Origin of the sequence: Vogesella mureinivorans, assembly GCF_007644035.1 — a bacterium.
Classification (GTDB): Bacteria; Pseudomonadota; Gammaproteobacteria; order Burkholderiales; family Chromobacteriaceae; genus Vogesella; species Vogesella mureinivorans.
This window is the reverse complement of the sequence record NZ_VMTV02000346.1, coordinates 1-113748: the sequence shown is the minus strand read 5'-3', so window position 1 is coordinate 113748 and position 113748 is coordinate 1. Positions and strand designations below refer to the sequence as shown.

Sequence of the window (113748 nt, the reverse complement as noted above, 5' to 3'; positions counted from 1 at the left end):
AGCGCCTGGGGGCTGGTGCTGGTGATGACGCTGGCGTTTTACCCCTATGTTTACCTGCTCAGCCGCAATGCTTTTGCCACCATGGGCCGGCGTGCACTCGAAGTAGGGCAGAGCCTGGGGTTGTCGCGCAGCCAGGGTTTCTGGCGCATCGCCCTGCCTATGGCGCGGCCGTGGATTGCCGGCGGGCTGATTCTGGTGATCATGGAAAGCCTGGCCGACTTTGGCACCGTAGCGGTGTTTAACTACGACACCTTTACCAGCGCTATCTACAAGGCCTGGTTTGCGCTGTTTTCGCTGGATACCGCCAAGCAGATTGCGTCGCTGCTGGTCATTCTGGTGTTCATCGTACTGGTGCTAGAGCAGCGCAGCCGTGGCCGCCGTGCCTATGCCCAGGCCGGCCGTGCCGCACCGCAGCCGCGTTTGCTGCTGGCCGGCTGGCGTGGCTGGGCGGCGACGTTGGCCGCAGGCAGCGTGGTGCTGGTGGCGTTCGTCATTCCCATGCTGCAGCTGGCGTACTGGGCGTCGCTGGATTTTGCCAACCAGTTCAGCAGCGATTTTCTGGGCTACGCTTGGCGTTCGGTCAGCCTGTCGCTGATTGCCGCCATGCTGGTGACCGCTATTGCCCTGGTGCTGGCCTACCTGGTGCGCCGCCAGGGTAGCCAGGCCATGCGCAACCTGGCGCGGGTGGCCACCATGGGCTATGCCATCCCCGGTACGGTGCTGGCGGTGGGCGTGTTTGTGCCGGTGGCGTGGCTGGATAACCAGATCATTGCCCTGATGGGCTGGGGCGGCGACGTAACGGCGGTGTTCAAAGGCACCTTGCTGGCCATGTTGCTGGCCTTTGTGGCGCGTTTTCTGGCCGTGGCGTACTCGTCGGTAGACACGGCGATGAACCGCATTACCCGCAGCCACGATGAAGCCGCGCGTAACCTGGGCTGCTCGGGCTGGGCGCTGCTGCGCCGCGTGTATCTGCCGCTGCTGTCCGGCGGCCTGTTTACCGGCGTGCTGATGGTGTTTGTCGATGTGATGAAAGAAATGCCCATCACCCTGATGACCCGGCCCTTCGGCTGGGACACGCTGTCGGTACGCGTTTACAACATGACAGCCGAAGGCATGTGGGACCAGGCAGCGCTGCCGGCCATTGCCATCGTGCTGGTGGGGCTGATTCCCACCATATTGCTGTCGCGCCAACGGGATGTTGCCTGATGAGTGCCTTGCTTGAACTACAGTCGGTGTCGCAACGCTACGGCGACAAAACCGTTGTCAATGACATGTCGTTTGCCCTGCAGCAGGGCGAGATAGCCTGCCTGCTGGGCAGCTCCGGCTGCGGCAAGACCACGGTGCTGCGCTGCATTGCCGGCTTTGAGCCGCTGGCCGGCGGCGAGATCCACCTGGCGGGCCGCCGCCTGGCCAGCGTGGCCGACAGCGTGCCGGCGCACCTGCGCCAGATCGGCATGGTGTTTCAGGATTACGCCTTGTTCCCGCACCTGAATGTGCAGGAAAACGTGGGCTTTGGCCTGGGCAAGCTCTCGCGCAGCGAGCGCGAGGCCCGCGTGATGGCGGTGCTGGAGGTGGTGGGCTTGCAGGCGTATGCCCAAGCGTTTCCGCACGAGCTGTCCGGCGGCCAGCAGCAGCGCGTGGCGCTGGCGCGTGCCCTAGCGCCCAAGCCGCAGCTGCTGCTGCTGGACGAGCCGTTTTCCAACCTGGATGTCGACCTGCGCGAAAGGCTGTCGCGCGAGGTGCGCGACATTCTGAAATCGCAAGGCACCACGGCCATTCTGGTCACGCACGACCAGCACGAAGCCTTTGCCATGGCCGACAAGGTAGGCGTGATGCACCAGGGTCAGCTGCAGCAGTGGGCGCCGCCATACGAGCTGTACCACGAGCCGGCCAGCCGTTATGTGGCCGACTTTATCGGCCAGGGCGCGTTTGTGCCGGGGCGGGTCACCGGCCCGCGCTGCGTCACGCTGGAGCTGGGCGAATACTGCAGCGCCGTGCCGCGCCAGTTTGCCGAGGGCGACCAGGTAGACGTGCTGCTGCGCCCCGATGACGTGGTGCACGACGATGCCAGCCTGGTTACCGCCAAGGTGCTGGGCAAGGTGTTCCGTGGCTCCGAGTTCCTGTACACGCTGCAGCTGGATTCCGGCCAGCAGGTACTGGCGCAGGTGCCCAGCCACCACAACCACGCCATTGGCGAGGCCATCGGCATCCGGCTGGAGCTGGACCACCTGATCGCGTTCCGCCGCGCCTGAGTGCGGTGGTAAAACAAAAAAGGTTGGCCGCGCGGCCAACCTTTTTGTCGTACTGCGCCGGCTTAGCCCGACAGCCAGCTATTGGGGTGGGCTTCCAGCCAGGTCTTGATGGACTTGGCATCGTTCACGCGGGCGGCCGAGCCATTGGCTGCCAGCAGCACCACGATCAGGCGCTGGCTGCCCATGGTGGTTTCCATCACCAGGCAGCGGCCGGCTTCTTCGATGTAGCCGGTTTTGGACAGGCCGATATCCCACTCGCCCTCACGTACCAGCGGGTTGCTGTTTTTGTAGTGCAGCACACGGGTGGCGCTGGGGTGGGCAATGTATTCGTGCGTGGTGGAAAACTGGCGGATCAGCGGGTACTGGTAGGCCGCCTTCACCATGCGTACCAGGTCCATGGCGGTGGCGCTGTTGCGCATGTCCAGGCCGGTGGCATCGTGGAACACGGCATTGCGCATGCCGATGCTGCGGGCTTTCTGGTTCATCTTGGCAATAAACGCAGCTTTGCCGCCGGGGTAGGTGCGCGCCAGCGAGGCCGAGGCACGGTTTTCCGACGACATCAGCGCCAGCAGCAGCATCTCGCGGCGGGTCAGGGTCGAGCCCACACTCAGGCGCGAGCTGGTGTTTTTCAGGCGGTCTACTTCGTCTTCGGTAATGGTGATGGGTTCATCCAGCGATAGGCCGGCATCCAGCATCACCATGGCGGTCATCAGCTTGGTGATCGACGCGATGGGCTGGGTTTGCAGCGGGTTTTTTTCGTAAACCAGCTTGCCGGTTTGCGAGTCCACCACGGCCACGGACTGGGAATTCAGCCGCGGGCTACTGGTCAATGCCTGGGTTTGCAGGTTTACAGGCTGGGCGGCATGCGCCACCATGCTGCTGGCGGCCAGGCAGCCTAGCAGCGCAAAGGTTCTGAGCATCATTCATGGCTCCGATGCAGTGTTCATGCGGCAGGTAAGGCGCTGGCAGGGCTGTATCACACCCGGTGATGCGCAAAAGCGCCGTGTCTTGGCACGGCCTGTCAGGCTTACCCTGTTGTTGGTTTATCGAGCCCTTTTATTTTAAATTGATTCCCCTGCTTTGTCCGGCATTACTTTTAGTCAAAACACATGAAATGTGGGCTAGTTACCGGCATAAGGCGTGACAAATGAGTGAAATTCCATGGTCGTAAGCTATCCAGGCAGCGCTTTCAAGCTCCATCAGCCTTTTGCTCCGGCGGGCGATCAGCCTGCGGCGATTGCCAGCCTGGTCGAGGGCCTGTCCGACGGGCTGAGCTACCAGACGCTACTGGGCGTGACCGGCTCTGGCAAAACCTACACCATGGCCAATGTCATTGCGCAAACTGGCCGCCCGGCCATCATCATGGCGCACAACAAAACCCTGGCAGCACAGCTGTACAGCGAGATGCGCGAGTTTTTCCCCGAAAACGCGGTGGAGTATTTTGTGTCGTACTACGACTACTACCAGCCCGAGGCCTACGTGCCCAGCCGCGACTTGTTTATCGAAAAAGACTCCAGCATCAACGAGCACATCGAGCAGATGCGCTTGTCGGCCACCAAAAGCATTCTGGAGCGGCCGGACTGCGTGATCGTGGCCACCGTGTCGGCCATTTACGGTATCGGCGACCCGTCCGACTACCACCAGATGATCCTGCACCTGAAAGAGGGCGAAACCACGCCGCAGAAGGATATCGTCAGCCGCCTGGTGGCTATGCAGTACGACCGTAACGACACCGACTTTTCCCGCGGTACTTTCCGCGTGCGCGGCGACGTGATCGACGTGTTCCCGGCCGAAAGCAACGACACCGCCGTGCGTATCAGCCTGTTTGACGACGAGGTGGAAACGCTCACGCTGTTCGACCCGCTCACCGGCACCACCAAGCAGCGTGTTGGCCGCTTTACCGTGTTCCCGTCCAGCCACTACGTGACGCCGCGCGACACCGTGCTGCGCGCCTGCGAGCAGATCAAGCTGGAGCTGGCCGACCGCGTGGCCTGGTACCTGAAAGAAGGCAAGCTGGTGGAGGCGCAGCGCATCGAGCAGCGCACGCGCTTTGACCTGGAAATGCTGTACGAAATGGGCTTTTGCAAGGGCATCGAAAACTACTCGCGCCACTTTTCCGGCCGCGAGCCGGGCGGCGCACCGCCCACGCTGATCGACTACCTGCCCAAGAACGCGCTGATGTTTATCGATGAAAGCCACGTGACCGTGCCGCAGGTGGGCGCCATGTACAAAGGCGATGCGGCGCGTAAGCAAAACCTGGTGGACTACGGCTTCCGCCTGCCGTCGGCCGTGGACAACCGCCCGCTGAAGTTCCACGAATTTGAACAGCTGATGCCGCAAACCATTTTTGTATCTGCCACGCCAGCCGACTACGAAAAAGAGCACGCCGGCCAGGTGGTAGAGCAGGTGGTGCGGCCAACCGGCCTGGTGGACCCGATTATCGAGATCCGCCCGGTGGGCACGCAGGTGGACGACCTGCTGTCGGAAATCCACCTGCGCATCGAGCGCGGCGAGCGCGTGCTGGTGACCACGCTGACCAAGCGCATGGCCGAGCAGCTGGCCGATTACTACACCGAGCACGGCATCAAGGTGCGCTACCTGCACAGCGATATCGATACGGTAGAGCGGGTGGAGATCATCCGCGACCTGCGCCTGGGCATGTTCGACGTGCTGATCGGCATCAACCTGCTGCGCGAAGGCCTGGATATCCCCGAGGTAAGCCTGGTGGCGATTCTGGATGCCGACAAGGAAGGCTTCCTGCGTAGCGAGCGCAGCCTGATCCAGACCATAGGCCGCGCCGCGCGTAACCTGCACGGTAAAGCGCTGCTGTACGCCGACCGCATCACCAATAGCATGCAGCGCGCCATGGATGAAACCGAGCGCCGTCGTAATAAGCAGGTAGCGTTTAACACCGAGCACGGCATCGTGCCGCAGGGGGTGAGCAAGAAGATCAAGGACATCATCGACGGCGTGTACCAGAACGAGCCGGTGGACAAAAAAGCCCTGGCCGAAAACGCCCGTATTGCCATGCTGGATGAAAAGGCGCTGGCCAAAGAAATCAAGCGTCTGGAAAAAGACATGATGGAAGCGGCGCGCAATCTGGAGTTCGAAAAAGCCGCCAAGCTGCGCGACGAACTGAAAGCCTTCAAGGAAAAAGCCTGGATGAGCGGCCTGTAAGCCGCCAGCCCACGCCAAGTTGGCCGCATAGGGAACGCAATGAGCAAAAAACGCATACTCATGGTCTGCATGGGCAACATCTGCCGCTCGCCTACCGCCGAGGGGGTGATGCGCAGCATGTTGTTAAAGCATGGCCTGCAAGACCAGCTTGAAGTAGACTCCGCCGGCACGCATGCCTACCACATAGGCGAGGCGCCCGATCTACGCAGTACGCAAGCCGCGCTGGTGCGCGGCTACGATTTGCGCCAGCAGCGTGCCCGCCAGGTCAGCGCGGCCGACTTTAGCCGCTTTGATTACATGTTGGCCGCAGACCGCGCCAATCTGGCCAGCTTGCAGGCCATGCGTCAAAAGGGTGTGACACCGCAGCTATTGTTGTCGATATTGGGTAAAGAGGCCGACGTGCCCGACCCGTACTACGGTGGCCCGCAGGGCTTTGAGCAGGTGCTGGATCTGATAGAGCAGGCGTGTGAAGCGTGGTGTCTGGCGTTCTTGCGCCAGGCCGGGCGTGAATAGTGTTTGTTTGCCGCAAAATGACTAAGGGAAAGTATGGCCCTCGATAAAAAAACAGCTGCGTCCAAGCCCATAGAAGTGGCACCTAGCCATAGTGCCGACATGATTCTGCCGCGCCAGCCGGGCAAGCTCTCGCTGGGGCGGCAAACGGTGATCGTGATTGGCTCCTCTACCGGTGGTACCGAGGCGTTGCGCGTGCTGCTGACTGCCTTGCCCGCCAGCATGCCGCCCATTGTCATTACCCAGCACATGCCGGAAATGTTTACCAAGTCGTTTGCCGTACGGCTGGATGCCTTGTGCAAGCTGACGGTAAAAGAAGCCGAAGATGGCGAGCGCCTGCAGCCAGGCCACGTCTACATTGCCCCCGGCCACTCGCACCTGCTGGTCAAGCCCGCCAGCACCATAGGCTACGCCACCAGCCTGCACCACGGGGTGCCGGTAAACCGCCACAAGCCATCGGTAGATGTGCTGTTCCGCTCTGCGGCCAACGTGATCGGTAAAAACTGCATCGGCGTGATTCTTACCGGCATGGGGCGCGATGGCGCGACAGGTATGGTCGAGCTCAAAGAGTCCGGCGCGCACAATATCGCCCAGGATGAAGCCTCTTGTGTGGTGTTTGGTATGCCCAAAGAGGCGATTGCCTGCGGTGGCGTACACGAAGTATTGCCCCTGGCGGGGATTGCCCCCCGCCTGATCGCGCTGTGTGCAGGCCGTGCGCACGCGGACTAAAGTTTTACGGATGTAGAAACACATGAAACGATTGCCGGTACTGGTAGTAGAAGATGACGCAGACCTGCGCGAGGCGCTGGTGGATACGCTGGAGCTATCCGGCTTTAGCGTAGTAGAAGCCAGCGATGGCGAGGCGGCGCTGGCGGTATTGCGCCGCGAGCCGGTGGGCCTGGTGGTGTCCGATGCCCAGATGCAGCCCATGGATGGCTATACCCTGTTTGCCCACGTGAAAGACCGCTACCCTGGCCTGCCTTTCGTGCTGATGACAGCCTATGGCGTGATCGAGCGCGCCATCGAGCTACTGCGTGCCGGCGCCAGCCATTACCTGCTGAAGCCTTTCGAGCCGCAGCGCCTTATCGACGAGGTTGAGCGCTTCTTGCTGGATGCGCCGGAAGTGGCGGCCGAATCCATGGTGGCCGAATCGCCCGCCATGAAACAGATCGTGTCGGTAGCCAGCCGCGTGGCACCCAGCGACGCCAGTGTGCTGATTACCGGCCCCAGTGGCGCGGGCAAGGAGGTGCTTGCGCGCTTCATGCACCAGCACTCGCGCCGCAAGGATGGCCCGTTTGTGGCGGTAAACTGCGCGGCCATACCGGACAACCTGCTGGAGTCCACGCTGTTCGGCCATGAGAAGGGTGCCTTTACTGGTGCAGCCACAGCCCTGCCGGGCAAGTTCGAGCAGGCGCAGGGCGGTACCATCTTGCTGGATGAAGTTACCGAAATGCCGTTGCCGCTGCAGGCCAAGCTGTTGCGCGTGCTGCAGGAGCGCGAGGTAGAGCGCGTGGGCGGGCTGAAAACCATCAAGCTGAATATCCGTGTGCTGGCCACCAGCAACCGTGATATCCAGGCCGAGGTGGCCGCCGGGCGATTCCGCGAAGACCTGTATTTCCGTCTGAACGTGTTTCCGCTGAATTTGCCCGGCTTGGCCGCGCGCCCGGAGGATATCCTGCCTTTGGCACGAAAATTGCTGCGTAAACACGGTGATGCAATGGATAAGCCGCGATTGGCGCTAGGCAGCGATGCCGAGCGAGAATTGACGGCCTATAGTTGGGAAGGTAACATCCGCGAGCTGGACAATGTAATGCAAAGGGCGGCAATTCTTGCCGCAGGCACGGAAGTTTCTGCCGCTGACCTGATGCTGAACATTGGCTCGTTTGCCAAAACTGTTACCCCGCCAGAAGCAATACAAGAGGCGCCGCAGGAAACCGATATGCGTTCGGTGGAAAAACGGCATATTCTGGATGCGCTGGCAGCAACGGGTGGTGCGAAGAAGCAGGCAGCCGAAAGGCTGGGTATCAGCGAACGCACCTTACGGTACAAGCTGCAGCGCTACCGCGAAGAAGATGGAGAATCTGTCTAGGCAGATTCGTTCACGGGTAGAGGTCAACATGTCTACGCAAGGCATCAATCAGTTGCTGGGAGAGCTTCGAGCCATGTCTGCGCTTGCCGCAGGCAAGCAGGCACCCGCCGCCGAAGAAACACCGGAAGTTGATTTCTCCAACGTGCTGAAATCGACGCTGGAGCAGGTCAACCAGGTGCAGCAAACATCGCAAGAGCTGCAAAAGCGCTTCGAGCTGGGTGAAGAGGGGGTCGACATCCAGGACGTGATGGTGACAATGCAGAAAGCCAGTCTGAGCTTCCAGACCATGGTGCAGGCCAGGAACAAACTGGTTTCGGCTTATCAGGAAATCATGAATACGCAAGTGTAGCGCTGCGCTGCCCCGGTTTGGCTTGCAGCGGAAGATCAATAACGAAACAACCACTGTATGGCTGATCTGGTAGACAACGCTGCGCCTGCCTGGAAAGTGCGCCTTAATGAAGTGCTAGAGCGCTTCAAGGCCCTTCCCAACAACAAAAAAATTCTCTTCTTCACCGCTGTCGCAGCGGTGTTGTCTATTGCTATTGCTCTTTTCGCTTTCAACCGCGAACCCGCTTACAAAGTCCTGTTTACTGGCTTGGCCGACCGTGATGGCGGCCAGATCACTGCGTCGCTGCAGCAAATGAATGTGCCCTACCAGATCAGTGATGGCGGGGTGATTTCGGTGCCCAGCGACAAGGTCTACGATGTGCGGCTGAAGCTGGCCAGCCAGGGCCTGCCCAAGGCTGGCGGTGTGGGCTTCGAGCTGATGGACAAGCAGAAATTCGGCATCAGCCAGTTTGCCGAACAGGTGAACTACCAGCGTTCCATCGAGGGCGAGCTGGCCCGTACGATTGAATCGGTCGGCGTGGTGGAAACCGCGCGTGTTCACCTGGCCATGCCCAAGCAAAGCGTCTTTGTGCGCGAGCAGCAGCTGCCTACTGCCTCGGTCATGCTGAGCATGCGTGGCGGGCGCATTCTGGATGCAGGCCAGATAGCCGGTATTTTGCACCTGGTGTCCAGCTCGGTGCCTAACCTGCCGGTGCGCAATGTATCTATCGTGGACCAAGACGGCAACCTGCTGTCCAGCCTGCCAGACCTGAACAACGCCTCTGGCCTGGACCGCCGCCAGCTGGACTACGTGCGCCAGATCGAAGCCGACTACGCCAAGCGGGTAGAGGCTATTCTGGAGCCCATCTTTGGCAAGGGTAACGCCCGCGCCCAGGTTACCGCTGCGGTAGATTTTGCCGAGGTGGAGCAAACCTCGGAAACCTACCGCCCCAACTCTACGCCCAACCCGTCGGCTACGCGCAGCCAGCAGATTGTCGAATCGCTGGGCAAAGATGCCAGCTTGCCCTCGGGTGTGCCGGGTGCACTGACCAACCAGCCGCCGTCTGCTGCGTCTGCACCGCTGACGCTACCACCGGGTGCCGCCCCGGGTACCGCCACGCTATCCGGCCTGCCCATGGGCACCGCGTCGGGTACCACCCACCGCGAAATTACCACCAACTACGAAGTTGACAAGACTATCCAGCACACCAAGATGCCCAAAGGCAATATCAAGCGCCTGACAGCTGCGGTAGTGGTCAATTACAAGATGGTGCCGGACGCCAATGGCGAAGCAAAACCGACACCGCTGACTGACAAAGAGTCAGCCCAAATCCAGAGCTTGGTACAAGAGGCCATCGGCTACAATAAAGATCGTGGTGATTCGGTAAACGTGGTGAATGCCAGCTTTGCTGATGCCGTACCGGTCAGCACAGCAAAAGATCGTGCACTGGATTTCCTCAGCGCCAATGCGGGTGAGCTGATCAAATACGGCCTGCTGGCCCTTGCCGTGCTGTACCTGTTGTTTGGTGTGGTGCGCCCCATCATGCGGGATGTGGCCAAACCCCCTGCTGCCGATACGCCAGAGACAGAAGAGGCTGCGGCCGCGGCTGGCGGGCGCTTGCTGGCGGTGGCCGGTGAAGATGGCGAAGAGGGTGGCGAATCCGGTGGTGAAGGTGGCGCAGCGGGTGGCGGTGATAGTGGCGATCCGAAAGAGCAAGCCCGTCGTCAGTACGAAGCCCATCTGCAGGCTGCGCGTGACCTGGTGAAAGCTGACCCGCGCATGGCGGCGCAGATCATTAAAGAATGGATAACGTCAGATGAGTGATGCCGGTATTCGTCGCAGCTCGGTGCTGCTGTTCAGCCTGGGTCAGGCCGAGGCCATTGAGGTATTCAAGTACCTGGGGCCCAAGGAAGTGCAAAAGCTCAGCTTGGCCATGGCCAGCCTGAGTAACCTGAGCCATGAAGAAGTCGAAAAAGTCGTGGGGCAGTTCCGCGAAGAATGTGCCGCCCGCGCCAACTTTGGCGCCACCGACGAATACCTGCGCAACGTACTGGTAGAGGCGTTGGGCCCGGATAAAGCGGCCAACCTGCTGGACAAGATTCTGCAGGGCAACGATCACAGCGGTATCGAAAGCCTGAAGTGGATGGACCCATCGTCCGCGGCAGACCTGATTCGCAACGAGCACCCGCAGATTATTGCCACCATCATGGTGCACCTGGACCCCGACCTGTCCAGCGCCATTCTGGCCTACTTCCCCGAGCGTATGCGTAACGAAGTACTGATCCGTACCGCCACGCTGGAAGGTGTGCAGCCGCAGGCTCTGCGCGAGCTGAACGACGTGCTGACCCAGCTGCTGTCCGGCTCCGACCGCGTGAAGAAGAGCGCGGCGGGTGGCGTGGGCATGACTGCCGAGATCCTGAACTTCCTGGGCTCCAATGTGGAAGCCTCTGCGCTGTCGTATATCCGCGAGTACGACCCGGAGCTGGCGCAGCGCATTCAGGACAAGATGTTCGTGTTCGACAACATTCTGGAAATCGACGACCGCTCTATCCAGACCATCCTGCGCGAAGTGCAGTCCGACTCGCTGGTGGTGGCACTGAAAGGTACCAGCCAGGAGCTCAAGGACAAGATCTTCCGCAATATGTCGTCGCGTGCAGCCGAGATGCTGCGTGATGATCTGGAATCCAAAGGCCCGGTCAAGCTGTCCGAAGTGGAAGCCGAGCAGAAAGAGATTCTCAAAATTGTGCGCAAGCTGGCAGACGAAGGCCAGATCGTGATCGCAAGCAAAGGTGGAGACGAAGGCCTTGTCGAGTAACAACATCATCCCGGCGGAAGCGCTGGGCCAGTGGCAGTCCTGGCGCTTTGGCGAGATAGGGGCGCAGCCCGCCCCGCAGCCCGAAGCCAGCATTGCCGCGACTGAAGCCCCCGCAGAGGGGGTTTCTGCTTTGCAGCAGGACACGGTAGAGGCGACGCCGCCCGAGCAGCCCGAGTCGGCAGTCGCGCCAGAAGACGCGTTGCCACCACCGGCTTACCCCACCGCAGCCGAACTGGAGGCCATTCATCAGGAAGCCTGGCAGGCTGGCTTTGAAGCAGGCAAAGAAGAAGGGCTGCAGCTGGGGCAGGCCGAGGGGGCACAGCAAGCGCTGGCCGATGCAGCCCAGCAGTTCGAAACATACTGGGCACCACTGGCCGAGCTGCAGCAAGCCATGGAAACCCAGCTACAGCAGCTGGGCACGGCCTTGTCTGCCGAGGTATTGCAGCTGGCGGTCGGTTTTGCCGAGCAGATCGTCGCCAGCAAGATCGCGCTGGACAGGGCCGCCGTACTGCCTGTGTTGCAGGCCGCGCTGGATGAGCTGGGGCAGGGCCTGCTACAGGCACGCGTGCGCGCCCACCCGGAAGACATAGCGGTGATACAGGCTTTTGCGCAGGAGCGTTTTGCCGGGGTGAGCTGGCAGTGGGTGGCCGATGATGCCGTGGTGCGCGGTGGCTGCGTGGTAGATACCGGCAGCGTCAAGCTGGACCTGACACTACCGCCAAGGTTGGCCGCATTGCGCCAGGCGCTGGGGTTGCCCGCGCATGATTGACCTGCTGCAAAGCCAGCGCAGCTACCTGGCCGCCTGCCAGCAAACCGTCGCCAATACCCCGGCCTGGTTGCCAGAGGGCCAGCTTACCCGTGTGACCGGCTTGGTGATGGAGGCGGTTGGCCTGCGTTTGCCGGTGGGCAGTGCTTGCGAAGTACACCTTGCCCAAGGCCACAAGGTAGAAGCCGAGGTGGTCGGTTTTGCCGGCGACAAGCTGTTTTTGATGCCGGTGGCCAATATCCAGGGGCTGCTGCCAGGCACGCCGGTGCGGCCAGCACGCAGTATTCAGCCGCCGGCCTACGGGCAGCAGCAGGTGAATGCCGAGGTAAATGGCCCGCTGGGGCGCCAGGTGCCGGTGGGGTTGAGCCTGCTGGGCCGCGTGCTGGACTCGCTAGGCCGCCCGCTGGATGGCAAAGGCCAGATATTCCCCGAAGCTTACTTTCCTTTGTACAGCCAGCCTTTGAATCCCTTGCAGCGTACGCCGGTGCGGCACGTGCTGGATGTGGGCGTCAAGGCCATTAATGGCCTGCTCACGGTTGGCCGCGGCCAACGTTTGGGCCTGTTTGCCGGCTCGGGCGTGGGTAAATCCGTGCTGCTGGGCATGATGGCGCGCTACACCCGTGCCGACGTGGTGGTGGTGGGGCTGATTGGCGAGCGGGGCCGCGAGGTGAAAGACTTCATCGAGCACATTCTGGGCGAAGAAGGCCTGGCACGCTCGGTGGTAGTGGCCGCCCCGGCCGACATGCCGCCGCTGATGCGCCTGCACGGCGCCGCCTACGCCACGGCGCTGGCCGAGTACTACCGTGCCCAGGGGCTGGATGTGCTGCTGCTGATGGATTCGGTTACCCGCTACGCCATGGCGCAGCGCGAAATTGCCCTGGCCATTGGCGAGCCACCGGTTAGCAAAGGCTACCCGCCATCGGTATTTGCCAAGTTGCCACAGCTGATCGAGCGCGCCGGTAATGGCGAGGCCGGTGGTGGCTCCATTACTGCCTTCTACACGGTGCTGTCCGAGGGCGACGACCAGCAAGACCCTATCGCCGACTCGGCGCGGGCCATTCTGGATGGCCACTTTGTGCTATCGCGCGAGCTGGCCGAGTCTGGCCACTATCCGGCCATCGATATCGAGCAATCCATCTCGCGGGTGATGGTAGACGTGGTGCCGCGCGAGCACATGGACAGCGCCCGCCGCTTCAAGCAGCTGTTTTCGCGCTACCAGCGCAGCCGCGACCTGATTAGCGTCGGCGCCTATGTACCCGGCTCCGACCCGATGCTGGACGAAGCCATCCGCCTGCATACCCGGCTGACCGGGTTTCTGACCCAGGCGCAGCATGAAAACGTGGACGCTGGCATGACCACGCTGCTGCTGAACGATGTGCTGGCAGGCTAGGCCTAGGCCATGAGCAAATTTGCCCTGCTAGTCCGCCTGGCCACCGACCGCATGGACGCGGCGGCAGAGCGCATGCGCAAGGCACAGCTGGCGCATACCCAGGCTGAAAACACGCTGGCGCAAATCACAGGCTATATCGGCGACTATCAGCAGCGCATGTTGTCGCTGGGCCAGTCGGGTACCAGTGTGGCGCAATGGGCCGACTATCGCCTGTTTTTGCAAAAGCTGGATGATGCACGCGAGCAGCAAACGCGGGAGGTAGACCGCAGCCTGCAGCGCTTCCTGATGGAAAAACAGGCGTGGCTGCAGCAGCGCAAGCAGCTGAAATCCTATGAAGTACTGCAAGAGCGCGAGAAAGCCCGCCTGGCGCTGCGCCAACGCCGGCAAGAGCAAAAAGCACTAGACGAATTTGCCGCCCGGCCCAAGCCCGAATAGCCACGCCCGCCAGGCTTGCACGGCGTGGTACTGATCGTATTTCTATTGGCATGTTTCCTGCTTTAACCCCCTCATTCCGTACATGGGGTGCCGGCCATGAGCTTCTCCTTGAAACCCGTATCACACAGCGCCACTGCGGCCGTTGCCAGCCAGAGCGCAGCCATGCCCGCCGCAGGCAGCACGGCTGCTACCGCAGGCGATGGCTTGTTTGCCAGCCTGTTTGCCGGCCAGCTTGGCGAGGGGGGGCAAGGCCAGCAGGCAGACCTGACCAGCTTGCTGGGTTTGCCGGTGGCGACACCGGCTTCGCTGCTGCCCGCCACGCCGGGGGCATCTGCCAAACGCGACACACCTGTCACGCAGGGCGAACTATCGTTGGCCGCACAGCCTGCTGCTAGCGATGCTGCCATGATGATGCAGATGTCCGGTTTGCTGCAGCCGCCTGCATCACTGCCCCCGCCCGTGCAAGAAAAGCAGGCCTTGCCAGCGCTGGGTGATAGCGCACAACAGCAACAGCAAGACCAGCCCGGCCAGCCAGACCAGGCATTGCTCGCCGCCCAGGCCGGCATGGCGGCATTGCCGCTGGCTGCGCCACAAGCTGCGCCAAGCCCGGCAGCTAGCCAGCCCGCATCGGCAGCTGTTGTAGTGCAGCAGGCCGCACTAGGCGCTTTGCCGTTGGCCGCACCCACCCAGCAGCCTTCTGATGCGGTAGTGACGAGGCGTGAAGCGGTGGGCGCGCCACCTGCTGCAGCGTCGGATGTGAGCAAGCTACTGGCAGACAAGAGTAGTACGGCCAGTGTGTTGCCACCCGCGCAAACCGTCCCTGTGCTGGCTCAGCAAGCAGGCCAGCAAAGCGGCTTTACTGCCCGTGACGACAGCCCGATGCAGGCCGTGACCGTGCCGGCGCATGGCAAGGCCGATATCCTGCCTGCAGATGTACGCCTGATGTTCCGCAAGGAAATGCAGCAGGCTGGTTTGGCCGAGCAGGCAGCCAGCGCTGCGGCAGATGAGGCGGCAGAGATGGTGGCCGGCCAGCGGCAAATCTTGCCGCCAGTGTTGACAACTGCCGCGCCTGCCACCGCCGCGCAGGCATGGCGTATTGACCCCCCCATGGCACGTACAGCCGAATGGCAGTCGGCTTTTGGCGAGAAAGTAGGCAGCATGGTGGCCTTGAAGCTGGATAGTGCTTCTATCCGGGTGTCGCCGGAAAACCTGGGCCCGCTGGATATCTCGATTCGCTTCGATAGCCAGGATCAGGCCGCCATTTCTGTGGTAGCGGCCAACCCGGAGGCCAAAGCCATTGTAGAGAGCAGCCTGCCCCAGCTGGCGCGCATGCTGGAGAACAGTGGCATCCAGCTGGGCAGTACCCAGGTATCTACCCAGCATCAGCAGCAAGCACAGCAGCAGGCGCAAGAGCACGCGCAGCAGCAGGCGGGTAGGCAAGGGCGGCAGCCAGGCCATGCAGCAGGCCAGGAAGAGGCATTGCCCGAGCCAGAACCGGCACTGTCTGCCGTATCTACACGCCAAAACGGGCTGAGTATTCACGCCTGATGCTTTAATCGGTGGAAACGCTGTTCAATTGACCCGGAAATGGGGAAAATACGCTTTAACAATTTCCTCATGACGAGTTAAACCCAAATGGCTGAAAAAGAGAAAAAAGAAGACCCGAAAGCAGCAGCTGCAGGGGCACCGGCACCGGCCGGTGGCAATAAAAAGCTGATGATTATCGTGATTGTTCTTTTGGTTCTGGTCCTGGCGGCCGTTGGCGGTTTGGGTGCTTACCTGTTCCTGGGCCAGAAGCACGCAGCCGAGGCCGCTGCCGGTGGTGCACATGGCGCCGCCGCAGAGCAGGAAAAAGAGCCGAAGAAAAAAGAGAAAAAAGAAGGCCCACCGATTTTCGAGAAAGTCGAACCCTTCGTGGTGAACCTGTCCGGTGGCCCAACCGCACCGATGCTGCAGCTCGAGATGCAGGCGGAGCTGCTGGATGAGGCGGCCAAAACCAACTTCAAAGCCTACATGCCCAAGATCCGTAGCGCCGTGATCTTGCTGCTGTCTTCCAAAACCGAAGAAGACGTTGCGTCCGCTGAAGGCAAGGTGAAGCTGCGCGCCCAGATCAAGCGCATCATGAATGAATCCATGGACGCGGCCGAAGAAGAGCCGGTCGATAGCGTTCTGTTTACCTCCTTCATCATCCAGCAGCAGTAATCCCGTATGGCTGATGAAATCCTGTCCCAGGAAGAGGTCGACGCGCTACTACGTGGCGTCACCGGGGAAGAGGACGACGAAAGCGGTGGTGCGGACAGTGGCGCGGTACGGTCGTACGATATCGGCCGGCAAGAGCGCATTGTCCGCGGCCGCATGCCGACGCTCGAGATTATCAACGAGCGTTTTGCGCGTAACCTGCGTATCGGTTTTTTCAACTTTATCCGCCGCAATGCCGAGATATCGGTGGGGCCGGTACGGGTACAGAAATACAGCGAATTCATTCGTAACCTGGTGGTTCCTACCAACCTGAACCTGGTGCATATCAAGCCGCTGCGTGGTACCGGCTTGCTGATTTTCGACCCGGATCTGGTGTTTCTGGTGGTGGATAACCTGTTTGGTAGCGATGGCCGCTTCCACGTACGGGTAGAGGGGCGGGATTTCACCCCTACCGAGCAGCGCATCATCCAGAAAATGCTGGAAGTGGTGTTTACCGAGTACCAGAAAGCCTGGGAGCCGGTGTACCCCATCGAGTTCTCTTATCTGCGCTCCGAGATGAACACCCAGTTCGCCAACATCGCCACCCCTACCGAGGTGGTGGTGGCGGTAACGTTCCATATCGAGCTGGGTGCCGGCGGCGGCGATTTTCACGTTTGCCTGCCATACTCGATGGTAGAGCCGCTGCGCGACATTCTGGCCAGTACCATGCAGGCCGACCGTACCGAGGTGGATAACCGCTGGGTCAACCTGATGCAACGCCAGGTGCAGGCGGCCGAGGTAGAGCTGGTGGCCACGCTGGCTACCGCCAAGATCAGCCTGGGCCAGATCCTGAACCTGAAAGAGGGTGATGTGGTCATGGTGGACATCCCCGAGAAAATTGTTGCAGACGTATCGGGTATCCCCGTGCTGGAGTGCAGCTATGGCACGGTTACCGGTAACTACGCACTGAAAGTAGATGCAATTCTGGCCGGCGCGCACGACCTGGCCGACCTGCCCAATGGAGAGAACGAAGATGGCTGACGAGCAAGCCTTTGACCCGGATTCTGTTGCGGGTGCTGTAGACGATAGTAGCGATGCGGGCGTGATGGACGACTGGGCGGCCGCCATGGCCGAGCAGGAGGTGGCCGAAAGTGCCGCCGCTGCCGAGGTCAAGACTGCCAGCTCGCTGTTCCAGGATTTCTCCGGTGCCAGCAGTGCCCAATCGGTACCGCAAAACCTGGACATGATTCTGGATATCCCGGTACAGCTCACGGTAGAGCTGGGCCGCACCAAGATCGCTATCCGCAACCTGCTGCAGCTGGCACAGGGTTCGGTGGTAGAGCTCGATGGCCTGGCCGGCGAGCCCATGGACGTGCTGGTGAACGGCTGCCTGATTGCCCAGGGCGAGGTGGTCGTGGTAAACGACCGCTTCGGTATCCGCCTGACCGATATCATTACCCCTGCTGAACGTATCCGCCGCCTGCAAAAATGAAACTGAAATCTACGCTGTGCGTCCTGCTAGCCAGCCCGGCCTGGGCGGCCCCTCCGGTAGAGGGGCCTTCGCCTTTCTGGAGCATGGTGCAAATGGTGTTTGGCCTGCTGCTGGTATTGGGGCTGATTTTTGCCGCGGCCTGGCTGTTTCGCCGCTTCACCATGGGTAGCATGCTGGGCCGTTTTCAGCCTGCCCGCGTGGTGAGCGGGGTGATGGTGGGCCCGCACGAGCGCGTGGTGATTGTCGAGCTGGGGGGAGAGTGGCTGGTGCTGGGGGTCACGTCCCGCAGTGTCAACCTGCTCAAAACCATGGATAAACCACCGCAGGCCGATGCGGCCAACGTTACTGCTGCCACGCCGCCATTTGCGCAGTGGTTGGCCGCAGCCATTGAAAAAAGCCGTAAGCGCCAAGGGGGCGAGGGCGAATGAAACGAAAGTTCTGGCTGGTAATGCTGCTGTCACTGGTATTGCCGGTAAGCGTATGGGCCGCAGGCCTGCCCATGATGAACAGCACCCCGGCACCGGGGGGCGGGCAAAACTATTCGCTCAGCCTGCAGATGTTATTGCTTATGACGGGCCTCAGTTTTATCCCTGCCATGACACTGATGATGACCGCGTTTACCCGCATCGTGATTGTGCTGTCGCTGCTGCGCCAGGCGCTGGGTACCATGCAGTCGCCGCCCAACCAGGTGCTGATTGGCCTGGCACTGTTTCTGACCATCTTCGTGATGACCCCTACGCTGGAGCAGGTTTATAACAAAGCCTGGGTGCCGTTGTCTGAAGACCGTATCACCTTTCAGCAGGCCGCCGACGAAGCAGCCATACCGATGAAGGCTTTCATGCTGTCGCAGACACGCGAGAAAGACTTGCAGTTTTTCATCGAGATTTCGCAGTCACCCGCCCCGGCCAGCAAGGCCGACGTGTCACTGAAAACCCTGGTGCCGGCCTTTGTGGTGAGCGAGCTGAAAACCGCATTCCAGATCGGCTTCATGGTGTTTATCCCGTTTCTGATCATTGACCTGGTGGTGGCCAGTATCCTGATGGCCATGGGCATGATGATGGTGTCGCCGGTGATCATTTCCCTGCCATTCAAAATGATGCTGTTCGTGCTGGTAGATGGCTGGGCATTGATCATGGGCTCGCTGGTGCAGAGCTTTGCCGCCAAGTAGGAGCTGACATGACCCCTGAAACCGTCATTAACCTGGTGCAGAACGCGCTGTTTGTACTGATTCTGGTATCGGCGCCACCGCTGGCCGTGTCGCTGCTGGTGGGCTTGCTGGTCAGCATCTTGCAGGCGGCCACCCAGATCAACGAAATGACGCTCACCTTCATCCCCAAGCTGCTGGCCATGTTTCTGGTGCTGGTGCTGGCCGGCCCCTGGATGATGACCACCCTGCTGGACTACATGACGCGCCTGTTCCAGAGCATTCCCAGCGTTATCGGCTAACACATGATCAGTTTCGGCGATGCCCAGATCAATGCGCTACTGGCGTATTTCCTGTGGCCGTTTGCCCGCATTGTGGGCCTGATGCTGGCCGACCCGCTGCTGTCGTCCAAAAGCATACCGCGCCGCTACAAGGCGGGTTTCGCCATGTTTCTTACCATTGTGCTGGCGCCGGTACTGCCGCCCATGCCCGAGGTGTCGGTGGTGTCGGCCCAGGGCACGCTGATCGTCATGCAGCAGCTGCTGATCGGCATCATCATCGGCACGGTGATGCGCATCGTGCTCACCGGGGTAGAAATGGCCGGTTTTCTGATGGGCAGCCAGATGGGCCTGGGCTTTGCCATGTTTTTCGACCCGCAGCACTCCGCCCAGGTACCGGCTGTTTCCCGCGTACTGAGCGTATTTGCCACCCTGATCTTCCTGACCTTTGACGGCCACCAGGTGTTGATTGCCACCCTGGCCGAAAGCTTCCGCCTGATGCCGGTGGGGGCGCCGTTTCCGGCGGCTTCGCTGTATAGCCTGGCCGTATGGGGGGGCAAGCTGTTTGAATGGGGGCTGTGGCTGTCTTTGCCGGTCGTTGGCACGCTATTGGTAGTCAACCTGGCTATCGGGGTGATGACCCGCGCGGCGCCGCAGTTCAACGTGTTCTCCTTTGGCTTTCCCGTCACGCTGTTCATTGGCTTTGTAGCGCTCTACCTGTCGCTGCCGCTGATGGAGCCCGCCTTGTCGCAGCTTTACCGCGAGTCTTTCGACTTTATTGCAGCGTTGCTGAAGGCGCGCTAGCTTTTTGCTAGAATCCCGCACTGAAAATTTTTGCGGCTTGCCGGTGGCAGGCTGCCAACACACTGAAACCGAGGCTTTTATGGCTGGCCACAGTAAATGGGCGAATATCAAGCACAAGAAGGAACGCGCTGACGCCAAGCGCGGCAAAATCTTTACCCGTCTGATCAAGGAAATCACCGTTGCTGCCAAAATGGGTGGCGCCGACATCGATTCCAACCCGCGCCTGCGTCTGGCGGTGGATAAGGCCTGGGATGCCAACATGCCCAAGGACAACGTCCAGCGCGCCATCGACCGCGGTGCCGGCACGCTGGAAGGCGTGGATTACCTGGAATGCCGTTACGAAGGTTACGGCATTGGCGGCGCGGCCGTGATGGTGGACTGCCTGACCGACAACAAAACCCGCACCGTAGCCGACGTGCGCCATGCTTTCTCCAAATACGGTGGTAATATGGGCACCGACGGCTGCGTGGCGTTCCAGTTTACCCACTGCGGCTACCTGGTGTTTGCGCCGGGTACCGACGAAGATGCGTTGATGGAAAAAGCGCTGGAAGCCGGTGCCGACGACGTGGTCAGCAACGACGACGGCTCGCTGGAGGTGATTACCCCGCCGTACGAGTTCACCCGCATCAAGGGCGAGCTGGAAGCGGCTGGCTTCAAGTCGGAAATGGGCGAAGTCACCATGCGCCCGCAAAATGAAAGCGTGCTGGCCGGCGACGACGCCGTGCGCATGCAAAAGCTGCTGGACGCGCTGGAAGACCTGGACGACGTGCAAGAGGTATACACCTCGGCCGTGCTGGACGACTGAGCTTGGCCACCCAGTTACCCAAAGCCTGCCTAGCAGGCTTTTTCTTTTGCTTGCTCATGCCTGCGCAGGCCGAGGCGCTGCGCATGTATTGCAGCGAACATACGGTGCCCAAACACTATGCAGAATATGGCCGGCTGCGTGGCTACGGCGTGGAGCTGGGGCTGGCTATCTTGAAACAGGCGGGTATCGAGGCCGAGGCGCGCTGCCTGCCGTGGGCGCGTGCCATCCAGGAGGTAGCCGCAGGGAGGGGCATCATGGCGCCGGTGTTTTCCCGTACGCCAGAGCGCGAAGCGCAGATGCTGTTTTCCAGTGTGGTGATGGACGACCCGGTGGTGCTGGTGCAGGCGGCAGCCCGCCCCTTTGCCTTTCATCACCCTACCGATCTGGCAGGGCGGCGGGTAGGCACCACCCGCGCATCGCGTTTTAGCGAGGCCTTTAATGCCGCCATGCCTGCTATGCGCATCAACGAAGATGGTGGCCCGGCACAGCGGCTGCTGATGCTGTTGGCGGGCAGGCTGGACGCCGCCGTGATTGCTGGTGGCGCTCATGCCGTGCGCTACAACGCCCGTCAGGCGCGCATTCCCATCGAGCAGCTGCGTATTGTCAGCCTGCCGATCATGCAAGACCCGAACTATTTTGCCATTGCGCGACAGCACCCGCAGGCGCAGGCGCTGATGACACGCATTAACCAGACGCTGCGGCGTATGAAGCAGGACCGCAGCCTGAACTATTTGCTGGCCGAGGCCCAGGCGCGATATTAGGCGTATGGCGTGCCATGGCGAAGGTTGGCCGCAGGCTGCTGCTGCCTATGCGGCCAACCTTCATCAGAACACCGATTCGCCGCTGCGGGTGGTAAAACGGTCCAGCGCCTCTAAGCCGGCCAGCGAGTTGCCACGTGCATCCAGCCCCGGGCTCCATACGGCAATGCTCATCTTGCCCGGCAGGATGGCCAGAATGCCGCCACCCACGCCACTCTTGCACGGCAGACCCACGCGGTAGGCAAACTCGCCTGCTGCATCGTAGGTGCCGCAGGTCAGCATGATGGCGTTCACCTGTTTGGCCTGGCTGCGGCTCAGGCGCTGTTGGCCGCTGACCGGCGAGGCGCCGTGGTTAGCCAGAAACAGGCCGGCACGGGCCAGCTCGCGTACCGACATACGCAGGCTGCAGGCGCGGAAGTAGTGCGCCAGTATCTGGTCTACCGGGTTGCGGATATTGCCGCAGCTTTTCATGAAGTGCGCCAGCGCGGCATTGCGGTGGCCGTGCTCGGCTTCGGACGAGGCAATCACATAGTCAAAGTCCAGCGCCGGCTCGCCGCTTTCCTCGCGCAGAAAGGTGCGCAGCGCGGCGCTGCTATCGCCTTGCTGGCTGAGGGCGATGTCGGTGACCACCAGCGCCCCGGCGTTAATGAAGGGGTTGCGCGGAATGCCGTGCTCGTATTCCAGCTGTACCAGCGAGTTGAACGGGTTACCGGATGGCTCTTTGCCTACCCGTTGCCAGATCGGCTCGCCGTGCTGTGCCAGCGTGTGCGCCAGCATGAAGGCTTTGGAAATGCTCTGGATGGAAAAGCGCTTGTCCGCCAGGCCGGTGTGAACGAGCTGCCCGTCCAGTGTGGCCACGGCCATGGCGAACTGTTCGGCACTTTCACCGGCCAGGGCCGGAATGTAGTCTGCCGGCTTGCCGCCGGGCAGGTAGGGGGTTACATCGCGCGCGATGTCGTCTATCAGTTGCTGAATATCCATTTTTATCACAGGTGTTGTGGTAGAGAAGGTGGCGCGGGTGGTCTTTGCCACCCTGCTGCCGGGCCCTGCCGCCAGGGTTGGCCGCAGGCTGCCGCGGGCGCTGCCCGCGTGCATTCAGGCTGGGGTGGTACCCCATTCCGCCAGAAAGGTGGCACGGAACTGCATCACCCACGCCAGACGCTGTTCGCCCAGTGCGCGGCCGGCTTCGGTTTGCATGCTGGCGGGCAGGGTAGCCAGCTTCACGGTAATGTGGTCCAGTGCGTAGCGGCGGTCATCCAGCGCGCGCTGCCTGGCCTGCGGGTCGTCCGGGTGTGCCAGCTGGCTGTCCATTTTGCCGGCGGTGTAAAACAGCCTGGCCAGGCCCACCGCGCCCAGCGCATCCAGCCGGTCGGCGTCCTGCACGATTTGCGCTTCCAGTGTTTGCGGCGTGATGGCGGCAGAAAAGCTGTGCGCCTCGATAGCGTGGCCTACTGCGGCCAACTTGTCGGCCGGGAAGCCGGCGGCTGCCAGCTCGCTGCACGCTAGCGCGGCGGCCTGGCGCGAGGCTAGGTGGCGTTCCGGGTGGTTCTTGGGCAGGTTCACCAGATCGTGCAGGTAGCAGGCAGCCATCACGACCAGCGCATCGGCTTGCGGGTAGCTGGCCAGCAGCTGGCTGGCGCTTTGCCAGACGCGCTGCAGGTGGGCCAGGTCGTGGGCGCCGTCGTTGCCTGCGTGGCGGGTTGCCAGCTTGCGGCAGCATGCCTGCCAGTGGGGTAGCTCGTGCGTCATGGGGGGCTTTCCGATAAAGGCCGCTCATTAAAAAAGCCCAAGGGCCCGCTGTCAATGCTCGGCCGGCCAAAAAACAAAAGCGCCCCACAGGGCGCTTTTATCGGCATGAGGCGGGTTATTTCTTGCCTTTGATGCTTTCTTCCAGCTCCTGGAAAGTAGGGCGCTCGGTGGAGTACAGCACCTTGCGGCCAAACTCTACAGCGGTTTGCGGGGCGTAGCCCTGCATGCTGGCCAGCAGCACGGTCTTGATGCACTGGAACTCTTTGGAGCTCTCGTCCAGTTTCTGCTCTAGCAAGGTGCCCAGCGGCGCCACAATACCGTAGGCCAGCAAAATACCCAGGAAGGTCCCCACCAGTGCCGAGCCGATCATGCCGCCCAGTACGGCCGGGGGCTGGCCCACCGAGCCCATGGTGTTCACCACACCCAGCACCGCCGCCACGATACCGAACGCCGGCAGCGCATCGCCCAGGCGCGTGATGGCGGCTGCCGGAACATGGCCTTCGTGGTGATGGGTTTCAATTTCGATATCCATCAGGTTTTCGATTTCCATGGCGTTCAGGTTGCCGGACACCATGATGCGCAGGTAATCGGTGATGAAGTCCATCACGTGATGGTCGTGGGCGATAGCTTCGTATTTGGAGAATACCGCGCTGCTGTGCGGGTCTTCGATGTCCTTTTCTACCGACATCAGGCCTTCTTTACGAATCTTGACCAGAATCTCGAACAGCATGCCCAGCAGGTCCATATAGCGGGCTTTGGTGTAATGCGAGCCTTTGAATAGCGTGGGCAGCGCAGCTTTAACCGCTTTGAGCGTTTTGCCCTGGTTGGCCACCACGAAGGCACCGATGGCACCACCCAGAATGGCCATCATTTCTGTAGGCAGCGCCTTGATGATGACCTGCATATTGCCGCCGTGGATGATGTAAGCACCAAAGATACAACCCAAGGCGATGAGATAACCGATACCAACGTTCATGAGCCTGCGTTCCCCTAAGTGTGCAAGGCGTGGATGTGAATGAATTTAAGGACAGATGCAGCCGGATTGCCAGCCGCAGTGCAACATGTCAGTAGTCTACTTTTCCGCGCATGGCCTTGATGCTACCGCGATTGCATTTGCCTGCCAACCGGCGCTGCTGGCTGCCCCAGGTGGGTTTGGTGGCCTTGCGTGCCTTAATCGTGATGTTGGCCGCATCGATCATGGCCTGCAGGCGCTGCAGTGCATCATGGCGGTTTTGCTCCTGCGTGCGGTACTGCTGCGCCTTGATAATGACTACACCGTCTTTGTTGATGCGCTGGTCGCTACCGGCCAATAGCTTCTCTTTCAGGCTGTCCGGCAGGCGCGAGGCGCGGATATCAAAGCGCAGGTGGATAGCGGACGACACCTTGTTCACGTTTTGCCCGCCCGCGCCCTGGGCGCGTATGGCGGTAAAGGTCACGTCATCCGGGTGGAGCTGGGCCAAGTCATTCTTCCTGCTGCAAAAGTCTGGCGGCAGTGTAGTGCCTGTTGTGCCTGGCGGCTAGCGCTACGTGCGTTGCTGCCGCCGCTCGGCAAAGGCCTGTTGCGGGTTGCTGCTGCGTTCGCGCTTTTTCAGGTACATGGCATTGTCGGCTTGCTCGATCAGTGCTTCCAGCTTGCTTTGGGCGTTGATCGCGCAGTAGCCGATGCTGGCGCTTACCGAGACCACGGCGCCGGATGGCAGGGCGATGGGGCGGCTTAGCGCGTAGTCCAGCTCGTCTATGGTATGGCGGATAGCCTGGCTGCTGTCCCGGCACAGTGCCACGATGAATTCATCACCGCCAAAGCGGCAGCAGACATCCTGCTGTTGCAGCGTGGTCAGCAGGCGCTCTGCCGTGATCTGCAGCACCACATCACCCGCTTTGTGGCCGTATTGGTCATTGATGGGTTTAAAGCGGTCCAGGTCGATTTCCAGCAAGGCTTTTTCGCCTTGCCCGGCGGCGTGTTCCAGTAGCTGGCTGATGTGGCGTATGCCTGCGCGCCGGTTGTACAGGCCGGTAAGCAGGTCGCGGTCGGCCATGTGCTGCATTTCGCGGTGGCTGCTGGCGAGCTGGCGCATGGCTTGCTCGGCGCGTTGTCGGGCTTTTTTCAGCAAGTGCAGGTTGTCGTAGTGGCGCCGGGCCTGCTTGCACATGATGCGCCCCACCGCCAGGCTTAGCAGCATGCTGATGGTGGCGTTTTCGATGACGGTGGTGATGGCAAAGCTGGGCAGGTCGAATAGCAGCAATGACGCGATGGCAATGAGCCAGTTGCAGAGTACGGCGACACAGAGCAAGGGAAAGCGCGAGGTTGTGGCTATCAGTACCAGGTCTACCATGGCAAAGCCTGCTGTCATGGTCAGGTAGCTTATGCCGATAGTGTGCAGCTCGTACCCAAACCACACCACGACAGCCGGGTAGGTCAGGCCTGCACTCACGTGAAAAATATTGCCCCACAGCCTAGCGCCACGGCGGTGCATAAGTATGAGTGCACCAAAAGACCAGCAGATGGCTAGTACCCGTGGCACCAGAATGCTCTGCCAGTGGGCGTAGTTCTGCACGTATTCCAGGCAGAACATCAACGTGAAGATGCTGCCCACCAGTAACGCAGCCGTACGCCTGGCTACCAGTGCTTGCTGATCCTGCCGGGTATGAAAACGCGCCATGCGATAGGGCTTGTCCTGCATGGTCATGCTAGCGCGAGAAAATCTTTCCGGGGTTCAGCAGCTGCGCCGGGTCCAGCGCCTGCTTGATGGCGCGCATCATGGCAATGCCGTGCGTACCGGCCTCGGCGGCCAGATAAGGCTGCTTGCCGATACCGATGCCGTGTTCGCCGGTGCAGGTGCCTTCCATGTCTTGTGCCCGCTGTATCAGGCGGTGGTTCACGCTTTTGGCCTGTGCCATGGCGGCCTCGTCGCCGGGCTGCACCAGCAGCATCAGGTGAAAGTTGCCGTCCCCCACGTGGCCGAACAACGGCGCTTGCATGCCTTGTGCGTGCAGGTCGGCATAGGTGGCCTCTATGCACTCGCTTAGCCGCGAAATCGGTACGCACACATCGGTCGCCACGCAGCGGCTGCCAGGCTGTAGCTGCAGGCCGGCAAAGTAGGCGTTATGGCGGGCTTGCCACAGGCGGTTGCGCTCTTCGTCGCGCGTGGCCCAGGCAAAGCCGCCGCCACCGTTGGCCGCGGCCAGCTCGCCTACCATGGCGGCCTGCTCGGCCACGCTGGCGGTTGTGCCGTGAAACTCCAGAAACAGGGTGGGGCGCTCGGGGTAGTCGGTACGGCTGTGGCGGTTCACCGCTTGCATGGTCAGTGCGTCCAGCATTTCGGCGCGGGCCAGGGGTATGCCGCACTGGATGCTCTGGATAACGGTGTCTACCGCACCGGCTACGCTGTCGAAATTTACCACCGCAGCCGACATCGCTTCCGGCATGCCATACAGACGCACGGTGACTTCGGTAATGATGGCCAGCGTGCCTTCCGACCCTACCAGCAGCCGGGTCAGGTCGTAGCCGGCAGAGGATTTTCGTGCACGGGTGCCGGTGTGTACTACCTCGCCGCTGGCCAGGACGGCGGTGAGCGCCAGCACGTTTTCGCGCATGGTGCCGTAGCGTACTGCGTTGGTGCCGCTGGCGCGGGTGGCGGTCATGCCGCCCAGTGTGGCATCGGCGCCGGGGTCGATGGGAAAGAACAGCCCGCTGTGGCGCAGCTCACGGTTGAGCTGCATGCGGGTTACGCCGGCTTCTACCGTGGCGGTCAGGTCCGCTTCGTGTACCGCCACGATGCGCTGCATCTGCGACAGGTCAATGCTGATGCCACCATGTATCGCCAGGGTATGGCCCTCTACCGAGCTGCCTGCACCGTAGGGGATCATCGGTACACCGTACTGGCTGCACAGGCAGGCAATCGCGCTGACTTCCGCCGTGCTGTGCGGCCACACTACCGCGTCGGGCAGCGCATCCGTGTGGCAGGATTCATCGTGGCCATGATGGGCACGCACCGCATCACTGGTGGAGATGCGCTCGCCCAGCAAGGCGCCGAGTGCTGCCAGCAAAGGGCCACAGGAAGAGGGGGCTGTCATGGGTTTCTCGCAAAGGGCCGAATGTCAAATTATCACCCATTATGAATAATTTAACAGTATTTATATATAGCGCTCACTTGATAGCCTGTGCTTCTGTTGTGAAACCGGCAAGCCGGCCAGACACGGCCAGCTTGCATGGTGCACGGCTATTGCAGCTGCCAGCGCCCTTCGCCTTGTAGCTGCAGCTGGTGGCTATGGTGTGCCAGCAGCGTGCTGCGGTGGCCTACGCTTACCAGCACCGTGCCCGGCAGCTGGCTGCGTACCAGGCGGTACAGCGCGTCTTCCAGCCCTTCGTCCATGGCCGAGGTGGCTTCGTCCAGGAAAGCCACTTGCGGTGCGGCCAACAGCAGGCGGCCAAACGCCAGCCGTTGCTGCTCGCCCAGCGACAGGATGCGGCTCCAGTCGGCTACCTCATCCAGGCGGCTGGCCAGCTGCCCCAGCTGCACGGCCTGCAGCACGCTGCTGATGCGGGCGCTGTCGGCAATGGCCGCTTGCGGGTAGCTTAGCGCGTCGCGCAGGCTGCCCAGTGGCAGGTAAGGGCGCTGCGACAAGAACAGCGCGGCTTGCTGCGGGTAGGCAATCTGCCCGTCGCAGTGTGGCCACAGCCCGGCAATAGCGCGCAGCAGCGTGGTTTTGCCGCTACCGGACGGGCCGCGTATCAGCAGCGCGTCGCCGCTGTGCAGCGACAGCTGCAGTTTGTCGATCAGCAGCTGCTGGTCTGGCCGGCGTACGGTGAAGTCTTGCAGCGTCAGGCCGCTATCGGCGTGGCTGCTGGTGGCTTGTGGTAGCTGCACGGCCTGCTGGCAGGCGTCCTGGAAGCCGGTCAGGCGGTCCAGCACGGCTTTGTACTCGGCAAAATTGTCGTACGAGGTGCGAAAGAACGACAGGTTGGTTTGCAGCTGGCCAAATGCCTGGGCAGTTTGCACCATGTCACCCAGCGAGATTTCCTTGGCAAAAAAGCGCTTGGCCTGCAGCAGGAAAGGGAAAATCACACCGGTCTGGCTCACGGTAAGGTTGAAGCCACTCAGTTTCAGGTTACGGAAGACCAGCGCCCAGCTATTGGCGATAACCTCGCCAAAGCGGTGGCGCAGGCCCGCGCCCTCTACCTGCTCGCCGCGGTAAAAGGCAATGTTCTCGCTGTACTCGCGCACCCGCATCAGGTTGTAGCGGTAGTCGGCATTGAGTTTTTCGTTCAGGAAATTCAGGCGGATCAGCGGGCGGCCAATACGGAAGGCAAACACCGTGGCAATGATCACGTAGATGTAGGCAATGAACACCGTGCTGCGCGGAATCTCCACCCCGAAGATGGCCAGTGCGCCCGACAAACCCCACAGGATAAGGGTGAACTCGAAGGTAGACACCAGCGCGTCGATCACGCCCATGGACAGCGACAGGCTGCTGCCGACAAAGCTGTTGATGTCCTGCTGGATACGCTGGTCCGGGTTATCCGCCGGGGTGGCCAGATGGTGGCTGCGGTAGTAAGCCTGGCCCTGCAGCCATTGCCCCAGCAAATGTTCGTTCAGCCACTGCCGCCAGCGGATCACAAACGCCTGCTGCAGATAGTATTCAAACAGCACGCGGCCAACGTGTGCCGTGGCCAGCGCGGCAAACAGCAGCATGGACGCCCAGAAGGCTTTCTCGTCCAGCTTTTGCAGCGCGGTGTACATGCCGTTGTACCAGTTGGAAAACAGTACGCTCAGCCGCACGCCGGCCAGCGTGACCAGCACAATCAGCAGCAGGCTCAGCAGGGGCCGCCAGCCGTGTTTGCTTGGCTGAAAGTAGTCGCCCGATAGCTGCCAGAACTGCCGCCCCCACTGCGTGTGGCGTGTCAGCAGCCACAGCGCGCCGCCGCTGAGCAGCAGGGTAATCACCATGGCTTGGCCCAGCCATACCAGGCTGGCCAGCACTTCGCTTCCCCAATTCACAATGCATTACTCCTGTCTTGGTTTTGTTGTTTTGGCCAAGCCTGCCAGCTACCGGCCACGCTACACGCTAGGGGCTTGACGGCTTTGCTACAATAGCGGTTCGTTAGATAACCGATACAGGCTAAGACGCCATGCTCAAGCTCTATAACACACTGACCCGCCAGAAAGAAGAATTCAAACCGCTCGTACCCGGCCAGGTAAAGATGTACGTGTGTGGCATGACTGTCTATGACCTGTGCCATATCGGCCACGCCCGCATGCTCACCGCCTTTGACGTAATCTACCGCTGGTTTGCGGCCAGCAACTACGACGTGACCTATGTGCGCAATATTACCGATATTGACGACAAGATCATCAAGCGTTCTGCCGAGCGCGGCATTAGCGCCGAGGCGCTGGTAGAAGAAACCATCGCCGACATGCACGCCGATACCGAAGCGCTGGGCCTGCTGCGGCCAACCTTCGAGCCGCGCGCCACCCAGCATATCGGTGGCATGCAGGACATCATCAGCAAGCTGATTCACCGTGGCAAGGCCTACCCGGCGCCCAATGGCGACGTGTACTACGCCGTGCGCGAGTTTGAAGGCTACGGCAAGCTGTCCGGCAAAACGCTGGAAAGCCTGCGCGCCGGCGAGCGCATCGACGTAGACCCGAACAAACGCGACCCGTTCGACTTTGTGCTGTGGAAAGCCGCCAAGCCGGGCGAGCCGCAGTGGCAAAGCCCGTGGGGCGCCGGCCGCCCTGGCTGGCACATCGAGTGCTCGGCCATGAGCTGCCACCACCTGGGTGAGCATTTCGATATCCACGGCGGCGGCGAAGACCTGCAGTTCCCGCACCACGAAAACGAAATTGCCCAAAGCGAAGGCGCGCACGGCCACCAGTACGTGAACTACTGGATGCACAACGGCTTTATCAATGTGGATGGCACCAAGATGTCCAAGAGCCTGGGCAACTTCTTTACCATCCGCGACGTACTGGGCCATTTTGATGGCGAAGTGATCCGCTTCTTTATCGTGCGCAGCCACTACCGCAGCCCGGTGAACTTTACCGACGGCATCCTCAACGACGCCAAGCAAGGCCTTACCCGCCTGTACACCGCGCTGCGCGGGCTGGCGCTGCCAGCCAGCACCGGCATCGACTGGGCCAACCCGTACGCCGCGCGCTTCAAGGCAGCGATGGACGACGACTTTGGTACCTCCGAAGCGGTGTCGGTGCTGTTCGAGCTGGCGGGCGAAGTGAACAAGAGCAAAGACCTGGCGCTGGCACGCCTGCTGAAAGACCTGGGCGGTGTGCTGGGCCTGCTGCAGCGCGACCCGGAAGCCTTCCTGCAAGGCGATAGCGCCGAGGGCGGCCTGACTGCCGAGCAGGTAGAAGCGCTGATCCAGGCGCGCAAGGATGCCCGTGCCGCCAAAAACTGGGCCGAATCCGACCGTATCCGCGACGAACTCACCGCCGCCGGTATCGTGCTGGAAGACAGCGCCGGTGCCACCACCTGGCGCCGAGCCTGATTGAGAAAACACCGCGCATATAGCAGGAAAGGTTGGCCGCGGCCAGCTTTTCCTTGCCAATGCCGGTTTTAGTCTGGATAATCACGCGTTCTGAAGAAGTACAGGCAAAACCCCTGTACCCGAGTTAATAAGGAAAAGCCATGCAAGCCGATATCCAGCCGAACTACAAAGAAGTAGCCGTTACCTGCTCCTGCGGTAACCAGTTCACCACCAAGTCCACCATGGCTAAAGACGCCTTCCATATCGAAGTGTGCTCCCAGTGCCACCCGTTCTACACCGGTAAACAGAAGATCGTTGATACCGCTGGTCGCGTTGATCGCTTCAACCAGAAGTTCGGCAGCTTCTTCAAGCGCTAATTCACGCTTGCAAGATGGACATAAAGGCAGCTACGGCTGCCTTTTTTCATGTCTGCCCACTTTCTTCTATATGACTCGCGCCGGCTTTGGCTGAAATGTCAGCTACAGGGCGTAGTCATATGGTCTACACTATGCCGGTTTACGTTTTCGAGCCTGTTAGATGATGCCCGTCAATATCGTGTACCTGTCGCACGGCAGCCGCAAATACCACGACCAGACCCGTTTTTCGGTACTGACCCTGCTGCATTTGCTGTTGCAACAGCAGCGCGATGATATCCGTATCGTGGTGTATACCGACGATGCCCGCGAAGTGCCGCAGCACCCGCTGATTCGCGCTATCGTGCTGCAGCGCGCCGAGTTGGCCGCATTCCGTGGCACGTTCGACTACGTGCACCGCATCAAGCTGAATGTACTGCGCCGCGCCAGTAACGAGCTGGATGGCCCGCTGCTGTATGTAGACTGCGATACCCGCTGGCTGGACCTGCCGGACGACATCTTCAGCCGCCTGCGCGGCGATGGTGGCCAGGCACCGCTGTGCTGCATGCACGTGCCCGAGGGCGCGTTTTCGCCAGCATTCTTCCCCGATTACCACCGCTACGTACAGCAAAAACAGGCGCAGCTGCAGCAGCTGGGTATTGTCGATACCTCGAGCCTGCTGATGTGGAACGCCGGGGCCATTGGTGTACCGGCCGGCAGCACTGCCTTTTTTGATGACGTGATCCGTGTCAGCGACTACTTGTTTACCCGTGTCGTGCCGCGTAACTGGGTAGAGCAGTTTGCCCTGTCGCTGGTGGCCTGCAGCCGCTACGAGATGGTGGCGCTGGATACCGCGCTACACCACTACTGGAACTACAGCTACGAAGCGCCGCTGTACCTGGCCAGCTTTTTTGCCGCGCAGCCGCCAGGGCTGTCTGTGCCGCAGCTGGCGGCTGCGTGCGCCCAGCATCACTGGCGCGAAGACGAGCTGAAACGCCTGCAGGCCGCGCCCGAGCACAAACGCCAGCGCCGCCGTAACAAGCTGCGTAATTCGCTGCAAAAGCGCCGTATCGACCTGAAAATCGCCATCGCCCGCCTGGGCCTGCGCCTGCGCGGCCAGCTAGGCTAGCCCGGCAAGCCGGTTTGCCCGCCCACGCCACGCGGCTTGCCGCGTGGCGTTTGTTTTGCCTGCTAGGTGCCGGCGGCGATTATCACTACAATGTCGGCTTACTTTCTCTTGGTCATTTCCGCGCATGCTGACTTATTCCGCGCAGAGCCAGGTTGCCGCCCGGCCTACCGAAAAACCCTGGGTACTGTTGCTGCTGTGCTTTGTCTGGCTGTGGCCCGGCATTCTGGGGCATACCCCCTGGAAGCCGGACGAGCCCTATGTCACCGCCGTGGTGCAGGGCTTTGTGGCCGGTGGCCACTGGCTGCTGCCCGCCATAGACGGCCAGCCTTATCTGGAAAACTCGCCGCTGTACTACTGGGTAGCCGCCGGCCTGGCGCGCTTGCTGTCGCCCTGGCTACTGCCGCTGCACGACGCCGCACGGCTAGCCACACCGCTGTTCATGGCCGTGGCGCTGGCTTTTGCCGGCGGGGTAGGGCGCGAGCTGATCGGCCGCCGCCATGGCCGCAGTGTGGTGATGATCCTGATCGGCTGCCTGGGCCTGATTGTTACCGGGCACGAAATGAACCCCGTAGTGGCAGGGTTTGCCGGTTTCGCCGCGGCCTTGTACGCCATGGTGTTGAGCTGGCGTGCCCCTGCGCTGGCGGGCGCGCTGCTGGGGGCCGCCAGTGTGGTGGTGTTTTTGTCTACCAACCTGCTGCAGCTGATGCTGGTGTGGAGCGTGGCGCTGCTGCTGCCGGCGTTTGCCAGCTGGCGCAACAAGCGCTACGCCATCACCCTGGTCATGGCGCTGCTGTTTGCCCTGCCGCTACTGATGGTCTGGCCGTGGGCACTGCATAAAAACTACCCGCTGGTGTTCCAGCAATGGTGGCAGGCCTACGCGCTGGGGCCGCTGCACGGTTTTGGCGGTATCGGCCTGTTTCACGAAATAGGCTATTACCCCAAGCTGGTGCTGTGGTACGCCTGGCCGGCCTGGCCACTGGCCGCCTGGGCACTATGGAAAAACCGCCGTTACGAGCTGCCCATGCTGCAGCTGCCGCTGCTGAGCTTTGCGGTGCTGCTGTTGCTGCTGACCTTCTCCAGCAACACCCATACCGAAGACGCCATGCCGCTATTGCTGCCGCTGGCGGTGCTGGCCGCGGTAGAGCTGGACAGCCTGCGCCGTGGTGCCGCGGCTTTCCTGAACTGGTTTGGCCTGATGGCCTTTGGCTTCTTTGCCCTGCTGGTGTGGCTGGGCTGGGCGGCGATGAACTTTGGCTGGCCGGCCAGGTTGGCCGCACGGGCCGAGTACTTTAGCCCCTATTACACGCCACAGATATCGCTGCTGGCGGTGCTGCTGGCGCTACTGGCATCGGCAGTGTGGGTGTGGGCTGTTACGCGCCGCCACCTGCGTGGCCGCCAGGCCATTACCAACTGGGCTGCCGGCTTATCGCTGCTATGGGGCTTGCTGCTCACCCTGTGGCTGCCGTTTCTGGATGCCGCCAAGAGCTACCAGCCGGTAGTGGCGGGCATGATGAAAGCCATGCCGGCAGGGGATAAATGCGTCGCCATAGACCAGCGCCAGATGATGGCGCGTGTGAGCTGGCAGTATTACGCCCAGCTGCGCCTGAAGCCGCTAGCGGCAGGGCAGGCCGTGCCGTGCACGCTACAGCTGGTAGTGGGCGACAAGGATCACCCGCCGCAGATAGCGGGCTGGCAGCTGCGCTGGCAAGGTAGCCGCCCGCGTGACAAGCACGAGGTGTACTACCTGCTGCAGCGTGTACCGGCAGGGCACTAAACGCTGCACTGCCAAGCAACAAGGCCACCGCATGCGGTGGCCTTGTCTTTATGTCTGCGGTTTAGCTGCTATAGCCATCCGGGTTCTGGTTTTGCCAGCGCCAGCTGTCTGCACACATGTCTGCCAGGGTTTTTTCTGCGCGCCAGCCCAGTAGCTGTTCGGCTTGTGCCGGGTCGGCATAGCAGGCGGCGACATCACCAGGGCGGCGCGGTGTGATGGTGTAAGCAATGGTGCGGCCGCTTGCCTGTTCAAACGCTTTCACCATGTCCAGCACCGAATAACCCTGCCCAGTGCCCAGGTTTACGGTGAGCAAGCCGGCCTGTTGTTGCAGCTTGTCCAGGGCGCACAGGTGGCCGCGGGCCAGATCCACCACATGGATATAGTCGCGCACGCCGGTGCCATCGTGCGTGGCGTAGTCGTTGCCGAATACGCTGAGCTGCGCGCGTTTACCCACCGCCACCTGCGTAATGAAGGGCATCAGGTTATTGGGAATACCGTTGGGGTTTTCGCCGATCTGGCCGCTGTCGTGCGCACCCACCGGGTTAAAGTAACGCAGGATGGCAATGCGCCAGTCTGGCTCGGCGTGTGCCAGGTCGCGCAGCATGTCTTCTATCATCAGCTTGCTGCGGCCATAAGGGTTGGTGGCCGATAGCGGGAAATGCTCGCGAATGGGCACGCTGGCCGGGTCGCCGTATACCGTGGCCGACGAGCTGAAAACCAGCGTCTTGCAGCCGTGCTTTTTCATGGCTTTCAGCAGGGACAGCGTGCCCGCTACGTTATTGTCGTAGTAGCGCAGTGGCTCGGCGACCGATTCGCCCACCGCCTTCAGGCCGGCAAAGTGAATCACGGCAGTGATGGGGTAGCGGAAGACCGCATCCAGCATGGTTTCGTCGCGGATATCGCCTTCTACCAGCTGCAGCTGGCGCCCGGCCAGCTTCTGTACGCGCTGCAGTGCTTCGGGCTGGCTATTGCTGAGGTTATCCAGCACCACCAGTTCGTGGCCTGCTGCCAGGAGCTGCAGGCAAGTATGCGAGCCGATATAGCCGGCGCCGCCAGTGACCAGAATCATGATGAACTCCGATTGATCGATTGGGCACGATGGTAACACTTCATGCTTCAATCATGAACAAGGCCACCGCATGCGGTGGCCTTGTTGTGCACGGTGCGGCCAACCTGGGGTTGGCCGCAGAGCCAGCGCCTAGCTCTGCAGCTCGGGCAGCCCCGCAAACAGCTGCAGCGCATCCGGGTTTGCCAGGGCGCTCAGGTTGTTTACCGGCTCGTCGTGAATCACGTTTTTCACCGCCAGCTCCACAATCTTGCCGCTGATGGTTTTGGGGATATCGGCCACCGCAATGATCTTGGCCGGTACGTGGCGCGGGCTGGCGCCGTTTTTGATCTTGTCCTTGATGGCCGCTACCAGCTCGCCATCCAGTGCCTGGCCGTCGCGCAGCTTCACAAACAGCACCACGCGCTCGTCGTCTTGCCAGCGCTGGCCCACCACGATGCTTTCCAGCACCTGCGCAAAAGTTTCTACCTGGCGGTAGATCTCTGCCGTGCCGATACGCACGCCGCCGGGGTTCAGTACCGCGTCCGAGCGGCCGTAGATCACCATGCCGTGGTGTTTGGTCAGCTCGGCGTAGTCGCCGTGGCACCACACATCCGCGAAGCGGTCGAAATAAGCCTTGCGGTATTTTTCGCCGCTGTCATCGCCCCAGAAGCCGATAGGCATGGAAGGGAAGGGCTTGGTGCATACCAGCTCGCCTTTTTCGCCCTGCACCGGCTTGCCGTGGTCGTTGCGTATCTCTACCGCCATGCCCAGGCCGCGGCATTGCAGCTCGCCGCGGTATACCGGCAGCGCAGCGCAGCCCAGTGCAAAGCACGACACAATATCGGTGCCGCCAGAGATGGACGCCAGGTTCATGTCGGCCTTGATGGCGTCGTACGCCCAGTCGAAGCTTTCGGCCACCAGTGGCGAGCCGGTAGAGAATACGGCGCGCAGGCAGGACAGGTCGTAGTGCAGGCGCGGTTGCAGGTCGATCTTTTTCAGGCCATCGATGTACTTGGCCGAGGTGCCAAAGTGGGTGCAGCGGTAAGCCTGCGCGTATTCCCACAAGATATGCCCGCCTTTGGCAAACGGCGAGCCGTCGTACAGCATCAGCGTGGCGCCGCTGCCCAGGCCGGATACCAGCCAGTTCCACATCATCCAGCCGCAGGTGGTGAAGTAGAACAGGCGGTCGCCCGCGTGAATATCGGCATGCAGCTGGTGTTCTTTCAGGTGCTGCAGCAAGGTGCCACCGTGGCCATGCACAATGCACTTGGGTTTGCCGGTGGTGCCGCTGGAATACAGGATGAACAGCGGGTGGTTAAACGGCACGCGGGTAAATACCAGCTCGCGCGCCACAAAACCCTGCAGGAAAGCATCCAGCGTGCTGGCCTGCGGAATGTTGGCCGCAAAGGCGTCGGTGTCGCCCAGGTAGGGCACCACCACGATTTTTTCTACCGATGGCAGGCCGGCGGCAATAACACGCAGCTTGTCCAGAACCTGCACCGGCTTGCCGTTGTACCAGTAGCCATCCGGGCAGAACAGGATGCGCGGCGCGGTCTGGCCAAAGCGGTCTATCGCGCCATCGGTACCGAAATCCGGCGAGCAGCTGGTCCACACCGCGCCCAGGCTGGTGGCAGCCAGCATGGCGGCCAGGGTTTCCGGCATATTGGGCATATAGCCGGCAATGCGGTCGCCACGCTGGATGCCGTGCTCTTTCATGGCCTGCTGCAGGCGCGATACCAGGTCGTTCAGCTCCCACCAGCTTAGCTCGCGCTTGACCTGGTCTTCGCCCCAGAAGGTGACTGCCAGTGCATCGTCTTTGCGGCGCAGCATGTTTTCGGCGTAGTTCAGCCCGGCTTCCGGGAAAAACCGCGCATCGCGCATGCTGCCGTGTTGCTGCAGGGCAATGCTGCCTTTGTCACCCAGCACGCCGCTGTAGTCCCACACCTGGTTCCAGAACCGGTCTGGCCGGTCTACGCTGGCCTGCCACAGGCTGGCGTAGTCGGCATAGAGTGTGCTGTCCACGGTGGACATCAGCTTGCTAAAAGCAGCCAGATGGGTGGCGGCGGCGCGGCCCGGGGCGGGCTGCCAGATAGGGGTATCCGGTGCGTGCATGGGTGGGGTCTCCTCTTTGTCGTGTTATTCCGGCGGTATGGCTAGTGTACGACGACTTACGTTAACGTAACAGGCTCAGTCGTCCTGGTAGCTGCCATCGTGCATCCAGCGGGCGTGTTGTGGTGCTTTGCGCGTAGCCGCCCACTCGTTGAGCATGTCCCATTTCACCTCGTCCAGCATCTGCATCATCTTGGGCGTGCCGGTATTGCAGGCCAGCTCCAGGCGGTGGCCGTTGGGGTCGAAGAAATAAATGCTGTGGAAAATGGTGTGGTTGGTAGGGCCTAGCACCTTGATGCCTGCCGCCTCCAGCCGTGCCTTGGTGGCCAGCAGGGTGTCCATGCTGTCTACCTGCAGCGCCAGGTGCTGCACCCAGGCCGGGGTATTGGTATCGCGGCCCATTTCCGGGCTGTTTGGCAGCTCGAAAAACGCCAGGATATTGCCCTGGCCAGCGTCCAGAAACACATGCATGTACGGGTCTGGCTGCTTGGTAGACGGCACTTCGTTTTCGGCAATAGCCAGCACGAACTTCATGTCCAGGTGCTTTACGTACCATTCCACGGTTTCTTTGGCGTCTTTGCAACGGTAGGCCACGTGGTGGATTTTCTGAATCAGCATGGGTGTCTCCTTGTGCGGGGCAGCGGTGGCTGCATGGGCTGAACCATACTGCATTGTTAGATATTGCTCAATATGTTTGATATTAACGAACTGGTATCGCAAGGCAGCAATGCTACACTGTGGCCACATTCACCTTCTCTTATCGTTATGGACGCAGAAAAAGACCCCCGCCGTGGCATTCAATCCATCGAAGTAGGCGGCAGCCTGCTGCAAGCCCTGGTGCGGGCGGCCACCCCCATGATGCTGAAAGACCTGGCGCGCAGCGCCGGTATGCCGCCAGCCAAGGCCCACCCCTACCTGGTGAGCTTTGGCAAGCTGGGGCTGGTAGAGCAAGACAGCGTTACCGGCCAGTACCGCCTGGGCAGCTTTGCCCTGCAAATGGGCCTGACCGCCCTGCACGGGCTGGATGCGGTAAAAATAGCCAGCGATGCCGCCACCCGCCTGGCGCTGGATATCAACCAGAACGTAGCGTTGGCCGTATGGGGCAACCACGGCCCCACCGTGGTACGCATCGTGGAATGCAACCGCATCGTGCATATCAATATGCGCACCGGCAGCGTGATGTCGGTGCTGGATTCCGCCACAGGCCGCGTGTTTGCCGCCTGGCTGCCCACCGAGCTCACACGCGGCGTGATAGAGGGCGAGCTGGCACGCCAGCCCCCCGCCCAGCAGCCAGACCTGCCCGCCATGCTGGCCCAGGTGCGCCAGCACGGCATGGCCCGCGCCGTGGGCTACCCGCTGCCCGGTATCAATGCGCTATCCGCCCCGGTGTTTGACAGCAGCGGCCAGCTGGCGCTGGCCATTACCACGCTGGGCCCTGCTGCCGATTTTGACCCCGCATGGGGCGGGGCGCTGGCGCAGCAGCTGGCCGCCTGCGCTGCCGCGATATCGCGTAGCCTGGGTTTTCATGCCGCAGCAGGGGTGTAGCGGCATTGCTGTGGTGCAGCATCAACACCTAATCGAAACAAATCTGCCCTTAATTAGGTGTTAATTTTAAACATTCATTTTAATAACATATGCTGTCATAGCCACCTTGCGTGGCTATTTTTTTTAAAATCAAACACTTAAGCAGGATCGCACTGCTGCAGTGCGCCCTGTCCTATAAGATAGAGTATAAAAAAAACCGTTTGGCATTCATGAAACTTGTACGATTGCTGTAAAATATCGATGAAACAATGGCAGCACAAACTGCAATGCCATTTATCGAAATACTGCGCCGCGTCATCCCACTGCGGCCTTATGTTTACAGCAGGAAGTACATCATGAAAACCGGCCGCCTAAAACAAGGCTCTGCCATAGTTAGCAACATCATTCTGTTACTGGATGCCCTTACCGTATGGCAGGCTGCCGAGCTGGCGGCCTGGCTGCGTTTTGGCAGCAGTACCAGCCTGCCACTGGGCTACGACAGCCTGATCGTGGCCACCAGCCTGCTGGCCATGCTGTGTTCGTCGCTGGTGTACCAGTCTTTCCGTGGCGGATCGTGGCAGGCCATGTATGGCCGCGTAGTACTGGCGTGGGTTATTACCGTAGGCCTGCTGCTGTCCTGGCTGTTTTTCAGCAAAAGCTCCGAGGCGTATTCGCGCATCTTTGTAGGCACCTGGATAGCCACCATGCTGCCGCTGCTGCTGCTGCAGCGCACCCTGGCCATGCAGGCCCTGCGGTGGCTGCACCGCCGCGGGGTAAACACCCGCGAAGTGCTGCTGATAGGCAAAGGCCCCATGAGCAACGACCTGGCCAAGCGCGCCCGCGAAGCATCGTGGAGCGGCTTTAAAGTAACGCGCCAGGTCAGCGCCAGCGACCTGGCCCGCATTACCCAGCTAGCCAGCGACGCCACCTACGACGAAGTGTGGATCAACCTGCCCGCGCACGAAGCCTCCATCATCCCCGACGTGCTGGAAGCGCTAAAACACAGCGCCGCCGACATCCGCGTGGTACCAGACCTGCTGACCTACCGCATGATCAACCACGGCGTCACCTTCATCATGGGCGTACCCATGCTGGATATCAGCGGCAGCGCCCTGGGCGGCGTAAACCGCCTAATCAAGCAGATAGAAGACTACATCCTGGCCAGCATCATCCTGCTGATGATCAGCCCGCTCATGCTGGGCATTGCCGCCGCCGTAAAGCTAACCTCGCCCGGCCCGGTGATCTTTCGCCAGAAGCGCCACGGCTGGGGCGGCGAAGAAATCGTGGTGTACAAGTTTCGCAGCATGGCCGTGCACCAAGAGCACGACAAAGTCACCCAAGCCACCAAAAACGACGCCCGCATCACCCCGCTGGGCGCCTTTTTGCGCCGCACCAGCCTGGACGAGCTGCCGCAGTTCATCAACGTACTGCAAGGCCGCATGAGCATAGTGGGCCCGCGCCCGCACGCCATACAGCACAACCACTACTACAAAGAGCTGATCCCCAACTACATGCTGCGCCACAAGATGAAGCCCGGCATAACCGGCTGGGCCCAGGTAAATGGCCTGCGCGGCGAAACCGACACCATCGACAAAATGAAATGGCGCGTGGAATACGACCTGCACTACCTGGAGCACTGGTCGGTATGGCTGGATCTGCGCATTGTGTTTCTGACGGTATTCAAGGGCTTTGTTAACAAGAACGCCTATTAACGCTGGACAAGAAAATGACAGTAAAAGTTTTGACAGTATTTGGCACCCGCCCTGAGGCGATCAAAATGGCCCCGCTAGTACATGCCCTGGCCGCAGCAGATGGTATTGATAGCAAGGTATGCGTGACAGCCCAGCACCGCGAAATGCTGGACCAAGTACTGGCTTTATTTGAAATACAGCCCGATTACGACCTGAATATCATGAAGCCAGGCCAAAGCCTGTCTCAGATAACCAGCACCATATTGCAAGGCATGGAGCCGGTACTGGCAGACTTCAAACCGGATATTGTGCTGGTACACGGCGATACCAGCACCACGCTGGCCGCCAGCCTGGCCGCATTTTACGCCCGTATTAAAGTAGGCCATGTAGAGGCTGGTTTGCGCACTGGCAACCTGTATTCACCATGGCCAGAAGAAGCCAACCGTAAACTGACCGGTGCATTAGCCGAATGGCACTTTGCCCCTACCGATACCAGTAGCCAAAACCTGGCAAAAGAAAATATACCTGCCAGCCAGGTAGCCATTACCGGCAATACCGTCATTGACGCGCTATTGTGGGTAAAAGCCAAGCTGGATAGCAGCCCGGAATTTGCAGAACAGTTTAGCCAGCAGTTTGCATTCTTGGACAATAGCAAGCGCATGATTCTGGTAACAGGGCACCGGCGCGAAAGCTTTGGCAGTGGTTTTGAAAATATCTGCAGTGCATTGGCACAGTTGGCCGCAGCATACCCCGATGTACAGATTGTTTACCCTGTGCACCTGAACCCGAATGTGCGTGAGCCGGTAAACCGCATACTGTCTGGCGTGGACAATGTGCACCTTATCGAACCACAAGATTACCTGCCATTTGTCTACCTGATGGATAAAGCCCATATCATCCTTACCGACTCTGGCGGTATTCAGGAAGAGGCACCATCGCTGGGTAAGCCAGTACTGGTAATGCGCGATACCACCGAGCGGCCAGAAGCAGTAGCTGCCGGCACAGTAAAACTGGTCGGCACCGACCAGACAAACATCATGAATACCGTAAAACAGCTACTGGACAATCAGCAAGCTTATTTGTCTATGTCCAAAGCACACAACCCTTATGGCGATGGCAAGGCATGCCAGCGCATTGTAGAAATCATTAAAACTTCGCATGGGAAATAATATGTCTTTCAGCAAAATTTCTGTTATTGGCCTGGGCTATATTGGTTTGCCTACTGCGGCGGTCATTGCATCGCGTGGTATCGAGGTAATTGGTGTTGACGTTAACCAGCACGCAGTAGATACCATTAACCAAGGCAATATCCATATTGTAGAGCCAGACCTGGATATAGTAGTACGCAGCACGGTAATGACCGGCAAGCTACGTGCCACCACCAAGCCAGAAGCCGCAGAGGCATTTGTTGTGGCCGTGCCCACACCATTCAAAGGCGAAAACCACGAGCCAGATTTGAGCTACATCGAATCTGCGGCCAACGCTATTGCACCGGTACTGGAAAAAGGCAACCTGGTGATTCTGGAAAGCACCTCGCCAGTAGGTGCCACCGAGCAGATGGCCGCATGGTTGGCCGCAGCCCGCCCGGACCTGACTTTTCCGCAGCAGAAAGGCGAAGCCGCTGATATCCGCATAGCACATTGCCCGGAACGCGTACTGCCAGGCTATGTATTGCAAGAGCTGGTAAGTAACGACCGTGTTATTGGTGGTATGTCGGCAGCCTGTAGTGCGCGTGCCGTAGAGCTGTACAAAACCTTTGTACGTGGCGAATGCATCATTACCAATGCCCGTACAGCCGAAATGGCCAAGCTTACCGAGAATAGCTTCCGCGACGTAAACATTGCCTTTGCCAACGAGCTATCGCTGATCTGCGACAAGCTGAAAATCAATGTGTGGGAGCTGATCAAGCTGGCTAACCGCCACCCCCGTGTGAATATCCTGAACCCTGGCCCAGGTGTAGGCGGCCATTGCATTGCGGTAGACCCGTGGTTTATCGTAAACAGCTGCCCGGATGAGGCAAAGCTGATTCGCCAGGCGCGTGAGGTAAATGACTACAAGCCGCACTATGTGATTGAACAGGTAAAAGCCGCTGCCGACCAGTTCAAACGCCCTGTTATTGCGTGCTTAGGTCTAGCATTCAAGGCGGATATTGATGATTTGCGTGAGAGTCCATCAATGTACGTCGTGCAGCAGCTTATCGAAGCAGAGATTGGTAAGCTACTTATCGTTGAGCCTAACATAAGTGACTTGCCTGCATCTCTGACTTCTGAATTTAGTGAATTCGTATCAATTGAAGATGCGATCGAAAGAGCTAATGTCATTTTACTTCTTGTTGATCATAAACAGTTTAAGGGTATTTCTAAAGGGGCAGTTAATTCAAAATTTGTCGTCGATACAAGAGGCGTGTTTTAAATAGGAGTATGATTTGAGTTTTGTTAGGGGTGGTCTCTCCATTTCAATAGCAAATCTCGTAAATGCAATGGTGTCGGTTGCTCTGATACCATTGCTTATTCGGGGATTGGGTGATGAAGCTTATGGCTATATGGTTTTCGTCCAAACAATTGCTGTTGTTCTCTTCTACCTTGTGTCCAAATTTGAGTGGGTTGATTTTATAGATTTGGCATCTGGTAAAAATTTAGCAACTAGGAAGATTTATAGTCGCTTAGCTTTATTTGGTGAACTGCGCTCGTTAGCAGTTACATTTGTGCTCGCGCTTCCACTAGGTTTTATATATTTTTACTTTTCTGGCGAGAAAAAATTCTCTGCATTATCGGTTGCATTTCTTGTATTGACAGCTGGGTTGCAGTCAATTGGAACATTAAGTGCATTCTTTAGAGTTCTCAATGCAGAGTACGCTAATTTTTTTGGCTTAATTGCTACGGCAATTATTCGGTGTCTTTCAATATACATTGGTGTTTTTTTAGAAAATAGTATCGATCTTACCATTTTTCTTTTATTTTTATCTGAATTGCCAAAGTTGGTTTCATTTCTCATTGTGTCAGATTTTTCTTGGCGGAATCTATATTCATCAAAAAATAGAAAGAATGGTCATGATTCTGTCGTTAATTCAGGTAGGTGGTACAAAAAGCAAGTGCTTGCTGATTTGCCTGTTAGCCAGTTTGATAAAATTATCATCGGTGCATTCTTCGGGGCTGGGGATTTGGCGGTATTTAATTTATTTAAAAGGTGCTTTTCTATTGCTAATACAGTATGCCAGCCATTCAATATGGGTGCACTACCGAAAGTAAATGAGCTGAAAGTCACCAAAAGAGAAGCAGAGATTTTTTCTCTTCTCAGAAAGTTTTTTGTCTGTGCAGCTACAATATCATCTATAGGTGCTGGTTTTCTCGTACTGAGTTTTTCATATTGGGCTGGATATGTTTATCCTGGCTTTGCTAAATATAAATTTGAGTTCTCCATCTTTATTTTTAGTATTTCTTTTTATTTCAGTACAATTTTAATATCTCCTATATCATTTGCATATATAGGTTCGAGAAAATCCTTTTTTATATCTCTGGCAACTAGCTGTTCTTATTTTTTAATTCTAGCTTTTGCCGCTGTGAGCCAAAATCTCTCGTTCGCTATTTTTGCATTTTTACTTTATCTTGTGTTGGGTGTTGTTACAAGATTTAGTTTTACAATTAAGGAACTTGATAGTGCAAGCAAATGAATTTCGTTCAGATGATGATTTTGATTTATATGGCTTGGTTTTTAAGTTCTACGTCATAGTTTGTTTTTTTTCCGCTTTTGTAAAACAGTGGATAAACTCGCCTCTCTTGAATTTTTTAGACGATGCTGTTCTGCTAGCCTTATTTTTTTTGGCGATAATAGAAGTAAAGCCAGCAATAAAGCGCTGGGGTGGCCTGCAATTCGGCATAGTATCCTTTATTGGGCTCAGCATATTTATAGCAGCCGTTTCATCTAGTGGTATAGCAGCAGCTTTAATGCAGCTTAGGCAGTATAAAAATATATTTTTGCTGTTCTTATTGCTTGATAAAAAGCACTATCAGTTTGCGCTAGATGTGTTAGAAGTTATGCTGTATGTGTCGATTCCGGTTTCAATTTTGCAGTTTACACAGATGAAGCATTGGGATGAAGTTACTGGTCTTTTCGGTTATGGCGCGACAGGTACTGTCAGTATTTTGATGGTTTTTTTTGTTGTGCGTTCATTTGCACAACGACTACTTACTGGCCAGAGAATGGTTGGCTGGTATATGATATTGCCAGTCCTATCTCTCTTAAATGAAACCAAAATAACCTTTGTGCTCTTACCAATTTTGATAATTTCAGTCGTTATTGTTTCGGGCAGGGTGAAATTTGATAAAGTGGTCTTGCTGTTTTTAGCTGCGGTTCCCTTTTTGTATTATGCAAACTTGCAGTATGAAATCGAGTTTGGAAGAACGCTGACTGAATCATTTACGTATGAAAATCTCTATGATTACTTATGGGGTGATGATTATTATATATATGCGAATTATTTTGCTGGCCAAGAGGAATTTAATGATCCCGGCCGTCTTGCCAGAATAAAGGCAGCAATTGATGCAATTTTTGCTAATGGTACATTTTCTAGTATATTCGGTTATGGCATGGGCGCGTCCTACGCTGGGGGCGAAAGTGGAATTTATGGCTTGATAGCTGCTGATTTTGTAGGTACAGCGCTCAATACGGGATCTCGTGTGCAAGCTGCTCACGTATTGATAGATTTTGGGTTTATTGGTTTGATTTTCATCATTTGTCTAATTTTTTATATTCTGTACATTTCGGGAAGGAGAATTGCTAGCGATAGATACTATCTTCAGTTAGATGTTTTCATCATGAGTATGATATTATTTTTCTGCCTGGTTTATCAAAATATTCTTTTTTCCAAAGAATTTACCGTTCTTTATTTCGTTGCTATGACAATATTTCTGGGTGATTTGAGAAATGAAAAAGCTGATAATAGTTAATGTCAATCAGTTTGGCTTTCACACGGATTCTTATTATCTGGCAAAAATATCATCGGGTAAGTGGAATGTTACATATATATGTTGGGACTATGGGTTTCCACGTGTAGACTCGGGTAAGGTAAATGTACTTTATTTGAGTAGGGATGGTGGAGTATTCAAGCGTCTATTCAGTTTTCTTTGTAATGTGCATATTCAAATCAAGGAGCAGAGACCGGATCTTGTATTTGTTAAATACTTCATGTTCTGCTCATTAATTTCGAAAAATTTTGGTAGCAAAACCATTGTGGATTATAGAACTGTTTCAGTTGATGCTAATCCATTGAGGCGGTTTATTCAGGATGCAGTTGCAAAAATTGAAGCTAAGTTTTTTAAGAAACGATCTGCAATCAGTAATGCGGTAAAGGTTAATTATGCTCTTGGGAGTGGTTGCTTAATATTGCCGCTTGGTGCGAACAAAGTGGCGCCGCATCTTGGAAGCAATTTTTTTGATATATTATATGTGGGGACGCTTAGTGGTAGGAAGATCGAAGATACAATAGTAGGATTCTCCAGTTTTTTGGCTAATAAGAGTGCTGAGGTTAAAAAGAAGATACGCTATCTGATAGTAGGTGATGGCTGGGCAGGGGAAGTTGATTATTTAAAGTCTTTGGTAGAGAAATATAACCTTTCTGATAATGTGCATGTATTGGGAAGAAAGTCTCATGAAGAAGTGCAGGATTATTTGCGAACGGCAGCTTTGGGTGTCTCTTATGTGCCAATGACAAGATTTTTTGACTTGCAGCCTCCTACGAAGACGTACGAATATCTATTGGCTGGTCTGCCAGTTATTGCAACTAAAACTACAGCAAATTTAGATGTTATGGATGACGCATATGGTGTGACTATAACAGACAATCCAGAAGAGTTTTCCTTGGCTCTTGGTAAGATATTTGAAAACCATGTGCACTACATAAACAATGTAAGAACTGCTGATTTTGATTGTTATACTTGGGAAAATATAGTTAATCGTTTCATGAGGGAGGTTGAGTATGAATAATATTATTATATTCCAGCAATTTGATCCCGAAGGGCAAAAAGTTGGTGGTATAGGGAAATATACCCTCAGTCTCTGTAAGCTAACACCGCACGGCTTTGGCTCGGTTGTAGTTGGTTTGTCAAAAGAAAAAGAACTAGGCAAACTGCATGATATAAATATTGATGGTAAAGGTGTAAAATTTTTACCTGTTGGGCGAGTGCTTAATGAGAATGTTCGTCAATTTGTGCCGCTTTCAATTAGATATGTTATAGGTTTGATAAAGTATTCGAGAGAAATAAAAAAAATTCCCGGTTTTCACTTTTACAATAGAATTGAATATTGCCTTCCTTTTGTTTTCTTTAAAATAGTTAAGATGGTTGTTTTTCATTTTGATATTGAAAAGCATTTGGATAAAAGTATAAGTGATTCTAAATATGGTTTTTTCCGTGGGGCTTACATCTTCCTGTCCAAGTTGATTATAAGGCATGTTAATATTTCGTTCTCGGTTAATATGTCTACCGTTAGATTTTTCTCTGACAGTCATTCGAATTTGCCAGAGTTAAGATTTCTTCCCACTTGGGCAGATCCGGCTTTGTTTAATTTGTGTGGTTCTGAAGAACGGATGCTGATTAAGAGTACTATTTCCTCGGAGTACAAACTGCCATGCTCAAAGAAGTGGATATTAATGCCTGCACGGCTTGAGAGACAAAAAAATGTTCCTCTCGCAATTGATGTGATGCAATGCATAAAAGACGATAATGCAATTCTAATTATTGCTGGTGATGGGTCTGACAGAGTTGCATTGCTGGATTATGTTAAAGAATTAAATGTTTCAGAGAAAGTGTTTTTTTTAGGAGCAATTAGTCAAAAAAAAGTTGCTGAGTTCATGAGTGCTTCTGATCTGTACATTTCAACTAGTTTCTTTGAAGGTATGTCTATAGCGCTTATTGAAGCTTTAAGTTGCGGCTTGCCTGTAGTTACAACACCGACTGGTGAGTCTAAGATGATTATCGTGGATGGTGTTAATGGCTTTGTTTCTAGTAGTTGGGATAAGGAAGAAATAGCTATCCTTGTAGAAAAAGTTATTGATAGTGATTTTGATAGAAAAAAATGTAGAGAAACTATTGAAAAATTTGATGGTAATAAAATTGTAGACGGTATATTCAAGAACTATAAGGATGCTATGCTGTGAAAGAAGTAAATTTCATCGGTGCTAAAGCTCACTTAATGAGCTCCATAGAAACTGTGGAAGTTATTCGAAGTAGATTAGACCGTGGTATTTTTACGCAGCATTCTGTTGTAAATGTTGCAAAGATTGTGAACATGCAAAACGATGTTGCGTTAGCAGATTCTGTTAACTCATGTCACATTGTAAATATTGACGGTATGGGTGTAGTTTGGGGTGCTAGGCTTTGCGGGCATGATGTGCCTGAGCGTGTAGCAGGTGTAGACCTATTCCATGAGCTTCTAAAGAGTGCTGCTAAATCGCACTTCCCAGTTTTTTTGCTAGGTGCCACTGATGAGGTAGTAAGCAAAACTGCTGCTACTCTGGCAGGTTTGTACCCTGGCCTTAAAATAGCAGGCTTCCATCACGGCTATTTCTGGGATGATGAAGAAGCCATTGTGAAAAAGATTGCTGATTCGGGTGCCAGGCTTTTATTTGTAGCCATTACATCGCCGAAGAAAGAAAACTTTATTAATAAGTGGAAAGACCAGCTCGGCGTTGATTTTGTGATGGGTGTGGGTGGTACGTTTGATGTTGTCGCTGGCAAAGTAAAGCGTGCGCCAGTCTGGATGCAGAATGCAGGCCTGGAGTGGTTCTACCGTGTCTTGCAAGAGCCTGGCCGCATGTGGAAGCGCTACGCCGTCACCAATAGCAAGTACCTGCTGTTGCTGGCAAAAGAGTTTTGGAAAGTAAGGGTAGTAAAGCAGCGTGTCTAACAGTAGATGATCTTGGCCAGAGTGGCGGTTTTCAGCTTGTTAATGGTACTGGTGGCGCTGCTGTTCTGGTGCCAGCATTTGCTGCTGCTGCCCATGGTGCCTGCACCGTACGACAAGCTGGTGCATGCCAGCGTCTACGGCCTGGCGCTGGCGGTGGCGGGCTGGGCGCTGCGGCCAACCTTTTGGCACTGCCTGGCGCTGGCGCTGCTGGGTATGGCGGTGGGGGCAGGGCAGGAGTGGCACCAGTCGCTGCTGCCGGGCCGTGTGGCGTCGGTAGAAGACTGGCTGGCAGACCTGGCCGGCCTGCTGTGCGGGCTGCTGCTGTGCTGGGCTGGCTCGTATTGCCAGCGCAGGCGGGCCGCCCGCTTGCAGTAGCAGGGGCTGCCTGCTGGCCATTAGCGCGCTATAGCTAAATAAAAACCGCCCCGGTTTGCCATGTGCAGGCCGGGGCGGTTTGTTTTGTGCTGCTGTTGGCCGCTAGGGTTGCCGCAGCTGGCGGGCGGTGGGGCCAGGTATCTGCTTTAGCAGGTGTTGCAGCTGCTTTTGTGCCGGCTCGCTTTGCTGTGCGTATACCTGGCGCGCAAACGCCATGCTGGCGGGTGGCAGCTTGTTTTCAAACGGCAGGGTGGCCAGCAGCAGGCTGCGGCCTACGCTGTAGTCGCTAGGTGCCTGGCGCAGGGCGGTGGCCAGGGCCTGCTGGTATACCGCGCCCTGGTCGCCGGTAAGGATGCGCAGCAGGGCGATATTGGCCCAGGCGCGGCCGTTTACCGGGCGCAGCGCCAGCGACTGGCGGTAGTAGCTTTCGGCCCGCTCGGCCATATAGGCTTGCACGCTGGCTACGCGGCCTGCACGCAGGGTGCGCAGGGTGTAGAGGGTGGCCAGGTTGTCCAGTATCTGGTGGTGCGGGGGCTGCCTGTCCAGGCTGGCTTGGGTGAGCTGGCGCTCTATGTCTACGGCTTCTTCCAGCAGTAGCGGGGTTTGCTGGTCTGCGGTGGCGCGTTCCAGCGTGGCGCGGGGTTTGGCCAGCGCCAGGTCTTGCCAGGCGGTGCGCAGGGCGCCGGGTAGCACCAGGGCGGCGCAGCCTGCCATGGCCAGGGCCAGTGCGTAGGGTGCGGCGGCTTTCATGGTGTGTCTTCCAGGGTGGGTATGCTGGTGGGGGTGCTGTGGTAGAGCAGGCCGGGGTGCTCGGTGGTGAGCATGTCGGCGTAGCCGCTATCAAAGCGGCGGCTTAGCCACTGGTGGGCCTGGGCCATATTGGGCTGCCGGGCTTTCAGGTTGTGGGTGTCGGTGGCTACCAGGTACACCAGGTCTTCTTCCAGCAGCTGCTCGGCGGTGGCCTGGGCGCGGCTGCCAAAGCTGCCCAGCAGGGCACCGGTGGTCACTTGCAGCCAGCAGCCGGCGCGGTGCAGGCGGCTGGCCTGGCTTGGGTCGCTCATCACGGCTTTGTTGCGCTCGGGGTGGGCGATCAGCGGGCGTACCTTGTGGCGCATTAGCCAGGGTATGAGCTGCCACAGGCCGGCGGGTATCTGGTGGTCCGGCATTTCCAGCAGCAGGATGTCGTAGCCGTTTACATGCCCCAGCATGGGGATGCGCCCGGCTTGTATCAGCTGCGGTAGCTCGTCGCACACGCGCACCTCTGCCCCCAGCTTTATCTCCAGTGCCAGGTTGGCCGCAGCCATGGCCTGGCGCAGCTGGTCTAGCGCGGGCTGCAGGTTGGCGTAGCCATTGTCCCAGCGGCCGGGGTAGATGTGCGGGGTGCAGATGGCCTGGCGTATGCCGTTGCTGGCGCTGGCTTTTACCAGCGCCAGGGCGGCGGCCAGGTCTGCCGGGCCGTCATCTACGCCCGGCAGCAGGTGGCAGTGTACGTCTATCACGCGGGGGCCTTACTTTTTGGCGGGGGCGCCATAGTTGCCGTAGTACTGGCCGTAGGTGCCGTAGTCGCCATAGCGTTCGGCCTGTTTCAGGTCTACGCCGTTCAGCACAATGCCCAGCAGGTGGCCACCGGCGCGTTGCAGGCGGCGGGTGCCTTTTACTACCAGCGGGGCGGCGGTTTCACCGGCGCGTACTACATAGATCAGGCCGGTGGCTTTGGGTGCCAGGGCTACTGCGTCGCTGACCATTTCGCACGGTGCGCTGTCGATAATGATCATTTCGTACTGCTGTTTCAGCGTGGCCAGCAGCTCGTCAAAACGGCGCGACAGCAGCAGGTCCAGCGGGTTGGGCGGCAGGGTGCCGGCGCTGATCAGGTCTACCTGGCTGTTTGGCAGCTGTTGCAGTACGTCGGCCAGCTGTTTGGTACCGGCTATCAGGTCGGACAGGCCGGCGGCGTGCGGGTCTAGCCCCAGCGATGCGGCTACCGACGGGCGGCGCATGTCGGCGTCTATCAGCAGGGTGCGTTTGTTTTGCGATAGCGACAGCGCCAGGTTGCAAGACGTGGTGGTCTTGCCTTCGCCCGCCACGCTGGACGTTACCAGCAGTACACGGCGTTCCTGGTCGATATCAGACAGCAGCACGCCGGTTTTGGCGGTGCGCACGGCCTCGGCAAACGGGGTGTGCGGGTCTTGCTGGCTCAGCAGGGCAGCTTGCTGGCGCTGTTTTTTGTCCAGCATGGGGAAGGTAGACAGCAGTGGCTGTTTTACCTTGCTTTCCACGTCGGCCGGCAGCTTCAGCGTGTTGTCCAGGCGGGCGCGCAGCAGGGCGGTGGCAGCACCCAGCAGCAGGGCCAGTACAAAGGCCATCAGGGTGACCTGGGCTTTTTTCGGCGCTACCGGTTTTTCGGGTACTTCGGCGCTGTCTACGATGCGGCCAACGCTGCTTTGCAGGTCTTGCGAGGCGGCGGTTTCTTTGGCGCGGGTCACAAACATGTCGTACAGCTGGCGGTTGGACGCTACTTCGCGTTCCAGTACGGCTAGCTCAAAGTTTTTGCGGTTGTCGGTTTGCGCGCCGCCACGTGCCTGGCCCAGGGTGCCTTCCAGGCTGCGCTCGGTGGCGCGGGCTACTTCGTACTCGTTGGTTACGCTGGCCACAATGCTGTTGATCTGGCGCTTGGCGCTATCCCGTGCCGATTGCAGCTCGGCTTCTGCCTGCACCATGCGCGGGTGTTCCGGGCCATAGCGCTGCGACATGTCGGCGTGTTTGCGCTCGGCGTCGGCCAGCTGTTTCTTGGCTTCGGCTACCAGCGGGTTGCGGATCACGGCAGGCAGCGAGCCCAGGTCTTGCACTTTGCCGCCGCGTATCTGGTTGTAGGCGTTTTCGGCTTCGGCACGGCGCATGCGGGCTTCTACCAGGCGCTGGGTTACTTCTTCAATCAGCTTGCCGGTACCAAACTGGTTGCTGGCGTCTACGGTAATTACACCGGCGCGCTCGCGGTAGCCTTGCAGTTTGCGCTCGGAGGTTTCCAGGGCTTCGCGCAGGCTCTTGGTGCGGTTTTGCAGCCAGTCGCTGGCTTGCTGGGTCATCTTGAAGCGCGCTTCGCGGTCGTTCTCTATGTAGGCTTCGCCTACGGCGTTGGCAAAGTCGGCGGCGATTTTGGCATCGGTAGAATCAAACGACACGTTTACCAGCTGGCTCAGGCGTACCAGCTCGATATTCAGGTCTTTACCCAGGGCGATTTGCTGGTATACGGCGGCGGCCAGCAGGTCTTCGTTCCACTGTGGCTGCGGCTTGCGCTCCATGCCCAGCATGTCCAGCACCGGTTGGTGTACTGGCGGTTTTTCCAGGCGCGGGTTGTAGTCGGGGTGCTCCCACAGCTTCAGTTTCTTGATGGCGCGCAGGGCTACCTCGCGCGATTTCATGATTTCGGCCTGGGTCTGGAAGTATTCACGGTTGCTGCCTACGCCGCCGTATACCTCGTCGATAGACAGTACTTTGGCTTTGTTGGCTTCTATCAGTACTTCGGCGGTGGCGCGGTAGGTTGGCCGCATGGCCTGGGTGGTGACCAGGGCTACGGCAGCTACGGCTACGCCCAGGGCCAGAATGCCCCATTTTTTGGCGTTGACTATGCGCCAGTATTCCAGCAGGGGCGAGGTGTGCTGCTGGTCGTTGTCCTGCAGCAGCAGCGCAGGCTTGGCGGCCTGGGCTTGGGGTTTGGTTTCTTCACCAAAAAGCGACATTCGGTATCTCCGCGCGGTTTAGCGCACTATCAGCATTTCGATCAGAAAAAGCTTTGTTCCACAATGACCGTATCGCCCGGGTAGATGGGCGTGTTCATATCGGCTTTGATGGCGTCCTGGTTTTTGTCGTTGGCACGAATCACATAAACCTTGTCTACCGAGGCACGTATCTTCAGCCCGCCAGCAATAGAGGCGGCTTTGCGCACGGTAAGGGCTGGCTGGTAGGGGTAGCTGCCCGGTTTTTCTACCAGGCCGTTTACGTAAAACGGGCGGTATTCGTCCATTTGCACGGATACCTGCGGGTTTTTCAGGTAGCGGCCGCGCAGGCCGTCGGTAATGATTTTTTCCAGCTCGCCTACGGTCAGGCCCAGCAGGCGTATTTCACCCAGCACTGGGTAAGACAGCGTACCGGCGTCGGTCAGGCGGATTTTTTCCAGTGTCAGTTCCGGCTCGCCCAGCACGCGGATGGTAAGCATGTCGCCCGCACCCAGCTGGTAGGTGGAAAACAGGCTGGCGGCATTGGCAGGCACTTGCAGGGTAGTCTGGGCACTGGCTGCCAAAGGCTGCATGCCTGCTACAGCGAGCAGGCATGCAGACAGCCAGCATTTCAGCGTAGAGCTACGTTGAAAGGCATTCAGGGCCATGAATTACAGTCCAATCAGGGTATTGAGCATGATCACGTTGCGCTTGAAGCTTTTGTCTTGCACGGTGGAGTTGTTGTCTGCCGTGGTCCACTCCAGCGATACCTTCATCCAGCGGCGGGCGTCGTAGGCTACGCCGGCTTTGTAGCTCTTGTTCTTGTCGTGGCGGGTGGCACCTACGTATTTGGAATCGGTGTAGGTGTAGCCCAGTACGGTAGAGAACAGGTCGGTCAGCTTGTGGTTCCACTGCAGGCCGTAGCTGCTGCGCTTGATGTAGTCGCCGGTACCGCTGGAATCATCGGTAGCGCGGCGGGTGTTCAGGTCTACTACCGAGTATTCCACTGGCGACCAGCGTACGGCACCCTCCCAGGTCAGGCCGCTAAAGTCGCGGCGGCTGGCTTGGGCAAAGTCTTTTTTCAGGTTACCGGCCTTCACGGTGCCCTGGGTGGCAGCAGTGGCTTCCCAGGTGACGCCCAGCAGCACGCGCTGTTCGGTGCTGTCCTGGTCCGGGCTGGCCAGCTTGTAGTCGTAGTCGGTGTAGCGGCCTTCTACAAACACTTTGCTGTTGGGGGCTACGCGGTAGTAAAAGCGGCCGGCGGTATCCAGCGCGGCGAAATCGCCGTCTGCTGTGGTGGCGCGGTTATTGGTGTAGCGCTTGTTGTTGTAGTTGATTTCCGCTTCCAGGCGGCCTTGGGCTTCTGGTGCGCCGTAGCCTACCAGGTAGCCGGTGTAGCTATTGCGGAACTCGTCCGGCTTGGCAGCGCTGGCGCGGTCGGTGGTTTCGCGTGGGTCGGCACTGAGCAGTACACCTGCGCGGAACAGGGTGTTCAGGCGGTCGTCGTACTGCACGGCGGCCTGGCCCTGGAATTCATGCAGATCGGTGTTGTCGTTGCTGCTGTTGGCGTACTGGGTATACGAGCCGCTGTAGCCCAGGGTGTAGCGGTCGCCACCGTTGGTGCGTTCCAGCAGGGCTGCCGGGCTCAGGTTCCATACCGCAGACGACACTTTTTTGCTGTTTACGGCAGTAACGTTGTCGTCGTGGCCTACGCTTACGCCTACACGCGGGTACAGGAAAAAGTTACCCACGCGCATGGCGCCGTCCGGGTCGGCTTGCTCGTTAGGCTTGTAGGTGTCAAAGGATTTATAGATATCGTGCTGCTGCGGAATGGCAGCATTAGGGGCAGATTGCGCCACGGCATAGCCACTCAGCAGCGACAGTGCCAGAGCCATAGGGGTGAGTTTGTACATGGTGGGGCTCCACATTATTCGATAAAAATTCAGATATTAAAGCTGCCGGGCTGGCCGCTCGATGAAACCGGCACTCCAGCCCAAGCCTAAAATGCAGGTGAACAGCATGGCATTGGTGGGAACCTGCAGGTTGAAATCCACCAGGCTGTGCAATAGTGCAGCGCAACATGCCATGATCGTAGAGAAAGCAAGGCCTTTCGCTAGCGCCGATTTTCTATGCCTTAGTACCCCAATTGTACGTGCTATGACACACAGGACAAGAGCGGCGAACAGGGAAATACCGATAAATCCATGATCTGTAAGCAACTCTACATAATCATTGTGTGCATGATCGTAGTATTGGTTTACAGTAGCAGGTTTATATGTCGGGAAAATTGTATAGAATGTGCCTGCACCGGTGCCGGTGATTGGGTAGTCTTTGATAATGTTTACTGCATAATCGGCAGGTAGCATACGTGTTTCTACCGATTCATCCCGTGGCCATTCCGGGCTGTTTTCCTGCCCGCGTATCATGGCACTAAGCGTGGCGCTGTCTTTGCTGAGGGCGGTATTGCCTATGCGCTCGGCTACCTTGTCTAGCCCCACCCAGCTGCCCAGTACCACGATATCGATAATCACCACGCTGGCTACCAGCCATAGCAGGTTTTTATTGCGCGGTTTTACCAGTGCCAGGTACACGGCCATGCTGGCCAGCAGGGCGGTAAAAAAGGCGGCATTGCCCATGCGCGATTTGGTCAGCACCAGCGCTATCACAATGACGATCAGCCCCAGGCGCAGCAGCATTTTGCGGCTTTCCACAAAGGCCAGCAGCTTGTTGAACTGCTGTTTCCAGCCGCCGTTTTGCTGCGTGGCGGGCTCGGCCATGATCAGCCCCAGCCCCAGGCACAGCGCCATCACCAGGTAAAAGGCGTAGTGGTTGTGGTAGGTAAAGGTGCCAATGGTGCGCACATGGTGCAGGGCAAAGTAAAACAGCGTGTAGTCGGCATTAACCGAGTACAGGTAGATACCGGCTACGGCCTGAAAAATGCCCGCCAGCACCAGTACTAGCAGCAGCTGCTTTATCAGCCGGGCAGATTGCAGGGCAAAGTACTGGATAAATATAAAGGCGGAGGTGTAGCACAGGGTAAGCGTGGCATACAGCTGGGTGTTGAAACGGTCTAGCGACAGGCTGCCCTGGCCCTGCCATAGGGTAGCCAGGCCTGGCGACACGGTAGCCAGCCAGCTTGCCGGCAGGGTAAGGGTTTGTAGGGTTTGCAGCAGGGCAATGCCTGCCAGGCAGGCCAGGGGAAACTTGCTCTGGCCGATAGCCTGGCCTAGCTGGTGGCGGCTGCTGTCACTGGCTAGCAGTAGGCCCCAGATAGCCAGCAGGCCGGGGGCGATAATCAGCAGCACCCATGAGCGGTTGCCGCCTAGCGGCAGCGGCATCAGTACCAGGGTCAGGCAAAACAGCCACCAGGCCAGCTTTGGCAGGTGTGGTGTCCGCAGCATGCGGTTTCTCCATCAACAATAGGCAATAAAAAACCGAACTTGCGTTCGGTTTTTTGTGTAGCAGCGCCGGTTCAGGCTTAGCTGCGGCTTACACCGCTGCCGCCACCACCACCCAGAGTCGGGCTGGAAGGGAAGGACAGAGCAGGGCTATTGCCAAACGAGCCGATACCGGTAGGCTGTGCGGCTGCCTGGGTAGGTGCCGGGCCGGCAGCAGTAGGTGCTACCACGGTGTTCAGGTCTACGTTTTGTGCCAAAGCTACTTGCACCAGGGTGTTGGCGTCTGCGCCAGCTGCCTGCAGGCTGCCTACGGCTGCTTGCGGGGTTACACCAGCAGCCACCAGGGCGCTGGCTACGGCTTGGGCGTCAACACCAGCCTTGGTCATGATGCTGGCAATTTGTGCAGGCTTGGCACCGGCAGTGACTGCGGCTGCAGCTACTACCGAAGCGTCCAGCTTGGCAGCCAGAGCTTGGGTGATCAGTGCATCTACCGGCTCACCTTTGGCAACGGCTTCTGCGATCTGTGCCTGTACTTGAGCCGGAGTCATGTCGGCAGAGAAAGTGGCTGCAAACGACACGGATGCCACCAGGGCTGCAGCAAGAATAAATTTCTTGGTCATGGTTGATTCTCCTGCTCATCTAGAGCATGAACTTATCGATATGCTTGCATGATACGGTGGCAAAACAAACTTGGCAAGGCAAGATGGCAATAAATCTTGCCGCGGTGCACCGGCTAAAAGCTTGTTTACATTAATATTTTTTATATTAAATTGTTGCTGCAAAATGATGGGGTTTTTTATTAAGTACTTGCGTATTAATGCTTTGTCATTATTGCGCATTCACCCCTGCCAGGCGTGCGCCAGGCGCGAGCCCGGGGCCTTGCCCAGTGCGGCAGCAATAAAGTGCGAGGCCTCTACAAGCGTGCCCATGTCCACCCCGGTGTGGTAGCCCAGGCCGTGTAGCAAATACACCACGTCTTCGGTAGCCACATTGCCGGAAGCCCCCTTGGCGTACGGGCAGCCGCCCAGGCCGGACACCGAGCTGTCAAAGGTATGCACGCCGGCTTGCAGCGCGGTGTGGATATTGGCAATGGCCATGCCGTAGGTGTCGTGGAAATGGCCGGCCAGCTTTTCTACCGGTACCAGCTCGGTCACGGCGTCCAGCATGGCGGTCACTTTGTCCGGCGTGCCCACGCCAATGGTGTCGCCCAGCGAAATCTCGTAACAGCCCATGTCGTACAGCGCGCTGGCCACCTCGGCCACCTTGCGCGGCGCGATGGCGCCTTCGTAGGGGCAGCCCACCACGCACGATACATAGCCGCGTACGCGTACCTTGGCCGCAGCGGCACGCTTCATTACCGATTCGAAGCGCTGCAGGCTTTCGGCAATGCTGGCGTTGATGTTCTTCTGGCTAAACACTTCGCTGGCCGCGCCGAACACGGCAATCTCGCGCACGCCTGCTGCCAGCGCGGCGTCCATGCCCTTGTCGTTGGGCACCAGAACGGGGTAGTTCACCGTGCCATCCAGCTGCAGCGCTTGCAGCACCTCGTCGCTGTCCGCCATCTGCGGCACCCATTTGGGCGACACAAATGCCCCGGCTTCAATGTTCAGCAGGCCGCTGGCGGCCAACCTTTGAATCAGCTCGACCTTTACCGCCAGTGGCACGGTCTGTTTTTCGTTTTGCAGCCCGTCACGCGGGCCGACTTCCACAATCTTGACGTGAGTCATTTTTTGATCCTTTTTGGCCACGGAAGCACACAGAAAGACACTGAAGAAAACCATCGCGGCAGCATGTGGCTGCCATCCCTTAGGCAAGGGCACTGTGTATTTGTTCTTGCCCCTGCCTTTGGTGTGTGTCCGTGGCAAAGAAAAAACCTGTTTATCGCCACGGAAGCACACAGAAAGACACTGAAGAAAACCATCGCGGCAGCACGTTGTTGCCACCCGTTATTCAAGGGCGCTTTGTCTTTGTCCGTGCTTTTCGTGTGTTTTCGTGGCCAATAGGCAGTTAATCCGCCTCGAAATCCACCAGCTCGTCGCCATCGCCTACCTGCTCGCCAGCGGCAAAGTAGAACGCCTTCACCACGCCGTCGGCCGGGGCGGTGATGGTGTGTTCCATCTTCATGGCTTCCAGAATCAGCAGCGGCTCACCTTTGGCGATGCGGGCGCCAGCGCTAGCCACCAGCGCCACCACGCGGCCGGGCATGGGGGCCTTGAGGTGGGTTTCGCCGTGTACGCCAGCGTCGCTAAAGGCGTAGGGGTCAACGTAGTCCACTGCCACGCGTTCACCGTCGGCAAACAGCACGCGTTGGCTGCCGTGGCGTACCACGGTGGCGGCCAACTGTTTACCATCCAGCGTCACGCGCAGTGTGCGGCCGTGCAGGGTGGCCTGTGCCTGCAGCGTGCTGCCGGCGGCCTCGATGCGGTAGCCGCCGGGGTGCTGCTGCAGCGTGACGGTGTGACGGGTATCACCCAGCTCGAAGCCGATACTGCGGCTGTGGGTACCATTCAGGCGCCAGCCCTGTAGCGTGCCAAAGGCATCGTTACCCGTGCTGCTGCTGGCCAGTGCTTCGGCCAGGGCCAGCAGCGCCAGCTGCGTGGCGGTGGGCGCTGCTGGGGCGGGCAGCAGGCTGTCGTGGTGGCGGGCTATCAGGCCGGTATCCACATTGCCGCTGGCAAAGTCCACGTTGGCCGCAATGCGGCGCAGAAAGCGGATATTGGTGGTCACGCCTACCACCTGGTAGGCCGCCAGCGCGGCGTCCAGCTGCTGCAGCGCGGCTTCGCGGCTTTCGCCCCACACGATGAGTTTGGCGATCATCGGGTCGTAGAAGGGGCTGATGCTGTCGCCCTGCAGCACGCCGGTATCCACGCGCACGCAGTCGCTTTCCGGTGGCGGCGCCAGGTGCACCAGGGTGCCGGTGGCCGGCAGAAAGCCTTTGTCCGGGTCTTCGGCGTAAATACGCGCCTCGATGCTGTGGCCGTGTATCTGCAGCTGGTTTTGCGCCAGCGGCAAAGGTTGGCCGCAGGCCACTTTCAGCTGCCAGGCTACCAGGTCCTGGCCGGTGATCATTTCGGTCACCGGGTGCTCTACCTGCAGGCGGGTGTTCATTTCCATGAAATAGAACAGCCCACTGTCTACGTCCATGATGAATTCCACGGTGCCGGCGCCCTCGTAGCCCACGGCGCGGGCGGCTGCCACGGCGGCCTCGCCCATGGCGCGGCGGGTATCGGCGGGCAGGTGCGGCGCCGGGGCTTCTTCCAGCACTTTCTGGTGGCGGCGCTGCACCGAGCAGTCGCGCTCGAACAGGTACACGCAGCCGCCCAGGCTATCGGCAAATACCTGGATTTCCACGTGGCGGGGGCGGGTCAGGTATTTTTCTACCAGCACCTTGTCGTCGCCAAAGCTGGCGCGCGCCTCGCGCTGGCAGCTGGCCAGGGCTGCTTCGAAATCGGCGCTCTTTTCCACAATGCGCATGCCCTTGCCGCCACCGCCGGCACTGGCTTTGATCAGCACCGGGTAGCCCATGGCGTCGGCCTGCGCCTGCAGAAAGGCGGGGGCTTGCTCGTCGCCGTGGTAGCCGGGTACCAGCGGTACGCCGGCTTTTTCCATCAGTGCCTTGGCGGCAGACTTGCTACCCATGGCGGCAATGGCGCTGGCCGGTGGGCCGATAAAGGCAATGCCCGCGGCGTGGCAGGCGGCGGCAAAGTCTTCGTTCTCGGACAAAAAGCCATAGCCGGGGTGCACGGCCTGGGCGCCGCTCTGGCGGGCAATGTCCAGAATCAGCCCGGCCTTCAGGTAGGATTCCGCCGCTGGTGCCGGGCCCAGGCGCCAGGCTTCGTCGGCCAGCTTCACAAAGCGGGCGTTGGCGTCGGCGTCGGAATACACCGCCACGGTGCGGATACCCATGGCACGGGCAGTCTTGATGACACGGCAGGCAATCTCGCCGCGGTTGGCAATAAGGATCTTGCTGAACATGGGGCGGGTTTCCTGTGGGGCAGCGGGTGCAGGGTTGGCCGCAGCGCGGCTGGCGCAAGGGGTAGGGTAGGCGTGCATGGTGTGTCCTGTTTGGCCACGAAAGCACACGAAAGGCACGAAAGAAAGCAGGGGATTTGGTACACACCCGGTACGACGCTGCGTGTCTGTCCGGGTGGCGGCAGCCAGTTACCGTGCGGCTACATGGCCTGCAGTGCTTTGTTCGGTCTTGTCCGTGTCTTGCGTGTGTTTCCGTGGCAAAAAATCATATCCAGCTAGGCGGGCGTTTTTCGAAAAAGGCCGCCAGGCCTTCGCGCGCTTCGTCGGTAATGCGTATCGCGGCGATGCGGTGCGCGGTGTCCGACAGCAGCTCGTCGTCTAGCGGCGAGCTGTCGTGCAGGCAGCCCAGCAGGTCTTTGGCGGCGGCTAGTGCGTGCGGTGCGCCTTTGCCCAGCTCGGCGGCGATCTCGGCGATGCGGCTATCCAGTGCGTCTTCGGCCACCACTTCGTGCACCAGGCCGATGCGCAGCGCGGTGGCGGCGTCAATGCGCTCGGCGCTGAGGAAGTAACGCCGTGCCTGGCGCCAGCCGATGGCGTCGGCCACGTAGGGGCCGATGGTGGCGGGAATCAGGCCCAGGCGTACTTCGGTCAGGGCAAAGCGGGCGGCGTCGGTGGCCACGGCGATGTCGCACACGGCGGCCAGGCCGGTGCCGCCGGCCAGTGCCGCGCCGTGGATACGGGCGATGACCGGTTTGCGGCTGCGGTAGATGCCCTTGAGCATGGCGGCCAGCTTGTTGGCGTCTTCCAGGTTTTGCGCCTCGGTATAGCCGGCGGCGCGGCGCATCCAGTCCAGGTCGGCACCGGCGGAGAAGCTCTTGCCGTGGCCGGCCAGCACGATCACGCGCACGCTGTCGTCACGGTTCAGCTCGCGAAAAGCGGCGCTCAGGTCGGCGATGAGGTGTTCGTTCATCGCATTGTGCAGCTCGGGGCGGTTCATCCAGACGGTGGCCACCTGGCCGCTGCGGGTGATTTCCAAAGTGCTGTAGTTCATTTGAAAACCCTTTCATTTTTTGCCACGTAAGCCTGCGGAAGGCACGGAAAAGCCTGGTTTTTTGCCACGAAACCCACGAAAGCGCACGAAAAAATCAAAGCAAACCGTCGTCAGGTTTTGTTTGATGATCCCCTTGGGGCGGCTTGTCTTTTGCCTTTGCTTCGTGTTGTTTCGTGGCAGAAAGGTTTGTGCATTTCCGAGTCTGCCGCGGCGAATAAATTACATGCGGAACACGCCGAAACGCGTGCTTTCTACCGGTGCCGACAGGCTGGCTTCCAGCGCCAGGCTCAGCACCTCGCGCGTTTGTGCCGGGTCGATCACACCGTCGTCCCACAGGCGTGCGCTGGCGTAGTAGGGGTGGCCCTGCGCTTCATACTGCTCGCGCACCGGTGCTTTCAGCGCTTCTTCCTGCTCGGCGGTAAAGGCGTCGCCCAGCTGCTCTTTCTTCACCTGGGCCAGCACGCCGGCGGCCTGTTCGCCACCCATCACCGAGATGCGGCTGTTGGGCCACATCCACAAAAAGCGCGGGCTGTAGGCGCGGCCGCACATGCCGTAGTTGCCGGCGCCGAAGCTGCCGCCTATCAGCACAGTGAACTTGGGCACGCTGGCGCAGGCCACGGCGGTAACCAGCTTGGCGCCGTCTTTGGCAATGCCACCGTTTTCGTACTTCTTGCCCACCATGAAGCCGGTGATGTTCTGCAGGAAGACGAGCGGAATGCCGCGCTGGCAGCACAGCTCGACAAAGTGCGCGCCCTTGAGCGCCGACTCGGAAAACAGAATGCCGTTATTGGCGATGATGCCGACGCGGTAGCCATTGAGTCTGGCAAAGCCGGTAACCAGCGTGGTGCCGTAGTTCTGCTTGAATTCGTCGAAATCGGAATCGTCCACCAGGCGGGCGATGATCTCGCGCACGTCGAACGGCTTTTTGCTGTCGGCCGGAATCACGCCGTAGATTTCTTCGGCGCCGTAGCGCGGCGGGCGCGGCTCGATGCGGTCCAGCCGGCCTTGCTTATGCCAGTTCAGGTCGGACACGATGCGGCGGGCGATGGCCAGCGCGTGGGCGTCGCTTTGTGCCAGGTGATCGGCCACGCCGCTGATGCGGGTGTGTACATCGCCACCGCCCAGCTCCTCGGCCGAGACCACTTCGCCGGTGGCGGCTTTCACCAGCGGCGGGCCGCCCAGAAAGATGGTGCCTTGCTCTTTGACGATAACGGTTTCGTCGCTCATGGCCGGTACGTAGGCGCCACCGGCGGTGCAGCTACCCATCACCACGGCGATTTGCGGTATGCCGGCGGCGGACAGGTTGGCCTGGTTGTAGAAGATGCGGCCAAAGTGTTCGCGGTCGGGGAAGACTTCGTCCTGCAGCGGCAGGAAGGCGCCGCCGGAATCCACCAGGTAGACGCAGGGCAGGCGGTTTTCGCGGGCGATTTCCTGCGCGCGCAGGTGTTTTTTTACCGTCATCGGGTAGTAGGTACCGCCTTTAACGGTGGCGTCGTTGGCCACAATCAGGCAGTCGATGCCGCTGATGCGGCCAACCCCAGTGATGACGCCGGCGCCCGGTGCGTCGTCGTTATACATGCCGAAGGCAGCCAGCTGGGATAGCTCGAGGAACGGCGAGCCCGGGTCCAGCAGCAGGTCGATGCGTTCGCGCGGCAGCAGCTTGCCTTTGGCCACGTGCTTGTCGCGGGCCTTGCTGCCACCGCCCAGCGCGGCCTGGGCAACTTTGGCTTTCAGGTCGGCCACGATGCTGCGCATTTTGTCGGCGTTGGCCTGGAAGTCGGCGGCGCGGGGGGAAAGCTTGGATTCGATGATGGGCATGGTTGGACAACCCCTTTTGCCACGAAAACCACGAAAAGACACGAAAGCAAACCGAGAGATGAGGTGGGTTCAGGGGTGTCTTTTTCGTGCTCTTTTGCGGGTTTCGTGGCTAATATGTTTTTCAGGTTTTAGCGGGTTTCGGCCATCAGCTCGCGGCCGATCAGCCAGCGGCGGATCTCGCTGGTGCCCGCGCCGATTTCGTACAGCTTGGCGTCGCGCAGCAGGCGGCCGGTGGGGTATTCGTTGATGTAGCCGTTACCGCCCAGGCACTGGATGGCGTCCAGCGCCATCTGGGTGGCCCCTTCTGCGGCGTACAGGATGGCGCCGGCGGCGTCTTTACGGGTCTGGCGGCCCGATTCGCCACGATCCAGCGCCTGGCCTACGGCGTACACATAGGCGCGGCTGGCGGACAGCTTCACGTACATATCGGCCAGCTTGCCCTGCATCAGCTGGAAGTCGCCAATGGCCTGGCCAAACTGCTTGCGGTCGTTCAGGTAGGGCACCACCACGTCCATGCAGCCTTGCATGATGCCCAGCGGGCCTGCGGCCAACACGGCGCGCTCGAAGTCCAGCCCGCTCATCAGTACTTTTACGCCGTTGCCTTCGCCGCCCAGTACGTTGGCGTCCGGCACGAAGCAGTCGTCAAAGAAAATAGGGTAGGTGTTGGAGCCGCGCATGCCCAGCTTGTCCAGCTTGCTGCCGTGGCTGAAACCGGCAAAGCCTTTTTCCACGATAAAGGCGGTCATGCCTTTTGCGCCGGCGCTGATATCGGTTTTGGCGTACACCACCAGGGTATCGGCGTCGCCGCCGTTGGTGATCCACATTTTGCTGCCGTTGAGTTTGTAGCCGCCGTCTACCTTGTCGGCGCGCAGCTTCATGCTGACTACGTCGGAGCCGGCGTTGGGTTCGGACATGGCCAGTGCGCCGATATGGTCACCGCTGATGAGCTTGGGCAGGTACTTCTGGCGCTGCGCGTCGTTGCCGTTTTTGAAAATCTGGTTCACGCACAGGTTGGAATGCGCACCGTAGGACAGCGCCACCGAGGCGCTGGCGCGGCTGATTTCTTCCATGGCGATCATGTGCGCCAGATAGCCCATATTGGCGCCGCCGTACTCTTCGGACACCGTGATGCCCAAAAGGCCCAGGTCGCCAAACTTCTTCCACAGGTCGGCCGGAAACAGGTTGTCGCGGTCGATATCGGCGGCGCGCGGTGCGATTTCGCTGGCGGCGAATTCGCGTACCGCTTCGCGCAGCATGTCGTAGGTTTCGCCAAAGTCAAAGCGCAGGCTGCTGTACATGTTATCTCCTCTGTGCCCGGGCGGGCGGCTGTGTCCGTTTGCCCCTTGTGCATGCTGCCGGGGGCTCTTGTATTGATAGGCGGTTTTCTGCCTTGGCATGGTTTTATGTTGACTTACGCTTACGTTAACGTCAATACAAAATGACAAAACCACTCTGCCCAGTGGTGTGGATGTGTCAGCTTGTGGCGTCCTTGCCGGTGACGGTGTCGATCACCTGGCGGCAGTGGCCCTCCAGCGTCACGATTTCGGCCAGTACGGCGTCGATATCGTGGCGCTGTTCTTCCAGCTGCTTCTTGCGCTCGGACAGCAGCTGCAGCAGCTTTAGCGACTGGCTGGCTTCGTCGCGGGCCAGCTCGTACAGGTCCAGAATCTCTCGGATCTCCGACAGCGCCAGGCCAATGCGCTTGCCACGCAGGATCAGCTTGAGCCGGGCGCGGTCGCGGTGGGTAAACAGCCGCTGGCGGCCTTCGCGCTGCGGCTCTATCAGGCCCTGTTCTTCATAAAAACGGATGGTGCGCAGCGTGATGTCAAAATCGCGTGCCAAGTCTGAAATGGTAAAGAGGCGTTCTTCGCTCATGATGGTTCCTGTTGTTCTGCCGCGATTGTAGCGTTTTTTACCTAGCCTGCCTGATTAAGCTTGAGTTTACGTTAACGTAATAGTAAGTTTTGCGCACAAAGACAACGGCATCACCTGTGGAGACCTCATCATGACCCTTGCCCCCAGCTATGTGCACGGCACCAGTGCTACCCCGCTTATCGGCCAGACTATCGGCCAGTATTTCGACGAAGCTTGCCAGCGCTACGCCGCGCGCGACGCGCTGATCGTGCGCCAGCAGAATGTGCGCTGGACGTATGCCGAGTTTGGCGAGCAGGTCACGCGCCTGGCCTGCGGCCTGCGCCGGCTGGGTTTGCAGCCGGGCGAGCGGGTGGGGATCTGGTCGCAGAACAATGTGGAATGGGTGCTGATGCAGTTTGCCACCGCCAAGGCGGGGCTGGTGCTGGTCAACATCAACCCGGCCTACCGCCGCAGCGAGCTGGAGTACGCGCTGAACAAGGTAGGCTGCCGCGCGCTGGTGTTGTCGCCCAGCTTCAAGAGCAGCGACTACCTAGCCATGGTGGCCGACCTGGCGCCCGAGCTGGCTGGCAGCGCCCCTGGCCAGCTGCACGCGGCGCGGCTGCCCGAGCTGCGCTGGGTGGTGCGCATGGGTGAGGAGGCCACGCCGGGCATGCTGAACTTTGCCAGCCTGCTGGCCCCGCCAAGCGATGAGGAGCGGGCAGGGTTGGCCGCCACGGCGGCCACGCTGCAGTTCGATGACCCGATCAATATCCAGTTTACCTCCGGCACCACCGGCAGCCCCAAGGGCGCCACGCTCACGCACCACAACATCCTGAATAACGGTTTTTTCGTGGGTGAGGCCATGCGGCTGGGGCCTGACGACAGGCTGTGCATTCCGGTGCCGCTGTACCACTGCTTTGGCATGGTGCTGGGGGTGCTGGCCTGCGTGACCCACGGCGCGGCCATGGTGTTCCCCAGCGAGGCCTTCGAGCCGCTGGCGGTGCTGGAAGCGGTGCAGGCCGAGCGCTGTACCGCGCTGCACGGCGTGCCCACCATGTTTATCGCGGTGCTGGATCACCCGCGCTTTGCCGAGTTTGATCTGGCCACGCTGCGCACCGGCATCATGGCCGGCAGCCCGTGCCCTATCGAGGTGATGCGGCGTGTGGTGGCGCACATGCACATGGCCGAAGTCACCATCGCCTACGGCATGACAGAAACCAGCCCGGTGAGCTTTCAGAGCCACACCGACACGCCGCTGGAAAAAAAGGTCGCCACCGTTGGCCGCATCCACCCGCATGTAGAAGTAAAAATCGTGGATGCCAACGGCCGCATCGTGCCGCGTGGCGACACCGGCGAGCTGCTGACCCGTGGCTACTCGGTGATGCTGGGCTACTGGGGCGACCCGGCCAAAACCCGCGAAGCCATCGACGACGCCGGCTGGATGCACACCGGCGACCTGGCGGTGATGGACGAAGACGGCTACTGCAATATCGTGGGCCGCGTGAAAGACATGGTGATTCGCGGCGGCGAGAATATTTACCCGCGCGAGATCGAAGAATTCCTGTACCGCCACCCCAAGGTGCAAGACGTACAGGTGATCGGCGTACCCGACGCCCGGTACGGTGAGGAACTGTGCGCCTGGATACGCCTGCGCGATGGCGAAAGCTGCAGCCCCGACGAGATCCGCGCCTTCTGCGACGGCCAGATTGCCTACTACAAGATTCCGCGCTACATCGAGTTTGTCGACAGCTTCCCCATGACCATCACCGGCAAGATCCAGAAGTTTGTCATGCGCCAGCAGATGAAAGAAAAGCTGGGGCTGGACGAAGCAAAAACCGCCTGATGCATTGCGGCCAACCCCGCCGGCTGGCGGGGTTTTTTGTGCTGTCACAATTCTGTGGCAGCGTGGATACGCTACAATGCGCGCCATACTTTTGGAGATTGCATCATGACCGTATTCAACGAAGCCGACCTGACCCGTCTGGAAGCCCTGCTCACCCCGCTGTCGCAAGCTGGCACCACCATGCGCCCCGACGAAGTGCAGGGTTTCTTCACTGCGCTGGCCTGTGGCCCGGACCGCCTGGGTGTGGACGAGTGGCTGGATGACGTCCTGGGTGATGCGCCGGCATTTGAAAGCGCCGAAACCGAAGCCGAAATCCGTGCCCTGCTGCAGAAGTTCTACGACAGCGTAGCGGCAGCGTTGGCCGACGGCGAGCTGCCCGAACTGGTGCTGTACAGCGCCGACGACAGCGACGAGCCGGACTTCCGCCCGTGGTGCAACGCCTATATGTATGCCCTGGACGTGGTGCCCACCGACTGGTTCGAGGCGGCAGATGACGAAGGCTTCGAAGAGCTGCTGATGCCAGTAATGGCGCTGGGTGGCATGTTCGACGCCGAAGACGGCGAAGCCCCGCTGATGCAATTCAGCGCCAGCGAGCTGGAAAGCTTCAAGGGCGAGCTGGACGACGCCGTAGTAGCCGTGCACAACTACTGGCGTGCCAAAGAGGCCGCGCCGATGACTGTGCGCAACGATGGCAAGGTTGGCCGCAACGACCCGTGCACCTGTGGTAGCGGCAAGAAATACAAAGCTTGCTGCGGCCGCAACTAAGCCCTGCAGCTGTACCGGAAAGCCCCGCATTCTGCGGGGCTTTTTGTTTGCGTGGGCTAGACTGCAGTATCACCTGATGTGGAGTCTGGCCATGAAACTGGGGCTGGAAGAAGTGCTGACCCTGCTAGCTGCCATAGAGCAGGACTACCCGTGGCTGACAGAAGAGCTGCCGTTTGACGAGAATGCGCTGCGCAGGCTGGTGGTGGCCGACTTGCTGGAGCGCGATGCGCTGCTGCACCAGCAGGGGGTGAGTGCCGAGGATCGCCAGCTGGTGTACCTGGTCTCTACCGCGCGCCTGGTGCTGGACAATCTGCTGCTGTATTTGCGGCTGATGCGCCATGAAACGCTGCCGGACGAGCAGATGGGCGAGGTGCGCCAGCTGATGCAGCGCCTGGCGCGTGGCGAGGGGCGGGAGTAGGCCTGCCAGAAACAACAAACCCCGCCTGTTGCCAGTGCGGGGTTGTGTAGTCAGCGGCTTAATTAATGGGCCAGGCTGATGTAGGCGTCGCCTTGATAGCTGGCGCTGGCAATGCCCAGCGCGGAGCGGAATGTTACCAGAAAACGGCGGCCGATCTGGCGAATGGCAACTACTTCAAAAGCAACAGTACTGTTATCAAGCTGTTGGGTGACGCAGTCACCCGGTTTCAATTCATTAATTTTCATTGGATTCCTATACGACACAGCCGGAACCCGGTTGTGTCTTTTTCAATAGCGGCGTTTGGCAGGCGGCAGGCCTTCCATCTTCGCCGTTGGATGGCGGAAGTTAATGCGGCCTTTAGTCAGGTCATAAGGCGACATTTCTACAGTAACGCGATCACCCACCAGCACACGGATACGGTGCATTTTCATTTTGCCGGAGCCATAGGCAAGGATTTCCACATTGTTATCGAGCCGAACGCGATAGCGCGATTCCGGCAGCATCTCGATGACAACACCTTGCAATTCGATCATGTCTTCTTTAGACACAGTGTCTCCTTCCGGATGAGGGGTGAGCCCGGTCCAATCACGCAAAGCACAAAGTCTTGCGCCGCCGGGCGGCGGTTTGCATCGTTTAAACCTAAGCGGGAAATTGCTGTGCGGAGTGGTAACAGCAGTTAAAGCAAGGCAGGTTTGGTAATGTGCGCCAAACCAGAAAATGAGGCAAAAAGCAGTGTAAGGGTAAATGCATGATTTGTCTAGAAAAACTTTTATTGCCATTCATAGTGGCCAGCATGCCCCGCACCCTGCCAGGCAGTGCCTCTGGCGCTAGACGGGGAGTGCGGGGCGAGCCAGCTCAAAGCGCTGGCGGGTGGTGCAGTAGCTATCAGCGCCCATTTTCCCTATTACATCAAGCTGTTCGGCGCAGAGTTGGCCGTTTTGCATGAGTTGGTCGTCTATGGCGAAGCCCAGTACATCCAGTAGTACTACCGTGCCACTTTGCGCCGCCGGGCTGATTTGCAGCTGCTGACGCAGGCGGCAGGCAATGTGTATCGGTGCGCCGGCTACGCCAGGCACATCCAGCCATGGCAGCACAGCGGTGCCTAGCCCTGCAGCGGTCAGCTCGCTGACCTCTGGCGGATAGGGCGCACAGCTTTGGTTCATGGCCTCGGCCTGGGCGTGGGTGACGATATTGACCACGCACTCGCCGTTGGCCTGCAGGTTGCGCAGGGTGTCTTTTGTGTGGCCATCGCGCGGGTTGACCTGGGTAAACAGCAGGACCGGCGGGCTGATGCTGGCCACGGTAAAGAAAGAAAACGGCGCCAGGTTGACCACCCCGGCCGGGCTGCGTGTGCTGACCCAGGCAATAGGGCGCGGGCTGACAGCGTGGGTGAGCAGCTGGTAGGCAAGGCGGGTATCCAGGGTGGTGCTATCTAGCAGCATGGCAGCGTGTCCGTGGCGGGGTAGGCCATGATTCTATCAGCCCAGGCAACCACTGCCGGGCTTGCTTTGCCTGCTGCAACCGTGAATAACGATAAAAATATCCTTATCGAGCCCGGCATGAGTGACCCCCTGACGATCGTACAAGCCAACATTACTGTTTGCTGGGTGGCCGCTAGCGGCTGGGCGGTGGCGGGCATGGTGCTGAAAATGGCCCCCGTGGTGGCGCGCCGCTTTTTCCTGTGTGATTTCCTGATGGGTTTGAGCCTGCTGCTGACGCTGCAGCGTGGTGGCGCGTTGCCGGTGTGGCTGGCGTACCCGTTTGCCGATGTGCTGGGGCTGCTGGCATTTTGCAGCTTGCGCCTGGGCATACGCTTTTTTGTACGGCGTGATGGTAGTGGTGTCGCCGAAAGCCTGGGGGTGGTTTTGCTGGGCGGGGCTTTGTTGCTTGGCCAGCCGTATGGCCAGCCGGCTGGTTTCCATGCGGTGGTGTATTCATTGACGGCAGCCTGGCTCTTGTTACGTGCCACGCAGGATGCGTTGTTGCATGAGCAGCAGTACTTTACCCGCGGGGCGCGGGCTTTGGTGGCCAGCCCCCTGGCGGCGGTGGGGGGCTTGTTTTTGCTGCGTGCCCTTATGGTACTGGGCGGCAATGTGGCCACGGCGTCGGTCGCGTCGAACGAGCCTTTCAATGTGGTTTTCCTGCTGGTGGGCCTGGTGCTGAACCTGGCAGTGAATATTGCCATGGCGGGGGTGGTGACCATGCGTCTGGTGGGCAAGCTGGAACACCTTTCCATGACCGACCCGATGACCGGCGCGCTGAACCGCCGTGCTTTCAGTGCCAGCCTCAAGCAGCAGCACAGCATGGCGCAGCGCGGCATGCCCTATGCGCTGTGCGTGCTGGATGTGGATCATTTCAAGCAGATTAATGACCAGCTGGGCCACGCGGCAGGCGATGCCGCCATTGTGCACCTGGTGACGGTGCTGCGCCGCGAGCTGCGCGAGCAGGACCTGTTGTGCCGGGCAGGGGGCGAGGAGTTTTGCATCCTGCTGCCGGATACGACCGAGCATGGTGCCAGTGTGGTGGCAAACCGCCTGCGCCTGGCGCTGGAGCAAACGCCTTTTGCGTGGGAGAACACACGTTGGCCGCTAACAGCCAGCTTTGGCGTGGCGGTATTGTCATCCGCTAACGATGAGCCGGAGACCCTGCTGCAGCGTGCCGACCGTGCGGTATACCACGCCAAAGCGCGTGGGCGTAACCAGGTGGTATTGCTGTGATGGCCCGCTTGGCGGGCCCCATGAAAAAACCCCCGGCTAGCGGGGGCATGGCTGGTACTACGCTACCGGATTAGAAGGCAAACTGTTCGTCTTCCAGCGACATCAGCGGTTTGGCGCCGCCCTTGATGGTGGCTTTCAGGCTTTCTACCTCGGGCAGCAGCTTGGCAAAGTAGAAGCGGGCCGTGGCGATCTTGGCTTTGTAGAAGTCGTCGCTGGCGGTGTCCAGCTTGGCATAGGCTACCTCGGCCATGCGGGCCCACAGCCAGGCGTAGGTCAGGTGGCCTACCAGGCGCAGGTAGTCGGTGGCTGCGGCACCGGCTTCGTCACGGTCTTTCATGGTGGCCATGCCAATGCCCATGGTGATGTCACCCACGTCTTTCAGCAGCTTGGCCAGGGGTGCCACGAACTCGGCCAGTTGGGCGTTGCCTTCGTTGGCCTGGCAGAACTTGTGGATCTGCTTGGTGAACTTGCGCAGCTTCTGGCCCTGGTCCATCAGCACTTTGCGGCCCAGCAGGTCGATAGCCTGGATACCGTTGGTACCTTCGTAGATCTGTGAGATGCGGCAGTCACGCACCAGCTGTTCCATGCCCCATTCGCGGATAAAACCGTGGCCACCGAATACCTGCATGCCCATGTTGGCCGCCGTGTAGCCGTTGTCGGTCATGAACGCTTTGGCTACCGGCGTCAGCAGGGCCACCAGGTCGGCGGCTTCGGCGCGGGCGTCGGCATCCGGGTGTTTTTCTTCGATATCCAGCTGCAGTGCCAGCAGGGCGGCCAGCGCACGGCCTGCTTCGGTGTAGGCTTTTTGCGTCAGCAGCATGCGGCGTACATCCGGGTGCACGATGATGGGGTCTGCGGCTTTTTCCGGAAACTTGGCACCGGCCATGGCGCGCATCTGCAGGCGGTCGCGGGCGTAGGCCAGCGCGCCCTGGAACGAGGCTTCGCCAATACCCAGGCCCTGCATGCCGCAGCCCAGACGGGCGGCATTCATCATGGTAAACATGCAGGCTAGGCCTTTGTTCGGCTCGCCGATCAGGTAGCCTTTGGCGTCATCCAGGTTGATGACGGCGGTGGCGTTGGATTTAATGCCCATCTTGTGTTCCAGGCTGCCGCAGTACACGCTGTTTCGGCTGCCGTCGGCGTGGAATTTGGGCACGATGAACAGCGAAATGCCTTTTACATCTTTTGGTGCATCCGGCAGGCGGGCCAGTACCAGGTGGATGATGTTGTCGGACATATCGTGTTCGCCGGCCGAGATGAAAATCTTGGTGCCGGTAATGTTGTAGCTGCCGTCGGCGTTGGGCTCGGCTTTGGTTTTCAGCAGGCCCAGGTCGGTACCGCAGTGTGGCTCGGTCAGGCACATGGTGCCGGTCCAGCTGCCGTCTACCAGCTGTGGCAGATAGGTGGCTTTCTGCTCGTCGGTGCCGTGGGCATGGATGGCAGAGTAGGCACCGTGCGACAGGCCAGGGTACATGGACCAGGCTACGTTGGCCGAACACTGCATTTCGATGATGGGGAACGACAGGGTCTTGGGCATGCCCTGGCCACCGTAAGCCGGGTCACAGTCCAGGGCGGTAAAGCCCAGCTCGCAGAACTGCTTGTAGGCTTCCTTGAAGCCTACCGGGGTGGTAACCGATTTGGTGGCCGGGTCGAAGCTGCAGCCTTCTTCGTCGGCTTGGCGGTTCAGCGGCGCCAGTTCGTTTTCGCAGAACTGGGCGGCGGCTTCCAGATAAGAACTGAAAATGTCCTGGGTGGCTTCTTCGTAGCCAGGCAGGCCGGGCAACACTTCCTGAACTTTGATCAGCTCGTTCAGGACAAAGTCGAAATCGCGCAGGGGAGCTTTGTAGCTAGGCATGTCGTATCTCCAGTGTTGTCGCAGCCCGCAGGCGGTGCTGCTTCCTCGTGTTGGCCGCTTGTGGCCTGTTGGTCTGTTACTGCCGTGTTTCGTTCCGGCGAGTGATGATGATTATAGAACTGGTTCAAACGCTTGTTTTAATTTTTTCAGACTTTTTTATTACGCCAGGAAAAAACATGAAAACAGATAAGCCATGTCAAAGTTAAAGCGCTGGGTACGCGGCAAAATGCAGCACATACACGGCTGGGTGCAGCAGCCCGGTATGGCGTGGTTACAGCCCTATCTGGACAGGGACGAGCTGTGGTACGTACAGCGGCGCAAGGTCGCCGGGGCGATTGCCGTGGGGATGTTTGCCGGCCTGATGCCGGGGCCGACGCAGATGCTGGCTGCCGGCATGCTAGCGTTGTATTTTCGCACCAATTTGCCCTTGGCCTTGTTGTGTACTCTTTATACCAACCCGCTGACCTACTTGCCGCTTTACTTTGTGGCTTACCGCTTGGGCAGGCTTTTACTCGGGCAGACCGACGCCGCTACAATGCCCGTCATACCGGATGGCTCGTGGCACGACATCACCGTCTGGGCGCCGCAGCTGCAGGCATGGCTGGCAGAATACGGCCAACCCTTGCTGCTGGGCGTCCCCGCCCTGGGCTTGTTGCTGGCGGGCTGCGGCTATGTACTGGTTATGGTGCTGTGGCGTGCTGCCGTGGCGTGGCAATGGCGTAACAGAAAGAAAAACAGTGGATCTCACCGAAAAGCAGCTGGATAGCGAGCAAGTATTTGAAGGGCGTTTCCTCAAGGTGCGACGCGATACGGTCAGCCTGCCGGACGGCAAGCAGGCTACCCGCGAGTTTATCCGCCACCCCGGGGCGGTAGCGGTGCTGGCACTGACCGACGCTGGCGAGCTGGTGCTGGAGCGGCAGTACCGCTACCCGGCCGGGCAGAGTTTTATCGAAATCCCTGCCGGCAAAATTGACCCGCAGGAAGCGCCTGCCGATACCGCCAAACGCGAGCTATGGGAAGAAACCGGTTTTATCGCCGCGCAGTGGCGTTATCTTGGCAAGGCCTACCCGTGTATCGGTTATGCTGACGAGGTGATTCATTACTATCTGGCTACCGGGCTCACGCAAACGCCCCGCCAGCTGGACGAAGGCGAGTTTCTGGAGGTGCTGCTGCTGCCAGCCACAGAAGCGCAAGCCATGTCGCTGGATGGCCGCATTACCGATAGCAAAACCCTGGTCGGCCTGCACTGGTTGGCCGCGTGGCAACAAGGAACCCTGCCAGGTGAAGCCATTTGACACCCACTATCACGACCGCCGCGTAGGCCGGCGCCTGCGCATGGGCTGCCGTGCCAAGATGAAATCGCTGCATACCGGTGAAACACACTATGGCGAGTGTGTGGACCTGTCGGTAGACGGCATGGCCATACGCTGCATGTATGTACCGCAGCATGGCGAGCGGCTGGAAGTGATCGTGATTGTACCAGGGGTGGGCAATATGCCGATGAAGCCGCTGGAAGCGGTGGTAGAGGTGCGGCGCTGCAATGAAGTGGAGCGGGGCAAGCTGTACGAAATCGGTACCCGCATCCTGGATCGCAAGGCATGACAAAAAAATTTGGCAATAAAAAGCACAAGGCCGGCAGCATGCCGGCCTTGTGCTTTTATGCGTTCCGGCTTGCCGGCATGTGCGCTGCGGTTGTTTAAGTAATTGAATCGTAATGAAATGGTGTTTTTTTGATGGCTGTTATGAAAAGCCCGTTACGCTATGATGGCTTTTTTATATCGATTTTTGCATAACGATAGCTTTAGATTTTGTACTTGCCTTTTTTTTGCTGTGCTATACCCAAACCAAGAACAGGTTTTCCGCGTCAGCAGACTAATAGGCAAGGGGGAGCACGGTGCGCCGCACCATGGCTCGTGCTTGCCTTCAACAGGAGGGTCACGCCATGAGCCCGGACATCTTCAGCCACTACGCATCCCGTTACGATCGCACCCGCGAAGAAGAATTCACCATCCAGGAGTACCTGGATATCTGCAAGCGCGAGCCACTGGCCTACGCCAGCGCGGCCGAGCGCATGCTGATGGCTATCGGTGAACCGGAGGTCATCGACACCCGCCACGATACCCGGCTGTCGCGCATCTTCAGTAACAAGATGATTCGCGTCTACCCGGCGTTCCGCGAGTTTTACGGCATGGAAGAGGTCATCGAGCAAGTGGTGGCCTACTTCCGCCACGCCGCCCAGGGCCTGGAAGAGAAGAAACAGATTCTCTATCTGCTGGGCCCGGTGGGCGGTGGCAAATCGTCCATTGCCGAAAAGCTCAAAGAGCTGACCGAGCGTGTGCCGTTTTACGCCATCAAGGGCAGCCCGGTAAACGATTCGCCGCTGGGCCTGTTCAACTTTGAAGAAGACGGCCCCATCCTGGAAGACCAGTACGGTATTCCGCGCCGCTACCTGCGCACCATTCCCAGCCCGTGGGCAGTAAAACGCCTGCACGAGTTCAACGGCGACATCAGCCAGTTCCGTGTGGTGAAACGCTACCCGTCGGTGCTGAAGCAAGTGGGCGTGGCCAAGACCGAGCCGGGCGACGAAAACAACCAGGACATCTCCAGCCTGGTGGGCAAGGTGGATATCCGCAAGCTGGAAAGCTACGCCCAGGACGACCCGGACGCCTACAGCTACAGCGGTGGCCTGTGCCTGGCCAACCAGGGCCTGCTGGAGTTCGTGGAAATGTTCAAGGCGCCCATCAAGGTGCTGCACCCGCTGCTGACCGCCACCCAGGAAGGCAACTTCAAGGGAACCGAAGGCTTTGGTGCCATTCCGTTTGACGGCATCGTGCTGGCGCACAGCAACGAAAGCGAGTGGAAGCACTTCCGCAACAACAAAAACAACGAAGCCTTCCTCGACCGTATCTACATCGTGAAGGTGCCGTACTGCCTGCGCGTGTCGGACGAGATCAAGATTTACGACAAGCTGGTGCGCAACTCCTCGCTGGGCGGCGCCCCGTGCGCGCCGGGCACCCTGAAAATGATGGCGCAGTTTGCCGTGCTGTCGCGGCTGAAAGACCCGGAAAACTCCAGCCTGTACAGCAAGATGCTGGTGTACGACGGTGACAACCTGAAAGACACCGACCCGAAGGCCAAATCGCACCAGGAATACCGCGACTTTGCCGGCGTAGACGAGGGCATGAACGGCCTGTCCACCCGCTTTGCCTACAAGATCCTGTCCAAGGTGTTCAACTTCGACCACTCCGAGGTCGCGGCCAACCCTGTACACCTGATGTACGTGCTGGAACAGCAGGTAGAGCGCGAGCAGTTTCCGGCAGAGCAGGAGCAGAAATACCTGACCTTCCTGAAAGAGTACCTGGCGCCCAAGTACGTGGAATTCATCGGCAAGGAAATCCAGACTGCCTACCTGGAAAGCTATAGCGAATACGGCCAGAACATCTTTGACCGCTACGTGACCTTTGCCGACTTCTGGATACAGGATCAGGAGTACCGCGACCCGGACACCGGCGAAAACTTCGACCGTACCTCGCTGAACGCCGAACTGGAGAAAATCGAGAAGCCGGCAGGCATCTCCAACCCGAAAGACTTCCGCAACGAGATCGTGAACTTTGTGCTGCGTGCCCGCGCCAACAACGCCGGCAACAACCCGGCCTGGACCAGCTACGAGAAGCTGCGCACCGTGATCGAGAAGAAAATGTTCTCGAACACCGAAGAGCTGCTGCCGGTGATCAGCTTCAACGCCAAAGCCAGCGCCGACGAGGCTAAAAAGCACGAAGACTTTGTCAACCGCATGGTGACCAAAGGTTACACGCCCAAGCAGGTACGCCTGCTGTGCGAATGGTACCTGCGGGTGCGCAAGTCGTCCTGAGCAGTACGCGGCAAAAGGTTGGCCGCAGCGTTGCGGCCAACCCCGTCACCGTGACCACACGGCTAGGAGGCAAGCATGTCGCACATTATCGACAGAAGACTGAACGGCAAGAACAAATCCGCCGTCAACCGCGAGCGCTTTTTGCGCCGTTTCAAAGCCCAGATCAAGGAAGCCGTCGGCAAGGCCATCAAGGGGCGCAGCATTACCGACATTGAAAGCGGCGAGAACGTATCGATTCCGGTAAAGGATATTTCCGAGCCGTCGTTCCACCATGGCCGTGGCGGCGTGGGCGAGCACGTGCACCCCGGTAACGAAGAGTTTGTGCAGGGCGACCGTATCAAGCGCCCGCAGGGCGGTGGTGGCGGCGGTGGCGGCGGCAAAGCCAGTAACGAAGGCGAGGGCGAGGACGACTTTGCCTTCCAGCTGTCGCGCGAAGAGTTCATGAACGTGTTCTTCGAAGACCTGGCGCTGCCCAACCTGGTGAAAACCCAGCTGATGGGCATCGAGGAAATGAAACCGGTGCGCGCCGGCTACACCAACGACGGCACGCCGGCCAATATCAGCATCGTGCGTAGCCTGCGCGGCGCGCTGGCGCGGCGCGTGGCCATGGCCGCGCCGACACTGGCTCGCCTGCGCGAAGCCGAGGAAGACTTGGATACGCTGCTGGAGTCGGACGACGACAACGGTATGGAGGTGCGCGAGCGCCGCCGCCATATCCATGCGCTGCGCGAGAAGATCAACCATATCCCCTTCATCGACCCGTTCGACCTGCGCTACAACAACCGCGTCAAGCAGCCCAAACCCACCAGCAAGGCGGTGATGTTCTGCCTGATGGACGTATCCGGCTCCATGGACGAGGGCAAGAAGGATATGGCCAAGCGCTTTTTCATCCTCTTGTACCTGTTCTTGCAGCGCAATTACGAAAAGATCGAGGTGGTATTCATCCGCCACCATACCAGCGCGGTAGAGGTGAACGAGCAGGACTTTTTCCACTCGCGCGAGTCGGGCGGCACCGTGGTGTCGTCGGCGCTGAACCTGATGGCCGACATCGTGAAAAAACGCTATGCCAACAGCGAGTGGAACATCTACGCCGCGCAGGCGTCTGACGGGGATAACTGGGATAGCGATTCGGCCAACTGCGGCAAGATCCTGCAAGAAAACATCCTGCCGTGGTGCCAGTACTACGCCTATATCGAAATCACCGAGGGCGAGCCGCAAAACCTGTGGTACGAGTACCTGCGCGTGGCGGGGCAGCACAAGCACTTTGCCATGCAGAAGATCCGCTCGCCGGCTGATATCTATCCGGTTTTCCGCGAACTGTTCAAGCGGCAGCCGGCCACCCGCTAGGGTTGGCCGCAGGCACAGCAGCAGGAGGGCAGCACCATGACAGCGATCTCCACCGGGTCCGAATGGACCTTCGACCTGATTGACGAATACGACAAAGCCCTGCGTGATATCGCCGTAAACGAGTTCCAGCTGGACTGCTACCCCAACCAGCTGGAGGTGATTACCGCCGAGCAGATGATGGACGCCTACTCGTCGGTGGGCATGCCGGTGAACTACCACCACTGGAGTTTCGGCAAGCACTTCGTCAGCACCGAAAAAAGCTACAAGCGTGGCCAGATGGGCCTGGCGTACGAAATCGTGATCAACGCCAACCCGTGCATCGCCTACCTGATGGAAGAAAACTCCATGACGATGCAGGCGCTGGTGATTGCCCACGCTGCCTACGGCCACAACAGCTTCTTCAAGGGCAATTACCTGTTTCGCACCTGGACCGACGCCAGCGCCATCATCGACTACCTGGTGTTTGCCCGCCAGTACATCAGCCGCTGCGAAGAGCGCTACGGCATTGACGCCGTAGAAGAGCTGCTGGATAGCTGCCACGCGCTGATGAACTACGGTGTAGACCGCTACAAACGGCCGCAAAAACTGTCGCTGGCCGAAGAGCAAGCCCGCCTGCACGAGCGCGAAGCCTATTTGCAAACGCAGGTAAACGACCTGTGGCGCACCATTCCGCGCCGCGAGCGCGACGACAGCGCCAAGGCCGCGCCACGTTTTCCGGCCGAGCCGCAGGAAAACCTGCTGTACTTCATCGAAAAATCGGCCCCGCTGCTGGAGCCGTGGCAGCGCGAGATCATCCGCATCGTGCGCAAGGTGGCGCAGTATTTCTACCCGCAGCGCCAGACCCAGGTGATGAACGAGGGCTGGGCTACCTTTTGGCACTACACGCTGCTGAACCGCCTGTACGAAAAAGGCGTGGTCACCGACGGCTTCATGATGGAGTTCCTGCAAAGCCACACCAATGTGGTGTACCAGCCGCCGGTAACGGCCCGCTGGTACAACGGCATCAACCCGTATGCGCTGGGCTTTGCCATGTACCAGGACATCAAGCGCATTTGCGAGGCGCCTACCGCCGAAGACCGCGAATGGTTCCCCGATATTGCCGGCACGCCGTGGCGCCCGGTGCTGGAGTTTGCGATGAAGAACTTCAAGGACGAGAGCTTCATTTCGCAATACCTGTCGCCCAAGCTGATTCGCGACTTCCGCCTGTTTGCCATCCGCGACGACGACCGCGACGACAAGCTGGAGGTGGCCGCCATCCATGACGAGCGCGGCTACCGCCGCATCCGCCAGATGCTGTCCGAGCAGTACAATCTGGGCTCGCGCGAGCCGAATATCCAGGTGTGGAACGTGAACCTGCGCGGCGACCGCAGCCTCACGCTGCGCCACAGCATGCACAACCGCAAGCCGCTGGAAGCCGGCAGCGCGCAAGAGGTGCTGAAGCACGTGAGCCGGCTATGGGGCTTTGACGTCAAGCTGGAAAGTGTGGACGCCGACGGCAGCATTACCCAGACGTTCAGCTGCAAGCCGGATGTAACCGCGATGGTCTGAGTACACCGGCCACAGGGTTGGCCGCAGCATGGCCGCTGGCAAAGGCGCACCAATAATGGTGCGCCTTTTTTATTGCCAGACCTTTAAGATCGGCCCGTGGCGCCAGCTTGGCCTGCTTCTTGCCAGTAAAGCGGCATGGATACGCATACCGACGCCCCACCCGCACTACCACAGGCCGTGGTGACTGTCCGGCGAGACTACAACCGCTGGGTGGCCAGCGAAACGCTGGAAGACTACGCGCTGCGCTTTACCCCGCAGCGTTTTCGCCGCTGGTCGGCGTGGCGGGTGGCCAATACCGCCGTGGGCGGTGCCGCGTCGTTTCTGGTGCTGGAGGCCGTGGGCGCCACCATGATGGTGGAGGCCGGTTTCCTGAACGCCTTCTGGGCCATCCTGGCCACCGGCTTCATTATTTTTCTGGCTGGCCTGCCTATCAGCCTGTACGCCGCCCGCTATGGCGTGGATATGGACCTGCTTACCCGTGGCGCCGGCTTTGGTTATATCGGCTCTACCATTACCTCGCTGATCTACGCCTCGTTTACCTTCATTTTCTTTGCGCTGGAAGCGGCCATCATGGCCTATGCACTGGAACTGGGCTTTGGCATACCGCCGCAATGGGGTTACCTGATTTGCGCCCTGGTGGTGCTGCCGCTGGTCATGCACGGGGTCACCGCCATCAGCCGGCTACAGGTGTGGACGCAGCCGCTGTGGCTGTGTTTGCTGGTGCTGCCTTATGTTTTTGTGCTGTGGCACGAGCCGCAGGCGCTGGCCGGGCTGTGGCGCTACGCTGGTGCAAACAATGCACCGCAGGCATTTGACCTGCATCTGTTTGGTGCAGCGCTCACGGTGGGCATTGCGCTGATTACCCAGATGGGCGAGCAGGCAGACTACCTACGCTTCATGCCGCCGCGCACGGCGGCCAACCGCCGGCAGTGGCTGCTGGCGGTGATGGTGGGTGGCCCCGGCTGGGTGCTGCCCGGGGTGCTGAAAATGCTGGGTGGGGCGTTGCTGGCGTGGCTGGCACTGCGTAATGGCGTGGCGGCCGAGCGCGCGGTAGACCCCAACCAGATGTACCTGATCGGCTTTGCGCATGTGTTTGACAACACCCCGCTCGCTATCGCGGCCACCACGCTGTTTGTGCTGGTGTCGCAGCTGAAGATCAATGTCACCAATGCCTACGCCGGCTCGCTGGCGTGGTCCAATTTCTTTTCGCGCCTCACCCACAGCCACCCCGGCCGCGTGGTGTGGGTGGTGTTCAACCTGGCTATTGCCCTGCTGCTGATGGAGCTGGAGGTGTTCCACGCGCAGGGCCAGGTGCTGGGGCTGTATGCCAATATTGCCATCTCGTGGATCATGGCTGTGGTGGCCGACCTGGTGGTCAACAAGCCGCTGGGGCTCAGCCCCAAGGGTATCGAATTCAAGCGCAGCTACCTGTACGACATCAATCCGGTAGGCGTGGGTGCCATGGCGCTGGCGTCTTTGCTGTCCATTGCCACCCACGTGGGGGTATTTGGCGAGCACTGGCAGCCACTGGCGCCTTTTGTGGCCATGGCGGTGGCGTTTTGTAGCGCCCCGCTGATTGCCTGGCTGACGGGCGGGCGCTATTACAGCGCACGGCCCGCCATGGCTGCCGGTGCCAGCCAGTACCGCTGCGTGGTGTGCGAGCGCGATTACGAGGCGGAAGACATGGCGCCGTGCCCCGCCTATCAGGGCATGATCTGCTCGCTGTGCTGCACGCTGGACGTACGCTGTGGCGATGCCTGCAAGCCGCAGGCCAGGTTGGCCGCACAGTGGGCCGCGCTGTTACGTTACCTGCTGCCGCGGGCTTTGCAGCCGTATCTGGCGCACGGGCTGGGCCATTATCTGCTGCTGATGACCAGCATCGGCAGCGTGCTGCTGCTGGTGCTGGGCTTGCTGTATTACATCGAATGGCAAGGGGCGCTGCAGGGCGGCTACGAAGCCTGGCTGCCCCACTTGTTCTGGCGGCTGTTTGCCGTGCTGCTGCTGGTCAGCGGCGTGGTAGCGTGGTGGATGGTGCTGACTGCCCAGAGCCGAGAGGTGGCCCAGCTGGAATCGAACCGCCAGACCGCCCGCCTGCTTGCCGAAATCGAATCGCACCGGCTCACCGACGAGCAGCTCAAGCGTGCGCGCGAGGCGGCCGAGCAAGCCAACCAGGCCAAGAGCCGCTACGTGTCGGCCATCAGCCACGAGCTGCGTACCCCGCTCAACAGCATTCTCGGCTACGCGCAGATTCTGGATGGCGACGCCGAGATCCCGCCGTCGCGCCGCCAGGCCATCGAAGTAATACGCCGTAGCGGCGACCACCTGCTGTCGGTGATCGAGGGCAGCATGGATATTGCCCGTATCGAAAGCGGCAAGCTGCAGCTGGCCACCCGCGCCATGGATTTCGATGCCTTCCTGCGCCAGCTGGTGGCCATGTTCGAGCTGCAGGCGCGTAATAAGGGGCTGGATTTTCACTATGCCCCCGCCGCCCACTTGCCGCAGGTGGTGCGCGCCGACGAAAAGCGCCTGCGCCAGATCCTGATCAACCTGCTGGGCAATGCGGTCAAGTTTACCCGCCGCGGCAGCGTGCGTTTTGCCCTGCAGTACCGTGGCGAGATGGCCACCTTCGAGGTGATCGATACCGGGCCGGGCATTGCCGAAGGCGAGCTGCTGCGCATCTTCGAGCCCTTCGAGCGCGGCAGTAGCAGCGGCGCGGGCGGCACCGGCCTGGGGCTCACCATCAGCAAGATGCTGACCGACCTGATGGGCGGCGAGCTGACCGTGCGCAGCACGCCAGGGCAGGGCAGCCACTTCACCGTGCGCCTGTTTTTGCCGCACGTGCACGCCGCGCTGGCCGAGCGCGAGCTGCCGCGCCGCAACCGGGTGGGCTATGTGGGTGTGCGCCAGCGCATCCTGCTGGTAGACAACGAAGCCATCGACCGTGAAATGCTGGCCGGTGTGCTGGAGCGCCTGGGCTTCGAGGTGGCCCAGGCGGCCAACGGTTACGACTGCCTGGCCATGGTGGTGCGCTTTCAGCCGCATCTGGTGTTCATGGACTTGGCCATGCCGGGGATAGACGGCTGGGAAACACTGCGCCGCCTGCGCCAGTCGGGCTGTACCGCGCAGCTGGCCGTGATTTCTGCCAATGCCTTTGATAAAGGCCAGGACAACGACGCCGGCATTGCCAGCGAAGATTTCATTCTCAAACCGATACGCGTGGAAGAGCTGCTGGACTGGATAGGCCACAAGCTGGCGCTGGAGTGGGTGATTGGTCAGCCTGCCATGGCAGCGGCCAACCCTGCGCCGGTGCTGCAGGCGCTGGTGCTGCCGCCAGCTGCCGAGCTGGCCGGCCTGCTGGAGGCGGTAGAGCTGGGCTATGTACGCGGGCTGCGCAGCGAGCTGGCCAGGTTGGCCGCACTGGATGCAGCCTACGCCGAGTTTGCCCGTATTGCCGGCGAGCACGTGCGCCAGTTCCAGTTTGAAGCCTTGCGCGAGCTGCTGCACCACGGTTTGCAGCCGGAGACTAAAGCATGATTACCCCACACCAGCAGCACGTGGTGCTGATCGTAGATGACCAGCCGGACAACCTGGCCCTGCTGCACGACGCGCTGGACGAGGCGGGCTACACCGTACTGGTGGCCACCGACGGCGACGCCGCCTTGCAGCGCGCCCGGCTGTCGCTGCCCGATGTCATCCTGCTGGACGCGGTGATGCCGGGGCTGGATGGCTTCGAGGTGGCGCGCCGCCTGAAAGCCGCCTTTGCCACCCGCGCCATCCCCATCGTGTTCATGACCGGCCTGACCGAAAGCGAACACGTGGTGGCGGCCTTTGCCGCTGGCGGGGCCGACTATGTCACCAAACCCTTGCGCCCGCCCGAGGTGCTGGCGCGCATTGCCGCGCATATCCAGAACGCCCGCCAGATGACGCAGGCCAGCAGCGCGCTGGACGCTTTCGGCCAGGCCACAGTAGCCATTGCCGCCCGCAGTGGCCGCCTGGTGTGGCAAACCGCGCTGGCACGGCGGCTGATCGAGCATTATTTTGGCGCAAGCGACCAGGCCCCGCCGGCCTTGCTGGCCTGGACCCAGGCTGCCCAGGCCGCCAGGCTGGCCGGTACCGAGCAGCCGGCGCTATTGCTGGCGCAAGCCGGGCGGCGGCTACTGGCCAGCTTTCATGACCAGACCGGCGATGAGGAATGGCTGGTGGTGCTGCGCGAGGAAAACGACGAAGCCAGTATCCAGACGCTGATGGGCGCGTTCCGGCTAACCCAGCGCGAAGCAGAGGTGCTGCACTGGCTGAGCCTGGGCAAGACCAACCGCGATATCGCCGATATCCTGGGCATGAGCCCGCGCACGGTAAACAAACACCTGGAACACGTATTCGACAAGCTGGCGGTGGAAACCCGCACCGCGGCGGCTAGCCTGGCGCTGGGCAAGCTGCGTGGCAGTACCGGGTAGCGTACCTGGGGCGCTGTGCGTGCAGCGCCGGCAGTTTGGCCTGGTACCGCATGCGCCGTATGCGTTGACCGGCCCTAGTCCAGCGCTAGCCGGCTGGCCAGAAAATCGCGCAGCGCCATGGCCTGCGGCGTGAGCGTATCGTTGGCCGCCAGTGCCACCAGCGTCAGCGCCGGGCATTCCCAGTCGGCCAGTACCGCCACCAGGCGGCCGCTGCGCACCGCCTCTTGTGTTAGTAGCTTGGGTAGCATGGCAATGCCCGCGCCATGCTCGGCCAGCGTGCGCATCAGGCCCAGATCATTCAGGCCTAGCCGCCCGCTGATCATGGGCTGCTGTGGCTTGCCCGCCTGGCGCAGCGCCCACTGCACCTGGCCACGGCTGTGCAGGCAGTCGTGCACGGCCAGCTCTGCCGGGGTAAGCGGGGCCATATGCCGTGCCAGATAGGCCGGCGCGGCAAACAGGCCCTGTGTCAGCGTGGCCAGCGGCCATACCGGGCGGCCCGCCGGGCGGCTGCTGCCCTGGCGGATGATCAGGTCTGGCTGGGTATCGGCGTGTTCGTCCACCACGCCGCTCAGGTCCAGATCCAGTGTGATATCGGGGTGCAGGCGGGTGAACTCGGCCAGTAGCGGCCCTACCCACAGCACGGCGATATCGGCCGACATACACACCTGCAGTGTGCCCGCCGCCATGGCCTGCTGGCTTTGCAGCAGCGATTCGGCCTGTCTTGCTTCATCTACCAGCACGGCACAGCGCTCGAAAAACGGCCGCGCACGCTCGCTGAGCGCCACCCGGCGTGTGGTGCGCTCCAGCAAGCGCACACCCAGGCGTTTCTCCATCGCCGCAATACGGCGTGACAGCGTGGCACCGGGCATGTCCAGTAGCTGGGCGGCGCGGTGAAAGCTGCCGGTGCGCACCACCTCCACAAACAAGGCCATGTCGTCCAGCGAAGGGGTGTGGTGAAACTGTCTCTTTTCTTTCATATATGGATAATTTATCTGACTTTGTTCTTTAAATGCAAGAATCGCTTTCGCGCACACTGGCCATTCGTTGCTGATCACTGCGGGAGGTGATGTGAAAGCGATTCGATTCTTTACGTACGGTGGCCCCGACGTCATGCAGCTGGACGAGGTACCCATCCCGGACTGCGGCCCTGGCGACCTGCTGGTGCGCGTGGTGGCGGCCGGTATCAACCCGCTGGACTGGAAGCTGCGCTCTGGCGCCATGGCCGGTACGCGGGACCTGTCCTTGCCTTTTACGCCGGGGCTGGATGCTGCAGGTATCGTGATAGCGCTGGGTGGCGAGGTGCAGGGTTTTGCGCTGGAAGACCGCGTGTGCTTTTACGCCGATCTGGGCCAGCATGGCACCTATGCCGAATACGTGGTGGTACCCGCACAGCAGGCAGCGCTGATTCCGCCGGAGGTATCGTTTGTCGATGCCGCGGCACTGCCCACCCCTGGGCAGGCTGCCTGGACGGCACTGGTGGATATGGCCCAGATCAAACCGGGCAGCCGTGTGCTGATACACGGCGCTGCGGGCGCGCTGGGCGGGGTGGCTGTGCAGCTAGCCAAGCAACATGGCGCGTATGTGGTGGCCATGGCCAGCACTAACAGTGTGGCGCGTGTACAGGCGCTGGGGGCAGACGAGGTGCTGGACTACCAGGTAGATTCATTTGGCCAGCAAGTACGCGGTATGGATGTGGTGCTGGACACCATCGGCGGCCCGGTGCAAGAAGCCTCGTGGCGCACCTTGCAAACAGGTGGCTTGCTGTTGGCTACCACCATGCCGCCACAGCACGGGCGTGCCGAGCGGGCAGGTGCGCAAGCCGGTTTTGTCATGACCCGGCCGCGTGGCAGCGTACTGGCCAGCCTGCTACAGCGCCAGCTGCGGGTAGAGGTAGCGCGTACCCTGCCCATGGCCGAGGCTGCCGAAGCGCACCGCCTGGGCGAGCGCGGGCAGGCAGGCGGCAAGATGGTATTGCTGATGCCGCCGCGCGTGCTGTAGTCCGTCACGGTTTTATTGGCAGGGATATAGGTACCGGCTTACCGATTTCTACACGACAAGCCAGGCTACCTGGGGTCGCCAAAGCAAAAGCCCTCGCAGTAAGCGGGGCTTTTGTTTTGGGGCGTTGGCAGTGGATATGGTTACAAGTTGCGTATTTTTCGGCCAAGCCATAAACCCAGGATTTGGCCTGTCATGAAAAGCAGCACGGCCACAGGCAATACGATCAATGCCAGCCCGAACCACCTTACCCAATCACCTTGCTGGCTTATGCCAGCTGCAATCAATAACACAAGCAGCATCATCATGCTGCCGATAAAGGCAGGTAGCAGCCGTGTAGCAGCATGACGTAGCAGGCCATGCAGCAGCCCTAGCAGCCATGTGCCAGGAAAAATCAGCTGCTGCAGTAGCGTTTCATCCGGCATGGCGGCTTAGTAACGCAGCTGGCGCCACAGCGCATAGGCCAGTATGGCTGGCACAGCAAAAACCAGCAGGAAAATAGGCAGTTCTTCCATCACGCTATAGCCAGCACCCTGCACGCCCGCCCACATATTGCTGGCTGCAATCAGTAACCAAAGCGGGACAAAGTACAAGGCAGCCTGGGCCTGGCTGGTGATGCCGGTAAAACGGGCGAGTAGTTGGCCGCATAGCAGTAAAACCACCCCGCCAGCCATAACCAAAATGGTGTGCATGATGTCTCCTTTAAAAATGAATGCATGCGCATTGCGGCTTGATCATGGGGCGTTGGCAAGTTTCTTTAAAAACAGATGTTTATAGATTTTATAAAGAGCTTGTTTGATGTAGCGCCCACCTGACACCTGGCTGCCCGTCTGCTCATGTTGCATTGCAGCGTGTACGCAATTTGACGTATTCCCGCCACGGCACCGGCACCGTAATCTGGCCCCGCACTGCAACAAAACCAACTGTTCACCAGGGAGCTTTGCCATGACTACTCGCCGTCTCGTTTTGAAGTCTTCTGTTATTGCCGCCTCGCTGCTGGCCGCCGGTTTCAGCGTGCAGGCCCGTGCTGCCGATACCATCAAGGTAGGCGTGCTGCATTCGCTGTCCGGCACCATGGCCATTTCTGAAACCTCGCTCAAGGACATGGCGCTGTTTGCCATCGACGAGATCAACGCCAAGGGCGGTGTACTGGGCAAGAAACTGGAGCCGGTGGTGGTCGACCCGGCATCGAACTGGCCGCTGTTTGCCGAAAAAGCCCGGCAGCTGCTGACCCGCGACAAGGTTGCCGTCACCTTTGGCTGCTGGACATCCGTATCGCGCAAATCGGTACTGCCGGTGTACGAAGAGCTGAACGGCCTGCTGTTCTACCCGGTGCAGTACGAGGGCGAAGAGCTGTCGCCTAATGTGTTCTACACCGGTGCCGCGCCAAACCAGCAGGCCATCCCGGCAGTGGAATACCTGATGAGCAAAGAAGGCGGCGCGGCCAAGCGCTACTTCCTGCTGGGTACCGACTACGTTTACCCGCGCACCACCAACAAGATCCTGCGTTCCTTCCTGAAATCCAAAGGCGTGAAGGATAGCGACATCCAGGAGGTGTACACCCCGTTCGGTCATAGCGATTACCAGACCATTGTCGGCAACATCAAGAAGTTTGCCGCCGGTGGCAAGACCGCCGTCATCTCCACCATCAATGGCGACTCCAACGTACCGTTTTACAAAGAGCTGGGTAACCAGGGCCTGAAAGCCACCGACGTGCCGGTGGTAGCGTTCTCGGTAGGGGAAGAAGAACTCAAGGGCATCGACACCAAGCCGCTGCTGGGCCACCTGGCCGCCTGGAACTACTTCATGAGCGTGAAGAACCCGGTCAATACCAAGTGGATCGCCGCCTACAAAGCCTGGGCTGCCAAGAAAGGCATGGCCGGCGCTGACAAGCTAGTCACCAACGACCCGATGGAAGCTACCTACGTCGGTATCAATATGTGGGCCGAAGCGGTGAAAAAAGCCGGTACCACCGATGTGGCTGCGGTAAGCAAAGCCATGGCCGGTATCAGCTTCAAGGCACCTTCCGGCTACACCCTGCAGATGGATGTCAAAAACCATCACCTGCACAAGCCGGTGATGATTGGCGAAGTACAGCCTAATGGGCAGTTCTCGGTGGTGTGGAAAACCAAAGGCCCGATCCGTGCCCAGCCATGGAGCCCGTACATCCCGGGTAACGATAAAAAGCCAGACACCCCGGTAAAAACCAAGTCCTGATCGCCGTAGCCGCTGGCTGGCCACTGCCACTCGCCGGTGCTTAGCCACGCTGCGGTATTTCCCGGGCTGCCCTGTGCAGCCCGTTTTTTTGCAAGGACCTCACCATGAACAAGCTCAAGCACCTGATGGCCGTACTGGCATGCAGCCTGCTGTGGGCACCGGCTTTTGCTGCCAGCCCGGCGGCCGAGCTGGCCGCTGCCGACCCGGCCGCCCGCGCCGAGCTCATCGCCAGCTGGGCCGCCAACCCCACCGCGGCGCACACTGCAGCGGTCGCGGCGCTAGAAGAAGGCCGCCTGCTGGCCGACCCGGACGCCACCCGCTTTTTTGTGCAGCAAGGCGAGCTATGGCTGGATGCCGATAGCGGCCAGCCGGTAGACAGCGTGCCCGACGGCACCGACAGCGTACCGCTGAACAACAGCGTGCGCAGTGCGCTGCAAACATTCCACGCCGCGGCTGGCCTGCACGCCGTAGAGAGCAGCAGCCGCCTGGCGGCCGTCAAAGCCATACAGGATGCGGCCAACCCTGCCTTGCTGCCCCTGCTGCAAAAGCAGCTGCAAATCGAACGCGAAGACAGCGTGCGCGACGCGCTGCGCCTGGCCGCCGCTACCTTGCAGCTGGGCAGCCCGTCTACCACCGACAAGCTGGCCGCTATCGCCATCATGGGCGACGCCAGCGACCCGGCGCTGCTGACACTGCTGGAACCGCTAGCGGCCAACCCGCAAGAAAACACCGATGTGCGCCGCGCCGCGGACGAAGCCATTGCCAGCATCAAGGCCACACAGTTCAGCTACAGCTTGCTGGGCCACCTGTTCAGCGGCGCCAGCCTGGGCTCCATCCTGCTGTTGGCCGCACTGGGGCTGGCCATAACCTATGGCCTGCTGGGTGTCATTAATATGGCGCACGGCGAAATGCTGATGTTGGGGGCCTACACCACCTGGCTGATACAGAACCTGTTCCGTCAGTATGCCCCGGCCTCGTTCGACTACTACCTGCTGGCTGCGCTGCCCGCCGCATTTGTGGTCACCGCCATCATCGGCATGGCGCTGGAGCGGCTGGTGATTCGCCACCTGTACGGCCGCCCGCTGGAAACGCTACTCGCCACCTGGGGTATCAGCCTGATGCTGATGCAGGCGGTGCGCGTGGCGTTTGGCGCGCAGAACGTAGAAGTGGCCAACCCCAGCTGGCTGTCTGGCGGCATTGCGTTGTCTACCACGCTGACGCTGCCGTACAACCGGCTGGCCATCATCGCCTTTGTCGCCGCCGTGCTGGTGCTGACCTGGCTGCTGCTGAACCGCACCCGCCTGGGCCTGTTCGTGCGCGCCGTTACGCAGAACCGCCGCATGGCCGATAGCGTGGGCGTGCCCACCGGCCGCGTAGACATGCTGGCCTTTGGCCTGGGCTCCGGCATAGCCGGCCTGGGTGGCGTGGCGCTGAGCCAGATCGGCAACGTGGGGCCGGACCTGGGTCAGAGCTACATCATCGACAGTTTCATGGTGGTGGTGCTGGGCGGGGTAGGGCAGCTGGCCGGTACCGTGGCTGGTGCGCTGGGCCTGGGCATGCTGGCCAAGGTCATCGAGCCGTCGCTGGGTGCCGTGCTGGCCAAGATCCTGATCCTGGTGTTCATCATCCTGTTTATCCAGAAGCGTCCTCAGGGTTTGTTTGCCCTGAAAGGCCGCGTGCTCGACTGAGGCCTGCCATGTCACAACCTTACTCTCTCAAGTTGGCCGCAGCGGCCGGGCCGCGTGCCACCACGCTGGGTGTGGGCCTGCTGCTGGCCCTGCTGATGCTGCTACCGCTGGGGCATGCGCTGTTTCCCGAAGGCCACGCGCTGCACGTGTCGGCCTACACCCTTACCCTTACCGGCAAAATCCTGTGCTACGCCATCGTGGCGCTGGCCATGGACCTGGTGTGGGGCTACACCGGCCTGCTCAGCCTGGGCCATGGCCTGTTTTTTGCGCTGGGTGGCTACGGCATGGGCATGTACCTGATGCGCCAGATCGGCCGCGATGGCAACTACCAGAGCGACCTGCCCGATTTCATGGTGTTTCTGGACTGGAAAGAACTACCGTGGTTCTGGCAGGGCAGCGAGCACTTTGTCTGGGCGCTGCTGGTGATCGTGCTGGTGCCGGGCCTGCTGGCGCTGGTGTTCGGCTGGCTGGCGTTCCGCTCGCGCATCAAGGGCGTGTACTTTTCCATCATGACCCAGGCGCTCACCTTTGCCGCCATGTTGCTGTTCTTCCGCAACGAAACCGGCTTTGGCGGCAACAACGGCTTTACCGACTTCAAGCGCATCCTGGGTTTCGGCATTGCCGAGCCGGCCACCCGCGCCGTGCTGTTTGCCGCCACCGTGCTGCTGCTGGCGCTGGCGCTGTGGGGCGCACGCTGGCTGGTGCTAAGCAAGTTCGGCCGCATCCTCACCGCTATCCGCGACGCCGAAAGCCGGCTGATGTTCTGCGGCTACAACCCGCTGTACTACAAGCTGGCCATCTGGGTGCTGTCGGCCGTGCTGTGCGCGCTGGCTGGTGCGCTGTACGTGCCGCAGGTGGGCATTATCAACCCCAGCGAAATGTCGCCGGGCAACTCTATCGAAATAGCCATCTGGGTAGCGCTGGGCGGCCGTGGCACGCTGATCGGCCCGGTGCTGGGCGCGGCCATTGTCAACGGGGCCAAGAGCTGGTTCACCGTGGCGTTTCCCGAATACTGGCTGTTTTTCCTGGGCTTTTTGTTTATCGCTGCCACCCTGCTGCTGCCTAACGGCGTGCTGGGTCTGCTACGCAAGAAAGGGGCGCAATAATGTTGGCCGCATCCACACCCACCAGCCAGCGTGAAAACTGGGACGGCGAGGCCCATGGCCTGGCCCACCCGGTAGACGGCCAGCTGGACACCCGCCACGGTGCCATCCTGTACCTGGACGACGTGACTGTTAGCTTTGACGGTTTTCGGGCGCTGAACAAACTCACGCTGGACATTGGCGTAGGCGAGCTGCGCTGCATCATCGGCCCCAACGGCGCCGGCAAGACCACCATGATGGACGTCATCACCGGCAAGACCCGCCCCGATAGCGGCAGCGTGTTCTTTGGCCAGACCATCGATCTGACGCGCCACACCGAGCCGGAAATCGCCCAGCTGGGCATAGGCCGCAAGTTCCAGAAGCCCACCGTGTTCGAAGCCATGAGCGTGCACGACAACCTGGCGCTGGCGCTGGCCGGCAATAAATCGGTCTGGGCCAGCCTGCGCTCGCGCCTGAGTGGCGCGCAGCGCGACCGCATCGGCGAGCTGCTGGCCACCATCCGCCTTACCGACCATTACCAGCGCCCGGCAGGCCTGCTGTCGCACGGCCAGAAGCAATGGCTGGAAATCGGCATGCTGCTGGCGCAAGAGCCGCAACTCTTGCTGCTGGACGAGCCGGTAGCCGGCATGACCGACGCCGAAACCGAAAAAACCGCCGAGCTGCTGCTCACGCTGAAAGGCCAGCACTCGCTGATGGTGGTGGAGCACGACATGGACTTTGTCGGCAGCATCGCCCAAAAGGTGACGGTACTGGCCGAAGGCAGCGTGCTGGCCGAGGGCAGCCTGGCGCAGGTGCAGGCCAATGAACGCGTTATCGAAGTGTATCTGGGGCGCTGAATCATGCTGAAAGTAGACAAACTCAACCAGTTCTACGGCGGCAGCCACATCCTGCGCGACGTAGCCTTTACCGCGCCGGTAGGCGAGGTCACCTGCATTCTGGGCCGCAACGGCGTGGGTAAAAGCACGCTGCTGCGCTGCCTGATGGGCCAGATCGCCGCCAAAAGCGGCGCCGTGCAGTGGCAGGGCGAAGACATCCAGCGCCTGGCCCCGCACCAGCGCGTGGCGCGCGGCATGGCCTATGTACCGCAAGGGCGCGAGATCTTTGCCCGGCTGACGGTAGAAGAAAACCTGAAAATGGGCCTGGCGCGCTTTAGCGGCCGTCAGGGGCGCGACATCCCCGCCAGCGTGTACGAAATGTTCCCGGTGCTGAGCGAGATGCGCCACCGCCGTGGCGGCGACCTGTCGGGCGGCCAGCAGCAGCAGCTGGCCATTGGCCGCGCGCTGGTCAGCCAGCCCAGCCTGCTGATTCTGGACGAGCCCACCGAGGGCATCCAGCCGTCCATCATCAAGGACATCGGCACCGTGATCAAAAGGTTGGCCGCACGCGGCGACATGGCCATCTTGCTGGTAGAGCAGTACTACGACTTTGCCGAGGCCCTAGCCGACCGCTACGTGGTGATGTCGCGCGGCGAGGTCATCAAGGCCGGGCAGGGCAAGGACATGCCGCAGGACGGCGTGCGCGATCTGCTGGCCATCTAGCCCCGCCGTGTGCCAAACCGGCCCCGTGTCATGCACTGGCACGGGGCTTGCAATACCGCATCTGACTTCACTTTTTGCCCATCCCCCCATGAAACCCGACGCTGTTGCCACCCTGCTGCCCCCGTCCCTGCTACAAGGCTGGCCGGCTACCCTGCAGCTGGCTTACGCCCGCGACGGTGCCCGCACCATTCCGGTGCTGCGCCGCCACACTGGCCCGCTACGGGTGCAGAAGCACTTTATCGGTGCCGACGGCAGCTGCGAGCACATCATCGTGCACCCGCCCGGTGGCGTGGCCGGCGGCGACAGCCTCACGCTGGACATCGACCTGCAGGCCGGCAGCGAGGTGCTGCTCACCAGCCCCGGCGCCGCCAAGTGGTACGACGGCTTTGGCCGCCCGGCGCAGCAGCAGCTCAGCATCCGCCAGGCGGCCGGCAGCGTGCTGGCGTGGCTGCCGCAAGAAACCATCCTGTTCGATGGCGCCGAGGTGCGCTTTGCCAGCCGTGTTGATCTGGCCGGCGACGCCCGCCTGCTGTGGGGCGATGTGGTCTGCCTGGGCCGCCCTGCGGCCAACCTCTTATACCGCCGTGGTAGCTGGCGCCAGCAAGGCGACATCTACCGCGATGGCCGGCTGATTTACAGCGAACGCACCGTGCTGCCCGCCGACAGCCACCTGCTGCACTCGCCGGTAGGGCTGGCGGGCCACAGCGTGGTGGCCACACTGCTGTGGGCCGGGCCGGCGCTGCCGCCCGCGCTGCACGAGGCGGTGCTGGCGCTACCGCTAGCCGGCTGCGCCGCCGCCAGCCAGCTGGAAGACGTATGGCTGGCACGCTTTGTCGGCGACGGTGCCGAGGCGGCGCTGGCCTGGCTGCGCGCCGCCCGTGCCCTGATCCACCCCTTTACCCACGGCCGCCCGGCGCACGCGCCGCGCATCTGGGCTACCTGATACCGAGGCAACACACCATGGAACTGACCCCCCGCGAAAAAGACAAGCTGCTGATCTTTACCGCCGCCCTGCTGGCCGAGCGCCGCCGTGCCCGTGGCCTGAAGCTGAACTACCCCGAGGCGGTGGCGTTTATCAGCGCCGCCATCATGGAAGGCGCACGCGACGGCCAGAGCGTGGCCGCGCTGATGCACTACGGCACCACGCTGCTGACCCGCCACGACGTGATGGACGGCATACCGGAGATGATTCCGGATATCCAGGTAGAAGCCACCTTTCCCGACGGCACCAAGCTGGTGACCGTGCATCAACCCATTGTTTAGGAGCCGCCATGATCCCAGGGGAACTACTCGCTGCCAGCGGCGAGATCGAGCTGAACGTTGGCCGCGCCACGCTCACGCTGACCGTGGCTAATAGTGGCGACCGCCCGGTACAGGTGGGCTCGCACTACCACTTTGCCGAGGTCAACAACGCCCTGCTGTTCGACCGCGACGCGGCGCGCGGCTTCCGGCTGAACATTGCCGCCGGTACCGCCGTGCGTTTCGAGCCCGGCCAGACACGCACCGTCGAGCTGGTGGCGCTGGCGGGTTTGCGCCGTGTGTACGGCTTTCAGGGCAAGGTAATGGGGGCATTATGAAAATCAGCAGACAGGCATACGCCGAGATGTTCGGCCCCACCACCGGCGACCGCGTGCGGCTGGCCGATACCGGCCTGCTGGCCGAGGTGGAACACGATTACACCGTGTACGGTGAAGAGGTGAAATTCGGCGGCGGCAAGGTCATCCGCGACGGCATGGGCCAGGGCCAGGGCCTGGCGGCCGAGGTGGCGGACACGGTGCTGACCAACGCGCTGATCCTGGACCACTGGGGCATCGTGAAAGCCGATATCGCGCTGAAAAACGGCCGCATCGCCGCCATCGGCAAGGCCGGCAACCCCGATATCCAGCCGGGCGTGGACATCGTGATTGGCGCGTCCACCGAGATCATCGCCGCCGAGGGCATGATCGTCACCGCTGGCGGCATCGATACCCACATCCACTTTATCTGCCCGCAGCAGATCGACGAAGCGCTGATGTCCGGCGTGACCACCATGATCGGCGGCGGCACCGGCCCCGCTACCGGCACCAACGCCACCACCTGCACGCCGGGGCCGTGGCATATGGCGCAGATGCTGAAAGCCGCCGAGGCGTTTCCCATGAACCTGGGCTTTACCGGCAAGGGCAACGCCAGCCTGCCGGAGCCGCTGCGCGAGCAGGTACGCGCCGGCGCCATCGGCCTGAAGCTGCACGAAGACTGGGGCACCACGCCAGCGGCCATCGACAACTGCCTGAGCGTGGCGGACGAGATGGACGTGCAGGTAGCCATCCATACCGACACGCTGAACGAAGGCGGCTTTATCGAGGCCACCTTGGCCGCGTTCAAGGGCCGCACCATCCACACCTACCACACCGAAGGCGCGGGGGGCGGCCACGCACCCGACATCATCAAGGCCTGCGGCCAACTTAACGTACTGCCCAGCTCCACCAACCCCACGCGGCCGTTTACCGTCAACACCATCGACGAACACCTGGACATGCTGATGGTGTGTCATCACCTGGACCCGGCCATCGCCGAGGACGTGGCCTTTGCCGAAAGCCGCATCCGCCGCGAAACCATCGCCGCCGAAGACATCCTGCACGACCTGGGTGCCTTCGCCATGATGTCGTCCGACAGCCAGGCCATGGGCCGTGTGGGCGAAACCATCCTGCGCTGCTGGCAAACCGCCGACAAAATGAAGCAGCAGCGCGGCCCGCTGCCGGGCGACGGCCCCGGCAACGACAACGCCCGCATCAAGCGCTACCTGGCCAAGTACACCATCAACCCGGCCATCACCCACGGCATTGCCCACGAGGTAGGCAGCGTAGAGGTAGGCAAGCTGGCCGACCTGGTGATCTGGCGCCCGGCGTTCTTTGGCGTGAAGCCCAGCCTGATCCTGAAGGGCGGCATCATCGCCGCCGCCGCCATGGGCGATGCCAACGCCAGCATCCCCACGCCGCAGCCGGTGCATTACCGGCCGATGTTCGGTGCCTACGGCGGCGCCATTGCCGCCGGCAGCGTTACCTTTGTATCGCAGGCGGCGCTGGCCGCCGGCGTGGGCGAGGCGCTGGGGCTCAAGAAGCGGCTGGTGGCGGTCCAAGGCTGCCGCAACGTGCAGAAAACCGACCTGATCCACAACGACTACCTGCCGGTGATCGAAGTGGACCCGCAAAACTACCAGGTGCGTGCCGACGGCCAGCTGCTGTGGTGCGAGCCAGCCAGCGAGCTACCGATGGCGCAGCGCTACTTTCTTTTCTAAGGAACACCATGCTGGTATTGCGACAACACGCCAGCGGCGGCCAGCCTGCCGACGAGCTGGTGCTGGATTTCGACCGCCGCTGCAAAACACGGCTGCTTACCCGCAGCGCCGCCGGAGAAGAAGTGGGTGTGATGCTGCCGCCGGGCAGCCCGCCGCTGCGCCATGGCGACCTGCTGCTGGCCGACGATGGCCGCTGCGTGCGCGTGGTGGCCGCCGCCGAGCCGCTGCTGCACGTGGCCTGCCACGACGCGGTGACGCTGGCGCGCGCGGCCTACCACCTGGGCAACCGCCACGTCAAAGTAGAAGTCGGCAGCGGCTGGCTGCGCCTGCTGCAAGACGACGTACTGGCCGACATGCTGCAGCAGATGGGCCTGCAGGTGGAAAGGTTGGCCGCAGGCTTCTCGCCGGAGCACGGCGCCTACGGTGGCGGCCATCACCATTCGCACGGCCAGGAAGCGGCGTTTCACTACGCGCCGAAAATCCACCAGTTCGAGGGGCAGCCATGAGCGGCACCGCTACCCGCCTGCAGCTGCTGCGCCTGGCCAGCCCTGGCTTGCCCATTGGCGGCTACAGCTACTCGCAGGGCATGGAAACTGCGCTCGACCTGGGCCTGGTACACGACGAAACCACGGCGCGGCACTGGCTGGCCGACCTGCTGGCCGGCCCGCTGTCACAGTTTGACGGCGCCATGTTGGCCGCCTGCTGCCGCGCGGCAGCCGATGGCGATGTGGCCGCGCTGCAGCGCCTCAACGCGCAGCTGCTGGCCAGCCGCGACAGCCGCGAGCAGGTACTGGAAAGCACGCAGATGGGCTACTCGCTGCGCCAGCTGCTGCTGGGCCTGCCCGAGGGCGGCGATGCCCAGCTGTGGCCGGCCGGCGAGGCGCTGAGCCTGCCGGTAGCGTGGGCGCTGGCCGCCCGCTGCCTGCAGCTACCCGGCCAGCAGGCGCTGGAAGCCTGGCTGTGGGGCTGGCTGGAAAACCAGATCATGGTGCTGATGAAAGCCATGCCCATGGGGCAGAGCGCCGGCCAGCGCCTGATCTCCAGCCTGCTGCCCGAGCTGGCCACCGCCGCCGCCCGCGCCTGGCAGCTACCACCAGACGACATCAGCAATTTTGCCCCCCTGTACGCCTGGGTGGCACAGAAACACGAAACCCAATACAGCCGGTTGTTCCGGTCTTGACCCGATAAAAGGACACAGCATGAAACAGGCAGCATTACGCATCGGCATCGGCGGCCCGGTGGGCTCCGGCAAGACCCACCTTACCTGGGCGCTGTGCACCGCGCTGCGCGACAAATACAACGTGGCCGCGGTCACCAACGACATCTACACCCAGGAAGACGCGCAGTTTCTGGTGCGTAACGAAGCGCTGGCGCCAGACCGCATCATCGGCGTAGAAACCGGCGGCTGCCCGCACACCGCCATCCGCGAAGACGCCTCCATCAACCTGGAAGCCGTGGCCCGGCTGAACGCCCGCCACCCTGGCCTGGACGTGATCTTCATCGAAAGCGGCGGCGACAACCTGGCCGCTACCTTCAGCCCCGAGCTGTCCGACCTCACGCTCTACGTAATCGACGTGTCCGCCGGTGACAAGATCCCGCGCAAAGGCGGCCCCGGCATCTGCAAAAGCGACCTGTTGGTGATCAACAAGATCGACCTGGCCCCGCTGGTAGGCGCCTCGCTAGAGGTGATGGACCGCGACGCCAGCAAGATGCGCGGCGAGCGGCCGTTCATCTTCTCCAACCTCAAGAGCGGCCACGGCCTGGCCGACATCATCCGTTTCATCGAAGAAAAAGGCATGCTCACCCTGAATGCCGAAGGAGCCCACCATGCGTAAACCCCTGCTATTCGTGCTGCTAGCCGCTTCGGCCAACGTGGCACAGGCCCACACCGGCCACGGCGCCGACGGTTTTGCCCACGGCTTTGGCCACCCGTTCTCCGGCCTGGACCACCTGCTAGCCATGTTCGCCGTCGGCCTGTGGTCTGCCCAGCTGGGCGGCCACGCGCGCTGGCAAGGCCCGGCGCTGTTCGTGCTGATGCTGGCCGCCGGTGGCGCGCTGGGCGCAGCCGGTATCGCCCTGCCATGGCTGGAAAGCGGCATTGCGCTATCGGTATTGTTAAGCGGCCTGCTAGTGGCCGCGCTGGCGCGCCCGCCACGCCTGTTGGCCATGGCCGCCATCGCTGGCTTTGCGCTATACCACGGCGTAGCCCACGGCCTGGAAATGCCTGCTGACGCCAGCGGCGCCGCCTACGCCGCCGGCTTCATGCTGGCCAGCGCCCTGCTGCATATCGCCGGCGTGGCAGTCGGTCAGGGCACGCTGCGCAGCGCCATGCTGCTGCGCGCGCTGGGCGCCGGCATCGCCGCCTCAGGCGCGCTGCTGCTGGTGGGCACGCTGTAACGGGCCTGCGGCCAACGTTAGCTTGGTAGGGTAGGCAAAGGCCGCAGGCCGTGCCCACCAGCGTGCCGTCGTGACAGCGTTGGCCGCCTGATCGGCTGCACGGCAGCGGTATAGCGGTAACAACAAGGGCAAGCCTGGGGGCTTGCCCTTTTGTCATGGCATGGCGGTATGATGTGGGAGTAGAGAGGGCAATGCCCCACAAGCCTTGCCCGCCAAGGTTTTAACCGTGTGTAGCCCGGATAAGCTAGCGGCGCATCCGGGGCGGAATGGAACGGCCCGATCAACTTGAAGCCCGAGATAAACCCGGATGCAGCCATGCCTTATCCGGGCTATGACGCAATTCCCAGTACTCAATAAATATAAGTTGAAAGCCATAAGCATGGAAGTTAAAAAGAAAAACGCAATTGACTGCTTGATAAATTACCTGCATGAATTTATCGATCAGCGTAATTGGCATAGTGCACATGTGAGTTTCAAAATTAAAAATTCAAGCTGCTGGACGGCTCAGCACTATCTTATATTCGATAATGAAAAAATCAGCGAAGGTGGTTTTTCTAACAGTGATGATTCAATGTTTTCAGGCATGGATGCAGCCACCTTCCTTTGCCAACAGCATGAGTTACATTCCAATGTTGCGGTGAATTATGTGCACTTCACCCTTCATCCGGATGGCTATCATGAATTGCGCTTTGACGACGCCAAACCCGTAGCGCCCGATGCCCCGCCGCAAGATGCCTCCGGCGGCCTGAGCATCGCCCAGCAACTGGCTACCTTCGAAGAAGCCGCTGCGACAATCCTGAGCCCGCTAGAAACCTGGCTCAAACAATATCTGCCCGAAGTGGCAGACAGCCTGCAGCCCGGTGCCACTGCGCGCCAGTTGCAAAACTACGCCAACAAGCTGGGCGTGGTGCTGCCGCAGGATTTTGTCCATCTTTACCATTGGCACAACGGGCAGAAAGGCAAAGCCGCCGGCCTGTTTTACGGCATGCATTTGATGAGCCTGAAGGCGTCGCTCGCCGCTTGCGAGCAAGAGCGCCGCTACTGGCAAACCTATTGCGATGCCGAATCGCGCGAGAAATATCCTGATCACGCCAGCTCCACCCCGTCTGGCCATATCCGCGTGCAGTACTGCAACCCCTACTGGCTGCCATTTGCCCATGATCATGCCGGTAACTATCTGGGCATCGACCTGAGCCCCGATAGCCAAGGTACGGCTGGACAAGTCATCAACTTTGGCCGGTATGAAGACCACAAGAAAGTGCTGGCCAATAGCCTGGGTGATTTCCTGCACTGGTTGGCCGCGCAATGGCAGGCCGGCAATACCAGCGTGCGCCGCGAGGCGGATGGTGGCCGCAGCTTCAACACCCGCTGGCCGGACAAACGGCACTTTCTGGACTCTGTGAAGCTGATGTTCCTGCATGACGGTTCGACCCTGGCACCCCAGCAAGGCGAGTCCGCGCCACAAAACGAAGCAGGGTATCTGGAAAGCGGCCAGGTATTGCGCAACCGTATGGCACACATGGCGGCTGACGAACTGGGGCTGACGGCGCAAAGCAGGTGGCAATTGAATATCCAGACCGGTACGGTTACCTTCACGACAGCACAGGGCAAGCTCCTGCATTGCCAGGCGCAGATTCTGGGGCGCTACCACCCCGCACAAGGCCAGCTGCACTGGGCATGGGATCAGTCCGAATGGCCGCTTGACATGCTTTGTGCTGCCCGCGCTTTGCAGGATGAAGGCACGCGCCACACCTGGCCCCGCTTCACGACACCTCGTGTCGCCTGCAGCGAGGCAGAAGCATGGAATCTGGTTGCCGCTGCGTGTCACGGGGATGACGTCGAAGGCCTGTTCCGGGCAACAGATGGCGATAGCGTGCTGTATCTGGGTTATCTAACACAATATTAGGCGCGGCAAACATTGGCCACAAACCGAACGCCCGAGCATGGCCTTGGGCTGCCCCCAGCGCAGCAGCTGGACATGGCCGCGTAGCGCTACTTCTGACTCCCCTTAAAAACGGGGGGATTACCACCCTACGCACCGTTTTGCCGACACCATATGCTAGCTGCGACCTTTTGGTGACTGCTACGTCTATACAGGTGCATCCATCTTGATGCGACTAGACAGGAGCGACACATGAAACGCTTTCACGCCCATATTGCAGTAGAAAACCTTGAGGTCAGCATCGACTTCTATAGCAAACTGTTCGGCCAGCCGCCCACAAAACAGCAAGATGACTACGCTAAGTGGATGATTGAAGACCCACGCATCAATTTTGCGATATCAGCTAGAGGCCATGATATCGGGGTGAACCATTTCGGCTTTCAGGTTGATTCAGCGGAAGAACTTGCCGAATTGAAAGGGTTGGCTGAATCTGCTTCGTCGGGCAATGTTCTGGGTCAGGGCTTGGCTGCTTGCTGTTACGCTAAGAGTGAAAAGCATTGGACGATTGATCCGCAAGGTTTGGCGTGGGAACACTTTTATACTATGTCTGATGCGCCGGATTTTGGAAGCGATACAGCGAATCAAACAGGAGCGTGCTGTATTGCAGTACACAAATCGGATCAAGATGGGCTATTGGCTAAGGATGCTTGCTGCATCCCGAAAGGGCCACCAACAACGCAAGGAGCCTGTTGTGGCTAAGGGTGAGATGCCACGGGTCACGCCAAGAACGCAAGAAGCTCTTGGCGTGGCATTCGTTGCGCTGAAAAGCAGCCTGCTCAATTATTTGCGCAGGCGCGTCAGTGATCCAAACCTGGCAGAGGATCTACTGCAAGATGTGTTCGTCAAGGCATCGGTTGCGATTAATGCAAATCTGTTCCCGAATAACCTTGCAGGATGGCTCTATGCCGCAGCGCGTACCACAGTCGTGGACTATTATCGTTCCGTACGGCCTCTGGCAATTGAACTTGATGAGAACATGCTAGACCCGCAACAGGTTTGTGATGAGCTGCTGCATCAGGAGTTGTCTCTGTGTCTCAGACCGCTTGTGCAGGAGCTCCCTGAAATCTATCGCGATACATTGATCGCCGTCGAGTTTGACGGTAAAACCATGCAGGCTGTGGCAGTTGAGCAGGACCTTTCGTTGTCTGCGATCAAAAGCAGAGCAAGTCGAGCGAGGGGGATGCTCAAAGAAAAATTACTGAGTTGTTGTGAGGTGGAAATGTCTGTTGGTCTTGTCACTGACTATCACCCCCACACAACAACCCGGCCTTGCAATGGATGCGGCTAGCGTGCAGCTCTGTGCATCCGGGTATGGGGGGCTGTATGGCAACCCCGGATGCGGCTATGCCTTATCCGGACTACGGGCTGGCGGCAAATTGCACTGTCTTCTGTATGGTTATGCTACCTAGGGTAAAGGTTAGCATTACAGGGCCCGCTGGCAATGTGTTGGCTGCAACATAAATATATGTTGAATCACCAGGGCTTTTGCCGTTCTGCAGATAAATATTGGATGAATCGTCAAGCGTGATCGTGGCCCCTCTCGCGCCTCCATTATCTACCACGCACCGGTACCTGCTTTCGCATTTGCCCATGATTATACCGCTTCCGTAACCACCATTCACCCCGTTTAGCGTGACTGTATGGTACTCCCACAATGCGCTAGGCTGGGTGATGGTGGAAGGAAATGGCACCGCATCTGAAGGCCCGTTTATAAAGATATCTCGAACGGTAAAGACAGTGACTGGTATTTGGGTTCCATTACTTGCAGGGTTGGTTGCCCCACCACTACCACCACCGCCGCATCCTGCCAGGATATTTCCGATAACAAGCAGGAATGAAACTAAAAGAAATCTATTACTGTGTTGAAACATGGGTAGTGTCCTTATTCTAGATTCATCCTGCTTTATCGATGAGTCCGTGTTTGATGGCTTGACACGCAAGTCGGTAGTGGGGATTCTGGATAGGTAGATTGATAGTCGCCAAAAAATTTAATCTTCTATACTCTCTGCCATGTCAAATGCTATGGTGGCTCTTCAATTCTGGGAAGGGTATATGGTTGATTCAGTGTCAATACCAGTCGAAATAGCTTCTTGCCCAATAAGTCGGCAGTTCAAATCTGACTCATTTAGGTCTCAATGAGTAGCCAGCCTGGTGGCTACCTTCACGCGGTGTAGCCTGCTCGTCGGAGAGTGCAATAAAAAAGCCAGCCCTCGGGCTGGCTTTTGCGTGGTGCAGGCGGTGCTTAGCGCAGGCCCAGCACGTCTTGCATGTCGAACAGGCCGTGCGGCTTGGCGGCCAGCCAGCCGGCGGCGCGTACGGCGCCGTTGGCGAAGGTGGCGCGGCTGCTGGCTTTGTGGGTGATTTCCACGCGTTCGCCCAGGGCGGCAAACAGCACGGTGTGGTCGCCCACTACGTCGCCGGCGCGCACGGTGGCAAAGCCGATGGTGCCGGGGTCGCGTTCGCCGGTGACGCCTTCGCGGCCGTACACGGCGCAGTCTTTCAGGTCGCGGCCCAGCGCGTTGGCCACCACTTCGCCCATGCGCAGTGCGGTGCCGGACGGGGCGTCTACCTTGAAGCGGTGGTGCGCTTCGGTGATTTCAATATCGTAGCCTTCGTTCAGCACGCGGGCTGCCATGTCCAGCAGCTTGAAGGTGAGGTTCACGCCCACGCTGAAGTTGGCCGCAAACACGATGCCGATGTGCTCGCCGGCGGCCTGGATGGCGGCTTTGCCGGCGTCGTCGAAACCGGTGGTGCCAATGATCATTTGTACTTTGTGCTGCACGCAGGCGGCCAGGTACTGCAGGGTGGCTTCCGGGCGGGTGAAGTCGATCACCACATGGGCGCCGTCTAGCGCGGCGGTAAAGTCGCTGCTGATTTTGACACCGGTGTCGCGGCCCATGAACAGGCCGGCGTCCTGGCCGATGAATGGCGATTCGGCGCGGTCGATGGCGGCGTGCAGGCGGGTGCCCGGGGCGGCAAGGACGGATTCGATCAGCGTGCGGCCCATGCGGCCTGCGGCGCCAACGATGACGATGTTCAAGGTGCTCATGCTTTATCTTTGTCCGGCATTAGGGTTGGTGTTATCCAGTGTCGGGCGCAGGGCAGGGAAGGCCTGGCCTTCGATACGGCTGACCATGTCCTTATCGAAATAGACGGTCAGGCGTTTTTCTTCGGTAGGTTTGCCCTGGCGTTCTATGCGGTAGGCGTAGTCCCAGCGGTTGTCGTGAAAAATATCGGCCAGCAGCGGGGTGCCCAGCAGAAATTTTACCTGGGGGCGGGTCATGCCGGTTTTGACGCGGGAAACGGCATCTTCCGTTACATAATTGCCTTGTTGCACGTCCATCCGGTGTGCGGTCAGCCAGGTCGTGGGGTTAAACGAGCTGCAGGCGGACAGGAACAGGACTGCAATAAGGGGGAAAGACTTGAGCATCATAGCCATGGCGCCAGGGTCACAGTTGGGGAATCGGTGAAAAGGTTTTATCATACTGTAAGACCGCCAACCACGATATACATACACCACATGAACAAAGCCAGCCATTTGAAGGGGATCGGCCTGAAAGCCACCGGTCCACGCCTGCGTATTCTCGACCTGTTCGAGACCAGCGAAGATCGCCATATGTCGGCTGAGGACGTCTACAAGAAGCTGATCTCCGAGGATGCCGATATCGGCCTGGCCACCATCTACCGCGTGCTGACCCAGTTCGAGCAGGCGGGCATTCTGATTCGCCACCATTTCGAGTCGGGCAAAGCGGTGTACGAGCTGAACCAGGGCGGCCACCACGACCATATGGTGTGCTACCGCTGCGGCAAGGTGACCGAGTTTTTCGACCCGGAAATCGAAGCCCTGCAAAACCGCATTGCCGAGCAGAACGGTTTCAAGATCAAGGACCATTCGCTCTACCTGTATGGCGAGTGCAGCGATTGCGTGAACTGCGAGCCTAAATACTTCAAGCGATGATCCCGGTACTGGGCCCCGCCCATGCCTTTCCGCCGGTAAGCCGTGCGCTGGCCGAGCCGGATGGCCTGCTGGCGGCGGGCGGCGATTTGTCTGCCGGCCGTTTGCTGGCGGCCTACCGCAGTGCTGTTTTCCCGTGGTTTTCCCCCGGCGACCCTATCTTGTGGTGGTCGCCATCGCAGCGCATGGTGCTGGAGCCGGCGCGGGTGCGTGTTACCCGCTCGCTGGCCAAGGTGCTGCGCAACCGCGCTTACCACATCACCATCAACCAGGCTTTTGACACCGTTATGCGTGCCTGCGCTGCGCCACGCGGTGGCCAGGCCGGTACCTGGATTACCGACGAAATGGTGGCGGCGTACAGCGAGCTGCACCGCCAGGGCTACGCGCATTCTTACGAGTGCTGGCAGGATGGCCAGCTGGCCGGCGGGCTGTACGGGGTGGCCGTTGGCCGCATGTTTTATGGCGAGTCCATGTTTCACCGCGCTACTGATGCTTCCAAAATGACCTTTGTCAGCATGGCGCGGCACCTGCACCGGCATGGTTTTGCCATGGTGGATTGCCAGATGTTTACCCCGCATCTGGAAAGCCTGGGGGCGCAGCTGATAACGCGTGGCGAATTTATTGCTAGACTGGAAAAAGCCATCCATCTACCGCAGCCGCCAGGCATGTGGGAGGACGAATTCCGCCATGAGCCACCGCGATGACGCGATTGCCGTCGTGCATTTCTATGCTACGGCACCTTACCCCTGCAGCTACCTGGAAGGCCATCAGGCCCGTTCCCAGGTAGCCATCCCGGCCGATGCCATCGATGGCAGCGTGTATTCGCGCCTGGTGGGGCTGGGTTTTCGCCGCAGTGGCCATTTTACTTACCGCCCGTATTGCGACGATTGCCGCGCCTGTGTGCCGGTGCGCCTGGCTGCGGCCGAGTTTTGCCCCAGCCGCAGCCAGCGCCGCGCGGCCAAGGCGCACGGTGCTTTGTCTACCCGCATCTTGCCGCTGGCGTTTTCCGACGAGCATTACCAGCTGTACTACCGCTACCAGCACGCCCGCCACGATGGTGGCGGCATGTCGGATGACGACCCGGTGCAGTACGCCGAGTTCATTCTGAAAAGCCGGGTGGATAGCTGGCTGGTGGAGTTTCGCGAGGACGGCGTGCTGCGCATGGTGAGCCTGATCGACCGGCTGGACGACGGCCTGTCGGCGGTGTACACCTTTTTCGACCCGGATGTACCCGGTGCGTCTTACGGCGTGTACAACGTGTTGTGGCAGGTGGAGCTGGCTTGCCACTTGGGCTTGCCCTATGTGTACCTGGGCTACTGGATCAAGGCCTCGCCCAAGATGGTGTACAAGCAGCACTACCGCCCGCTGCAGATGCTGGATAACGGCCGCTGGGTGCCGTTTCGCGACGATATGGCGCCCTGACGTACTCAGGGTTGGCCGCACAAACAGCAAGGCCCGGCATAGCCGGGCCTTGTGCTTTGCTGCTGCGCTGCTTATTTGCGCTGCAGCGCGTCGGCGCATTCGCTGATCAGTCCCGGGCCGCGGTAGATCAGGCCGGAGTACAGCTGTACCAGCGTGGCGCCGGCGTCGATTTTTTCGCGCGCGTCGTCACCGCACAGGATGCCACCCACGCCGATGATGGGCAGGGCGCCGTCCAGCGCGCGCGCCAGATTGCGGATCAGCGTGGTGGAGCGCTCGCGCACTGGCGCGCCGGACAGGCCGCCGGCTTCGCCCGCCAGCGCATGGCCGGCGATTTCGCTGCGCGACAGCGTGGTGTTGGTGGCGATCACCGCGTCCAGACGGTGCTGGGTGAGCAGGCGGGCGATGTCGTCGGTCTGCTCGGCGTCCAGATCCGGCGCAATTTTCACGGCCAGCGGTACGTAGCGGCCGTACTGGTCGGCCAGGCGCGACTGGCGGTTTTTCAGCGCGCCCAGCAGGTCGGACAGCTCGTCGGCTTGCTGCAGCTGGCGCAGGTTTTTGGTGTTGGGCGAGGAAATATTCACCGTCACGTAGCTGGCGCACTCGTACACGCGGTCCAGGCAGGTGAGGTAGTCGTCCTTGGCGTTTTCGATGGGCGTGGCGGCGTTCTTGCCGATATTGATGCCCAGAATGCCCTTGAAGCGGCTGTGGCGCACGTTGTCCAGCAGCACGTCCACGCCTTTGTTGTTAAAGCCCATGCGGTTGATGATGCCCTGGTGTTCGGGCACGCGGAACAGGCGCGGCTTGGGGTTGCCGTCTTGCGGGCGCGGGGTGATGGTGCCGATTTCTATAAAACCGAAACCCAGCGCCGCCAGCGCGTCGATGTGGTCGCCGTTCTTGTCCAGGCCAGCGGCCAGGCCTACCGGGTTGGGGAAGGTCAGCCCCATGGCTTTTACCGGGTTGCGGCCAACCTTGCGGGTAACGAGGCCGGTGAGCTGCAACTGGTGGGCGGTATCCAGCATTTTCAGCGTGGTTTCGTGGGCAGACTCGGCATCGGTGCGGAACAGCAAGGGGCGTAGCAGGGGGTAAAGCATAGGGTCTCCGTGGGCGAAAAAACGCCCGGCATTATAACCGGGCGGGGGTGTTTTGGGGCTGTGCCGTGCGCGGGGCTGTGGCGCAGCCGGCGCAGCACTAGACGATCTGGCAGGCTTCGTCAAAGCCTAGGCGTGGCGAGCGCGGGTACACCTTGGTGGCGTCGCCATAGCCCAGGTTGATCAGGAAGTTGGCTTTTACATTGCCCTGCGGGAAGAAGGCGGCTTCCACGGCGGCGGCGTCAAAGCCGGACATCGGGCCGCAATCCAGCCCCAGTGCGCGGGCGGCCATGATCAGGTAGGCGCCTTGCAGGCTGCTGTTGCGGAAAGCGGTGGCCTGGATGGCGGCGTCGTTGCCGGCAAACCAGCTGCGGGCGTCGGCGTGCGGGAACAGCTTGGGCAGCTGGTCGTAAAACTGCATGTCCATGCCCACGATTACGCATACCGGGGCGGTCATGGTTTTGTCCACATTGCCTTCCATCAGGCAGGGTTTCAGCTTGGCTTTGGCGGCGTCCGATTGCACGAATACAAAGCGCGCGGGGCTGCAGTTGGCGCTGGTGGGTGCCATTTTCAGCAGGTCGTACAGCTGGTGCAGGGTGCTGTCGCTGATGGCACGGTCTTGCCAGGCGTTGTGGCTGCGTGCGTTGCCGAATAGCTGTTCCAGGGCAGATTGGCTGATATGCGTGGTCATGGCGTGTGGTCTCCGTGCTATAGGTCTTGTCAGGTGCTTACTGCGGCATTTTCACCGCAATGCCGCCAGGCAGGCTGCCCTGGCTGCTGGCGGTATTGGAAATAATGGTAATGGCGACGCGGCGGTTTTGTGCGCGGCCTTCCGGGCTGTCGTTGTCGGCGCTGGGTTTGGTTTCACCACGGCCTACTGCCACCAGCCGCTCTGGCGCAATGCCGTTTTCCATGAACAGGCGCACGATGCTGCCGGCGCGGGCGGCAGACAGCTCCCAGTTGGATGGAAAGAACGCGTTGCGGATGGGCGTGTTGTCGGTAAAGCCTTCTACCTGCACCTGGTTGTCTACCGTGGCTAGCTGGCGTGCTACGTCGGCCAGCAGGGCGGGCGAGGTGCCATTGGGGGCGGCCTGGCCGGCAGGGAACAGCGCGGTGTCCTTGATCTCGATATGCACGCCTTCTTCGTCTTGCCGCATGGACAGCTGGCCGCCTTGTATCAGCGGCGCCAGGCTCTTGGCCAGGCCGCTGGACAGTGTTTCCAGCTTGCGCCGCTCTTTCATGCGCGCCTCGCTCTTGATGGCGGTGGCAATCGGCTTGGTATCGGGGATCTCGATCATGGTGTTGGCCCCGCCGCTGGGCGGCGTTACCTGGATGGCCAGGTTGCCGCTGCGGAAGGCATCGGTCATGGCGCTGGACAGCACGCGGTACTTGCCCTCGTTGACTTGCGAAATGGCGTACATCACCACAAAAAAGGCGAACAGCAGGGTAATGAAGTCGGCGTAGGAAACCAGCCAGCGTTCATGGTTTTCGTGTTCTTCTTCCTCGCGTCGGCGTCGGGCCATGGTGCGCTTCCTGCAAAAAGGTTGGCCGCAAGGTGCGGCCAACGTGGGTTGCTCTGTGGGGTGGCAGCTTAGTGCAGCCGGGTGTCACCCAGCATGGCGCGCACGCCACCGCTAAACGATACGCCGATGCGGCGTGCCACGCGGCTGGCCAGGTCGTCGTCCGGGGTGAAATCCACCAGCTCTTCGGCCTTGATCACATCGCGCGCTACCGAGCCCACCGAGCCCAGGCCGTCGGCCAGGCCCAGCTGTATGCCACTGCTACCCAGCCATACGCGGCCGGTAAACAGCTCCGGGTTGTCTTTCAGGCGCTGGCCACGGCCTTGCTTGACCACGGCAATGAACTGGGCGTGGATTTCGTCCAGCATGGCCTGGCGGATCGCTTCCTGTTGCGGGTTGGCCGGCGAGAACGGGTCGCCCATGCCTTTGTTGCTGCCAGCGGTGGCCAGGCGGCGCTCGATACCCAGCTTGTCCATGGCCTTGTCAAAACCGAAGCCGTCCGAAATCACGCCGATGGAGCCAACGATGCTGGCCTTATCAACATAGATGCGGTCGGCAGCCGCGGCAATGTAGTAGCAGCCGGACGCGCACACTTCTTCTACCACCATGTACACCGGAATCTTGGGGTGCAGCTTTTTCAGGCGCAGGATTTCATCGTTGGCCATGCCGGACAGGGCAGGGCTGCCGCCTGGGCTGTTGGCGCGGATAATGATGCCGCGGGTGTTTTGGTCTTCATAGGCGGCCAGCATGCCATCCAGCATCTTGGCGGTGACATTGCTTTCGCTGTCGATGGTGCCATCCAGTGTTACCACGGCGGTGTGGGGCAGGCCCATGGCTTTGCTGTTGTTGCGGCTTTCCATGTCGCTGTACATCAGCCAGACAAAGCCTGCCAGCACAGCCAGCCAGGCCAGGCGGAAAAAGATTTTCCAGCGCCGGGCGCGGCGTTGTTCGGTCAGGGAGGCGGTAGCCAGTTTTTCGATCAGCTGGCGTTCCCAGGTGCGGTCTTGTTCCACGCTATTCCTTTGTTCTAGGGGGCTGAGTCAGGCAGATAGTATACATGCCCGTCGCATTCTGCCGTGTGCAGCTTCTGCAGGCTGCGCCCGTGGCAGGGGCCGGCTACACACAGGCCGCTGTCTGGCCGGTAGAGTGCGCCGTGCAGGCTGCAGATCAGGTACAGGCCGCTGCTGTCGTAAAAGCGGCCGTCCTGCCAGTCCAGCTCGGTGGGTACGTGGCGGCAGCGGTTCAGGTAGGCGTGCACCACGCCCTGGTGGCGTACGGCAAAGGCGGCGGCCTGCTCGCCCTGCCATGGCACGGTAAAGCGTACGCCTTTGCCGCCATCTGCCAGCTCGCTGCTGGCGGCGATCAGTTGCCGTGCATCAGCCATTGTTGCAGCTCGGTGTAACGGTGGAAGATGGCCTGCGGGCCGCAATCCTGCAGCACGTCCAGCGGGTGGGCGCCGTAGCTCACGCCTGCACTGTGTGTGCCGGCGTGGCGCGCCATCAGCAGGTCGTGGCTGGTGTCGCCTACCATCAGCGTGCGGGCGGGCTGCATGCCGGTTTGTTCGCAGATCTGCAGCAGCATGTCCGGGTGCGGCTTGCTGTGGCATTCGTCCACTGTGCGGGTGGTGACAAAGCGCGTTTGCAGGCCGGTACTGGCCAGGGCGTGGTTCAGCCCGCTGCGGCTCTTGCCGGTGGCCACGGCCAGCAGGTAGCCGGCGTCCTCCAGTGCGGCCAACCCTTCCTGTACGCCATCGAACAGCTCCACGGTTTCTTCCTGATGCACATACTGGTGGCGGTAAGCGTCGGCCATGGCCTGGTGGGTAGCTGCTGGCAGCTGGGGGTAGATGTGGCGCATGGCGTCGATCAGCCCCAGGCCGATCACGTGGCTGGCGGCCTCGCGGCTGGGTTCGGGCAGGCCCAGCTGCACGCAGGCGCGCTGGATGCTGCGCACGATATGCGCGGTGGAGTCCATCAGGGTGCCGTCCCAGTCAAAGACGATCAGGTCGTAGGCGTGTCGCATGGTGGTCAAATTTTATCGAGGGTGTCCAGGAAACGGCTGAGCTCTTTTGGCAGCGGCGCGTGCAGCTGCAGTGGCTCGCCGGTTAGCGGGTGGGGCAGGCTCAGGTTGGCCGCATGCAGGAACATGCGCTTTAATCCACGGCGCTGCAGCTCGCGGTTGGCGGCAAAGTCACCGTACTTTTCGTCACCGGCGATGGCGCAGCCATTGGCCTGCATGTGCACGCGAATCTGGTGCGTGCGGCCGGTACGCAGCAGGGCTTCTACCAGCGTCAGGTCGGCGTAGCGTTGCTGCACGGTGAAGATGGTGTGTGCGTAAATGCCCTGGTCTTCGTCTACGCGTACCATGCGCTCGCCGCTAGGGGTATGAAAGCGGTGCAGCGGCAGCTTGACGTGGCGTACATTGCCCGGCCACTGGCCCAGGCCCAGTGCAAAGTAGCGTTTTTGCGGTACGTCGTTGCGAATCATCTCGTGCAGCTTCACCAGCGCCGAGCGCTTTTTGGCGATCATCAGCAGGCCGGAGGTTTCGCGGTCCAGGCGGTGCACCAGCTCTAGATAGCGTGCGTCCGGGCGGGCGCGGCGCAGCTGTTCGATCACGCCAAACGACACACCGCTACCGCCGTGCACGGCCACGCCGGCCGGCTTGTTGATCACCAGCAGCGCCTCGTCTTCGTACACGATGGGGAACTCGTGCTGCGGAATGTGGCTGGTGGCAGAGGCAGGTTTTTCGGCAATGCGGATAGGCGGAATGCGCAGCTCGTCGCCCATGTTCAGGCGGTGCTGGGCGTCGGCGCGGCCTTTGTTTACGCGCACCTCGCCCGAGCGGATGATGCGGTAGATATGGCTTTTCGGTACGCCTTTGAGCAGGCGCACCAGGTAGTTATCCAGGCGCTGATCGGCGCCATTTTCGTCTACCTTGTGAAGTGTCACGGAATCTTTGCGAATATCAGTCATATTGCTTATACTTCGTGGGCTTTGTCGCGCAGAAATTGCAGCGGCAGAAAGCACACCGGTTTAGGGTCGCAGAGTTATCGATTGCGGCGCTGCTGCGCAACATCAACCGGCCGGCAGGCTAAGCGCCTGACCTGATGCCGGTTTCCCGGTCGCAGCCAAGGTTATCTCGCTCACCCAAAAGTAGCGATGTTAATGCATTTACATGCATGACGCACTCACGCCAGTTTCCATTCCGGAACGATCAAGCCCGTTCCGGGGTTCGCAGCAAAATTTGACCCGGCGTGGCCCGCACGCCTCTTTTTTCCCGGCCAGGTGCTGGACGGGACAGAACCATCGCAAGTGCGCAGTTTGCACTACCGGGGCCACGTGAAATAAAAACAGGAAGTCGGCTTAGCCATCGCAGTCATTTCGCTCTTTACTGAACACTTCTTTCGGCATGCGCCCATCTCAATCACTGGGCCGTCAAATACTTGCTGTACCCCTTCCGTGAGTGCACGCGTAGGGATTGTTATTACATGAAACGCATGCTTTTCAATGCGACGCAGGCAGAAGAACTGCGCGTCGCCATTGTTGATGGTCAAAAGCTGATTGACCTCGACATCGAAACCGTTGGTAAAGAACAGCGCAAAGGGAACATCTACAAGGGCACGATCACCCGCATCGAGCCTTCCCTGGAAGCTTGTTTTGTCGATTACGGCACCGAACGCCACGGTTTCCTTCCTTTCAAAGAAGTTTCCCGTAGCTATTTCCAGAACTACGACGGCGGCCGCCCGCGCATCCAGGATGTGCTGCGCGAAGGCATGGAAGTGGTCGTACAGGTAGAAAAAGACGAGCGTGGCAACAAGGGCGCCGCCCTCACCACCTACGTTAGCCTGGCTGGCCGCTACGTGGTGCTGATGCCGAACAACCCGCGTGGTGGTGGCGTGTCGCGCCGCATCGAGGGCGAAGAGCGCCAGGAGCTGAAAGACCTGCTGTCGCAGCTGGAAGTGCCAAACGGCATGAGCCTGATCGCCCGTACCGCCGGTATCGGCCGCAGCCTGGAAGAGCTGCAATGGGATCTGAACTACCTGCTGCAACTGTGGCGTGCCGTCGACGGCGCTGCCGGTGCGCAGTCTGCGCCGTTCCTGATTCTGCAGGAAGGCAGCCTGGTGATTCGCGCCATTCGCGACTACTACCAGCCTGACATCGGCGAGATCCTGATCGACACCGAAGAAATCTACGAACAAGCCCGCCAGTTCATGAGCCACGTGATGCCCAACAACGTTGGCCGCGTGAAGCTCTACAAAGACCCGGTGCCGCTGTTCTCCCGCTTCCAGATCGAACACCAGATCGAAACCGCCTTCTCGCGTGCGGTTACCCTGCCGTCCGGCGGTGCCATCGTCATTGACCACACCGAAGCACTGGTGTCGGTAGACGTGAACTCGGCACGTGCCACCAAGGGTTCCGATATCGAAGACACGGCCTTCCGCACCAACCTGGAAGCCGCCGAAGAAATCGCCCGCCAGCTGCGCCTGCGCGACCTGGGTGGCCTGATCGTGATCGATTTCATCGACATGGAAAGCCAGAAAAACCAGCGCGACGTGGAAAACCGCCTGCGCGAGGTGCTGAAGCACGACCGTGCCCGCGTACAAATGGGCAAGCTGTCGCGTTTCGGCCTGCTAGAGCTATCGCGTCAGCGCCTGCAGCCTAGCCTGGGCGAAACCAGCCACGTGCCATGCCCGCGTTGCCACGGTATCGGCTTTATCCGCGGTATCGAATCCTCCGCCCTGCACATCCTGCGCATCATCCAGGAAGAAGCCATGAAGGAAAACACCGGTGCGGTACACGCACAGGTGCCGGTGGATGTCGCTACCTTCCTGTTGAACGAAAAGCGTGCCGAGATCTACTCCATCGAAGCCCGTCTCGATGTGGCTGTGGTGCTGATCCCGAACCTGCACCTGGAAACCCCGCACTACAAGATCGTGCGCGTACGTCACGACGATCTGGCCGAAGTCAGCGAGGCACCAAGCTATCGCCGTGTCGAGCTGCCGGAAGAAGACGCAGCTCACCCGTTTGGCCAGGAAAAGCCGAAAGTAGAGCGCCAGGAAGCGGCAGTAAAAGGCATTACCCCGGCCCAGCCTGCCCCGATGGCAGCTGACCCGGTGCCGGCTGCTGCACCGGTAGCACCGGTTGCTGCGCCTGTGGCTGCCCGTCGTGAGGAGCCAGGCCTGATCGCCAAGATCGTTGGCTGGTTCAAGGGCCTGCTGGGCGAAGAGCCGGCCGCCGCCGCGCCAGCCCCGGTTGCCGAGGTGAAAAAGCCGCAACGCGAAACGCGTAACCCGCGCCAGCGTAACGAGCGCCGCCCGGGCGCGCGCCGTGACCGTGAAGACGGCCGTGGCAACCGCGATGAAAATCGTGCCAACCGCGAGCCGCGCGAAGAGCGCCAGCCACGCCAGGCAGACGAGCAGCGTCGCCGCCCGCAAGCTGCTGATATGCCGCAGCGTGAAGAGCGCGAGCCGCGCAGCGAGCAGCAGCCACGCCAGGAACGCGCACCGCGCCGCGAACGCGAACCGCGTGAGCCACGCGAGCCGCGTGACAACGTGCAGCGTGCCGAGCTGGGTGATGCCGCGCCGAAAGAGCGCGAAACCGCTCCGCGTAACGAGCGCCGCCGCGAGCGCAACCGCGACGCCGGCCGTGAAGCGAAAGAGCTGGTGCAGGCGCCTCAGCTGGCAGAAGAGCAGCAGGCTGCTGTGGTTGTGCCGGTGCAGGAAGATGCTGTCGAAGCCGTGGCGGATGCTGCGGTGGTTGCTGCTGCAGATGCCGCTAGCGCCGAGCCGCGCGAGCGCCGTCGTCGTCGCTCCCGCCGCGATCGCCGCGATGATGCTGTTGTGGCAGAGCAGGGCGAAGTTGTAGCAGATGCCGTGGCAGACACTGCGACAGACACTGCAGCCGACGTGGCCGAGCAAGCAGCCGCCCCTGCGCTGCTGCCGGTAGCAGAAGCGGCACCTGTGGCCGTTGAGACTGCAGCTGTTGTGGCGGAGGCGGTCGAGGCTGCCGAGCCTGTGGCGCTGGTGGCAGAGCCTGTGGCTGTAGATGTTGTGGTCGAGGCGGCTGAACAGCCGGTACAGCCACAAGCGGAAGCGGCAGCGGCCGAGCCGGTTAGCGTGGTGGAAACCGCTATTGAAGCCGTCGTCGAAGCCCCTGCGCAGCTTGAAGAAGCGCTGGCCGTTGCCGTGGCTGACGAGCAGCCTGTAGTACAAGCTGTGGTCGAAGCTGTCGCGGTGCCTGAGCCTGCTGTGGTTGCCGAGCCGGTAGCGGTAGCAGCCGCCGAGCCAGTGGCCGATCTGGGTGGTTTGGTACTGGTGACCACGCGCCCTGCATCCGAGCTGCCGGTAGTGGAAGCTGCCCCGGTGGAAGTGAAAGGCAAGCGCCGCCGCGAGGTGGTGCGTGAAGTGGCTGATGTGGCCCCGCTGGCGCTGGTGCAGGTACAAACTGCACGTGACGACAGCTAAGTCATTGTTCCTTCGTCAGGCCTGAAAAGTTTATCGATTCAGGCTTGACGAAAAGGCAGGCGCTGCCTACAATGCGCACCTCTCTAAGGCAATTCCCTGATAGCTCAGTCGGTAGAGCGACGGACTGTTAATCCGCAGGTCGCAGGTTCGAGCCCTGCTCGGGGAGC

General features: G+C 60.2%; 109 protein-coding genes, 1 tRNA gene and 2 pseudogenes (1 of these 112 only partly in view). 70 read left to right on the top strand and 42 right to left on the bottom strand.

The window, feature by feature from the left end; all coding sequences use genetic code 11:
• Both FLQ44_RS10745 and FLQ44_RS10740 read left to right on the top strand, forming a co-directional pair.
• Positions 1-1206: the 3' portion of an ABC transporter permease gene (locus FLQ44_RS10745; RefSeq protein ID WP_147694387.1), read on the top strand. The gene continues 405 nt to the left of window position 1, outside the view; only the last 1206 of its 1611 coding nucleotides appear in the window; its start codon lies off the left edge, out of view; its stop codon occupies positions 1204-1206.
• Positions 1206-2252, top strand: a complete 1047-nt coding sequence (locus FLQ44_RS10740; protein ID WP_147694386.1) for an ABC transporter ATP-binding protein — start codon at positions 1206-1208, stop codon at positions 2250-2252. Before FLQ44_RS10745 ends, FLQ44_RS10740 begins: the two co-directional genes overlap by 1 nt.
• A 62-nt stretch (positions 2253-2314) precedes the next feature.
• Here the strand turns inward: FLQ44_RS10740 and pbpG are convergent, their stop codons facing one another.
• On the bottom strand, positions 2315-3175 hold the full coding sequence (gene pbpG / locus FLQ44_RS10735; protein ID WP_240801247.1) for a D-alanyl-D-alanine endopeptidase: 861 nt from the start codon (positions 3173-3175) through the stop codon (positions 2315-2317).
• Between the two features lie 238 nt (positions 3176-3413).
• Between pbpG and uvrB the strand changes: the two genes are divergently transcribed.
• The 20 genes from uvrB to FLQ44_RS10635 all read left to right on the top strand — a co-directional run bounded on the left by uvrB (position 3414) and on the right by FLQ44_RS10635 (position 21224).
• On the top strand, positions 3414-5429 hold the full coding sequence (gene uvrB, locus FLQ44_RS10730; RefSeq protein WP_147694385.1) for an excinuclease ABC subunit UvrB: 2016 nt from the start codon (positions 3414-3416) through the stop codon (positions 5427-5429).
• A 39-nt stretch (positions 5430-5468) separates the two neighbouring features.
• Positions 5469-5942, top strand: a complete 474-nt coding sequence (locus FLQ44_RS10725) for a low molecular weight protein-tyrosine-phosphatase (protein WP_147694384.1) — start codon at positions 5469-5471, stop codon at positions 5940-5942.
• A 33-nt stretch (positions 5943-5975) separates the two neighbouring features.
• Complete coding sequence (locus FLQ44_RS10720; RefSeq protein WP_147694383.1) at positions 5976-6668, top strand: chemotaxis protein CheB; 693 nt, start codon at positions 5976-5978, stop codon at positions 6666-6668.
• 22 nt (positions 6669-6690) lie between these two features.
• Positions 6691-8028 carry a sigma-54-dependent transcriptional regulator gene (locus tag FLQ44_RS10715; RefSeq protein ID WP_147694382.1) on the top strand — a complete coding sequence of 446 codons (1338 nt, stop codon included), beginning with the start codon at positions 6691-6693 and terminating at the stop codon, positions 8026-8028.
• 28 nt (positions 8029-8056) lie between these two features.
• Entirely contained in the window at positions 8057-8377 is a 321-nt protein-coding gene (gene fliE, locus FLQ44_RS10710; protein WP_147685628.1) for a flagellar hook-basal body complex protein FliE, read from the top strand.
• Between the two features lie 57 nt (positions 8378-8434).
• On the top strand, positions 8435-10180 hold the full coding sequence (gene fliF, locus FLQ44_RS10705) for a flagellar basal-body MS-ring/collar protein FliF (RefSeq protein WP_147694381.1): 1746 nt from the start codon (positions 8435-8437) through the stop codon (positions 10178-10180).
• A complete protein-coding gene (fliG, locus tag FLQ44_RS10700) occupies positions 10173-11171 on the top strand; it encodes a flagellar motor switch protein FliG (RefSeq protein ID WP_147694380.1) in 999 nt (332 codons plus the stop codon). The genes fliF and fliG overlap by 8 nt, the downstream gene beginning before the upstream one ends.
• Entirely contained in the window at positions 11161-11940 is a 780-nt protein-coding gene (locus FLQ44_RS10695; protein WP_147694379.1) for a FliH/SctL family protein, read from the top strand. The genes fliG and FLQ44_RS10695 overlap by 11 nt, the downstream gene beginning before the upstream one ends.
• Positions 11933-13327, top strand: coding sequence for a flagellar protein export ATPase FliI (fliI, locus tag FLQ44_RS10690; protein ID WP_147694378.1), 1395 nt, complete (start codon positions 11933-11935; stop codon positions 13325-13327). Before FLQ44_RS10695 ends, fliI begins: the two co-directional genes overlap by 8 nt.
• Positions 13328-13336: 9 nt before the next feature.
• Entirely contained in the window at positions 13337-13762 is a 426-nt protein-coding gene (gene fliJ, locus FLQ44_RS10685; protein WP_147694377.1) for a flagellar export protein FliJ, read from the top strand.
• A 108-nt stretch (positions 13763-13870) separates the two neighbouring features.
• The gene (locus FLQ44_RS10680) at positions 13871-15310 is read left to right on the top strand and encodes a flagellar hook-length control protein FliK (RefSeq protein ID WP_170252943.1); all 1440 of its coding nucleotides are present in this window, start codon (positions 13871-13873) and stop codon (positions 15308-15310) included.
• Positions 15311-15397: 87 nt separating this feature from the next.
• A complete protein-coding gene (locus FLQ44_RS10675) occupies positions 15398-15964 on the top strand; it encodes a flagellar basal body-associated FliL family protein (RefSeq protein ID WP_147694375.1) in 567 nt (188 codons plus the stop codon).
• A 6-nt stretch (positions 15965-15970) separates the two neighbouring features.
• Entirely contained in the window at positions 15971-16981 is a 1011-nt protein-coding gene (gene fliM, locus FLQ44_RS10670) for a flagellar motor switch protein FliM (RefSeq protein WP_147685645.1), read from the top strand.
• Positions 16974-17432 (top strand): flagellar motor switch protein FliN, encoded by a 459-nt coding sequence (gene fliN, locus FLQ44_RS10665; RefSeq protein ID WP_240801246.1) that lies wholly within the window; start codon positions 16974-16976, stop codon positions 17430-17432. Before fliM ends, fliN begins: the two co-directional genes overlap by 8 nt.
• Positions 17429-17860: a flagellar biosynthetic protein FliO gene (gene fliO, locus FLQ44_RS10660; RefSeq protein WP_240801245.1), complete on the top strand. Its 432-nt coding sequence runs from the start codon at positions 17429-17431 to the stop codon at positions 17858-17860. Before fliN ends, fliO begins: the two co-directional genes overlap by 4 nt.
• Positions 17857-18600: a flagellar type III secretion system pore protein FliP gene (gene fliP / locus FLQ44_RS10655; RefSeq protein ID WP_147694374.1), complete on the top strand. Its 744-nt coding sequence runs from the start codon at positions 17857-17859 to the stop codon at positions 18598-18600. Before fliO ends, fliP begins: the two co-directional genes overlap by 4 nt.
• An 8-nt stretch (positions 18601-18608) precedes the next feature.
• Positions 18609-18878 carry a flagellar biosynthesis protein FliQ gene (fliQ, locus tag FLQ44_RS10650; protein WP_017508832.1) on the top strand — a complete coding sequence of 90 codons (270 nt, stop codon included), beginning with the start codon at positions 18609-18611 and terminating at the stop codon, positions 18876-18878.
• 3 nt (positions 18879-18881) lie between these two features.
• Positions 18882-19658 carry a flagellar biosynthetic protein FliR gene (gene fliR, locus FLQ44_RS10645; protein WP_147694373.1) on the top strand — a complete coding sequence of 259 codons (777 nt, stop codon included), beginning with the start codon at positions 18882-18884 and terminating at the stop codon, positions 19656-19658.
• Positions 19659-19737: 79 nt separating this feature from the next.
• The gene (locus FLQ44_RS10640) at positions 19738-20463 is read left to right on the top strand and encodes a YebC/PmpR family DNA-binding transcriptional regulator (protein ID WP_147694372.1); all 726 of its coding nucleotides are present in this window, start codon (positions 19738-19740) and stop codon (positions 20461-20463) included.
• An 83-nt stretch (positions 20464-20546) separates the two neighbouring features.
• The gene (locus tag FLQ44_RS10635) at positions 20547-21224 is read left to right on the top strand and encodes a substrate-binding periplasmic protein (protein WP_170252942.1); all 678 of its coding nucleotides are present in this window, start codon (positions 20547-20549) and stop codon (positions 21222-21224) included.
• Between the two features lie 63 nt (positions 21225-21287).
• Here the strand turns inward: FLQ44_RS10635 and FLQ44_RS10630 are convergent, their stop codons facing one another.
• The 7 genes from FLQ44_RS10630 to FLQ44_RS10600 all read right to left on the bottom strand — a co-directional run bounded on the left by FLQ44_RS10630 (position 21288) and on the right by FLQ44_RS10600 (position 28969).
• On the bottom strand, positions 21288-22202 hold the full coding sequence (locus FLQ44_RS10630; RefSeq protein ID WP_147694370.1) for a glutaminase: 915 nt from the start codon (positions 22200-22202) through the stop codon (positions 21288-21290).
• Positions 22203-22316: 114 nt separating this feature from the next.
• Positions 22317-22970 (bottom strand): HD domain-containing protein, encoded by a 654-nt coding sequence (locus FLQ44_RS10625; protein WP_147694369.1) that lies wholly within the window; start codon positions 22968-22970, stop codon positions 22317-22319.
• A 115-nt stretch (positions 22971-23085) separates the two neighbouring features.
• Positions 23086-23946 (bottom strand): flagellar motor stator protein MotA, encoded by an 861-nt coding sequence (gene motA / locus FLQ44_RS10620; protein ID WP_147694368.1) that lies wholly within the window; start codon positions 23944-23946, stop codon positions 23086-23088.
• A gap of 88 nt (positions 23947-24034) precedes the next feature.
• The gene (gene arfB / locus FLQ44_RS10615) at positions 24035-24430 is read right to left on the bottom strand and encodes an alternative ribosome rescue aminoacyl-tRNA hydrolase ArfB (RefSeq protein ID WP_147694367.1); all 396 of its coding nucleotides are present in this window, start codon (positions 24428-24430) and stop codon (positions 24035-24037) included.
• A 63-nt stretch (positions 24431-24493) separates the two neighbouring features.
• Complete coding sequence (locus tag FLQ44_RS10610) at positions 24494-25657, bottom strand: GGDEF domain-containing protein (RefSeq protein WP_147694366.1); 1164 nt, start codon at positions 25655-25657, stop codon at positions 24494-24496.
• Between the two features lies 1 nt (position 25658).
• Positions 25659-27044 (bottom strand): FAD-binding oxidoreductase, encoded by a 1386-nt coding sequence (locus FLQ44_RS10605; RefSeq protein ID WP_147694365.1) that lies wholly within the window; start codon positions 27042-27044, stop codon positions 25659-25661.
• A 146-nt stretch (positions 27045-27190) separates the two neighbouring features.
• The gene (locus FLQ44_RS10600; RefSeq protein WP_206208804.1) at positions 27191-28969 is read right to left on the bottom strand and encodes an ABC transporter ATP-binding protein/permease; all 1779 of its coding nucleotides are present in this window, start codon (positions 28967-28969) and stop codon (positions 27191-27193) included.
• Between the two features lie 131 nt (positions 28970-29100).
• Between FLQ44_RS10600 and cysS the strand changes: the two genes are divergently transcribed.
• From cysS to FLQ44_RS10580, 4 genes are all read left to right on the top strand, one after another.
• Positions 29101-30474 carry a cysteine--tRNA ligase gene (cysS, locus tag FLQ44_RS10595; protein WP_147694364.1) on the top strand — a complete coding sequence of 458 codons (1374 nt, stop codon included), beginning with the start codon at positions 29101-29103 and terminating at the stop codon, positions 30472-30474.
• A gap of 140 nt (positions 30475-30614) precedes the next feature.
• Positions 30615-30830, top strand: coding sequence for a 50S ribosomal protein L31 (rpmE, locus tag FLQ44_RS10590; protein WP_017508844.1), 216 nt, complete (start codon positions 30615-30617; stop codon positions 30828-30830).
• Between the two features lie 160 nt (positions 30831-30990).
• On the top strand, positions 30991-31935 hold the full coding sequence (locus FLQ44_RS10585; RefSeq protein ID WP_147694363.1) for a hypothetical protein: 945 nt from the start codon (positions 30991-30993) through the stop codon (positions 31933-31935).
• Between the two features lie 124 nt (positions 31936-32059).
• Entirely contained in the window at positions 32060-33709 is a 1650-nt protein-coding gene (locus FLQ44_RS10580) for an ArnT family glycosyltransferase (RefSeq protein ID WP_147694362.1), read from the top strand.
• A gap of 61 nt (positions 33710-33770) precedes the next feature.
• Here the strand turns inward: FLQ44_RS10580 and galE are convergent, their stop codons facing one another.
• The 3 genes from galE to FLQ44_RS10565 form a co-directional block, all read right to left on the bottom strand.
• Positions 33771-34781, bottom strand: a complete 1011-nt coding sequence (gene galE / locus FLQ44_RS10575) for a UDP-glucose 4-epimerase GalE (RefSeq protein ID WP_206208809.1) — start codon at positions 34779-34781, stop codon at positions 33771-33773.
• Positions 34782-34907: 126 nt separating this feature from the next.
• Positions 34908-36869, bottom strand: a complete 1962-nt coding sequence (locus FLQ44_RS10570; RefSeq protein ID WP_147694360.1) for an acetoacetate--CoA ligase — start codon at positions 36867-36869, stop codon at positions 34908-34910.
• 75 nt (positions 36870-36944) lie between these two features.
• On the bottom strand, positions 36945-37484 hold the full coding sequence (locus tag FLQ44_RS10565; protein WP_147694359.1) for a VOC family protein: 540 nt from the start codon (positions 37482-37484) through the stop codon (positions 36945-36947).
• A gap of 72 nt (positions 37485-37556) precedes the next feature.
• Here FLQ44_RS10565 and FLQ44_RS10560 point away from each other — a divergent pair, with 72 nt between their 5' ends.
• The 10 genes from FLQ44_RS10560 to FLQ44_RS10515 all read left to right on the top strand — a co-directional run bounded on the left by FLQ44_RS10560 (position 37557) and on the right by FLQ44_RS10515 (position 48358).
• Complete coding sequence (locus FLQ44_RS10560) at positions 37557-38411, top strand: IclR family transcriptional regulator (protein WP_206208803.1); 855 nt, start codon at positions 37557-37559, stop codon at positions 38409-38411.
• 335 nt (positions 38412-38746) lie between these two features.
• Positions 38747-40102, top strand: a complete 1356-nt coding sequence (locus tag FLQ44_RS10555) for an undecaprenyl-phosphate glucose phosphotransferase (RefSeq protein ID WP_147694358.1) — start codon at positions 38747-38749, stop codon at positions 40100-40102.
• Positions 40103-40116: 14 nt separating this feature from the next.
• Positions 40117-41250: a non-hydrolyzing UDP-N-acetylglucosamine 2-epimerase gene (gene wecB / locus FLQ44_RS10550; RefSeq protein WP_147694357.1), complete on the top strand. Its 1134-nt coding sequence runs from the start codon at positions 40117-40119 to the stop codon at positions 41248-41250.
• Between the two features lies 1 nt (position 41251).
• Complete coding sequence (wecC, locus tag FLQ44_RS10545) at positions 41252-42493, top strand: UDP-N-acetyl-D-mannosamine dehydrogenase (protein ID WP_147694356.1); 1242 nt, start codon at positions 41252-41254, stop codon at positions 42491-42493.
• 13 nt (positions 42494-42506) lie between these two features.
• A complete protein-coding gene (locus tag FLQ44_RS10540; protein WP_147694355.1) occupies positions 42507-43751 on the top strand; it encodes a lipopolysaccharide biosynthesis protein in 1245 nt (414 codons plus the stop codon).
• A complete protein-coding gene (locus tag FLQ44_RS10535; protein ID WP_147694354.1) occupies positions 43738-45027 on the top strand; it encodes a hypothetical protein in 1290 nt (429 codons plus the stop codon). The genes FLQ44_RS10540 and FLQ44_RS10535 overlap by 14 nt, the downstream gene beginning before the upstream one ends.
• Positions 45005-46063: a glycosyltransferase gene (locus FLQ44_RS10530; protein WP_147694353.1), complete on the top strand. Its 1059-nt coding sequence runs from the start codon at positions 45005-45007 to the stop codon at positions 46061-46063. Before FLQ44_RS10535 ends, FLQ44_RS10530 begins: the two co-directional genes overlap by 23 nt.
• Positions 46056-47234, top strand: a complete 1179-nt coding sequence (locus FLQ44_RS10525) for a glycosyltransferase family 4 protein (protein ID WP_147694352.1) — start codon at positions 46056-46058, stop codon at positions 47232-47234. The genes FLQ44_RS10530 and FLQ44_RS10525 overlap by 8 nt, the downstream gene beginning before the upstream one ends.
• Entirely contained in the window at positions 47231-47983 is a 753-nt protein-coding gene (locus tag FLQ44_RS10520; RefSeq protein WP_170252941.1) for a WecB/TagA/CpsF family glycosyltransferase, read from the top strand. The genes FLQ44_RS10525 and FLQ44_RS10520 overlap by 4 nt, the downstream gene beginning before the upstream one ends.
• A 42-nt stretch (positions 47984-48025) precedes the next feature.
• Positions 48026-48358: a VanZ family protein gene (locus FLQ44_RS10515; RefSeq protein WP_240801250.1), complete on the top strand. Its 333-nt coding sequence runs from the start codon at positions 48026-48028 to the stop codon at positions 48356-48358.
• A gap of 102 nt (positions 48359-48460) precedes the next feature.
• On the opposite strand, the gene FLQ44_RS10510 is transcribed toward FLQ44_RS10515, so the two are convergent.
• The 14 genes and pseudogenes from FLQ44_RS10510 to FLQ44_RS10450 form a co-directional block, all read right to left on the bottom strand.
• Entirely contained in the window at positions 48461-49108 is a 648-nt protein-coding gene (locus FLQ44_RS10510) for a tetratricopeptide repeat protein (protein ID WP_147694350.1), read from the bottom strand.
• Positions 49105-49857 (bottom strand): tyrosine-protein phosphatase, encoded by a 753-nt coding sequence (locus tag FLQ44_RS10505; protein WP_147694349.1) that lies wholly within the window; start codon positions 49855-49857, stop codon positions 49105-49107. Before FLQ44_RS10505 ends, FLQ44_RS10510 begins: the two co-directional genes overlap by 4 nt.
• 9 nt (positions 49858-49866) lie before the next feature.
• Positions 49867-52095: a GumC family protein gene (locus FLQ44_RS10500; protein ID WP_147694348.1), complete on the bottom strand. Its 2229-nt coding sequence runs from the start codon at positions 52093-52095 to the stop codon at positions 49867-49869.
• Between the two features lie 41 nt (positions 52096-52136).
• On the bottom strand, positions 52137-52664 hold the full coding sequence (locus tag FLQ44_RS10495; RefSeq protein WP_147694347.1) for a polysaccharide biosynthesis/export family protein: 528 nt from the start codon (positions 52662-52664) through the stop codon (positions 52137-52139).
• 78 nt (positions 52665-52742) lie between these two features.
• A complete protein-coding gene (locus FLQ44_RS10490) occupies positions 52743-53984 on the bottom strand; it encodes an outer membrane beta-barrel protein (protein ID WP_170252937.1) in 1242 nt (413 codons plus the stop codon).
• A 36-nt stretch (positions 53985-54020) separates the two neighbouring features.
• A complete protein-coding gene (locus FLQ44_RS10485; protein WP_147694345.1) occupies positions 54021-55472 on the bottom strand; it encodes an O-antigen ligase family protein in 1452 nt (483 codons plus the stop codon).
• Between the two features lie 77 nt (positions 55473-55549).
• Positions 55550-56089 (bottom strand): hypothetical protein, encoded by a 540-nt coding sequence (locus FLQ44_RS10480; RefSeq protein WP_147694344.1) that lies wholly within the window; start codon positions 56087-56089, stop codon positions 55550-55552.
• A 219-nt stretch (positions 56090-56308) separates the two neighbouring features.
• A complete protein-coding gene (locus tag FLQ44_RS10475) occupies positions 56309-57196 on the bottom strand; it encodes a hydroxymethylglutaryl-CoA lyase (RefSeq protein ID WP_147694343.1) in 888 nt (295 codons plus the stop codon).
• Positions 57197-57476: 280 nt separating this feature from the next.
• On the bottom strand, positions 57477-58133 hold the full coding sequence (locus FLQ44_RS25270; RefSeq protein ID WP_439144919.1) for an acyl-CoA carboxylase biotin carboxyl carrier protein subunit: 657 nt from the start codon (positions 58131-58133) through the stop codon (positions 57477-57479).
• A pseudogene (locus tag FLQ44_RS25265) lies at positions 58131-59444 on the bottom strand (acetyl-CoA carboxylase biotin carboxylase subunit); the annotation flags it as partial. The pseudogene FLQ44_RS25265 and the gene FLQ44_RS25270, both read right to left, overlap by 3 nt.
• A gap of 262 nt (positions 59445-59706) precedes the next feature.
• Positions 59707-60492, bottom strand: coding sequence for an enoyl-CoA hydratase/isomerase family protein (locus FLQ44_RS10465; RefSeq protein WP_147694341.1), 786 nt, complete (start codon positions 60490-60492; stop codon positions 59707-59709).
• 219 nt (positions 60493-60711) lie between these two features.
• Positions 60712-62310: a carboxyl transferase domain-containing protein gene (locus FLQ44_RS10460; RefSeq protein ID WP_147694340.1), complete on the bottom strand. Its 1599-nt coding sequence runs from the start codon at positions 62308-62310 to the stop codon at positions 60712-60714.
• A gap of 128 nt (positions 62311-62438) precedes the next feature.
• Positions 62439-63608: an isovaleryl-CoA dehydrogenase gene (locus tag FLQ44_RS10455; RefSeq protein ID WP_147694339.1), complete on the bottom strand. Its 1170-nt coding sequence runs from the start codon at positions 63606-63608 to the stop codon at positions 62439-62441.
• 175 nt (positions 63609-63783) lie between these two features.
• Entirely contained in the window at positions 63784-64185 is a 402-nt protein-coding gene (locus FLQ44_RS10450) for a MerR family transcriptional regulator (protein ID WP_147694338.1), read from the bottom strand.
• 130 nt (positions 64186-64315) lie between these two features.
• On the opposite strand from FLQ44_RS10450, the gene FLQ44_RS10445 reads away from it, so the two are divergent.
• The 3 genes from FLQ44_RS10445 (at position 64316) to FLQ44_RS10435 (ending at position 67190) form a co-directional block, all read left to right on the top strand.
• The gene (locus FLQ44_RS10445; protein WP_147694337.1) at positions 64316-66007 is read left to right on the top strand and encodes an AMP-binding protein; all 1692 of its coding nucleotides are present in this window, start codon (positions 64316-64318) and stop codon (positions 66005-66007) included.
• A gap of 105 nt (positions 66008-66112) precedes the next feature.
• Complete coding sequence (locus tag FLQ44_RS10440; protein WP_147694336.1) at positions 66113-66772, top strand: UPF0149 family protein; 660 nt, start codon at positions 66113-66115, stop codon at positions 66770-66772.
• 91 nt (positions 66773-66863) lie between these two features.
• On the top strand, positions 66864-67190 hold the full coding sequence (locus tag FLQ44_RS10435; RefSeq protein ID WP_147694335.1) for a hypothetical protein: 327 nt from the start codon (positions 66864-66866) through the stop codon (positions 67188-67190).
• A gap of 62 nt (positions 67191-67252) precedes the next feature.
• On the opposite strand, the gene FLQ44_RS10430 is transcribed toward FLQ44_RS10435, so the two are convergent.
• The 3 genes from FLQ44_RS10430 to FLQ44_RS10420 all read right to left on the bottom strand — a co-directional run bounded on the left by FLQ44_RS10430 (position 67253) and on the right by FLQ44_RS10420 (position 68632).
• Complete coding sequence (locus FLQ44_RS10430) at positions 67253-67435, bottom strand: hypothetical protein (protein WP_147694334.1); 183 nt, start codon at positions 67433-67435, stop codon at positions 67253-67255.
• A gap of 42 nt (positions 67436-67477) precedes the next feature.
• On the bottom strand, positions 67478-67738 hold the full coding sequence (infA, locus tag FLQ44_RS10425; RefSeq protein WP_038297484.1) for a translation initiation factor IF-1: 261 nt from the start codon (positions 67736-67738) through the stop codon (positions 67478-67480).
• Positions 67739-68017: 279 nt separating this feature from the next.
• Complete coding sequence (locus tag FLQ44_RS10420; protein WP_147694333.1) at positions 68018-68632, bottom strand: flavin reductase family protein; 615 nt, start codon at positions 68630-68632, stop codon at positions 68018-68020.
• 117 nt (positions 68633-68749) lie between these two features.
• Here FLQ44_RS10420 and FLQ44_RS10415 point away from each other — a divergent pair, with 117 nt between their 5' ends.
• A complete protein-coding gene (locus FLQ44_RS10415; RefSeq protein WP_147694332.1) occupies positions 68750-69907 on the top strand; it encodes a GGDEF domain-containing protein in 1158 nt (385 codons plus the stop codon).
• A gap of 70 nt (positions 69908-69977) precedes the next feature.
• Here FLQ44_RS10415 and FLQ44_RS10410 read toward each other — a convergent pair whose 3' ends face one another.
• Positions 69978-71762, bottom strand: coding sequence for an acyl-CoA dehydrogenase C-terminal domain-containing protein (locus FLQ44_RS10410; RefSeq protein ID WP_147694331.1), 1785 nt, complete (start codon positions 71760-71762; stop codon positions 69978-69980).
• 193 nt (positions 71763-71955) lie between these two features.
• Here FLQ44_RS10410 and FLQ44_RS10405 point away from each other — a divergent pair, with 193 nt between their 5' ends.
• The 8 genes and pseudogenes from FLQ44_RS10405 (at position 71956) to FLQ44_RS10370 (ending at position 82982) form a co-directional block, all read left to right on the top strand.
• Complete coding sequence (locus FLQ44_RS10405) at positions 71956-72528, top strand: DUF2062 domain-containing protein (protein ID WP_147694330.1); 573 nt, start codon at positions 71956-71958, stop codon at positions 72526-72528.
• Positions 72500-73057 (top strand): NUDIX domain-containing protein, encoded by a 558-nt coding sequence (locus FLQ44_RS10400; RefSeq protein ID WP_147694329.1) that lies wholly within the window; start codon positions 72500-72502, stop codon positions 73055-73057. The genes FLQ44_RS10405 and FLQ44_RS10400 overlap by 29 nt, the downstream gene beginning before the upstream one ends.
• Positions 73044-73364 carry a PilZ domain-containing protein gene (locus FLQ44_RS10395; protein ID WP_147685753.1) on the top strand — a complete coding sequence of 107 codons (321 nt, stop codon included), beginning with the start codon at positions 73044-73046 and terminating at the stop codon, positions 73362-73364. The genes FLQ44_RS10400 and FLQ44_RS10395 overlap by 14 nt, the downstream gene beginning before the upstream one ends.
• Positions 73365-73704: 340 nt before the next feature.
• Positions 73705-75633 (top strand): PrkA family serine protein kinase, encoded by a 1929-nt coding sequence (locus FLQ44_RS10390; protein ID WP_147694328.1) that lies wholly within the window; start codon positions 73705-73707, stop codon positions 75631-75633.
• Between the two features lie 75 nt (positions 75634-75708).
• Positions 75709-76980, top strand: a complete 1272-nt coding sequence (locus FLQ44_RS10385) for a YeaH/YhbH family protein (RefSeq protein ID WP_147694327.1) — start codon at positions 75709-75711, stop codon at positions 76978-76980.
• 33 nt (positions 76981-77013) lie between these two features.
• Positions 77014-78528: pseudogene (locus FLQ44_RS10380) on the top strand (SpoVR family protein); the annotation flags it as partial.
• Positions 78529-78663: 135 nt separating this feature from the next.
• Positions 78664-82062: an ATP-binding protein gene (locus tag FLQ44_RS10375; protein WP_147694325.1), complete on the top strand. Its 3399-nt coding sequence runs from the start codon at positions 78664-78666 to the stop codon at positions 82060-82062.
• Positions 82059-82982 carry a response regulator transcription factor gene (locus FLQ44_RS10370; protein ID WP_147694324.1) on the top strand — a complete coding sequence of 308 codons (924 nt, stop codon included), beginning with the start codon at positions 82059-82061 and terminating at the stop codon, positions 82980-82982. The genes FLQ44_RS10375 and FLQ44_RS10370 overlap by 4 nt, the downstream gene beginning before the upstream one ends.
• Positions 82983-83056: 74 nt before the next feature.
• Here FLQ44_RS10370 and FLQ44_RS10365 read toward each other — a convergent pair whose 3' ends face one another.
• Positions 83057-83959 carry a LysR family transcriptional regulator gene (locus FLQ44_RS10365; protein WP_170252935.1) on the bottom strand — a complete coding sequence of 301 codons (903 nt, stop codon included), beginning with the start codon at positions 83957-83959 and terminating at the stop codon, positions 83057-83059.
• 91 nt (positions 83960-84050) lie between these two features.
• Between FLQ44_RS10365 and FLQ44_RS10360 the strand changes: the two genes are divergently transcribed.
• Positions 84051-84980 (top strand): NADP-dependent oxidoreductase, encoded by a 930-nt coding sequence (locus tag FLQ44_RS10360; RefSeq protein WP_170252933.1) that lies wholly within the window; start codon positions 84051-84053, stop codon positions 84978-84980.
• Positions 84981-85120: 140 nt separating this feature from the next.
• Here the strand turns inward: FLQ44_RS10360 and FLQ44_RS10355 are convergent, their stop codons facing one another.
• Together FLQ44_RS10355 and FLQ44_RS10350 are read right to left on the bottom strand one after the other, a co-directional pair.
• Positions 85121-85402, bottom strand: a complete 282-nt coding sequence (locus FLQ44_RS10355) for a hypothetical protein (RefSeq protein WP_147694321.1) — start codon at positions 85400-85402, stop codon at positions 85121-85123.
• Between the two features lie 6 nt (positions 85403-85408).
• A complete protein-coding gene (locus FLQ44_RS10350) occupies positions 85409-85669 on the bottom strand; it encodes a hypothetical protein (RefSeq protein WP_147694320.1) in 261 nt (86 codons plus the stop codon).
• 253 nt (positions 85670-85922) lie between these two features.
• Between FLQ44_RS10350 and urtA the strand changes: the two genes are divergently transcribed.
• The 16 genes from urtA (at position 85923) to FLQ44_RS10270 (ending at position 100424) form a co-directional block, all read left to right on the top strand.
• A complete protein-coding gene (gene urtA / locus FLQ44_RS10345; RefSeq protein WP_147694319.1) occupies positions 85923-87194 on the top strand; it encodes an urea ABC transporter substrate-binding protein in 1272 nt (423 codons plus the stop codon).
• Between the two features lie 104 nt (positions 87195-87298).
• On the top strand, positions 87299-88882 hold the full coding sequence (gene urtB / locus FLQ44_RS10340) for an urea ABC transporter permease subunit UrtB (protein ID WP_147694318.1): 1584 nt from the start codon (positions 87299-87301) through the stop codon (positions 88880-88882).
• 8 nt (positions 88883-88890) lie between these two features.
• The gene (urtC, locus tag FLQ44_RS10335) at positions 88891-89988 is read left to right on the top strand and encodes an urea ABC transporter permease subunit UrtC (RefSeq protein ID WP_147694317.1); all 1098 of its coding nucleotides are present in this window, start codon (positions 88891-88893) and stop codon (positions 89986-89988) included.
• A complete protein-coding gene (gene urtD / locus FLQ44_RS10330) occupies positions 89988-90821 on the top strand; it encodes an urea ABC transporter ATP-binding protein UrtD (protein ID WP_147694316.1) in 834 nt (277 codons plus the stop codon). The genes urtC and urtD overlap by 1 nt, the downstream gene beginning before the upstream one ends.
• A gap of 3 nt (positions 90822-90824) precedes the next feature.
• Positions 90825-91523, top strand: coding sequence for an urea ABC transporter ATP-binding subunit UrtE (gene urtE, locus FLQ44_RS10325; protein ID WP_147694315.1), 699 nt, complete (start codon positions 90825-90827; stop codon positions 91521-91523).
• An 88-nt stretch (positions 91524-91611) separates the two neighbouring features.
• Complete coding sequence (locus FLQ44_RS10320; protein ID WP_147694314.1) at positions 91612-92466, top strand: urease accessory protein UreD; 855 nt, start codon at positions 91612-91614, stop codon at positions 92464-92466.
• 17 nt (positions 92467-92483) lie between these two features.
• A complete protein-coding gene (locus tag FLQ44_RS10315) occupies positions 92484-92786 on the top strand; it encodes an urease subunit gamma (protein WP_147685786.1) in 303 nt (100 codons plus the stop codon).
• Positions 92787-92794: 8 nt separating this feature from the next.
• Positions 92795-93100 carry an urease subunit beta gene (locus FLQ44_RS10310; RefSeq protein WP_147685788.1) on the top strand — a complete coding sequence of 102 codons (306 nt, stop codon included), beginning with the start codon at positions 92795-92797 and terminating at the stop codon, positions 93098-93100.
• Positions 93097-94797: an urease subunit alpha gene (ureC, locus tag FLQ44_RS10305; RefSeq protein ID WP_147694313.1), complete on the top strand. Its 1701-nt coding sequence runs from the start codon at positions 93097-93099 to the stop codon at positions 94795-94797. The genes FLQ44_RS10310 and ureC overlap by 4 nt, the downstream gene beginning before the upstream one ends.
• An 8-nt stretch (positions 94798-94805) precedes the next feature.
• Positions 94806-95303, top strand: a complete 498-nt coding sequence (ureE, locus tag FLQ44_RS10300; RefSeq protein WP_147694312.1) for an urease accessory protein UreE — start codon at positions 94806-94808, stop codon at positions 95301-95303.
• A complete protein-coding gene (locus tag FLQ44_RS10295) occupies positions 95300-95977 on the top strand; it encodes an urease accessory protein UreF (protein WP_147694311.1) in 678 nt (225 codons plus the stop codon). Before ureE ends, FLQ44_RS10295 begins: the two co-directional genes overlap by 4 nt.
• 19 nt (positions 95978-95996) lie before the next feature.
• A complete protein-coding gene (gene ureG / locus FLQ44_RS10290) occupies positions 95997-96632 on the top strand; it encodes an urease accessory protein UreG (protein ID WP_147694310.1) in 636 nt (211 codons plus the stop codon).
• Positions 96625-97194, top strand: coding sequence for a HupE/UreJ family protein (locus FLQ44_RS10285; RefSeq protein WP_147694309.1), 570 nt, complete (start codon positions 96625-96627; stop codon positions 97192-97194). Before ureG ends, FLQ44_RS10285 begins: the two co-directional genes overlap by 8 nt.
• A 379-nt stretch (positions 97195-97573) precedes the next feature.
• Complete coding sequence (locus FLQ44_RS10280) at positions 97574-99100, top strand: SMI1/KNR4 family protein (RefSeq protein WP_170252931.1); 1527 nt, start codon at positions 97574-97576, stop codon at positions 99098-99100.
• Positions 99101-99328: 228 nt separating this feature from the next.
• Positions 99329-99835: a VOC family protein gene (locus tag FLQ44_RS10275; protein WP_147685803.1), complete on the top strand. Its 507-nt coding sequence runs from the start codon at positions 99329-99331 to the stop codon at positions 99833-99835.
• Entirely contained in the window at positions 99828-100424 is a 597-nt protein-coding gene (locus FLQ44_RS10270) for a sigma-70 family RNA polymerase sigma factor (protein ID WP_170252929.1), read from the top strand. Before FLQ44_RS10275 ends, FLQ44_RS10270 begins: the two co-directional genes overlap by 8 nt.
• A 70-nt stretch (positions 100425-100494) precedes the next feature.
• Here FLQ44_RS10270 and FLQ44_RS10265 read toward each other — a convergent pair whose 3' ends face one another.
• The 3 genes from FLQ44_RS10265 to FLQ44_RS10255 all read right to left on the bottom strand — a co-directional run bounded on the left by FLQ44_RS10265 (position 100495) and on the right by FLQ44_RS10255 (position 102569).
• Positions 100495-101007: a hypothetical protein gene (locus FLQ44_RS10265; protein ID WP_147694306.1), complete on the bottom strand. Its 513-nt coding sequence runs from the start codon at positions 101005-101007 to the stop codon at positions 100495-100497.
• Positions 101008-101378: 371 nt separating this feature from the next.
• Positions 101379-102185: a 4-hydroxy-tetrahydrodipicolinate reductase gene (gene dapB / locus FLQ44_RS10260; RefSeq protein ID WP_147694305.1), complete on the bottom strand. Its 807-nt coding sequence runs from the start codon at positions 102183-102185 to the stop codon at positions 101379-101381.
• A 3-nt stretch (positions 102186-102188) separates the two neighbouring features.
• The gene (locus FLQ44_RS10255; protein WP_147694304.1) at positions 102189-102569 is read right to left on the bottom strand and encodes an outer membrane protein assembly factor BamE; all 381 of its coding nucleotides are present in this window, start codon (positions 102567-102569) and stop codon (positions 102189-102191) included.
• Positions 102570-102656: 87 nt separating this feature from the next.
• Here FLQ44_RS10255 and fur point away from each other — a divergent pair, with 87 nt between their 5' ends.
• From fur to FLQ44_RS10240, 3 genes are read left to right on the top strand one after another with little or no spacing between them, the layout of a single operon-like run.
• Positions 102657-103094 (top strand): ferric iron uptake transcriptional regulator, encoded by a 438-nt coding sequence (gene fur / locus FLQ44_RS10250; protein WP_147694303.1) that lies wholly within the window; start codon positions 102657-102659, stop codon positions 103092-103094.
• Positions 103091-103795 (top strand): leucyl/phenylalanyl-tRNA--protein transferase, encoded by a 705-nt coding sequence (gene aat, locus FLQ44_RS10245; protein WP_147694302.1) that lies wholly within the window; start codon positions 103091-103093, stop codon positions 103793-103795. The genes fur and aat overlap by 4 nt, the downstream gene beginning before the upstream one ends.
• Positions 103779-104513 carry an arginyltransferase gene (locus FLQ44_RS10240; protein WP_147694301.1) on the top strand — a complete coding sequence of 245 codons (735 nt, stop codon included), beginning with the start codon at positions 103779-103781 and terminating at the stop codon, positions 104511-104513. Before aat ends, FLQ44_RS10240 begins: the two co-directional genes overlap by 17 nt.
• Before the next feature lie 71 nt (positions 104514-104584).
• On the opposite strand, the gene FLQ44_RS10235 is transcribed toward FLQ44_RS10240, so the two are convergent.
• From FLQ44_RS10235 to FLQ44_RS10205, 7 genes are all read right to left on the bottom strand, one after another.
• On the bottom strand, positions 104585-105604 hold the full coding sequence (locus tag FLQ44_RS10235) for a quinone-dependent dihydroorotate dehydrogenase (RefSeq protein WP_147694300.1): 1020 nt from the start codon (positions 105602-105604) through the stop codon (positions 104585-104587).
• 97 nt (positions 105605-105701) lie between these two features.
• Positions 105702-106292 carry a malonic semialdehyde reductase gene (locus FLQ44_RS10230; protein ID WP_147694299.1) on the bottom strand — a complete coding sequence of 197 codons (591 nt, stop codon included), beginning with the start codon at positions 106290-106292 and terminating at the stop codon, positions 105702-105704.
• Between the two features lie 37 nt (positions 106293-106329).
• The gene (motD, locus tag FLQ44_RS10225; protein WP_147694298.1) at positions 106330-107124 is read right to left on the bottom strand and encodes a flagellar motor protein MotD; all 795 of its coding nucleotides are present in this window, start codon (positions 107122-107124) and stop codon (positions 106330-106332) included.
• A 68-nt stretch (positions 107125-107192) separates the two neighbouring features.
• Positions 107193-108134, bottom strand: a complete 942-nt coding sequence (locus tag FLQ44_RS10220) for a S49 family peptidase (protein ID WP_147694297.1) — start codon at positions 108132-108134, stop codon at positions 107193-107195.
• A 14-nt stretch (positions 108135-108148) separates the two neighbouring features.
• Positions 108149-108505, bottom strand: a complete 357-nt coding sequence (locus FLQ44_RS10215) for a Rieske (2Fe-2S) protein (protein ID WP_147694296.1) — start codon at positions 108503-108505, stop codon at positions 108149-108151.
• Positions 108484-109140, bottom strand: a complete 657-nt coding sequence (locus FLQ44_RS10210; protein ID WP_147694419.1) for an HAD-IIIA family hydrolase — start codon at positions 109138-109140, stop codon at positions 108484-108486. Before FLQ44_RS10210 ends, FLQ44_RS10215 begins: the two co-directional genes overlap by 22 nt.
• A 5-nt stretch (positions 109141-109145) precedes the next feature.
• The gene (locus FLQ44_RS10205) at positions 109146-110090 is read right to left on the bottom strand and encodes an RluA family pseudouridine synthase (RefSeq protein WP_147694295.1); all 945 of its coding nucleotides are present in this window, start codon (positions 110088-110090) and stop codon (positions 109146-109148) included.
• A gap of 515 nt (positions 110091-110605) precedes the next feature.
• Between FLQ44_RS10205 and rne the strand changes: the two genes are divergently transcribed.
• Both rne and FLQ44_RS10195 read left to right on the top strand, forming a co-directional pair.
• Positions 110606-113581 (top strand): ribonuclease E, encoded by a 2976-nt coding sequence (rne, locus tag FLQ44_RS10200; protein ID WP_147694294.1) that lies wholly within the window; start codon positions 110606-110608, stop codon positions 113579-113581.
• 93 nt (positions 113582-113674) lie between these two features.
• A tRNA-Asn gene (locus FLQ44_RS10195) sits at positions 113675-113747 on the top strand.
• Position 113748: the final 1 nt, after the last annotated feature.

What these genes read in the sequence shown, in the direction of transcription:
- FLQ44_RS10740 (WP_147694386.1), top strand. Translation starts at nt 1,206, where the DNA reads ATGAGTGCCTTGCTTGAACTACAGTCGGTGTCGCAACGCTACGGCGAC.
- pbpG (WP_240801247.1), bottom strand. Translation starts at nt 3,175, where the DNA reads ATGATGCTCAGAACCTTTGCGCTGCTAGGCTGCCTGGCCGCCAGCAGC.
- uvrB (WP_147694385.1), top strand. Translation starts at nt 3,414, where the DNA reads ATGGTCGTAAGCTATCCAGGCAGCGCTTTCAAGCTCCATCAGCCTTTT.
- FLQ44_RS10725 (WP_147694384.1), top strand. Translation starts at nt 5,469, where the DNA reads ATGAGCAAAAAACGCATACTCATGGTCTGCATGGGCAACATCTGCCGC.
- FLQ44_RS10720 (WP_147694383.1), top strand. Translation starts at nt 5,976, where the DNA reads ATGGCCCTCGATAAAAAAACAGCTGCGTCCAAGCCCATAGAAGTGGCA.
- FLQ44_RS10715 (WP_147694382.1), top strand. Translation starts at nt 6,691, where the DNA reads ATGAAACGATTGCCGGTACTGGTAGTAGAAGATGACGCAGACCTGCGC.
- fliE (WP_147685628.1), top strand. Translation starts at nt 8,057, where the DNA reads ATGTCTACGCAAGGCATCAATCAGTTGCTGGGAGAGCTTCGAGCCATG.
- fliF (WP_147694381.1), top strand. Translation starts at nt 8,435, where the DNA reads ATGGCTGATCTGGTAGACAACGCTGCGCCTGCCTGGAAAGTGCGCCTT.
- fliG (WP_147694380.1), top strand. Translation starts at nt 10,173, where the DNA reads ATGAGTGATGCCGGTATTCGTCGCAGCTCGGTGCTGCTGTTCAGCCTG.
- fliI (WP_147694378.1), top strand. Translation starts at nt 11,933, where the DNA reads ATGATTGACCTGCTGCAAAGCCAGCGCAGCTACCTGGCCGCCTGCCAG.
- fliJ (WP_147694377.1), top strand. Translation starts at nt 13,337, where the DNA reads ATGAGCAAATTTGCCCTGCTAGTCCGCCTGGCCACCGACCGCATGGAC.
- FLQ44_RS10675 (WP_147694375.1), top strand. Translation starts at nt 15,398, where the DNA reads ATGGCTGAAAAAGAGAAAAAAGAAGACCCGAAAGCAGCAGCTGCAGGG.
- fliM (WP_147685645.1), top strand. Translation starts at nt 15,971, where the DNA reads ATGGCTGATGAAATCCTGTCCCAGGAAGAGGTCGACGCGCTACTACGT.
- fliN (WP_240801246.1), top strand. Translation starts at nt 16,974, where the DNA reads ATGGCTGACGAGCAAGCCTTTGACCCGGATTCTGTTGCGGGTGCTGTA.
- fliO (WP_240801245.1), top strand. Translation starts at nt 17,429, where the DNA reads ATGAAACTGAAATCTACGCTGTGCGTCCTGCTAGCCAGCCCGGCCTGG.
- fliP (WP_147694374.1), top strand. Translation starts at nt 17,857, where the DNA reads ATGAAACGAAAGTTCTGGCTGGTAATGCTGCTGTCACTGGTATTGCCG.
- fliQ (WP_017508832.1), top strand. Translation starts at nt 18,609, where the DNA reads ATGACCCCTGAAACCGTCATTAACCTGGTGCAGAACGCGCTGTTTGTA.
- fliR (WP_147694373.1), top strand. Translation starts at nt 18,882, where the DNA reads ATGATCAGTTTCGGCGATGCCCAGATCAATGCGCTACTGGCGTATTTC.
- FLQ44_RS10640 (WP_147694372.1), top strand. Translation starts at nt 19,738, where the DNA reads ATGGCTGGCCACAGTAAATGGGCGAATATCAAGCACAAGAAGGAACGC.
- FLQ44_RS10635 (WP_170252942.1), top strand. Translation starts at nt 20,547, where the DNA reads ATGTATTGCAGCGAACATACGGTGCCCAAACACTATGCAGAATATGGC.
- FLQ44_RS10630 (WP_147694370.1), bottom strand. Translation starts at nt 22,202, where the DNA reads ATGGATATTCAGCAACTGATAGACGACATCGCGCGCGATGTAACCCCC.
- FLQ44_RS10625 (WP_147694369.1), bottom strand. Translation starts at nt 22,970, where the DNA reads ATGACGCACGAGCTACCCCACTGGCAGGCATGCTGCCGCAAGCTGGCA.
- motA (WP_147694368.1), bottom strand. Translation starts at nt 23,946, where the DNA reads ATGAACGTTGGTATCGGTTATCTCATCGCCTTGGGTTGTATCTTTGGT.
- FLQ44_RS10610 (WP_147694366.1), bottom strand. Translation starts at nt 25,657, where the DNA reads ATGACCATGCAGGACAAGCCCTATCGCATGGCGCGTTTTCATACCCGG.
- FLQ44_RS10605 (WP_147694365.1), bottom strand. Translation starts at nt 27,044, where the DNA reads ATGACAGCCCCCTCTTCCTGTGGCCCTTTGCTGGCAGCACTCGGCGCC.
- cysS (WP_147694364.1), top strand. Translation starts at nt 29,101, where the DNA reads ATGCTCAAGCTCTATAACACACTGACCCGCCAGAAAGAAGAATTCAAA.
- rpmE (WP_017508844.1), top strand. Translation starts at nt 30,615, where the DNA reads ATGCAAGCCGATATCCAGCCGAACTACAAAGAAGTAGCCGTTACCTGC.
- FLQ44_RS10585 (WP_147694363.1), top strand. Translation starts at nt 30,991, where the DNA reads ATGATGCCCGTCAATATCGTGTACCTGTCGCACGGCAGCCGCAAATAC.
- FLQ44_RS10580 (WP_147694362.1), top strand. Translation starts at nt 32,060, where the DNA reads ATGCTGACTTATTCCGCGCAGAGCCAGGTTGCCGCCCGGCCTACCGAA.
- FLQ44_RS10570 (WP_147694360.1), bottom strand. Translation starts at nt 36,869, where the DNA reads ATGCACGCACCGGATACCCCTATCTGGCAGCCCGCCCCGGGCCGCGCC.
- FLQ44_RS10565 (WP_147694359.1), bottom strand. Translation starts at nt 37,484, where the DNA reads ATGCTGATTCAGAAAATCCACCACGTGGCCTACCGTTGCAAAGACGCC.
- FLQ44_RS10560 (WP_206208803.1), top strand. Translation starts at nt 37,557, where the DNA reads ATGTTTGATATTAACGAACTGGTATCGCAAGGCAGCAATGCTACACTG.
- FLQ44_RS10555 (WP_147694358.1), top strand. Translation starts at nt 38,747, where the DNA reads ATGAAAACCGGCCGCCTAAAACAAGGCTCTGCCATAGTTAGCAACATC.
- wecB (WP_147694357.1), top strand. Translation starts at nt 40,117, where the DNA reads ATGACAGTAAAAGTTTTGACAGTATTTGGCACCCGCCCTGAGGCGATC.
- wecC (WP_147694356.1), top strand. Translation starts at nt 41,252, where the DNA reads ATGTCTTTCAGCAAAATTTCTGTTATTGGCCTGGGCTATATTGGTTTG.
- FLQ44_RS10530 (WP_147694353.1), top strand. Translation starts at nt 45,005, where the DNA reads ATGAAAAAGCTGATAATAGTTAATGTCAATCAGTTTGGCTTTCACACG.
- FLQ44_RS10525 (WP_147694352.1), top strand. Translation starts at nt 46,056, where the DNA reads ATGAATAATATTATTATATTCCAGCAATTTGATCCCGAAGGGCAAAAA.
- FLQ44_RS10515 (WP_240801250.1), top strand. Translation starts at nt 48,026, where the DNA reads ATGGTACTGGTGGCGCTGCTGTTCTGGTGCCAGCATTTGCTGCTGCTG.
- FLQ44_RS10510 (WP_147694350.1), bottom strand. Translation starts at nt 49,108, where the DNA reads ATGAAAGCCGCCGCACCCTACGCACTGGCCCTGGCCATGGCAGGCTGC.
- FLQ44_RS10500 (WP_147694348.1), bottom strand. Translation starts at nt 52,095, where the DNA reads ATGTCGCTTTTTGGTGAAGAAACCAAACCCCAAGCCCAGGCCGCCAAG.
- FLQ44_RS10495 (WP_147694347.1), bottom strand. Translation starts at nt 52,664, where the DNA reads ATGCAGCCTTTGGCAGCCAGTGCCCAGACTACCCTGCAAGTGCCTGCC.
- FLQ44_RS10490 (WP_170252937.1), bottom strand. Translation starts at nt 53,984, where the DNA reads ATGTACAAACTCACCCCTATGGCTCTGGCACTGTCGCTGCTGAGTGGC.
- FLQ44_RS10485 (WP_147694345.1), bottom strand. Translation starts at nt 55,472, where the DNA reads ATGCTGCGGACACCACACCTGCCAAAGCTGGCCTGGTGGCTGTTTTGC.
- FLQ44_RS10480 (WP_147694344.1), bottom strand. Translation starts at nt 56,089, where the DNA reads ATGACCAAGAAATTTATTCTTGCTGCAGCCCTGGTGGCATCCGTGTCG.
- FLQ44_RS10475 (WP_147694343.1), bottom strand. Translation starts at nt 57,196, where the DNA reads ATGACTCACGTCAAGATTGTGGAAGTCGGCCCGCGTGACGGGCTGCAA.
- FLQ44_RS10465 (WP_147694341.1), bottom strand. Translation starts at nt 60,492, where the DNA reads ATGAACTACAGCACTTTGGAAATCACCCGCAGCGGCCAGGTGGCCACC.
- FLQ44_RS10460 (WP_147694340.1), bottom strand. Translation starts at nt 62,310, where the DNA reads ATGCCCATCATCGAATCCAAGCTTTCCCCCCGCGCCGCCGACTTCCAG.
- FLQ44_RS10455 (WP_147694339.1), bottom strand. Translation starts at nt 63,608, where the DNA reads ATGTACAGCAGCCTGCGCTTTGACTTTGGCGAAACCTACGACATGCTG.
- FLQ44_RS10450 (WP_147694338.1), bottom strand. Translation starts at nt 64,185, where the DNA reads ATGAGCGAAGAACGCCTCTTTACCATTTCAGACTTGGCACGCGATTTT.
- FLQ44_RS10445 (WP_147694337.1), top strand. Translation starts at nt 64,316, where the DNA reads ATGACCCTTGCCCCCAGCTATGTGCACGGCACCAGTGCTACCCCGCTT.
- FLQ44_RS10440 (WP_147694336.1), top strand. Translation starts at nt 66,113, where the DNA reads ATGACCGTATTCAACGAAGCCGACCTGACCCGTCTGGAAGCCCTGCTC.
- FLQ44_RS10435 (WP_147694335.1), top strand. Translation starts at nt 66,864, where the DNA reads ATGAAACTGGGGCTGGAAGAAGTGCTGACCCTGCTAGCTGCCATAGAG.
- FLQ44_RS10430 (WP_147694334.1), bottom strand. Translation starts at nt 67,435, where the DNA reads ATGAAAATTAATGAATTGAAACCGGGTGACTGCGTCACCCAACAGCTT.
- FLQ44_RS10420 (WP_147694333.1), bottom strand. Translation starts at nt 68,632, where the DNA reads ATGCTGCTAGATAGCACCACCCTGGATACCCGCCTTGCCTACCAGCTG.
- FLQ44_RS10415 (WP_147694332.1), top strand. Translation starts at nt 68,750, where the DNA reads ATGAGTGACCCCCTGACGATCGTACAAGCCAACATTACTGTTTGCTGG.
- FLQ44_RS10410 (WP_147694331.1), bottom strand. Translation starts at nt 71,762, where the DNA reads ATGCCTAGCTACAAAGCTCCCCTGCGCGATTTCGACTTTGTCCTGAAC.
- FLQ44_RS10405 (WP_147694330.1), top strand. Translation starts at nt 71,956, where the DNA reads ATGTCAAAGTTAAAGCGCTGGGTACGCGGCAAAATGCAGCACATACAC.
- FLQ44_RS10390 (WP_147694328.1), top strand. Translation starts at nt 73,705, where the DNA reads ATGAGCCCGGACATCTTCAGCCACTACGCATCCCGTTACGATCGCACC.
- FLQ44_RS10385 (WP_147694327.1), top strand. Translation starts at nt 75,709, where the DNA reads ATGTCGCACATTATCGACAGAAGACTGAACGGCAAGAACAAATCCGCC.
- FLQ44_RS10375 (WP_147694325.1), top strand. Translation starts at nt 78,664, where the DNA reads ATGGATACGCATACCGACGCCCCACCCGCACTACCACAGGCCGTGGTG.
- FLQ44_RS10370 (WP_147694324.1), top strand. Translation starts at nt 82,059, where the DNA reads ATGATTACCCCACACCAGCAGCACGTGGTGCTGATCGTAGATGACCAG.
- FLQ44_RS10365 (WP_170252935.1), bottom strand. Translation starts at nt 83,959, where the DNA reads ATGAAAGAAAAGAGACAGTTTCACCACACCCCTTCGCTGGACGACATG.
- FLQ44_RS10355 (WP_147694321.1), bottom strand. Translation starts at nt 85,402, where the DNA reads ATGCCGGATGAAACGCTACTGCAGCAGCTGATTTTTCCTGGCACATGG.
- FLQ44_RS10350 (WP_147694320.1), bottom strand. Translation starts at nt 85,669, where the DNA reads ATGCACACCATTTTGGTTATGGCTGGCGGGGTGGTTTTACTGCTATGC.
- urtA (WP_147694319.1), top strand. Translation starts at nt 85,923, where the DNA reads ATGACTACTCGCCGTCTCGTTTTGAAGTCTTCTGTTATTGCCGCCTCG.
- urtB (WP_147694318.1), top strand. Translation starts at nt 87,299, where the DNA reads ATGAACAAGCTCAAGCACCTGATGGCCGTACTGGCATGCAGCCTGCTG.
- urtC (WP_147694317.1), top strand. Translation starts at nt 88,891, where the DNA reads ATGTCACAACCTTACTCTCTCAAGTTGGCCGCAGCGGCCGGGCCGCGT.
- urtD (WP_147694316.1), top strand. Translation starts at nt 89,988, where the DNA reads ATGTTGGCCGCATCCACACCCACCAGCCAGCGTGAAAACTGGGACGGC.
- urtE (WP_147694315.1), top strand. Translation starts at nt 90,825, where the DNA reads ATGCTGAAAGTAGACAAACTCAACCAGTTCTACGGCGGCAGCCACATC.
- FLQ44_RS10320 (WP_147694314.1), top strand. Translation starts at nt 91,612, where the DNA reads ATGAAACCCGACGCTGTTGCCACCCTGCTGCCCCCGTCCCTGCTACAA.
- FLQ44_RS10315 (WP_147685786.1), top strand. Translation starts at nt 92,484, where the DNA reads ATGGAACTGACCCCCCGCGAAAAAGACAAGCTGCTGATCTTTACCGCC.
- FLQ44_RS10310 (WP_147685788.1), top strand. Translation starts at nt 92,795, where the DNA reads ATGATCCCAGGGGAACTACTCGCTGCCAGCGGCGAGATCGAGCTGAAC.
- ureC (WP_147694313.1), top strand. Translation starts at nt 93,097, where the DNA reads ATGAAAATCAGCAGACAGGCATACGCCGAGATGTTCGGCCCCACCACC.
- ureE (WP_147694312.1), top strand. Translation starts at nt 94,806, where the DNA reads ATGCTGGTATTGCGACAACACGCCAGCGGCGGCCAGCCTGCCGACGAG.
- FLQ44_RS10295 (WP_147694311.1), top strand. Translation starts at nt 95,300, where the DNA reads ATGAGCGGCACCGCTACCCGCCTGCAGCTGCTGCGCCTGGCCAGCCCT.
- ureG (WP_147694310.1), top strand. Translation starts at nt 95,997, where the DNA reads ATGAAACAGGCAGCATTACGCATCGGCATCGGCGGCCCGGTGGGCTCC.
- FLQ44_RS10285 (WP_147694309.1), top strand. Translation starts at nt 96,625, where the DNA reads ATGCGTAAACCCCTGCTATTCGTGCTGCTAGCCGCTTCGGCCAACGTG.
- FLQ44_RS10280 (WP_170252931.1), top strand. Translation starts at nt 97,574, where the DNA reads ATGGAAGTTAAAAAGAAAAACGCAATTGACTGCTTGATAAATTACCTG.
- FLQ44_RS10275 (WP_147685803.1), top strand. Translation starts at nt 99,329, where the DNA reads ATGAAACGCTTTCACGCCCATATTGCAGTAGAAAACCTTGAGGTCAGC.
- FLQ44_RS10265 (WP_147694306.1), bottom strand. Translation starts at nt 101,007, where the DNA reads ATGTTTCAACACAGTAATAGATTTCTTTTAGTTTCATTCCTGCTTGTT.
- dapB (WP_147694305.1), bottom strand. Translation starts at nt 102,185, where the DNA reads ATGAGCACCTTGAACATCGTCATCGTTGGCGCCGCAGGCCGCATGGGC.
- FLQ44_RS10255 (WP_147694304.1), bottom strand. Translation starts at nt 102,569, where the DNA reads ATGATGCTCAAGTCTTTCCCCCTTATTGCAGTCCTGTTCCTGTCCGCC.
- fur (WP_147694303.1), top strand. Translation starts at nt 102,657, where the DNA reads ATGAACAAAGCCAGCCATTTGAAGGGGATCGGCCTGAAAGCCACCGGT.
- aat (WP_147694302.1), top strand. Translation starts at nt 103,091, where the DNA reads ATGATCCCGGTACTGGGCCCCGCCCATGCCTTTCCGCCGGTAAGCCGT.
- FLQ44_RS10240 (WP_147694301.1), top strand. Translation starts at nt 103,779, where the DNA reads ATGAGCCACCGCGATGACGCGATTGCCGTCGTGCATTTCTATGCTACG.
- FLQ44_RS10235 (WP_147694300.1), bottom strand. Translation starts at nt 105,604, where the DNA reads ATGCTTTACCCCCTGCTACGCCCCTTGCTGTTCCGCACCGATGCCGAG.
- FLQ44_RS10230 (WP_147694299.1), bottom strand. Translation starts at nt 106,292, where the DNA reads ATGACCACGCATATCAGCCAATCTGCCCTGGAACAGCTATTCGGCAAC.
- motD (WP_147694298.1), bottom strand. Translation starts at nt 107,124, where the DNA reads ATGGCCCGACGCCGACGCGAGGAAGAAGAACACGAAAACCATGAACGC.
- FLQ44_RS10215 (WP_147694296.1), bottom strand. Translation starts at nt 108,505, where the DNA reads ATGGCTGATGCACGGCAACTGATCGCCGCCAGCAGCGAGCTGGCAGAT.
- FLQ44_RS10210 (WP_147694419.1), bottom strand. Translation starts at nt 109,140, where the DNA reads ATGCGACACGCCTACGACCTGATCGTCTTTGACTGGGACGGCACCCTG.
- FLQ44_RS10205 (WP_147694295.1), bottom strand. Translation starts at nt 110,090, where the DNA reads ATGACTGATATTCGCAAAGATTCCGTGACACTTCACAAGGTAGACGAA.
- rne (WP_147694294.1), top strand. Translation starts at nt 110,606, where the DNA reads ATGAAACGCATGCTTTTCAATGCGACGCAGGCAGAAGAACTGCGCGTC.